Source organism: Brucella pseudogrignonensis (genome assembly GCF_002252525.1).
Classification (GTDB): domain Bacteria; phylum Pseudomonadota; class Alphaproteobacteria; order Rhizobiales; family Rhizobiaceae; genus Brucella; species Brucella pseudogrignonensis.
In genome coordinates this window covers 1-115,343 of sequence record NZ_NNRM01000046.1, presented here as the reverse complement: position 1 = coordinate 115,343, position 115,343 = coordinate 1, and the positions used below count along the sequence as shown (strand labels likewise).

Below are 115,343 nucleotides of genomic sequence, written 5' to 3'. Positions count from 1 at the left end.
CAAACTCGCGGATACCCCGCTCGGTGCGGAATTTTCGAACATCCTTTAACGCGCCTTCCCTCTTCACCACATTACGCAGGGATGAATTAAGCCGCTTTACATCTTCATTGGTATGGGCAAGTACGAGCATTTCGTGGCCGTGGAGTGATCCCCCATTTCGCTCAGCAGCAGCCTTCGTAATTGCCTGTTGTCGCGCCTCACTCCAATCGGCAACGATACGCTCTATGGCTTCACTACGTCTCTTGGCTTCGAATATATGGCCGTTCTCTGCATAAGCTTCCAACCCCTCCCTGATCTTGCCTTGGGCTAGCAGTTTTGATGCGTCGCGTGCCCATACTTGCCGCTGACGGCGAACATCCGAAAGCTCAGCAAATCCAATTTGTTCAGTTATTGCCCGGAAAGCAGCCCCCGCCTGGATAGGCTGAAGCTGCATCGCATCGCCGACCAGCACCACCTTCGCCCCCGCACTCTCAGTCGCCTTCAACACACGCGACATTTGTTGCGAGGATACCATACCCGCTTCATCAACGATCATTACGTCGCCTTGCTTAAGAAGGTCGCGACCATTCTCCCAGGCATGTTCCCACGAGGCAAGGGTTCGTGATTTTATGCCGGAACTATCCTCCAGCCCCTCAGCAGCCTTGCCGGAAAGTGCCGCGCCAAATACACGGCGATGCTCCCCTTCCCAGGCACTGCGTGCGACGCAAAGCAATGTCGTCTTGCCAGCACCGGCAAGTCCGACAACAGCTGCAATACCCTTCTCCCCGAGAATATGGCGGACGGCATCAATCTGTTCACGATAAAGCACCAAAGGCTTTTTCGGATCAGCCTTTTCAAAGCTCCGAACAGCCCTATCAATCCTCGCGTCAGCAATCCCAAACCCCTTGCGCTTTGAAAGGGCCTCCGCAGAGCGCGCCATGTCATATTCTATACGCAGGATTTCGCGCGTAGTGAATATTGCGGGTTCGGTGACCTTTCCGGTCTGCGAATCCACTTGCTGCGACTTCAATAACACGAGATTGTCCAACGCCATTAACCGCGCACGGATGTTGGCATAATCGGATGGATCATCAACATAACGGTGCAACACCCTGGCGATATCCTTTTCATGAAAGGTCGAGCGCTCGTTGGCGAGTTGTTTTAGCAACAAGCCAGGATTGACCATGAGCCGATCAACTATATTTTGCCGACGGGCAAGTTCGGCTGGATTGGAATACAATTCTACACCCTTACGCTTGAGCGCCGCTTTCTGCGGTCCAATATGTTTCTGCGCAATTCCCTCCAGGCCCTGTTCGGCATAGGAGCGTCCATCAAGACGAATGTCATGGCCAGCAAGCGAGAGATACCGGTTGGCTGTTTCCGCCCATGCGATCTTCCATGCCTTCATCGTCTCCTTGTCGCCAGCCCAAAGCTTGTAAACTATCTTCCCATCCGGTCGATCCGGCTTTATGACACGTAGCGGTCTGCCATCCGCCCCCAGTACCGGAACGTTTTTTCGCCCAAATCCATCCTCAGTCAGCGGTCGCAATGCGGTCATTAGGTGGATGTGAGGATTGCCGTCCTTATCGTGATAAACCCAGTCAGCAATCATGCCTTTTGAAGTCAGATTATCCCTGACAAATTCCTGGACCAGAGCTATGTTCTCCGACCGCGTCAATTCCTCCGGGAGCGCGATGATCAGCTCACGTGCGAGTTGTGCATCCACACGCGTCTCATATGCATCGACGGCATTCCATAACGCCTCGCTTGCTGCAGTAACACTTTTGCCGACGACTGCTGATCTTAACCATGCGGGGATCTCCTCCGGCAGTGCTATCTCTTCATGCTTGAGTTCGTTGGTGCCATCACGGAAGCTGAATGAGGTTCCAGACCGTTCGTCAAACATTCGGGCGCGATGACGATAAGCTGCAGCTGAAACAACGCTGCGCCCTGCACCTCTGCTGATTACTTGCGCTCTTATGAACATCATCGTCACGTAAGTCTCCAATCTGCCCTCACACGTCGCGCGAGCGCCGGATATCACTTCGCACACCAATCGCGGCTCCCCGCCTTGCACCGTTCTCGGAAGACGGACTAAGTCGTAAACAGTCCTCAACGTTTGCAAAATATAGATTATTATACTATCTTTTTCTAGTATGTTTAATTCCAGCTTCAGAATACGATGCCCACAAGGAATCAGTCACACGAGCCCTTGACACTCGCATCTGTCGTAAAAATTACCGGGATGACGCGCGGTGGAATTCTTGAAGCGATGGACCAGATCGTTCAACCCGGCATTCTGACAGAGACTTTGAGAAAGGACTCAATGGGGCGTGGGACAGCCACACAGTTTGAGTTCGCTCGAAATGTATTCGAACAAATTCGAATGTGAGACTAGTAGTTTAACTCAATAAATTTTTATCACTTTATTTGTAAAATTTCTGGCACTATATCGTTGCTCTTTTTGAGTGCCTCAGCGGGATTTTATCTCTTTTTGATTCACATCTGCGACGGAGGTTGCGGATATGTCGATGACCCTTTCTATTGATCTTCGTGGCCTTCTTCTACCACCCGTTCGGCTGATGCATGGCACCGAGAGGCTGCCGATTTCGCGTTGGTGGGCGATGGGCAGACGTTGGCGCTGCTTGCAAATTAAACCAGGGAATGTCGTCCCCGCTCCTTGGGGCGATCAGAATTCCCGCGAAGGAACGCTCACGTCGATCCGGTTATAGCGCAGCTACGCTAGCATCGACGCAGCGTGTTGATGGTTTTGCCACAGATCACTGGTTGCGTAAGTTGTCCTCACTAGTTTGCGTTTAAAAGCCGGACAGATTTGGGCATCGTACTGCACTAGGTATAAGCCACACCAATTTTCGTCTCAGCTTTGCGTTAGTTTCACCGAGTTAAAGCAGTACCAAGCCAAGCGCAGGACAAGCTTGTGGATATAAGCTTTGTTTTTGGTACGATCTGCGGTGAGCCAACCGCTCGCGTTCAGATTCTAAAAAAGTTGGCTGAAACATCGACGCTGGCGTAACTCGCAACCGGGCTGCCACATTCGCTCGTAAGGATTTTTTGCAGCAATTATAAGCAGTGTATATACAAGCCAATGGCAGGATAAACGCTGTGCCGGCAAAACGATAGAACGGTTTGCGTCTTGATGGAAATGTATTAATGCAATTATGACTAAATTGAATCCATCTTAAGTTGCGTGTCACTGGTCGAACCCCTGTTAAGAATCCTGAAACAATGAAAGAGAGATCAGTGGCATTTCTAAAAAAATCTTTTCTTCTCCGCCGGCGGGTGGACCATTGGGTTCTAGGCGTTGCATCTGCAGCGATGCCCATCCGATTAGGATTGGGCCCAATCATTCTTTTTGTATTTTCATGCATTGGTATCTATCTCAGTTTTGCTCGTCACGCAGCGACCCGTCTATTTGCTAAGAAGTTCTACATATTCATTCTACTTTATGCTGGTTGGTCTTTAGGCCTCATTCTGTTCCGTGGAGAGCCGTTCGCTAACAACAGACAAATTGGCTACACGCTTTTGATCACGGTATTCGCCTTTGCAGGTCCCGGAATGCTGCTGGTTCGGAACCCTCTTCGGGCCTATGTGCTAGGATCGCGTGTCGGTGTCATTATGGCCGTCCTTGCGGTTATTTACCTTGTATTCGCTGAGGGTGGGCGGATTGGTGTTGGTGGCAATGAGGCGGTCTTTGCCTTTGTCGCAGGCGTGGCAGCTATTTCAGCCGCTATTCCAATTGGCAAAACTCATCGCTATCTTCCAAACGGCCCTCATTGGCTGATTTTGGGTTTGGTTTCTGTTCTGGCGTCGGAAACGCGGGCAGTTATTGTTGTGCTGCCGGTTTTTGCAGCGATCGAAGTCATATTCTTCCTCAAACGCTTTAGTATTCGACAACAGGGAGCTGCTTATGCAGCCATGGTGGCCGCTCTCGCGGCTCTTGTCGTTGTAGGACCTGTTGGTGATATTATCTCCAAACGTTTTGCGGGGATGGTCGAATACTACGACAGTGGTGACAGCTCGCAATGGGAAGATAAAATTTCGGCAGATATCCGCGAAGTCATGTGGACGAGTGCTGCAAAGGTTATCGAGCAGAATCCGATAGCGGGGGTTGGTGCTTATACGAAAATGGACGTAGTCCGGGCGCAAGCTGGAGAGCAAGCTTCGCTAATGCAAGGTTTTCGCCACGTCCATAATACTGTGCTCGATGAATTGCTGAACGATGGCATCATCGGATTGTTTTTTATGTTTGCGGCGTTCCTCTCGATTTTTGTGCATCTTTGGCGCAACTCCGATAGTTGGGCTATGCGCCGAGCCTTGATTTACTTTGTGGTGGTTTGTGGCAGCTATGGCATGTTGCATAATCCATTGCTGCATGAGGTTACGATCTCGTCGGTGATGTTCTTCCTCGCAGCGCTGAATGCAGCAGCATCACGCCGCATTATGGCGTTGCGTCGAAAGCGCCTCATTAATTAATGCCGAAAGCTTAGCGAAAGATGCCACACAATGGCCGACAGATGCCGAAAGGTTACTATTCATCTGAAAATCTGAAGCGGCCCGTTGAACGCAAAACGTGTCCTTGGTAATATTCGGTTAGTTACGTTGGAAGCACTAAAATTCCCAATCGCTAGAGACTTTTGAAGAACTTCACCCTTTAAGGTCACTTGAACCGGCTGTGTAGGAGATAAAGAATATCTCGTTTGTGAATAGTGTTAACAAATTTTAGCGGGAGCTAATCAGGCAAGTCGCGATTTTCGGTCAGACGCCTGGATTCCCAGCCAAGTCAAATTTCTCAATGAATTCAATAAATCATTTTTCATAATCGCCGAATGTGTCATAGGTTTGTGCTACAGTTGGCGCACGCCGTCAAGGGGCAGGCATAGGCGGAAATTATTTCCGCCAGAGACGCTAAACCAGTCTGGTTACAACATCCCGTATTGACGATCGCCAGTGAGGCGCAGACCAGTTGAACACTTCCTGGAATTTCGCAGTCGACAGTCGCGAGTTGGCTGGACGCACCGCCTTGGTCGGATAATCAGCTGTTGCAATGTCTGTAACAGTAGCCGTGGGTCCACCAAATTCGGCACTCTCATTAAATATAGCGCGTGCAAAGCCGCTCCAGTTCGTGTCGCCTGTACCAACCAAGTGATAAACACCATAAGCGGAGAAGCCAGGCACTGCCGCCATATGGTCCGCTACTTGGATAATCGCGTCGGCGATATCGAGTGCACTGGTTGGATTACCCCATTGGTCGGACACAACCGAGAGCGCATCGCGCGTCTCTGCGAGCTTGAGCACCGTCTTGACGAAATTCTTGCCGAAAGGGCTGTAAACCCAAGCCGTTCTTAGAATGATGTGTTTTGGATTGGCTTGCGCAACCAGACGCTCACCTTCAAGCTTGGTGCTTCCATAGACACCTTGGGGACCCGTAATATCTGTTTCCACATAGGGTTCGCTGGCATCACCTGCGAAAACGTAATCAGTCGATATGTGTATGACAGGAACACCACAAGCCTTTGCTGCTTCCGCAACTGCTTGAGCGCCTCCCGCATTTACCGCGAACGCCAATTCTGCTTCATCCTCAGCCAGATCGACAGCAGTATAAGCGGCAGCGGAGACGACGAGGTCGGGCTCGAGCGCCTCAACGACGCTGCGCACCGCCTCAGGTTTCGCCAAATTCAGTTCCGGACGACCAAGCGCAATCACTTCCAGATCAGATCGCCGGGATGCTTTCTCCAGAAGACTCTGGACAACCTGTCCTTCGCGCCCGGTTACAACGATTCTCATGCTTTTGTCTCTTTCGAAACAGTACTGCCAAGCCGTTCGCCCGCATAATTTCCGCTGCGGATCGGTTCCCACCACCATGCATTATCGAGATACCACTGAATGGTCTTATCCAGGCCCGTTTCAAATGTTTCCTGCTGCTTCCAGCCCAGTTCGCGCTCGATCTTCGATGCATCAATCGCATAACGGCGATCATGGCCGGGGCGATCTGTCACAAAGGTAATCAGATCGGCATAGCTCTTGCCATTTGCACGCAGACGCTTCTTGTCGAGAATGGCGCAGATTGTCTCAACAACGTTCAAATTGGTGCGTTCCGCGCGTCCGCCAATGTTGTAGCTCTCGCCCAGTTTGCCTGTGGTCGCGACCAAAGCCAGCGCGCGTGCATGATCCTCAACATAGAGCCAGTCACGCACATTCGCACCTGCACCGTAAACCGGCAAAGGCTTCTCATCGAGCGCATTAAGAATAACAAGCGGGATCAGCTTTTCAGGGAAATGGAACGGGCCATAATTGTTTGAGCAATTAGAGAGCACCACCGGCAAGCCATAAGTTTCATGCCAGGCACGAACCAGATGATCGGATGCAGCTTTCGAAGCCGAATAGGGCGACGACGGCTGATACGGAGTTTCTTCTGTGAAGATGCCGCTATCAAATGGCAAATCGCCAAACACTTCATCCGTCGAAATATGGTGAAACCGGAACGCCGACTTGCGCGGTTCCGGCAGCTCACGCCAGTAAGCGAGAGCAGCATTCAGCAGTCGGAAGGTACCGATAATATTGGTTTCAATAAATGCGGCCGGACCATCAATAGAGCGATCTACATGGCTTTCAGCAGCCAGATGCATGACAATATCGATATCATTGGCACGCAACGCTTCCAGAACGCCAGTGTCATCGCAGATGTCCGCCTGAAGAAAGCTGTAATTGGGATGGTTTTCAATCTGACGCAGCGAAGCTAAATTACCAGCATAGGTTAGCTTGTCGATATTGATAACATTGACCTTTGGATCAACGGCTAAATGGCGACATACTGCAGAACCAATGAAACCTGCACCACCTGTAATAAGAATGTTCATCTGCTTCCTCAAGCAAAAACTTCTGCGTCGGCCAGAAGCGGTGCGTTCCGATCCTTCTCCGAGAGTTGAACTTCGGAAGGCGATATAGGCCAATCAATGCCAATAGCCGGATCATCGAATCTTATCGTGCGATCATGCGCAGGTGCATAATAGTCAGTAACCTTGTAGATAACCTCGGTATTCTCAACGAGTGTTATGAAGCCGTGTGCGAAACCTTTCGGCACCAGAATCTGGTTCCATTTTTTTTCCGAGACTTCCAGTGACATCCACTTACCAAAAGTCGGAGAGCTTTTGCGTATGTCGACCGCCACATCGAGGATAGCTCCCCGTATCACACGCACCAACTTGTCCTGCGTATAGGGCGGCAACTGATAATGAAGACCACGCAGAACGCCTTTCGCCGCAGAAAACGAATGATTGTCCTGCACGAAGTGTAGACTGATCCCAGCAGCACCAACCGTTTTGGCATTATAGGCTTCCGAAAAGAACCCACGATCATCGCCAATTTTTCGCGGAATAATTTCCAGAACACCATCAAGTTCCAACGGACGAGCGATCATCGTTCGCTTCCAATTTCCTCAACACGACGACGCAGATAGGCAGCATATTCGGTCTGCCCAAGTTTTTCCGCCCGTTCAAGAACGGCATCGCCATTGATCCAGCCCTTCTCGAACCCGATTTCCTCGGGGCAAGCAATCTTGATACCTTGCCGTTTTTCGATTGTGCGCACAAAGGACGATGCGTCCTGCAAGCTTTCATGCGTGCCAGTATCAAGCCAGGCATAACCCCGTCCTAACTGTCTGACCGTCAAATCTCCGCGCTGAAGGTAGATATTGTTGACTGCCGTAATTTCCAGTTCACCGCGTGCAGAAGGTTTGAGCGAAGCGGCAATATCCACAACATCATTATCGTAAAAATAGAGCCCCGTGACTGCCCATGAGGACTTCGGTCGACTAGGTTTTTCCTCAATCGATATTGCCTTACCTGTAGCCCGGTCGAACTCGACAACACCATAACGCTGCGGATCTTCCACCCGATAGGCAAAAACCGAGCCGCCCTTGGTATTGCGCGCAGCGCTTCCGCATAGATGGGACAGGCCATCGCCAAAATAGATATTATCGCCAAGAATCATAGCCACATTGTCGTTGCCGATAAAATGGCGACCGATGATGAAGGCCTCCGCCAGACCGTTGGGTTGCGACTGTTCCGCAAAAGAAAAACTCATGCCAAACTCACTGCCATCCCCAAGCAGCTTTTGGAAAAGGGGCAAATCATGCGGCGTCGAAATGATCAGAACATCCCTGATACCCGCGAGCATGAGTACGCTCAGCGGGTAATAGATCATCGGCTTATCATAGATCGGAAGGAGTTGTTTCGAAACAGCTATCGTCAAGGGATAAAGACGCGTACCACTGCCACCGGCTAGGATAATGCCTTTCATCTACGCTCCATCACTATCTTCATTTATATGAAGGTACAGGGTATCGGAAACGGCACCAGTAAATCTCGTCCAGAGGGTAGTAACAACCTTACCTTATCGCGCCAAAGATGTATAATTCTTCACATATTCTAGCGCCATTTTATCAGCCGTGAAATGTTCGACATAACGCTTTCTGGCATTCGATCCAAATGTTTGCGCTAATTCTCCATCGTTAGCAATTGTCTGCATGGCTCTTGACAATGCTTCTGGATCCTGCGGAGGCACAACGATTCCCGTCTGCCCGTTCTGATTAACGTAGCTTGTTCCGGTGCCAATTTCGCATGAAATCATGGGTTTCCCGAACATGGATGCTTCCACCAGCGACAAACCGAATGCTTCGGATCGCAGATGTGACGGAAAGACCAGACCGGAACTCAATTCGAGAAGGGCAGTCTTATCGGAATCTGGCAACGCACCCGCGAAATGAACATGGGCAAGACTGTGCTCTTTCACGTAATCCATGAGTTGTGACCTCATGGGGCCGTCACCCACGATGACTATATCGACATTCGAACTGCGCGCCGCTGCCAGTAATGTCCTCAATCCTTTGTAATAACGCAGTACACCGACAAACAGGAAAAAGGGCCGAGGAAACCTTTCACGCCAGAGCGCTTTGCTGGTTTCACCAGCGCGAGGATAGTCAGCTTCGTCCAGACCAAGCGGTATAACTGTTGTCTTATCTCTGAAACGCTGCAAAACCTCGCTGGTGGCAAGGTAATTGGGCGACGTAGCCACTATCCTGTCTACACTGCCCAGAAAGCGATTCATCAAGGGACGATAGACCTGCAGGAGCATCCGCTGCTTTACGATATCAGAATGATAGGTCACGATGGTGGGCCTGTCTGGACGCAGTCCCACATGAACGATATCGCTCATCGGCCAGGGGAAATGATAATGAATAATATCGGCCCTGTTGCTTAATTCACGGAACCGCGAAAACACGTCGCGTGATAACCCCGTCGAAGCAAATTCGATATCGAGTTTGGCTTTATAAGCCATGTGACCATCGAAGCTTCGCGTATTTTCTTGCGGCTTAGCACTCAGAGACAAAACATCCGACGCGATGCCGTGTTCGTCAGAGCCCTTCACAATGGCATGAATAGTGCGCTCGATACCGCCAAATGTATCTGGCCAATAGGTCTTAAAAAAATGCAGAACTCGCATGTTTCTCCACTACAAATATACACGTCTCTGCACATCTGATCGTTCATCTTCTCAGAGCCTGAATCATAATGAATGTAATGATATCAGGCTCTTGCGATACGCCGTGTGAGGAAGCGTATATTTGCGATGTATATCCAGGCTGCTATGTACCCCCGTTAAAGGGCTGATATCGTTTTTTCCGCTTCATAGCAGGCGCAAAGAATATGGTAAAAAGTCGAGGCTGGAGCGGGTTCATCGAGAAGCGCACCGCCTTCCGGCCATTTGTCGTACCATAAACCTTTGATCGGCGTGCCGAGAAAAGGTCGCAAGGCATCCATGGCATGCACGGCGGATTGCAGATAATAAGCCCGTTCTTCTCCCTCACTCAGAGAAGCGAAAAGCAGCGAAGATTTTATCCATTCAGTCTGCGGCCAGAGCCGTGCAAGACTATCATGAATGGAAAAATCGTCATAAAGACTCATGATAGCGACTTTGCGCTGCGCGCAAATGCCATAATCAATCGCAACCTGGAACAAGCGTTTGGCGGCTTTCAATGCGTCGCCGTTCTGCCGTCGATCAGCCCATTGGCCCATTAGCCAAGACCATTCAAATTGATGACCGGGCTCGACCACCCTACCCTTTTCACCCGGATATGGCCGCCAATCATGATCGAAGAATTCGCGTAAAGCGCCGGTCTTGCCATCAATGAACTTCATGAGGGCAAGGTTGGCGATCTCATCGGCATATGTCGACCAGAATGATGTATCTGGATCCACTACTTCCCACGCAAGCATGGCCTCGAACAAATGCATATGCGGATTGGAGCACAAGGGCAACTTAGGCGGGTTCGCTTCCTCAAAGCCGCCAAGTGGATGATGATAATCGGCAATCAGCGCATTCATCAGGCCGAGCGCCCGTTGCCGCATCTCATCGAACCGATGCGGGATGGATACAGCGATCTGTGCGGCGGCGAAAACGGAGAATGCCTGATTGTAGAGATCAAATGTATGATCGATCATCTCGCCATTCTGAGTGGCCAGACTGCCGTAAAATCCGTCTTCCCGGCGGTAAACACGATCATAATAGTCTATTCCGGATTCGACAGTCTGCTCCCATGCGCCTGGCCAGCCCATGGCACCAGCCTTTGCGAAACAATAAATCTGTCTCGGATGAACACGCGAACGCCGATTGTCCGCAGCTGTAGCGACACCGTTTTGCCCCACACGTTCAAAAAAACCATTGCTCGGTGCATCCACACCGGCAGACAGCCAGAGAGGCAGAGCATCGTTGTGTAACCACAACGACAAGCGCTCCACGTCCCCCTGAAGTCTAGAAATCACATCATTCATCGTCTGGCCTTCGTCACGAAATATTGATACGATCAAACGCGCCCGAAATCGTCTTCAAAGCGTACGATATCATCCTCACCCAAATAAGCTCCGGTCTGAACCTCAATCAGTTCAAGCAGGATTTTCCCGGGATTCGAAACTCGGTGCACTGCCCCCTGCGAGATGTAAGTGGATTCATTCTCCGACAGGAAAAGACTTTTGTCATCGATTACAATTTCAGCCACGCCGCGCACGACCACCCAATGCTCAGAACGGTGGTGATGCTTTTGTAAAGAAAGCTGTTTGCCCGGCTTGATGAAAAGACGCTTTACCTGAAACCGATCACCCGAAAGCAGGTGAGTATACCCGCCCCATGGGCGATAAATAGTTCGGTGTTCCTCGGCGAGCTTTGCCGTGGCGGGCTGCTTCATCAGCGCCTTTACGATCATGCCTACACCTTGTGCTTCAGAGAGCTTGCCGACATAGAGCGCATCTTCCGAGGCTACAATCGTCAGATCATCGACACCGTTGACCGCAACATGGACGCCTTCGGACAAGACCAGTGAATTATTGGTGTTGTGAAGACTGACCGGTCCACGTGCAACGTTACCCGCCTGATCCTGTTTGCTTTCCTTCCAGACAGCATCCCATGATCCGAGGTCCGACCAGCGGATCGGAGACGGGACGACCGAAGCGAGCTTTGTTTTCTCGAAAATTGCATAATCGACAGAAATATCGGGAGCCTTTTCGAACTCTGTACTATCCAAGCGGACGAAGTCGAGATCGCGATGTGCAGCAGAAACTGAAGCCTCCGCAGCCTCATACACTGACGGTGCATGGCGCTTGCATTCGTCCAGGAAAACATCCGAGCGGAACAGGAACATCCCCGAGTTCCAGTAGAAGCCACCTTTCGCGAGCATCTCGCGGGCGACTTCTTCTTTCGGCTTTTCTACGAAACGCTTGATCGCGCAGGCTCCGCTTTCTTCCAGCTCGCCAGCTTCGATGTAACCGAAACCAGTCGCCGGTTCAATCGGCGTAATCCCAAAAGTGGCAAGGCGGCCCACGCGAGCGGCATTGCTGGCCGTATCAACGGCCTGAAAATAGGCATCGTCCAACTCAATATTGTGGTCCGACGCCACGACATGGATCAATGTCGGCTCATCTTTTGCAGCAATCAGCGCTGCAGCAGCAATGGCTGGTGCCGTGTTACGGGCGACCGGTTCCAGAATAACGTCTGAAAGTTCGACACCACATTCCAGTGCCTGTTCCGCCACCAGAAACCGATAGTCTGCGTTCGTTATAATGATCGGCTTGGAATAGCGCTTCGGGTCAGACAACCGTTTCAGTGTCATCTGGAATAGGCTGAGTTCGCCAGTCAGAGCCAGAAACTGTTTTGGACGTCGAGAGCGCGACATTGGCCACAGTCTCGTACCCTTCCCGCCTGCCAACACAACTGGCCTGATCAACATTTCACGCAATTTAACTTCCTTTCGAAGAGCAGGTCTTAGATTGTCTCAGCAAGCTTTGCGATCAACCCACTCAAAATCCGTTCGGTCTTTTCCCCGGAATCCGTTTCCACGTAAATCCGCATTTCCGGCGCATTGCCCGACTGGCGAAAATGAACCGTATCGCCATTCGCAAACGCCATGCGCACGCCGTCCACAGTCGATATTGATTCCGGCGCGGCAATCAAGGAGGAGAAACTAGAACGGAAAGATTGTGACGTTTCTATAGCGCGCAAAAATGGAATAGCGCGATCTGCAGGAACTTCCTTGACTCGATCAGCCTTCATGAAGCGGGAGGGAAGTGTCGCAACCATTTGGCTCAACCGCATGCCCTGCTCTTTCGCCTGCGCCAGAACCGCCACAGCTGGCAAAACGGAATCACGGGTCGGCAGGCGGCGCAATAGGCCAGACTTCAATATCACATCATCGCCGAGTAAAAACCCGCCATTTGCCTCAAAACCAACGACAGGATGAACATCTGCACACGCCATTTCAGCCACGACATAGGGCGATCCAATCCGTGTTCTCCGAATATTTTCGAACCAGCCGCTTTCTTCCAAAGCACTTGTCGTACTGAGTGGCGTAACTACAGTTTTCGCACCGAGATACCGGGCTGTCAGAATACCCAGTATATCTCCATTCACCTGCTTTCCCTGATCATCAATGACGAGAGGTCGGTCACCATCACCGTCCGTCGACACCACGGCATCTAGTCCGTGCTCAACAATAAATTCGCGCGACCTCTCCAAGTCAGCGGGATCCAGCGCTTCTGTATCAACGGCAACGAATCGTTCCATTCTATGAAATGGACGAACCTCCGCGCCAAGGCCTTCAAATATGCGAACGAGAAGATCCCGCCCCACGGCGGAATGAAGATCGATACCTATTTTCATTCCGGCCAGGGCATCGCGACCAAAGGAATCGAGAAAACGGCTAACATACTCTTCTGCAGGATCAGCAATGGGCTCAGGTAAACTTAGAGAACCTGATTGCTCAATATTGCCCTTACTTAACAACTCATTCGCTAGCGAACGTACGGGAGATTCGTCTTCCTTGAGGAACTCACCATCTGGTCTATAGAATTTAATACCGTTGTATGCTTCTGGGATATGACTTCCCGTTATCATTATTGCCGGCGAATTACGAGCCATTGCGTAAGCAGCGAGTGCAGGGGTTGGAACGTTACCAACCCAAATCGCCTTCTTCCCTTGCAAATCGATTGCTTTTAAACATGACATAGCAATACTTGGGCTAGATTCTCGAAGATCTGCAGCTACATAAACCTCACGCATTTTGAAACGATGTGACATGTTTTCTAAGAATGAACCGACATAAGCCGCGCAAAGCTCTTCAGTAAATTCAATCGCTGGTCCTCTTAACCCGGAGGTTCCAAATGCTACTTGCATTACTACCACTCGCTGTAATCATCCCAAAGGGGAACATGGATATCTACCTAACCAAAAGGTTGCTATATCCGATAGCGATCTATTTCAAATAGATAATTTTGCTATAGGAAATGTTCATGGATATTATTCAGTTGGATTATTCTTCTCGAACCATCCGATTGTTCAACCTTCTGCCTCCTTTAGGGAAACTGGGCTAGCCGTGCACTCATAAATAGTCTAGTTATTTGAATAAATTAGTGATTCAAAGGCCTCGGATTTGGACATATTTGATGTCACAACGCCCCTTTGAGCTCACAGAACGAGAGTGGTCGATGGTTACACCCGGTCGCCGTGCTGGGCACCCGGAGTTCCACGGGTTGATGACCGCATGGTTCTCAACGGGATGCTGGGGGGCAGACTGGCTCGTCGTGGTCCAAAATCCCTGAACGCTATGGTATTGCAGCAATCTTCTACAATCGGTTCTTTCACGGGCGTGGTGCTGGTATCTGAGATCGGTTGCTCGAGGCTGTCTCTGAGGCCTATGATGGCGACATCGTGATGATCGATATCACCTCTGTTCGTGTTCATCAGCATGGAGCTACAGGAAAATGGGTGATACGACGATGGTTTGCCTAGACGTTCGCGCAGCGCCCTCGCAAGCAAGATTCACACGATCGTTATGCAGAAGGCCGCCTGTTCAATCTTTGCCTGACTGGCGGACAGGTTGCCGATTGCTGTGAGCCCGAGGGTCTCATTGAACGTATCAAGGCAGACGGCACGATGCTTGCGGGTAGAGCCTACGATACCGATGCGATCCGGAAGACAGCAGTAGGGCGGAAAATCTGGGCCAATACTCCACCCAAAATCCACCGGAAGGACATCTTCGCGTTCTCGCCAAGAGTATATCGTCCGAGAAATCTGGTCGAGCGGTTCTTTAGTCGCCTCAAACACCATCGTGGTACTGCCACACGCTATGACAAGAACCCCGCCCATTTCCTAGGTCGTGCACTCATAAATAGACTAGCTATTTGAATAGACTAGTGATTCAACGGGCTCGGATTTGGAGGAGCTTGATGTCACGTCGCCGCTATGAACTGACAGAACGGGAATGGTCGATTATTGCGCCGCTGTTGCCATGCAAACCGCGTGGCGTGCCCCGCGTTGATGATCGCATGGTGCTCAATGGTATTCTGTGGCGGTTTCGCACCGGGTCATCATGGTCCGAAATCCCTGAGCGCTATGGTGTTGCAACGACCTGCTACAACCGGTTCGTTCGTTGGCGACGTGCTGGTGTCTGGGATCGATTGCTGGAGGCCGTCTCTCAGGCCTATGACGGTGATATCGTTATGATCGACAGCACCTGTGTTCGTGTTCACCAGCACGAAGCCACAGGAAAAAAGGGGATACCGACGATGGTTGCATGGGACGTTCCCGGGGCGGCCTCACAAGCAAAATCCACGCAATTGTTGATGCAGAAGGCCGTCCGATCAATCTTTGCCTGACGGGTGGTCAGGTTGCTGATTGCTCGCAGGCTGAAGGTCTCATGGCGTGCATCAAAGAAGGCGGCACGCTGCTTGCTGACAAAGCTTACGATACTGATGGCATCCGGAAAAAGCCGCAGAACTAAAAGCATGGGCAAACATTCCACCCAAATCCAATCGCCGCGAGATCTTTGCCTTCTCGCCATGGGTTTATCGCCAGAGAAATCTGGTCGAACGCTTCTTTAACCGCATCAAGCACTATCGTGGCATCGCAACGCGTTACGACAAAAATCCGGCCAACTTCCTCGCTGCTGTCAAACTGATCGCCGTGCGCATCTGGTGCATCAGTTTATGAGTCTACGACGTAGCTGCTTCAAAACGAATGCAATCTGCGCTTCCGAAAACTTTGATGCTTTCAAGGAAAGCTCCTTCTCCCAGATAAGGGATTATAAGTGAAAAATTCTAGTTCTGAATGACCTAATTCAACGTGAGCACGTCAATTTGGAGGACCAGAGAATAAAACCCGACCGTTTCACAGAAGATTAGATCATCGGCATTCAGAAAAAGCACGATGGGGGGTACACCGGTCTCGGAGCTTTGCCCCTAACACGGCGTCCGCCATGCCAGCATCTACAAATGGAAGTCGAAGTTCGGAAGCATGGAAGCGCCGAAAGCCAAACGGCTGAAAACCTGGAGGAGGAGAACACAACGCTATAGGGATCGCTTACTTATGGACTAAAATGATGCTCTCCTATATGAGTAACCACACTCTATGCATAACGCCCAACGGACTGAGAGCTGTGTCATCCAATCCATCCACTAGAAGTTGCACGTATGATTAAAACACGCATAAGAAAAGCTGCGAGAGCCATGGCCGATTGGCCTGTTGTTGGAAGATTCATCCGAATAGGAGTAGCTGTAATCCGGCTACCCGAAGTGCGCGACTCTTATTCCGATAGAATGGATATGAACAAGCAAATGCTTATGCATTTGCACGAAAAGCTTGAGCATTTCGAAAAGGGCCAAATACCACAACTTCTGGAAGTTGTAGCTGATATCAATCAGAGGCAAGGTACGTCCGATAACGATAAGAATAATCTGATCAAGTCTGTACCCGTCTCTCTCAGGGCAATGCAGAGAGAGATAAATGAAATACAGCAAAGACTGAACCATAAGGAAGATAATTACTCAGATCAAACAGAAAAATCTCTCATTCAAACCTTGGAAGGAGATATAAGCAGTAAACAGAAGGATACCGACAATAAGATTTCTGGATTATCAGAGTCAGTTGCATTCCTACTGGGACGCGTTGAATTCGTTCGAAGAGAATTAATGTTTGAGATGCGGTACGGAGCCAGTTCACCAAATCAAAGTGAAATCAAGGCTGAAACAAAGATAATAAATGAAGAGAAGTTAATAGAGGCCCAGTCAACCTTACTTAAGTTGAATTTGGGATGTGGCCATATTCCGTTAGATGGCTACATTAATGTGGATCGTCGAGCACTCGATGGTGTTGACCTTGTATCAGAAGTTGATGATCTACCATTTGAAGAAGGCTCTGTAGAGGAAATTTTCTCTGCCCATCTTATGGAGCATTTTCCCCAAGAACAGCTGAAGAGAGAGCTACTACCTCATTGGTTCAGAATTCTGAAAAACGGCGGATCGTTTCACGCCGTTGTGCCGGATGCTCAATCAATGATGAGTGAATATATGAATGGTAGCTATCCTTATGACTCTCTTAGAGAGGTAATGTTTGGTGGCCAAGACTATGATGGCGATTTTCATTTCAATATGTTCGTTCCATCTCAAGTTGAAGAACTCCTAGCTAATGCTGGTTTCACAGATATTCGTTGGTTAGCCGTAAAACGACGCAATGGATCGTGCTACGAAATGGAATTTCAGGCGAAGAAACCATGATTACCCCTAGTGTATCGATAGTTATTAACACTTTAAACCGCAGTTCTGTTTTGGAGAAGACGCTCCAAAGCTTAGTTTGGCTGAGATACCGTGGAGATTTCGAAGTTGTTGTGGTGAACGGTCCATCCATCGATAACACACAGGAAGTTTTATCTCGGTGGCGTGATAAAGTACGTATTGCTGATTGTCCGACGGCTAACTTATCGATGTCTCGAAACATCGGGATCTCCATGGCTCGAGGAGATATAATCGCATTCTTAGACGATGATGCTATACCGGAACCAGAGTGGCTGGAACAACTTACAGCCGCATACAGCGATCCTTCGGTTGGTGCGGCCGGCGGATTTGTCTACGACCATACGGGATATAATTTCCAGTATAAGTATTGCACAGTTGACCGGTTCGGAAATGCTGATCTGTCAGCGATTAGCGCAACGCCTCAGTATTCCTTTCCTAAAAGTTATAATATTCCTCATCTATTGGGCTGCAACTCTTCGTTCAGACGGAATGTACTATTGCACATCGGTGGATTTGACGAAGAGTATGAGTACTTTCTCGACGAAACAGATCTCTGTATCCGGATCGTTGATGCAGGATATCTTATCACTCAACTGCCTAATGCATATGTGCATCACAAGTATGCTCCGAGTAACATTCGTGGAGAGAATAAAGCCACAAGAAATAGATTCCCAATCGTTAAGAATAAAGTTTACTTCATACTCAAGCACAGTCTTGAATTCCACTCTATCGATATAGCCCTTGAAGAGATAAATAACTTCATTGTTGATCAGAAAAGGGACGTTCTGTGGTGTGAGGGCGAAGGGCTCCTCTCGTCTAGTGATGCAGAGCAATTTTCAATTGATGTTAGCAAAGCATTGGAAATTGGTTTGCGAAGAGGACTGCAAATTGAACCAAATCGAAAATTTATAACTGACGCATCATTGGCACAATACGACGGAGCGTTTCTAAAATTTGGAGTTAATGGGACATCGAGCGCTAAGAATATTGTTCTCATTTCAAGAGATTTCCCACCCGAGTACGGCGGGGGCATCGCAATATTTACACGTGATCTCGCACAATCACTCGCACGGAACGGAAACATTGTTCACGTCGTAACGCAAAGTTACGATATAAATCGAGTCGACTTCGAAGACGGGGTTTGGGTACACCGAATTCTGACTAAACAATACGAACCAAGCGTTGATCCGGAACTCGCCGCCATTCCGAAAAATATTTGGGATTGGTCGGCTACCGCTCTTGAAGAAGTCGAACGAATTCAAACGCACCGCCCGATTGATGTAGTTGAAGCGCCCATATGGGACTGCGAAGGTATTGCTTTTCTATCAGATGGAAAATGGCCGCTGGTCACCAGCTTGCACACTACAATGCACTTCTGGCTAAACAGTCACCCCGAGAAAGCCTATGACAAGAAATGGATGGAGGAATTCGGCTTAACAATGCTCGCTACGGAGAAACTGTTGATGACACGGTCGGATGCGGTCCGGGCTAACAGTAGAGCGATCGTGACTGAAATAGAAAACGCCTATGAATTCAAGTTCAATCCGGATGGAATTCTCGTCATTCCACACGGTTTGTCCGAAGTAAGTCTACAGCATGGTTTCATACAGAATGAAGACAGAAATCATATTGAAATACTATTTGTTGGCCGATTGGAGGCCCGAAAAGGAATAGACATCCTCCTGAGCTCTTTACAAGGCATCCTCGAGAACAATTCCGACATCTGCGTCAGGATCATTGGCGACAACTCGCTTCTTAATTGCGACCACAAGACATATATGGAGCAGTTCACCCAAGCGTATCAAAATTACTCTTGGTTCGATCAAGTGGTATTTGAAGGAAAAGTGACAGAGGATAGCTTAATAGAGGCTTACCAATCATGTGATATCTTTGTAGCACCGAGCAGATTTGAATCATTTGGTTTAATATTCTTGGAAGCAATGCGAGCAGGAAAGCCGGTCATTGGCACGAATGTTGGCGGCATTCCAGAGATAGTCATAGATAAATTGAATGGTTATCTGATAGAAACTAATAATGTCATCATGCTTACCGAAGCTCTTCAAACTCTTATCGATAACAAAGATTTACGTCAGACGATGGGATCGGCTGGTCGTGAGATATACGAAAGCAGATTTACCGCCGATAAGATGGCCGTGGCGTCAATTGGTCTATATAGAATGGCTATAAGCCGAAAAGAAGAAGAGCAATAAGTATTCTATCTCCATCGGGCAACACTATGAAAATATCATATATTAATTCGGTGTGCGTCGCGAATGACGCCATCTCTAACGCTATTGTTCAAGAGATTAAGTGGGTGCGAGAGAAGGCTTCCAATGAGGTCGTCCTTTTTGCATTTGCCTGCGATTACGCCGAAGTTCCACACACATTGGTCAAATCTGTTGGAGAAATTATACTCCACCCCCATTTTCAAAGCAGCGATCTGATCGTTTTTCATTTTGGCGTATATCACGAACTCTTCAACGCAATATTTTCAGCCAACAAAATGTCAAAGAAATATGTCATCTTTCATAATATTACTCCAAAGGCATATTTGCCACCCTCTGCGCACCAAATAATTGACCGTAGCATCGCTCAAATGCATAATATGCGATTTGCCGACAAGATAATCTGTTGCAGCAAGGTTAACCAGGGGGTTTTGCGGAGTGCTGGAATCAATACAGATAACACGGTAGTGCCACTTTCCATAGATATACCTGATTATCCTCCGTCAACAAAGCCGAGTTTCCATGACAATATTATACGTATAGCTTTTGTCGGTCGATTTGTTCAATCCAAGGGAATTGACGATTTAATAAAATCTTTAAACAACATCGTAAGCGGAAATATTGAGCTTGTTTTGCAAGTCGATTTGATCGGAAACCTAAAATTCTCAGATGAGATAGTTTTCGATAGACTAAAAGCGAACATTGAAAAGATTCATTCAAAAGCTAAGGACAAGATACTATTTAATATTCACGGAAATGCATCGAATGATGCTAAGCACAAGATATTGGCGGAGGCTGATATATTTGTGCTTCCAACGTATCACGAGGGATTTTGCGTCCCAATCCTTGAAGCGATATCAGCAGGTTGTCTTGTTGTTTCTTATGACAACAGCAATGTTCCAGAAGTTTGTGGTGGATTGGGAAGCCTAGTGGCTACCGGAAACACCGTATTACTAACAGAAGCAATTTCTTCTTTATTATTGAAGGTTAGTTCGCCCGACTGGCGAAGCGGTGATGGAGGTTATTCCCGATACGTAAGGGACGCCATATCTCACATTAGCCACTATTCCCCCAACAGTATAAGACGTGATTTATTGAAAGCTCTGGAATTATATGGTCGGCGTACAAAACTGGATATAAAATGCTAAAAAATGAGATAAAAAATAGTTTACGACTAGCTTGGATGCTCGCTTTGCGAGATGTAAGAAATAGATATGCTAGCTCGTATGCCGGAATTGTTTGGACAATCGGGGTTCCATTACTGTATGCCGTCATTAATGTTTTCGTCTTTTCCATCCTGATGCGAGGACGAATGGGCGTCCATTATGGAGACATCCCGTTTTCTTTGTTTTATTTCGTCCCTTTTACACTCTGGAGCTTCTTTTCTGAAGTAGTCATAAGAAGCACCGGAATTCTTAAGCAATATAGCTATCTTATAAACAAGATATCTTTCCCGGTTCGGGTTTTACCATTAATTCCACTCGCATCTGCATTTATATCGCAGTTGGTTATTGTTTTTATTGTGGTTTTATTGATGTCTATATTTAGAGTCACACCAACTTGGGAATTTTTACCAATCTATGGCTTAGTTTGGCTTTCTTGCCTACTCTTGACTATAGGTTTTTCTTATTTGATATCCGCAATTTCGGTATATATACCAGACATGGAACAGATAATACCCGTTGCGGTGAATATACTTTTTTGGATGACGCCCATTCTTTATCCAGCGACCCTCGTCCGCGATAGTGGGGTAATTTGGGCACAAGTCCTGATCGCCGACTTGAACCCCTTCTATTATTTGGTTGAGTTTGCAAGATACTCTGTTTTTGGACATGGGTTGGGAACATGGCATGGATTGATTTTAAGTATTATTGCATGCTTTGGCATCTTTATTTTCGGGATTTGGAGCTTTAAAAAGCTACGGCCCGGGTTTTCGGACGTATTATAACGTGCATTATCCAGGGATAAAATTTATGACGACCAGCTCTAACGCAGTGGTTTTCCAGAATGTATCTAAAGTCTACAAGACATATTCTACCCCACGCGACCGGTTGATGGAATTACTGTCCGGGGGGCGGCGTGTTCGCTCTAACGAAACCGCAGCGTTGCGGAATGTCTCATTCGTTCTTCCGAAGGGCGGCAGGTTAGGTATAGTTGGCAGTAACGGCAGCGGAAAAAGCACTCTGTTGAAGGTGCTAGCTGGCGTTCTTACGCCGACTGCTGGAACAGTTGAAACATCTGGGCGTATTTCAGCCTTATTGGAATTGGGTGCGGGTTTTAATGGAGAGTTGACCGGCGTCGAGAACATTCGCCAGTATTGTCTATTGCACGGCATGTCTCGTGAGGAAATCGAGATTGCACTACCCAAAATTGTAGCGTTCAGTGAGTTGAGAGAGGCTGTCAAGCATCCCGTAAAAACATACAGCAGTGGCATGGCTGTCCGATTGGGTTTTTCTTGTGCTGTTTATGTTAAACCGGATATACTAATCGTAGACGAAGCCTTAAGCGTCGGAGACGCTTATTTTCAGAATAAGTGTTTGCAGAAAATAAAGGCTCTATTAGATGATGGAACCTCTTTTATTTACGTGACACATGCAGCAGATTCAGTTCGCGCACTTTGTACTACAGGGCTATGGATGGACCATGGGCTTGTGCGTATGGAAGGATCCTCCTCTGAAGTCGGTGCCGCTTATCAAGCAGACGTCTTTCGTAGAATGATCCATTCTGGAATCGAACCCCAGCCAGTTGACGAGAACCTTCCAACTATTGTTGACGCCACCCTTGCTTCTTCTGAGGTGAAGTACAATGACAATCGTCATCGTCTCTTTGAACAGCGAGTTAGTGATTTAAGGTCTGGAAGCGGTGAAGCGCAAATCGTTGATATATCAATAATAAACCGTGAAGGGGCTGAAACTGACACCGTCTCGTTTAAGGAGCGACTTCGTGTGCGGATTTTTTATCGTGTGTTTGAGAAATTGCCTCCAGACTGTGGATTGACGTTGGGAATTACCGATAGCTCAGGTAGGCAGCTTCTTCATTTTAACTCGCTTACAAGCGATGTGGTACTTAAGTCTCGGACCAGCAGCCCGCTGGACGTAATAGAATTCGAGTTTGATAACCTGCTGGCTCCAGGAGAGTATGGCGTTATTGCAGGCATTGGAACCTTCAAAAGGAACCCTAAACAATTCGGTCAGCTCCTTACGGATGAAATCGTGGATTACGTGGCTGGGGGCGCGAGGTTTAGCGTTGAATTTCCTTCACAAGATGTAAAGCTTGATCTGTGGGGAGTTTGGTGTCCGCAATGTTCTATCTCTCAATTTTCAGTCGGTTAAAGGTGAGCGCGACGAACACCGCTCCTTTTCTTTTGTAGATGATGCCGCGAGATAAGCTCCTTCATTCATAGGAGCGAACCGCGATGAATGGAGATCGGGTTGATGCCTGCTTGTAGACATGGATGAAGCCAGGCATAAAGGGGAGTATCGTCGGATCCGGGGGCGGGTAACGGCCCGATTGCTACGGTAATCCCCCGCCAAATAACGGACTTCAAAAGTAGAATTTTCTCGGGCTATATGATTGAGGAGATTTTGATGAAGACGAGCAGATTCAGCGAACCGCAAATCCTTGCCATCCTTCACCGGACGTGTGTGGACGCTCCCTCGAATGCAAGCAAAATCTTCACTCATTCTTGAACATTGGTCGGGTGCTGACGTGTGTCCGGCCTCTCGTTGCGACCTTATCATGTCGCGGGCCCATATGGGAGTTCGCAGATCAGGTCCAACACGCTCACGCGCACTCAAGGTGCCGTCCGGCAGAACTGGTTTTCCTAATCCCGTCGTGACCGTTTGTCCATATCCTTCGTTCGACCTGCCTACACTCGCAATGGCAGATGAGAAACCCTCTCCGCCAGAGCCGATCTATGCTGCCAACCTCTTTTCCTCGTAGCAACCTCCGTTTGTCATAAGCGCCCACGCAATGCGCCCCATTCGGTTTGCGAGTGCCACCGTAATCAGCATAGGCGGCTTTTTGCCGATCATGCGCGACAACCAGGAATCTTCAACCGCGCCGCGCCTTGACGCCCAGCGAACAACGGCTGATGCGCCAATGATCAACAGTCGTCGAAGATCTCGCTGCCCCATCTTCGAGGTCTTGCCAAGGCGGGCTTTGCCGCCTGACGAATGCTGTCGCGGTGTCAAACCCATCCACGCGGAGAAATCTCGACCTCGTGTAAATGTCTCAGCTGGCGGCGCTAAAGCTTCGAGCGCTGTTGCGATGACAGGACCAACCCCGGGAATGCTCATGAGCCGCTTGGCAACATCATCGTGCCGAGCCCTTCGACCAATCTCCAGATCAAGCTCTCGAACCTTATCGATGAGAGCCCGCAATGTTGAAATCAGTGCCAGGCAAGGCGCACGTGCCGCATCCGTCAGGCTCGAGCTATCGTCTTCGACGTAGCTGATCAGAATACCGACGTGCGAAGGGCCTTGTGGAACAGTAACTCCGAACTCTGCCATAAGTCCGCGCAGAGCATTGATGATTTGGGTCTTCTGTCGCACCAGAAGGTCACGTACCTTGAACACTGTCGCCGCGGCCTGCTTTTCTTCGCTTTTGACTGCTACAAAACGCATAGTCGGTCGCATTGCGGCTTCGCAGATGGCTTCCGCATCAGCCGCATCGTTCTTCTGTCGTTTCACAAAAGGCTTGACGTAGATTGGTGCGATCAACTTTACTCGATGCCCGAGACGGGCAATCTCGCGGCCCCAATAGTGGCTTCCGGCACATGCTTCCATAGCCACGATGCAAGGATCAACATCCGAGAGAAAGGCAAGCAACTTCTTGCTTGAAATTTTTCGACGAAACAGAACGGCCCCATCAGCACTGGCACCGTGAACTTGAATTATGCTCTTGGCCAAATCCAGGCCGATTATGCTAATTTTTTCCATGGTCGCTCTCCCTACGAATGGTTCCAACGCAACCATCTTGGCACAAAGATGCCGTTGAGTGGGAGCGTCCACCCCATCGCTCACGTGAATTCTACTGACGAGCCACGTTAAAAACGGGGGGATTACCACGACGTTACGGATACCGGCGCGTACGCGCCGAAAAATTCAGCAGCCTCTCGATGCGATGCGGCGCCGTCAACGGCGGCACCTACACGTATACGAAGATCAATTGAAAGGGCTCGCGACATATCTTCCGCCCTCCATCGGCAGATAGCTTGAATCAAAATTGACCGCTTTCCAAAGCCATCTGATTCAATCAGTCAGGGAACGCTCTAGTATCCCTCTTTTCGCCTTTTAACTATACTTTCTTCAAATATTTTTTCTACCTTAACAGCTGCTTCCTTCCACGAAAACCTCAGGGAGTTCAGTTTCGCTCTGGCGCTCAACTCCGCATGCAAAGCCCTGTCTGTCGACAGCTGGTGGATTGCCAGCGCTATTTCCTTTGTATTTAGGGGATTAACGAGAATTCCCCCAGCGCCTGTTACCTCAGGCATAGACGATAGAATTGACGATATAACAGGTGTGCCGTACTGCTGAGCTTCAATTATTGGCAAACCGAAACCTTCGTACAGTGACGGCATTATTAAAAACCGTGCTTCACAGTATAGTTGCGATAATTCTCTGTCGCTAACGTAACCTGTTATCCTTACTGTGTCCTGAACATTATATTTTTGCACTATATCAGATAGTCGCCCCATCCCCCAACCCTGCCCACCAGCAAGGACCAACAAAATATCCTTTCTCAGATTACTTCCGAGTAAGCTATATGCTTCCAATAAACGGTTAAGGTTTTTCCTCGGCTCTAATGTTCCGACGAATAGAGCAAATGGTCTATCTATCCCGAATCTTTCCATGTCAGTATCTCTAATTAGACCGAGATTCGTGATACCAGGATAAACTAAGTGAAGCTTACCGGACGTCGCGGGATAGTAATAACTTACATCCTTCAGTGTTGCGTCCGATACGGTAACTATTGAGTCTGCGTTCTTTATAGCAGTGTTCATAAAAAGTAGTTCGCCAAGCCAAGTTTGCCAATGCATAGTCTCACTTGCTCGGCGCCAAACCATATCGTGTACGGTGACAACGCGAGCTGTATTCTTATGAAGTCCGCTCGGCAGTCGATGTGCGGGTCCCCAAAAGAGATCTAATTCATCCAGATTGGCCATCCTAGCGAGTCTCGTGGCACTCCAGAGTGTGCGTCTAAAAGCTCCATTTGCCTTTGACACCTTGATTTGGATGCCTTGAGCTTCTTGTATCGAATGGTTAGGGGGGGCTGGCATGTAGATAGTTATCGAGTGCCCCCTTTCCGACAGAGCTCTACACATCTGCCAAACGTATCTACCTATACCGCTCAAGTTATGAATTAAGTTTCGACCATCGACGCCAATTTTCACTTATCGACCCCAAACAATAAATCTCAGCCATTGATCCAGAGACCACGCACGATATTGTACAATCTTTTCGATACATACGAATATCGATGGGAATCACACCAACGTGACGCGCATGCAGATTTTTTAAGAAATAAATCGTCTCCAGTTCGAATACTTTCCCGCAACGCAATGACACCATTCGCTATTGCTTCCGGATTTGTTCCTGGAAGTTGGAAAACAACATCATTCACATCATCAAATATTGGTGCTGGCGAGACCGCTACAGGTTTATTTACTGCTAACCCATACCGAACTGCACCACTCGCCGACTCCGCAGTGTTCTGATAAGGGTACAAAATCAGATCGGCTGCAGATAATTGTTCCAAACTTTCGCGGTCTGATAAAAAATCAGTTGTTAGAGATACGACATCGTCCAACTTACCCCGTATCATAGATTGAGCTTCCCGGATTAAAGAAGCTGAAATAGGAGCGGGGAACTGAGCATTCAACATATTGAGTTTGACGTTAGCCCCTTTCTCTCTCAATAAATCAAATGCCTGAATAGTTTCGATTAGTCCTTTATGTGGTAGAAAAAAACCGTAAGTCGCCACCGTAAATGCGTCTTTATCAGTTCGATTATAAGCAGAATTTGCCGACCCTTCAAAATCTAAGATACCATGAGGAAAAATTGCGACATTCTCGACCAAACCGTATGTCTTTAGTCGATTAAGATCGCTACACCCGTGTACAAGCAAACGATCACAAAGTTTCAGCGCTGGAACGAGGTTCTCAAGCTTTTTTTCTGGTGTTTGGACCGGGTCAGTCGTCGAATGGAGGACGACAATTATCTTTCGACCCAAAAAATGATTCCGTTCTATGAAATTCGAAAAGCTCTTGAAGTTGAAAAAACCGTAGTTAAACTGAATTACTATTACATCTATATTATGGTCATCTATCGATGTCTGGGTTTCGCCAAGATTATCTTGATTATCATCACGCCAAGTGAATTGCACATCGCGACCATCGTTGCGGATGCGTTGGCCATCCTTTCTAGCGAATATCGATACCTGTCCTGGCCAATATTCCAAAAGGTGTTCTGAATACGTTGCTATGCCACATTTCGTATCCCAGGTAGTGACCCAACCTACTCGGGGTTCATTTTTCTTTTGCGCTAGGCCTAAGTCCTTGATTGACTGACTCAGCCTGTGTGCGACGTGCTGCCACCGGAACCGTTTTAGGAGGAGCGCCTTTCCCAGCTCAGCTTTCAATGAGCGCTCCTCAGCCGAACTAGCGTATGCCTCTTTCATTGCATTGACAATCGCGCACGTTTTTGGCACAGCCCATACGGAATCCGGCAGATCGATATGCGATTTGGCGAGTTTGAAATCATAGTCCAAGAGCCATGCGGTTTCTGTTGAACAAAAATCCATTTGTCCGCCCCACGCAGTTGTGATGACAGGTACACCCGAAAGCATCGCCTCTGCCAACGGCAAACCGAAGCCCTCAGCGAAACTCGGACAAACCAAGACATCACAAGCTTCATAGAGTGCCTTTAACTGAGACTCTTGCAAATCTTCCTCTAAAATTATCACATGCGGATAAAGCGGATTCCGTGATCTATGCCGATTCAATTGTGCTCGCACATCATTGTGAGGATTTGGAAAGGTCTTTATTATTAAAGATACATTATCTTTAATAGAGAAAGCAAAGCCGAAGGCCTCCAATAATAGATCTATGCCCTTGCGAGGGAAGCACGATGAAACATGTAAGAATTTGAATTCCCTACCTTCGAATGATATCTCTTTATCGGAAACGACTTTCTCCCAATGGTCGACGCCATTACCAGTAACTGAAAGTGGTAGAGCTACACCATTGCTTATGAGGAGGCTTCGTACATGGTTGGATACACATGCGATACCGTCGAGATAGTCATTGAACTGATCTACCCATTGTGAAGGAAATCCACTCTCCTCCCAAGCATAATTATGTAACATATTAATTTTACCACGCATATCAGATACACGCGGCGGGTAAATGTTTCTGCTCTGAACGTCATTCGCAAAAACATTGTATGTCTTGCTTCGGTCGTAGAGCTGCTTTAAGTCCGGGTGCTTCCTTAAAAATTGCGCGTTTGGTTCAAAGTCACCAAGGCCCTCAGTCGAATGCAGAGAAACGCGATTGCCGTTGACTTCTAACGCCCGAGCAATCTCGCGGTTGACAAGAGCTAAACTATATGTGCTGTCAAAAGGCCCCTCTAATCGCCAGTTAGACGATTCAGCTATCGGCCATGAGGATCTCACTACCCGACGCGCTGTTGTTTGATTATTCGCAATTTGTTGCGACCATTGCAGAAGATGACTCTTTTCGAGATCTGGGTCATCTGCAATTTTTTGACCTATGAATTCGATTAGAGCTGCGTACCGATTATCACGCAAAATACTATATTCTTCGAAATTTACATCTTTGACATCGGTCAAACTGTTTAGTGCCCCTAAGGCCAGCCCAGCGGAACGTTCCCAAGTGTAAATGGAACAACGAGTGATGGCATTTTCGATAAGTGCGCGCCGAAGCTCCTCATTCGTCAGAGCCTCCTTAATTTTGTCACATATCGAAAGAACATCGAAGGGATCGAATAGAGCCCCGTCGAAATCCACCAAAGCAGGCAAAGCAGCAGCGTTAGCCACGATTACTGGGGCACCGCATTTCATTGCTTCGAGTACTGGCAACCCAAGCCCCTCGTGATAAGAGGGGAATATAAACAAGCTACAATGTGAGTACAATTGCCTTAACGCCCGATCAGAAACATACCCAGTAAATATAGCTTGCTCTTCAGAAAGACCGTTCCTTGAACATTGCTCAACTAGTACATGTTGCTCGCCCGGTGATAAACGTCCAGCAAACACAATTTTATATTCTCTCTGCACATCAATTGGCAGCTTAGAGTAAGCACTAATCAATCTGGGTAAATTTTTTCTCGGATCTCCGCCTCCGGAATAAAGAATATACTTACCATCTATTATTTCATGAATCTCGTCTTTATCATCATCAAATTCGAAAAACGGTTCCGGAGCCCCGTCAATATTAATCACAACATCTGGATTCAAATGGCAATGCTGAAGTAATTCCTGTTTCGTATTGTCTGAATTTGTAAGAAAGAAGTCAAAATTTTTAACGCCTAATAGCGTATCCATATAAAAATTACTGTAACGCGGGTTTGGATCAAGATAAATATTTTTCTGTACAAGCGGTATAAGATCATGAATAAGCCCACCAACCAAAAAACCTTCCAAATTAACGGGTCGGATCGCATCGTCGACGTAACCTTCAAAAGGGCTAAGTATCAATAAGACATCGGGCTTGAGGTCAGCAATAAAAGTTGAGTAAATTCTCTCTTGTACAAGTCTATTTGGAACAGTCTCTATTTCCATAGCACGGACACCAGCTACCCCACTAAACAGTACGAGTTCACCGGCATCCAGCTCTTCAAAATATGCTTTCAACGGTTCGACCGTCTCAGGAAAAAGGTCACTGATAACAAAAATCATCTGATGATTACCAGATGTCCGAACCAAGCTATCGATCAGCGATTTTGCATAACGACCAATTCCGCGAAACCTACTTTCAGTCTGCAACGCCTGCAAATCAAATAGAATTCTCATTTCAGTAACTCATCTCTTACTATTCTTTATATCATCTAGGATGACACGCCCTCGTGGTGATAACGATACACGATGATTTATCGATCGTGCCGCACGAAAACTCACTTCTCTAGCATCTTCATAATAAGCTGTTTGTATCGCGCGCAGCCTGCGCTCAACACGCGGGTATTTTTGAATAACCTTTGTCACATAATTGGCTATTCTTGGCCTGAGTCGGATCCATAGTATTGCGTGAGCGAGTAGCTTGCGCCCAGCGCGCGTCGGCCTTGAACCGGATTTGAGTGTCGCCCATGCGACAATTCCGTTTCGCAACCAAGTTAATCGCCGGGAAAAAAAACTAAACAGAGCTTCTGCACGCCAGGATATAGACATCTCACATAACCTCACCTCAATCGCAGCAAGTGAAACAACTCGTTACACCTACGCGCCTCTAATTCCAGCCGATATCGCATTGACCTGCCACCTGATCAAGCGTTATCCGGAGTGCTACATGAGATCATAGACAAATTACAATACTATTGATCCCGCACTTAGATATTTGTGTCGGTATGATTACAGCACCACTCATTGAAGAGGGATTTAACCCTCGGTCATTGTCTTACCGAGACCGCCGTTGCGATGAAGTGCTAGATGTCGACATTGGGCGCACATCTTCACTTTCAGCTAAGAGCTCGATAAATGATTTCGATCTTGTCCTTGCATCTCGAAAGCCGTGTCCCGGACAATTTCGATTCTTATGCTCGTTGATTATCAGAGCGGCAAGGGCGGTAATAGCCGAGGTCACGGGCGGAACCGTTATGCAGCGACGTGGGGTGGCTCGGCTCAGTGCAACAGGAGACAACGAGGGTTATGCGTAAATTTCATCAATAGGTGTAACTGCTTGCCCTGGAGCAAATTGAGGTTCAACCCCGTACTTAACCAGATGGCGAGCGTCTATATTGAGTGAAACTACCTCACATGCTTTGGATTATTTGGCAATGGCCTTTTTGAGATTACGGCTAGACTTGTAAAAACGTTGTTCAGGAAGGGGTAACACGCTACTGCGTCGCGGCTCAACAGGTTTTTGCGCTTCATAAGACGTCCAACATCCAAACATCCATATCGTATCGTTAAACTGCCAGCGCACAAATTGCTACTGATAGTGTGTCTTAGTCCGTCCCTGTCTAACATCTGGTCGTAAGATCCCAAACCGATGGAACGTGGTTGGTTCCAAAGGAAGGACAGAGACCTCCAACGACGACGGAGGTCGCCATCGAAGAGATGGATCGTATCATCCTCTCCGTGGAACTCCATCGCCACAAAAGAGGTGTAGCCTGCGCTGCAATTGTTTTCGCCTCAGCGCAGCGAACCAACATTCCGCTTGATTTATCTGGACCACCGACGTCGGCGTGAAGCGAACGTACCAGTGTGGCCACACGAGCTTTAGCGTCATGGAACGATCCGGCAACAGGACGAATGCGGTCCAGATCCGAGAAATGGTGGTATGAAAGAGTTCGGTGCTGGGTGTGCCATCAAAAAGCTAGACCAATGTATGGCATCCTCGGGAGTGGAGTTCAACGTACTCTCGATGACATCAAAAAAGCTGAGCTTCCGAAACAGTTTGTGGAAGACCGGGCGCTGATACGTCTATACCAACCGGCGGCGCCATTTAGGTATACAATAGATAGCTCAGTAACAAATGGTTTTATTTATTATTCTTGGCTGGGGCGCCTGGATTCGAACCAGGGAATGCCGGTACCAAAAACCGGTGCCTTACCGCTTGGCTACGCCCCAACAAATCGGATCAAAGAGATCGATTGCGCGGGCTTATAGCCGCTCCCTGCGCCAAGTGCAATCGTCTATTGACGGATTCTGTCAGGCTTTACAACATGCTGCATAAGGGCTGGGGATAAATGCCGGCGCGTTTGCCGAATTCGGGCACGGGCGGGATTTGCGCAAGCCCTGAAAGCTGGTAATCGGATTGGAGAATTCCACATTGATCGGTTGTCGCAATGATCCTGCTGCTCGTTTCCTTCCTTTCAAGCGCCGTTCTTTGCGGCGTGGGCCTCTATCTTCTATCGAAACTGTTGCCTGCGGGTTTTCTCGCAGCAGGCTTTAATGCGCGTTCAAACCACAGCGTGGCTGCACGGCAGATCGGTGGCCTTGCTCTCATCCCGGCCATCCTGATCTCGCTTTTGATGTTTGGCACCGATCTGGGACTGACCATCGATCTCGTTCTGTGTCTGTCTGGAGCGTGCTTGTTGCTCTGGATCATCGGCGGGCTAGACGACCGTTTCGATCTTTCCGTTTCAACGCGGTTTGGCTCACAGTTCGTTGCCGCCTGCCTCGTCGCTTATGGTCTGGGTGCAGACTTCCGACTGCTTCCTGATCTGCTGCCGCATTGGCTGGAAATGATGCTGATCGTCATCACGCTTGTAGCCGCCATCAATGTCACAAACTTCATGGACGGTCTCGATTGGATGACTGTTGCAGGCATCGGTGTGCCTCTCGCGGGAATCGCGCTGCTGACAGCTTTCCGGCTCTCAGGCATGGAAAGCGGCTCAATTGCTGCGATAGCGGCTGGTGGTCTTCTGGGCTTCGCCGTCTTCAATCGCCCACCAGCAAGTATTTTTCTGGGCGATTCCGGTAGCTTTCCACTCGGCCTCATCGCTGGCACGGTGCTGTTATTATTGGCACGCGAAACACATATCATTGTCGCGCTCATCCCGCCGCTCTATTACGTGCTGGATGCTGGGACGACGATCATTTTGCGAGGCCTGGCGGGCGAGAACATTTTGAAGGCGCATTCAAAGCACGCCTATCAGGTCGCCAAGCGGGCAGGCTGGAGCGTGCTTAAAGTGGTGAGCCACGTCGCAATGCTCAATGTCATCCTGATAGGCTGTGCGGCCGCAATCATGGTTTTTGACCATGCGCTTTCGCAGATCATATTTCTGCTCGTCGCTGTAGTCGCCGTTCTATTGCTGCTGCTTGATTTCCGCGGCCGGTTCAGAAAGTTATAACTTCAAAAAGCACTTTGCGAATCGCGGCCACATCTTCGGTCTCCATCGAAGCCCTCAAAGCATCCAGACTTTTCGGAACGTCCACGGCAACTTTCTGGCCCTTTGGCGCACGCATGATCTTTGGATGACGCGTGGTTTGAGCCTGCGAAGGATCGTAGAAGAGCTCTTCATACATCTTCTCGCCTTCACGAATGCCTGTGACCTCGATCGCAATATCACCATCAGGATTATCGGCGTTACGCACAGTAAGGCCAGCGAGCAGGATCATATTTTCTGCCAGATCGCGAACCTTGACCGGATCACCCATCTCAAGAAGAACTGTATCGCCGGATTTAGCAATCGCTCCGGACTGCACAATCAGTTCCGCAGCCTCTTTAATCGACATGAAATAGCGGGTCATATCTTCATGCGTGAGCGTTACAGGTCCGCCATTAGCGATCTGTTCGCGAAAAAGCGGCACAACCGAACCATTGGAGCCCAAAACATTGCCGAAGCGTACTGAATAGAATGTCTTATTGCGCCCGGCCTTTTCAGCAAGCGTCCCGTAATAATAGACCACCAGCTCGGCCCAGCGCTTGGTCGCGCCCATGACATTCGTTGGGCGCACAGCCTTGTCAGACGATATCAGCACCATGCGCTCAACATCTGTCTCAAAAGCTGCTGCGGCAACATTCAACGTGCCAAACACATTGTTATAGATGCCGACAAGCGGGTTCTGCTCGACCAGCGGAACATGCTTATAGGCCGCACAATGATAGACCGTATCAACGGCATGAATGCGGATAGCTTTTTCAACACATTGCTGATTTGCGACCGTGCCGAGCACCGGAATGACATCGCATTGTGCGATCTGCCGTAACTGTCGCTCAATCTGATAAAGCGCAAATTCGCTCGATTCAAACAACACAATGCAGCTGGGATTCCATTGTGCAATCGTGCGGCACAGCTGGCTGCCGATCGAGCCACCTGCACCTGTCACCATAATGCGTCGGCCGTCAACAACCTCACGCAGAAGATCGACATCAGGCGGCACAGGCGAACGACCGAGCAGATCGTCGATTTCGACATTGCGCAGCGCACTGACCAGATATTTGCCTGCTGTCAGATCAGCAATAGGCGGCAGGATACGGGTGCTTACCGGAAGGCGACCGAGCAGACGCGCCAGTTCCTGGCGTTGCTTTTGATCGATTTCCGGTTCGGATATGACGACCTGACGAACGCCGAAATTCTCGATTAAACGTGGTATTGCCGCAATGTCGTAAACACGAAGGCCAATGATATCCATGCCGCTGAGATTGCCGGTAGGATCGACGAAGCCAATGACATGCGTGTCGCTATGGCTTCTAAGTGCGGTTGCCAGCTGCCGCCCAGGTTCACCCACGCCGATGATTAAAGCTGTGCTTGAATAGGACTTATTGGTTTCAGCGCTGCGCAACAGCCATTTGGCGCCAAAACGGCTGGCAGAAATGAGAACCGTGCTCAGTAGCCAATAAAGAAGCGGGACTGAACGCGGCAGACCAGCGCCGCCATAAGATTCCATAAGGAACACCAGCGCCACCCAGAAGAGCGCGGCAATGGCTGTTGCCTGAAAAATCGGCCAGATAGCGCGCTCAGCCAGATATCGTATAATTGCCCGATAAAGACCAAAACGAATGAAAACAGGTATCGCCAGAGCCGGAGCAATGGCAATCAGGAAAATCTGTGTTTGCGTCGGGACGAAAACGAAACCAAGACGCATGACAAAAGCGAGATAGGCACTCAGCAACAGCAAGATGCAGTCGCTAAACAGAAGAATAATCTGCTTACCGAAGCGCGGTAATAAAGCCAGTCTCTGCCATGGATATCTGAAACTCATACGAACATATCCTGCCCCCTCAAGGCGAGAATGCGAATAATCGCCGTTGAGGATTCGGCTAAACCCCACTCTTTTTTATCAGTGAAATCAGATATCTAGCTCAGATATCCGACCGTTTAACCAGCCCAATAGTCGCACCGTTAACATGAGTCCCCCCGCAGAGCCATATCAATTGACATTGCACGCAATCACGAAGATTACGCTATGACCCCTTAATTATCTGTTTTTATTCGATTTCTCTTAAACAAGCCATCCGATCCTGGTTTTATGCACTTAGTACTTTCGACTAACAAATAGGTGAGGGCTTATTTCTATATAAACACATAAATATTTCTTTATATAATATGGGATGAAGTGGCATTTACCCCATGTCGGTGAGTTGGCTGGTTTTTAGTGGCTTGCCCTCAGACAGCTTTCCGATACCGGCTATGGTTAAATCCGATTGCGATCTGAAAACCCGCAATTCTGACGAGGTGCGTCCTGCCCTCGTCAACATGATGGCGACAGCGCTGCGTAAAGCCTGTCGCGGGAAACCGGCCTGAGCTATCCGCCGTTTACGAGCGCTAAAATAAGCTGTTCGACATTGCCGCCCGATCCCATTTCAACACGGTCGAAATCACGGCCCTGCTGACGCTGAACAGCGACCAGCGCATTGATACGGTTGATCAGCTCGCGCCGCATTTTCTGGCATTTCGGATCGTTCGGAATGGAAAGCCCTATAGTTGTGCGGACAATCTCGCGCGTCATGTCCTTGGCCGTATCGCCATGCACAAGTTCATGCTTGTAGATGCCATCATAAAAGCGCTCCCAGTTTTCCTTCACCGGAGAGGAAAGCTTCTGCGATGGCTTTGGCAGCGTATAGGTGATTTTCAGTTTTGGCTTTGCCGAAACAATCGTGCAGCCATTGTTGGAATTGTCGAATTTGCGATCCCAGGTCAGAACAAAGGTCGTGTGTGCAATCACGCGGGATTTTCCCGCCTTTGGGCCACGCTCGCCGATGGATTCATAAAGCTGCGGACCGGTGCGGCCAGAAATTGCATAAGGTTTTATGGTTTCAATGGCCTTCCAGTCGTCTTCTGCATGGGCTTGTTCTGTAAGAGCCGCGCCCGAAAACAGAAAACCGAAAACAACACTCAATACAGCTATGCGCACGACGACTCCAAGCCCAACCAGCCAACACAATGGGCACAGGCTACAATATGATGGTGGCGAGCAGAAGCCCTTTCAATATCGGTGAGAACGAACCTGCGAAGCGGAACGAAATTCCCCGATTTGCATCTCTTCGAGCATTATTGACTATATCTTCATAGTTTCGTAGATACGTAGTTATGAACAAAACTGACCCAATCGACCCGGGCGTAAAAACCCACCTCGCGGCCGACGAGGCAAGTGAATTCCTCAAATCAATCGCCAACAATCACCGGCTCATGATCCTTTGCCGGTTGCACGGGGGTGAGAAGTCTGTGGGACAGCTTGCCGAGCTGATCGGCTTGCGGGATTCCACGGTTTCACAACATCTGGCTTTGTTACGACGCGAGGGCATTATTGCCGGACGCCGTGACGGGCAGACGATCTGGTATCGTGTGGAAAGCGATATAGCGCAGCAGGTGATGGCGGTGATCTGCAAACATTTTCAGATACCAGTGGTTGATTAGCTGGGTACTGAAGGCAACTGCATAAGCGACGATGAAGAAGTACACGACATGACCGACCAGACTATCGCCAGACGCAATATCTTTGTGCTGACTGCCGCGCAGGCGCTGGGTGCAGCAAGCCCGCCGATTATCATTTCGCTGGGCGGTCTGGTCGGCCAGCAGCTTTCTTCCGATCCGGCGCTGGTTACGCTGCCGGTCAGCCTGTTCAATCTTGGTCTTGCAGCAGGCACCCTGCCTGCAGCCTTTGTCATGCGGTCCTTTGGTCGTCGCAACGGCTATCTGCTGGGCGCATGTTTCGGCATGGCTGCAGGCCTCATTGCGGCCCTTGGCATTTTTTCGGCGTCTTTCGTCATCTTCTGTTTTGGTACATTCATTGCCGGCTTTTATGCCGCTTATGTGCAGAGCTATCGTTTTGCCGCAACCGATGCCGCAACAGGCGCTCTTAAAGCACGCGCTATTTCATGGGTCATGGTTGGTGGCCTGATCGCCGCAATCATAGGACCGCAGCTTGTTATCTGGACACGAGACGCATTGCCGGCAACGCCCTATGCGGGCAGCTTCCTGAGCCAGGCAGTCCTTGCCCTGCTGGCAATTCCCGTCCTTATGTTGTTCCGGTCACCAAAGGCTGCGAAATCCAGCAATGCTGCCGATAATGGCCGCCCGCTCAAAGAAATTTTGCTGAACCGGCGCTACATGCTGGCTTTGGCTGCTGGTGTTGTCTCCTACGGTCTGATGACATTTGTGATGACAGCCGCCCCTATCGCCATGGTTGGTCACGGCCATTCGGTCGATCATGCAGCACTGGGTATCCAGTGGCATGTGCTGGCAATGTTTGCGCCAAGCTTTTTCACCGGCATGTTGATCACCCGTTTCGGCAAGGAACGCGTGACCGCTATGGGCTTGCTGATTATTGGCTTGTCGGCAATCGTTGCGCTCTCGGGCCTTGATCTCACCCATTTCTGGGTCTCGCTGATCCTGCTCGGCATCGGGTGGAATTTTGGCTTCATCGGCGCAACCGCGATGGTTGCCGATTGTCACACGCCGGAAGAACGCGGCAAAGCACAGGGCGCGAACGACTTCTTCGTCTTCGGAACGGTTGCCTGCGCATCCTTCTTCGCCGGATCGCTGCTGCATTCATCTGGTTGGGAGACCATCAACTGGCTGATCTTCCCGGCAGTCGCTCTCATTCTTGTGCCGTTGGTCTGGCAATCTGCTCGAACGCAAAAGGCAAAAGCCACAGCATAAAAAAAAAAAAAAAAGCCGCAGATCACTCTGCGGCTTTTCTTTCAATCAGAAAACAATCTTACTTTTCGATTGTGCGGTTCCAGCGGCTGTTGAGTTGCTGACGGCCTTCGTTGACAGCATCCCAATCAAGCGTGTTGGCTGTCTTCATGTAGCCATTAAATGCGTCGAGCTTGGCCTGTGCATCTGGCGAACCGGCTTTTGCCTTCAGGTTCGATGGAATGACATTGCCATGATCAAGCGCCTTGCTCTGCGCATCAGCGGAAAGCAGGTAATGGGCGAGCTTCTGGCTCAGTTCAGGTTCGCTGTTGCCTGCAAGAACGCATTCGGTCACTGCGAGAATGACGGAACCTTCCTTTGGCTGTGCATATTCAACCGGAATGCCCTTGTCCTTCAGGTTGTTTACACCGGTTGGGGTCAGCGGGAAGATCGCTGCTTCGCCGGTCTGAACCATTTCCGAAATCTTGGCCGATGACGGGATGAATTCCAGAACGTTCTTGCCGATGGTGTCCGGGAACTTTTCAAAACCTGGTTCGAGGTTCTTGTCGTCACCACCCTGAATGCGGTTGAACATCAGGAATGCATGGAGACCGAAAGTCGAGGCGGAAGCCGACTGGAACACAACGGCATTCGCATATTTTTCGTCGGCGAAATCCATCCACGATGTTGGAGCTGCCCAGCCCTTTTCGTCGAACAGCTTTTTGTTATAGGCAATGCCGGTCATGCCCATATCAACGCCGATTGCCATATCGTCCTTCAGACGTGCAGCTGGCTGAATGTCGGCAAGAACCGGATCATCAGAAATTTTCTGGCAAAGACCGCCATTGATCGCACGCACCATGACGCCGTCATCGAGCAGCATGACATGCATCTGTGGCTTGTCTTTCTGCGCGGTTGCCTTGGCCAGAATATCAGCCGAAGTGCCCGGTACCACGACGACCTTGACGTTGTTGGCTTTTTCAAATTCCGGCAGAACGTGCTCGGTATAGGCGCGCTCCATGTTGCCGCCATTCATGCCAATATAGAGCGTCTTGGTTTCAGCCGACGCGCCCGATACAAAAGCTGTAGACAGGCCGAGTGCCATTGCCGCCATGGCGGTAATATGTTGATTTTTCATGCTTAGTTCCCTTCCATGTTAAGATTGGTATTGGTTGAAGTAAAACGGTTGATCGAAAATGCATCGATGGGTGTTTCTGTCTCGCCCTTGAGCGCAAGGTCTGCGAGGACCGCGCCGACTGCCGGTCCGGTCTGGAAACCGGCGCCATTAAAACCAAAGGCGTGATAAAGGTTCTTGACCCGGCTGCTTGGCCCGATCACCGGATTATCATCCGGCATTTCAGCTTCTGTTCCTGACCAGAAACGGATCACCTGTGCATGTTGGAGATGCGGAAACAATTCGATTGCGCGCAGCATTACCGAGGACGCCGCATTGACCGATGGCCGCGAAAAATCCGGGTTTTCAAGCGGCGTACCGCGTCCGCCACCCATGACATAATTGCCGCGCGTGACCTGACGGCCGTAGAAACCACCGCCTTCTTCGCCAAGGCTCATCGGCAAGCGAAACGGCATCGGCTCGGTCACAACCATTGTGGGATAAATCCGCGTCAACGGTACCGGCTCACCGAATGAGGCTGCAAACCGATCCGACCAGGCACCCGCGCAATTGAACAGAAGGCGCGAGCGGATTTCGATGCCCTCGCCGGCCAGAATGGCAAAACCATCGCCGGTTTCATGCACTTCGATGACCGGTGTGTTTTCCAGCACGGTTGCACCTGCAGCCTGTGCGGCGCGGGCAAAAGCAGGCGAAACCAGTCGCGGATTGGCATTGCCATCTTCCGCACAAAGCGAAGCACCTGCAACATCGCCCGGAAGCCAAGGGAAACGTTCGCGCACGGCATTGCCGCCGATCAGCTCAACATCGAGACCGAGCGGCTTCACTCTTGCTGCATAGGCTTCTAGCTTGGCGAAATGCGCTTCAGTGCGGGCAAGCTTCAAATGTCCACTGCGGTTATATTCGCCATCGATACCGATCAGTTCCGGCAGACGCGCCCACAATTTGTGCGAACGCTGTGCAAGCGGCAGCTGTTCCGGCGCGCGGCCCTGCCTGCGAACGCCGCCATAATTGACGCCGCTTGCCTGCGCACCGCAAAAGCCCTTGTCGAGCAGAATGACCGACAATCCGGCCTGACGCATGAAAAGCGCCGCCGATCCGCCGACAATCCCGCCGCCAATAATAACCGCATCCGCCTGGAGTTGTCTGGTCATGACGAAGCGCCTTCCTTGGCCGGAGCGCCAAAGCCGAGCGGGATCGGCTTGACCGGTGCCTGAGCACGGATACGCCCGAATTCTGCAGGCGTTTTGTCCTGCATCGACGCCAGAAGTTCTGCGGCGGCAGCGGTACACATACGCCCCTGACAACGGCCCATGCCGACACGGGTAAGCGCTTTGAGCCGGTTGATCTCACGCGTATCACCTTCGCCGATGACTGCCTTCGCATCACGCACCGCAATTTCTTCACAACGGCAAAGGGTGACATCGCCTGCAATCGTGTCGAACCAGTCGCGCGGGAACGGGAAGGCTTTTTCGACGATCAGGCGCTCGCGATAGATATGATCGAGCTTTGTGAGAAGCCCGCGTTCCGTGTCTTCGTCAAACGGCAGGCCCATGTCGCGGAGCAATGCAATCGCGGCCAATGATCCGCGAATTTCAGCAGCATCGGCACCAGCAATACCTGCACCGTCACCCGCCACATAAACACCTTCGCGGCTTGAACGGCCAAGCCTGTCTGCTGCAGGAAGCCATGCGCGGTCGCGTTCTTCAAAGCGGAATTCGCAACCGGCGAGATCGGCAAGCTGGGTTTCAGGACGCAGAGCAAAACCATAAGCCAGCGCATCGCACTGAGCCTCGCGAACGTGCTTGCCCGTGCGAAAGCGAATGCCTTCAACATGGCCTTCGCCCAGAACTTCATCCGGCCGGACATTATAATGGATCGGCACGCCACCAAGCTTGAGACGCAGACCATAATAAGCGCCGAGCGCCACAATGCGCGGCGCATAAAGCGCAAGATGTGCCAGATGAAACTTGGAGGTGAAGGGTGCAGTGTCGAGAACTGCTACGACCTTCGCACCTGCATGATGATACTGCCAGGCCACCAGATAAAGCAGCGGGCCTGAACCCATGAATACCACGCGTTCGCCAACTGTGCAGCCTTGCGCTTTGAGCGCCGTCTGCGATGCACCCAGCGTGTAGACGCCCGGCTTGGTCCAGCCTTTAAACGGCAGAACACGGTCGGTCGCGCCGGTTGCGAGGATGAGATGGCTATAGGCCAGCTGGCTATGCGAGCCGTTGGTCAGAAGATCAAGACGATCGCCCTCGCCGCGCGTGATATTCCAGACGAGCGTTTCCGGGCGATAATCGATTGCGCCGCGCAACGTGTCAAACGTCTTGTGCAGCGCTTCGGCCTTATGCGCTTCCGATCCATAGCGCGCTTTATAGCTGCGGCCATCATCGAAAGGCGGTCGGCGATAAATCTGGCCACCTGAACGAAAGCCTTCATCAAGCACGATGGGCTTAAGACCCGCTTTGACCAGCGTTTCGGCAGCGCGAATGCCTGCGGGACCAGCGCCAACAATAACCGGATTGCGCAACGCGCTCATAGTGCTGGCTCCGTTACAAAAGCCATGCCGTCTTCCAGAAGCGTGGTGCAGGCACGAAGCTTATAGCCCTCGGCAGTCATCACATGACAATCCTGACACGCGCCGATCAGGCAGAAGCCCGCACGCGGTTCTCCGGTAAATTCCGTATGACGCAGCTTTCCCTGCACCGAGAGAATGGCGGTCAACACGGTATCGCCACGGCGGCCCTCAAAAGGCACGCCGTCGAGCGAGAAGCTGATCGGCTGCTCAGTCAGCCGATACCGTCTGCGGAACTGAGCCGCGGCAGGCGAAACCGGGAATGTCATGATCTGCCTGCTTAGCCTTTACCCACCAGCAGTCGGTCGAGACCGAACATACGATCGATAATAATCATGGTCACGGTGGCAACGAGGATCATCAGGGCCGACACAGCCGCCATCATCGGATCGATGGATTCACTTGCATACATATACATGCGGACCGGCAGCGTAACCGTGGACGGCGAAGTGACGAAGATCGACATGGTCAATTCGTCAAACGAATTGATGAAGGCGAGCAGCCAGCCACCCGAGAGACCCGGCAGCAACAGTGGCAGAGTGATGCGACGGAACACAGTCCATTCGCCAGCACCCAGAGTGCGTGCCGCGTTTTCCGCATTGCGATCCATGCTGCCAAGCGAAGCAAGGATAAGGCGCAGCGCATAAGGCGTGACGACAATCGTATGTGCAGCCACCAGCCAGCCAAATGTGCCGGTGAAACCCATCAACGTGAAAAGACGCAGGAACGCAACGCCCAGAACCAGATGCGGGATAATCAGTGGCGACAGGAACAGCGCGTTGAGCGCATCGCGGCCACGGAACGCATATTGTGCAATTGCAAGGCCTGACGGCACGGCCAGCGCCGTTGAAAGGGTTGCTGAGAACAGAGCAAGCTTCAGACTGTTGCCAAAAGCCGTCATGAAGTCATTATGCGCGAAAACCGCCTGGAACCAGCGAAGCGAAAGACCGTTCCACGGCATGGACAGCGTGTTTTCCGGCGTGAAAGCCACCAAACACACCACCACCATTGGCGCCAGCATGAAGATGACGATCAGCGTGTGGAAGAATAGAGCGAAAGGACCGTTCTTGACCATGGCCGTTACCCCAGCTTCTTTTTCGCTTGCCCTTCGAGCATGCGATTATAGGCGATCATGATCACAAGGTTGGCGACCAGAACGATGATGGCGATGGCAGCACCCAGCGGCCAGTTCAGCTCGATCAGGAATTCGTCATAGACGACGGTTGCCGCCATTTTCAGACGACGTCCACCAAGCAGACCCGGAATGGCAAAGGAGCTGGCCGAAAGCGCAAACACGATGAGGCTACCCGACAGGATGCCTAAAACTGCCTGCGGAAACACCACGCGGCGAAGCGCTGTCAGGCGCGATGCACCAAGCGTCAGCGCTGCTGCTTCCACCGACGGGTCGAGCTTCTGCAGAACAGTCCACACCGGGATCACCATGAATGGCAGCATGATATGCACCAGACCGATGACAATGGCTGTTTCGCTGTAAAGGATCTGCGTGGTCGGCAGACCGACCATGTCGAGCACGCTGTTTACAAGGCCATTGCGCCCCAGCAACATGCTCCAGCCGAATGTGCGGACCACGACCGAGACCAGAAGCGGGCCAATGATCACCAGCAGGAAGATCGAGCGCCATGGCTTGCGCATGTTCGAAAGAATATAGGCCTCGGGCACACCGATCAGCACCGTGATGACAGTTGTGATCAATGCCAGTTTGAGCGTGCGCCAGAAGATTGCGAGATAATACGGGTCTTTGAGAACCTGCGTATAATTGGCAAGCGTGTAGACGTCCTCGATGCCCTTGTCGTAGCTATAGCTATTGAACGACAGCAGCACGGTGAGACCGAGCGGCAGCAGCACCAGCGCGAAAAAGAGAAGCGTCGAAGGTCCGACCAGAAAAAGCGGGAGCAGATTGCGCCGCTCTTTGGCCGAAGCGTTTTGATCCTGTGAGGTGACAGCCGACATGCTTAGTTCACCCCTGCGGTGAGGATGCGGCAATCGTCATGGTTCCAGCTCAGACCAACTGCCGTGCCTTCAGCCGGCGGCGGGTTGCCGAGATTAGGCAGGGCGACCGAAAGCTGGCCTGCTGGCGTTGTAACACCGAGCAACCATTGCGCACCCATGAAATAGCGGGTCGAGACTTCACCTGCGATATGGCCTTCGTCTGCTGCAACAAGCTGCACCTTTTCAGGACGGATGAAGACGGACAGCTCGCCCGATACCTTCTTTCCGCCTTCCTGCGCTGGAGCCGGAAACCGGATGGCCGTATCGGCCAGCGAAATGACGTCACCCTCGGCGCGCGCTTTCAGGAAGTTCGACTTGCCGACGAAGTTGGAAATGAAGTGGTTATGCGGGTGCTCATAGAGCTTATATGGCGCATCGACCTGTGTAATCAGGCCCTTTTCCATGACCACGATGCGGTCGCTGATCGAAAGCGCTTCGGCCTGATCATGCGTTACCATTATCGTGGTGATACCAACGGTGCGCTGGATGCGGCGCAGTTCAAACTGCATTTCTTCACGCAGCTGCGCATCAAGATTGGAGAGCGGCTCATCGAGCAGCAGAACCGGCGGATTGATGACCAGCGCACGCGCAATGGCCACACGCTGACGCTGACCGCCCGACATTTCACGCGGATAACGATCCGCAAGTGCGCCCAAATGCACCAGTTCCAGCACGTCGCGAACGCGCTTTTCGCGCTCTGCCTTTGGAACATTGCGCATTTCAAGGCCGAAGCTCACATTCTGCGCAACCGTCATATGCGGGAACAGTGCATAGCTCTGGAAAACGACGCCCAATTCGCGCTTGGCTGGCGCAAGGCGCGTAATTTCGCGGCCATCAAGGGTGATCGTGCCCGCCGTTGGCGGCACCAGACCGGCGATCATCTGCAAGGTCGTGGTCTTGCCACAGCCAGAAGGGCCGAGAAGCGAAATGAACTCGCCCTTTTCAATCGTCAGATTGAAATTGTCGACAGCCGCGAACTTGCCGTAGTGGCGGGAAATTCCGGAAAGGGTCAAAAAGCTCATTGCATCTCCCTCTCGGCATGACTTCCGCCTGAATTTGCGGGGGAGCGGAAGCGCCGTGATGTTGTCTCACGTCGCCTCTTCGATAGGGCTAGCTGGCGGGAGCGGCTCGACCGCGCATCAAGCGCTGATCAGACTTGGGTCGTTTGAACGCGTGTTTGTCCGGTCACTGATGCAACCGTGGCGTTCCCCTTACTTCAAGTTAAAACCGCCGACCCGCTTACGGCATCCTCTGGATACCTTGCCGGACCTTCCCATTGGCGACGGATTTTAAATGGCAGAAAATTTTGAACGATTACAAATTATAATTTTCAATTTCGGAAGAAATTATATATTTCTTTCAAAATGCAGAATTTGGAAGCAATTTTATGGATGATATATCAGAGAATATGAAATCTGGTGCCGCGCTTAACTCAAGTCTGGTGAAGGCAATTCATATTCTGAAAGGTCTGGCAGCCAGCACGGATGACGGCGTGCGGTTAATCGATCTGGCGCGCGAGCTTGAGTTAAGCCAGCCTTCGGCCCATCGTTTGCTCAAGACGCTGATTGCGGAAAACCTTGTCGAGCAGCTTCCCGACAAGAAAGCCTATCGTCTGTCGCTGGAGTTTTTCGCCATGGCAGCGCAAGCTCGTCAGCGCGATGGAATTCTGAGCCTCGCCCGCCCTTCCCTCTTGCGACTTTCAACCACCTTCAATGATACGGTCTTCCTGCTTGTGCGCAGCAATTTCGATGCGGTCTGTCTTGATCGCGTGGAAGGGCCGTTTCCGATCCGCTCTTATACTGGCGATATCGGTGGCAAGGTGCCACTTGGCATCGGCCAGGGCAGCCTTGCCATTCTGTCCTTTCTGCCGGAAGAAGAGCGCGAGGCGATCATCCGTTTCAACATGCCCCGCATCCTGGACAAGGCCACAATTGACGAGGTTGATCTTCGCATCATGATAGCGGAAGTGCGCGAAACCGGCGCATCCACCTTCAACTTCAACATGATTGATGGCATGGCGGGCTTGGGTGTTCCGGTGCTTAATCGCAGCGGCGAAGCGGTGGCGGCACTCAGCATCGGCACGCTGGCCTCACGATTAACAGAAAAACGTCAGCACACGATCACGGAACTTTTGCAGCGTGAAGCAGCCGCTATTTCCGAGAAACTCAACCCTTTTGACCCGGCTTTACGTCACCCCAGTCAGGCATTCGTGAAATAATCGAACGCTATAACAGCATTCCACGCAATAGCCTTATCTTGTCCACAGATGCCCCCGAAATTGGAGATTGACTTGCACTTGCCAGCATCGTTTGATCGGGCAAGTGTGGGGGATCTGTAGAACGAGGCGAAAAGCCCTAAGCAGAAATTCCATCTCTTTATTGATGTAAAAATGGAGTTCTGTTGTGTTCAAGTTCACCAGACGGGGAATGTTTCATCTTGCTCTCGCTCTCGCCGGATCCACGGCGATGGGCACAGTTGCCACCACGGCAGCACAGGCTCAAGACAAGATCCTGCTCATCATCAATGGCGCGCTCGGCGATAAATCCTTCTTCGATTCCGCTGCCAATGGCATGAAGATGATCAAGGACAAATATGGCGACGACGTCGAAACCAAGATTCTCGAAATCGGTGATGATCCGACCAAGTGGGAACCGGTCTTCCTCGATGCATCCGAACAGGACTGGGATCTCATCATCGGCGGCACCTACCAGATGTCGGAAACCGTAGGCTCCGTTGCGCAGCAATATCCGGACAAGAAATACGTCCTCTATGATGCAAGCGTGCCTTATGAAGAAGGCGGCTACGACAACGTTTATTCGATCCAGTACAAGCAGAACGAAGGTTCCTATCTCGGCGGGATGCTGGCGGCTTCGCTCCTGAAGGACGGCAAGCTCGGCGATACTGGCAAGAATCTCGGCTTCCTTGGCGGCATGGATATTCCGGTCATCAATGACTTCCTCGTTGGCTATATTGCTGGCGTGCAGGCAATTGAGCCGGACACCAAAATCGCGATCTCCTATGCAGGCTCCTTCATGGATGCGGCAAAGGGCAAGGAACTTGGCCTCGCGCAGTATCGTTCGGGTGTATCGCTCGGCTTCGTCGTTGCCTCGCAGACCGGCCTTGGTCAGCTTTCGGCTGCAAAAGAAACCGGCAAGTACGTTCTGGGCGTTGATTCCGATCAGGAAGCCATCTTCAAGGACAGTGATCCGGCAATGGCCAAGCAGGTCGTCAGCTCCGTGTTGAAGAATGTCGATGTCAGCCTTCTGCAAGCCTATGACCGCTTCAAGGAAGGCAATCTTCCATTCGGCAAGGCTGAAGCACTTGGCCTGAAGGAAGGCGCTGTCGGCATCGTGCAGGATGGCAACATGGCTTCCATGGCCACGCAGGAAATGAAGGACGCCATCAAGAAGGCCTCCGATGAAATCTCCGAAGGCAAGGTCACGGTCCCAACCGCATTTGGCATGAGCACCGAAGATCTCAATGCGATCCGCAAAAAGGTTCGTCCATAATCGTGGAAAAACAAGCTGAAAACATTGAAGGCGGCGATGCAATCGTCGCCTTCCGAAATGTGAGCAAGGTCTATCCGAACGGAACGGTTGCACTGCGCGATGTGTCGTTTTCGATCCGCGCCGGTTCGATCCACGCCATTTGCGGCGAGAACGGTGCAGGCAAATCCACGCTCATGAAAATCCTGTTCGGCATCGAAAATGCCACCGCAGGCGAGATCGTGATCGACGGCCAGACGATCTCATCATGGTCGCCGGAAGATGCCAGCGCCCGAGGTATCGGCATGGTGCATCAGCATTTCTCGCTGGTGCCGACACTGACCGTCACCGAAAATATCATTCTCGGCCATGAGCCGGTAAAAGGCGGGTTTATCGACCGTGTGAGCGCGCGTAAATCGGTCGAAGAGCTGATGCAGCATTATGATCTGCACGCGGATCCGGATGCGATCACTGGTACGCTTTCGGTTGCAGCCCAGCAGAAGATCGAAATCCTCAAGGCGCTGGCGCGTCGCACACGGCTCTTGATCCTGGATGAGCCGACCGCCGTTCTTTCGCCGCCCGAAATTGAAGAGTTGATGCGCAGGCTGAAAGCACTGCGTGATGAAGGCATCACCATTCTCTTCATTTCTCATAAGCTCAATGAAGTGCGCGAGCTGGCTGAAAGCGTCACGGTCTTGCGCGCAGGCGCAGTTGCAGGAACCGAAAAGCTCGCTGATGTGCCGGACGATGCCATCATGCAGATGGTGATGGGCCACGCGGTCGAAATTCCGGAACGCGCGCACAAGCTGAATGCGACGCAAACAGTCCTTGAAATGAAGGGCGTCACCATTGAAGCCCTCGACCCTGCCGACCGTATCCGCGATGTAAACCTCACCATTGGCGAAGGCGAAATCGTCGGTGTAGCCGGTGTTGATGGCAGTGGCCAGCGCGGACTCGTTTCCGCATTGTCTGGTCTGATGCGCGCATCTCAAGGTGCAATCACCCTTAACGGCGCAGATATGGGCACTGCCGACACGGCCAGCTGGCGCAAAAAAGGCCTGGCCTATCTGCCTGCCGACCGCTTTTCACAAGGCGGTGCGCCGGGCCTGTCTCTGGCTGAAAACACGATTGCCGGCACGGACGGAAACCGCGACACTGATTTCGGCCCTTTCCTGCGATGGAGCGCGATCAAAGCGCGTGTCAGCGGCATGATTAAACAATATTCGGTGCGTGCAGGTGCGATCACCGAAAGGCTCGACTCGCTGTCGGGCGGCAATGCGCAGAAGCTTATCGCTGCGCGCGAACTTGCCACCAAACCGAAATTCCTGATCGCCGATCAGCCAACACGCGGCATTGATGTTTCAGCAGCAGCCTTCCTGCATCGACGCATCGATGAAGTGGCGCAAGGTGGTTGTGCTGTGCTTCTCGTCAGCGCCGATCTTGATGAATTGCTGCGGTTGAGCGATCGCATCGTCGTGTTCTTCAATGGTCGCATAGTTGCCGTTCTCAGAAACGGACCCCGTATTACTCCAGCGGTCCTTGGACCTTATATGCTGGGCACGCGAGATGCAGCCTGATGCGTAGATTTATATCCTATCTTATTCCCTTCTTTCTGACCGTGCTGGTGATCGGCGTCATCATGGCGCTGCTGCTCGTGCCATTGGCCTTGATGCAGGATAATCCGGCAGGTGTGCTCAAGACCTTCTTCCTCGGACCATTTGGCAGCATTCGCCACATGGGCAATGTGGTGGAAGCTGCAACCCCGATCATGCTGACGGGCCTTGCCATCACCATTCTCTTCCGTTCCGGCCTGTTTAATCTGGGTGCTGAAAGCGGCTTTTATCTTGGTGGACTGGGTGCTGTTGCGGGAGCCGTTCTTCTGCCGTCGCTTGGTTGGTTCTCGCTGCCGGTTGCCATTTTGTGCGGTGCGGTTGCGGGCAGCTTTGCCTGCACGATCCCCGCAGCGCTGCGCCTGCGTTTCGGCGCATCTGAAATGGTAACGTCACTGGTTCTCAACTACGCCTTCCTGTTTCTTGGGCTGTTCGTGCTCAATTATGTCATTCGCGACCCGGCTGCGGGTGGTATGATGTCCATGCGCATTCCACCCGAAGCAAAGCTCGACCGGCTTCTGGCAGGCACGCGGCTTAACAGCGGTTCGATCATTGCCATTCTCGCCTGTATCGCAGGTGGCATCTGGCTTTACTGGACACGTTCCGGTCTCAATATCCGCATTGCAGGCTCCAGTCCCGGATTTGCAAATCATCTGGGCCTGCCGCTCAAGGGCATCATCATGCGCGCGCAGATCGTTGGTGGTCTGGTGGCAGGCATGGCCGGTGCGCTCGAAGTTTTGGGCTTGCATAACCGCTTCGCATGGCTCGACCTGCCCGGTTACGGCTGGACGGGGCTGGTGGTTGCCATCCTTGGCCGCGAAAACCCATTCCTGCTCATTCCGGCAGCTTTGTTCCTTGGGTTTGTTCAGGTTGGCGGCGATCTTCTCGCCCGCAACATGAATATCCCGACCGAAGTTGTGGGCCTTGTCACCGCCGCTATCATGGTTGGTGCCACGGCAAGCGTCATTCACAACCATCCAACCGTGCTGCGTGTGATCCGAAACCTGCGCAATCGTGAAGGAGAGCAGTCATGAGCGCAGTTCTCGCACAAATCCTCGATCCGGCGTTCATCGCCACCATTCTGCGTGTCGGCACGCCACTTTTGCTGGCAGCGCTCGGCGTGATGATTTCTGACCGTGCAGGCGTGCTGAATATCGGCATGGAAGGCATGATGCTGATTGCAGCGCTGATTGCGGTTCTCGCAAGTGCGGCGACGGGAAGCCCGGCCATCGGTCTCCTTGCGGCCCTTATAGTCGGCGCCTTTCTCGGCTGGTTGATGTCGCTGTCTGTCAACAAGCTCGGCACCGATCTCATCATGACCGGCATCGCGCTCAATATTGCCGCGGCAGCAGGCACGACGCTGGGGCTTTTCGTTGCCACTGGCGACAAGGGCATGTCGGGCGCGTTGAAAAGCGGGGCGTTGCCAAGCCTCAGCATTCCTTATATCGGCAATATCCATATCCTGAGCTTTGTTGCATTGCTGGCTGTTCCGGCCGTCAGCCTTCTGATGATGCGGACGCGGTTCGGCCTTCATCTGCGCGCAACGGGTGTTGATCCCAAATCCGCGCGCGCTGCAGGCATTCACACCGGACGCGTTCAGATGCAGGCGCTTATACTTTCTGGCATCTTTGGCGGTGCTGCAGGCGCCTATCTCTCACTCGGCTATGTCACTTGGTTCGGCCAGAACATGACCGCTGGTCGTGGCTTCATCGCCATTGCAGCCGAAGTGATGGGGCAGGGAACGGCGTGGGGAACGCTGGTCGCAAGTCTTGTGCTGGCTGCAGCGGAATCGCTGGCAATCACCCTGCAAAGCCTTGGACTGCCGTTCGAGCTGATGCAGATGATCCCTTATCTCGTGCCCGTTGTGGTGCTGACGGTACATGCCGCAAGAAGACAGCGGCGTGCAAGACAGTTGAAGAAATCCTGAAATGCATGAAAACGAGAAAAACATGAAAGCCTGGGAGCTGACACGCGATCTGCTGCGCGACACGAAGCCTGTTATACGCACGGCAGAAGAGCAGACATGGGACGCAAGCGCCGTCATGAAGGCGCAGGACGATCTCATGGCCATGTTCTGGAAAAGCAATGTGCCGGGTTCAGCAGCACCCGAATGCCTGATGGCCGGTGCGCTGCAATCGCTTGAAAACAAGGGCTATGTGCTGGCACCCTATGCAGAGCTTCTGCGCGACGGGCTTGCAGCACTGGAGCGCTCTGATTTTGAAACGCTTTATCGCATCGATATGCGTTTGCGTATGCTGATGCGCGCGGCAAAGCCCGATCCCGAGCATCCATCGCAGAAAACCATCCGCTTTGCATCATGGGAAGTGTTTGACGCGAGCGTGAAGTGGCCGGACGATGTGGCTTATCCTATCCAGTCTGATGATTTCCGCGACCGTACCGCGGGCGCATGGATGGCGCAGCTGGTGGGCGCTGCGGCTGGCACAGCACTTGAGGGCTATACGGCTGAGAACATCATGGAGGTTTTCGGTCCGATCCGCGATTATGTGCGCGAGCCCAACACCTATAATGACGACATCACCTTTGAGATCGCCTTTCTGGAAGCCTTTGGCGAGAAGGGTTCTTCTGTGACCAGCGCCGACATTGCCGAACGCTGGACGTCGCTGATCCCGCTTGGCTGGTCGGCGGAGGCAATCGCCCTTTCCAATATGCGTCGCGGCCTCACGGCGCCTGAAACCGGCACGTCCGACAATCCGTTCGATGAATGGATCGGCGCTCAGATGCGCGGCACAATCTGCGGCATGGTTGTGCCGGGACGTGCGCGTGAAGCTGCCCGCCTTGCCTGGATGGATGCGGAAATCTCCCACGCCGGAAACGGAATCCTGGGCGAAGTTTTCAATGCCGTCATGGCGGCCCGCGCCTTCGCGGTTCAAAACACGCGCGAATTGCTCGTCTCAACCGCAGAGCTTTTCTCGACCGACACGGAATATGGTGCGGTTCTCGCCTTCGCGCTTAATGCCTGTAATACAACAGAAAACTGGCAGGACGCCTGGGCAAAATGCGACGCCGAATATGCCGAGTATAACTGGATTCACGTCACGCCAAATGCCGCGGCACAAGTTGTGGCGCTCTGGTTCGGCGAAGGTGACTTCGACCAGACGCTGGAAATCGTCTGCGGCATCGGCCATGACGTTGACTGCAATGCCGCGCAGATTCTGAGCATGATCGCCATCCAGCACGGCCCCGGCATTATTGCAGAACGCTGGTCAAAGCCACTCCTCGCCGACGATATCGTCACCTATATGCGCCGCCCGGCGAAAATCTCATTCGATGCGCTTGTCGACCAGACGGTTAGTGCAGCGCGCAACGCTCTTTAAAATCCCCTATTAGGAACACATCATGGCCCGTAAAATCATTATCGATACCGATCCCGGTCAGGACGATGCAGTCGCCATTCTTCTGGCACTCGCAAGCCCTGAGCTCGACATTCTCGGCATCACCGCCGTTGCTGGCAACGGCCCGCTGGCTCGCACTGAAATCAATACCCGCACCATCTGTGAAGTTGCGAAAAAGCCGGACACAAAAGTATTTGCAGGCTCCATCCGTCCATTGGTGCGCCCGCTCGTGACCGCTGAAAATGTCCATGGCAAGACCGGTCTTGATGGTTATGATCTGCCCGCACCTACTATGCCGCTCCAGGCGCAGCATGGCGTTGATTTCATTATCGAAACACTGATGAAGGAAGAAGCTGGCACTGTCACTCTCTGCCCGCTTGGCCCGCTTACCAACATCGCCTCAGCACTCATCCGCGAGCCGAAGATCGCTGAACGCGTCAAGGAAATCGTGCTGATGGGCGGCGGCTATTTCGAGGGCGGCAACATCACGCCATCGGCTGAGTTCAACATCTATGTCGATCCACATGCAGCCGCAGTTGTGTTCAAATCAGGCATTCAAATCACCATGATGCCACTCGATGTCACGCACAAGGTGCTGACCACCGAGAAGCGCATCGCAGCCATTCGTGGCCTCGGTACGCATGTCGGCGAAGTGGTTGCTGCATGGCTTGAATTCTTCGAGCGCTATGATGAAGCAAAATACGGCACCGATGGTGGCCCGCTGCATGACCCGAACGTCATGGCCTATCTGCTGAAGCCTGAACTTTACTCAGGCCGTCATTGCAATGTGGAAATCGAGATCAATTCGGAACTGACCATCGGTGAAACAGTCGTCGATTGGTGGGAAGTTACTGATCGTCCAAAGAACGCACTCTTCATCAAGGATGTTGATGCGGATGGTTTCTTCACGCTGCTGACCGAGCGTCTCGCAACGCTCTAAACACGCTCAAAGCCACATAATTGCCATAAAAAAGCCGCAGGATTCACAATCTTGCGGCTTTTTTGCCTCAGCGTTTTATTGGATTTTTTGCAGTCTTACTGATTATTCTGCAAAAGTTGCGCCACTTCGTGAGCGGTCGGCGCAGCAGATCCGGCGCCAACGCGCGTCACCGCAATCGCACCGGAAGCAGACGCGAAGCGCACGCAATCATGCAGCGACTGACCCTGCGAATAAGCAACGGCAAAGCCACCATTGAAACTGTCGCCAGCGGCAACCGTATCGACCACCTTCACCTTGAACGGTTCAAAGTGCTTGACCTCATCAGCTGTCACAAGCAATGAGCCGCGACCACCAAGCTTCACGATAACGATCTTCGGACCGCGTTCGAGAAGTTTGCGGGCAGCAGCTTCCGCCGATGCAATATCGGTTGGTTCAATGCCGGTTATTTCAGCGGCTTCGGTTTCGTTGGGCGAGATGATCTCGCTCAACGAAATCAGATCGGCCATGCGGCTTGCATCGCCAACCGGAGCCGGATCGAGCAGCACGGTGCCGCCAGCAGCTTTTACAGCCTTTGCAACAGCAAGATTGGCTTCATGCGGGACTTCACGCTGCAACAGCGTGATTTTGGCTTTCGCAATATCAGACGCATAGGCATCAATATCGGATGCCGCCCAATTCGCATTGGCACCGGCGCAAACAACAATCGTGTTCTGCCCGGCTTCTTCGACCTGAATGATTGCAATGCCGGTATCGACACCATCAATCATTTTAACACCAGCGGTGTTAAGACCGAACTGCTGCATTTCCTTGACAGCGAGTTGGCCAAAGGCATCGTTGCCGACCGCACCGACGAAACGAATATCGCCGCCAAGCTTTGCCGCGGCAACCGCCTGATTGGCACCTTTGCCACCAAGACCAATGCCGTAGCCGGACGCGTTAAGTGTCTGGCCGGGACGCGGCAGTGCTGCCATACGGGCGCTGACATCGACGTTCACGCTGCCGAAAATGAAAATCTTCAATGGAGTTCTCCACGATTGCAATTGCCGCCGAACATAGCGTCGGTTGCAGGAAACTTCCATGCCACCGAGCACACCATACACAAATACGGAAAACCGGAGTGAAACGCCCACTTATCAAGCTTGACCATCAATACTTTGCCCGAGCATAAATAAGATCTGGGAGTGATGTGAAACACATTGGGAGGTTTCGGCATGGTATCAGACAAGCTGCAGAACATGATTTCGCGTGTTCATCAGAACCTTGAACGAGATATCCAACCGCTGATCGGAAAAACTCCCCCTTTTATTCTTTTCTTTTCTTTCACAGACACGCAATCGCGTGCGCAAACACTGACCGTCACAGCAGGAAGCTTTAAAGACTGCTGGAACGCAGGGCTGGAGAAGCTACGGCAAATCATCACCAAATCAGGGATGGAACCCAAATGGTTGCGGGTCGATTGGGTGGAAAGCGCCGAAGAAATCGATAAAGCGGAGCTCATCAGGCGTCTTCAGCAGGTCAAACGGAACTATTTCCGTTATGGCATCTCCCTTGATGAACGTTTTCAAACAGCGTTTCTTGAAACAGAACTGAATGGCAATGCCATGCTCTATGGCGGCCCGTCGGTTGCCACTGCAACTCTCAATGAAGCGAACTTCAACCGCTATGCCAAGCGCGCGCGTGGGTTCGACAAAATTTCGGTTGCCGATGTTGAGAAGTTTCATGTCTTCTCGACGCAGGCGCTTTTTACCACCGACGAAGACGATGAGGTCCATTCGATCCCCGGAGCCGGTCCGAACACCGGTCGCAGAACGATCGAAATGTTGAATATCGCTGATATTGACGGGCTGATCGAACGCGGCAGCCATTTTCTCGAAACGCAGGTGCGCGAGGACGGGCGCTTTATCTATGGCTGGCATCCGTGCTTCGACAATGAGATCAAAACCTACAACACGCTCCGCCACACAAGCACGCTTTATGCAATGCTTGAATCCTGGGAAGTCACCAAAGATCAGGCGTTGATAGATGCGATTGAGCGCGGGCTTCAACATCTCACCGACAAGCTCATCAAGACTGTAAATCAGGACGGCAAAGATCTGGCGTTCCTGACGGAAGAGAATGGTGAAATCAAGCTGGGCGGCAACGCCGTCTGCCTGCTGGCACTGGTTAAATATAGCGAATTGACCGGCACCGACCGATACCTGCCTTTGCTGGAGAAACTCGCACTCGGCATCGTGCATATGCAGGATCAGCAGAGCGGAAAATTCAACCATGTGCTCAATTATCCGTCGCTGAGCATTAAGGAGCCCTTCCGCATCATCTATTATGATGGGGAAGCCGCGTTCGGGCTGATGCGGCTATACTCGCTGACCCGCGATGCACGCTGGCTGGAAGCAGTGGAAAAGGCGTTTCACCATTTCATCGAAGCCAATCACTGGGAGGCGCATGACCATTGGCTTTCCTATGCCGTCAATGAATTGACCCGTTATCGGCCGGAACAGAAATATTACGAATTCGGCATTCGTAACTTTGCGGATTATCTGGATTTCGTCAGCAACCGCATCACGACATTCCCGACGCTGCTCGAACTGATGATGGCAGCGCAACAAATGGTCAGCCGGATCGAGGCTGATCCAAAGCTCGCACCGTTGCTGGCCGGGGTTGATCTGAAAAAGTTCTATTTCGCACTGGAGCGCCGCGCGCATCATCTGCTGAACGGCCATTTCTGGCCTGAATTGGCAATGTTCTATGCCAACCCCCAAAAAATTACCGGCAGCTTCTTCATTCGCCACCACGCATTTCGCGTGCGCATCGACGATGTGGAACACTACCTTTCAGGCTTTGTCGCCTATCGCAAATATCGCCTTGAGATGAGGTCGGCGGAAAGCCAAACCTCTTCCCGCCAGACCGAATTGCAGGCCGCTATATCGTGAGCGCTCTACTCACTTGCCCCTGACCGCGTCGGATCAGCAAGTGGAAAGCTCTTGTCCGTCAGGCAGGTCTTGAGCCAGTCATAGTCGTCGCTATCGATGACTTCGCCGTCAAGTTTCTGCTCTGGTTTTGAACTGTAGAGTGTGGGCTGCGCTTCCGGCTTCACGTTCCAGCTTTGGCCTTCTCCGCTCGTCGTGGGGCAAGTGTTGTCGTCGCCATTGAATGAACAGCTGGCGATCAGCTTTGGTTTGCCATCGACGATATCGGCAATATAGCGCTTCATATAACCGGTATTGGTCGCCCAATATTCCTCAACGCTGCACACGCGATCACCATTCTGATAATGGCGCGTTGGAAAGCAGTTATAGATCTGGTCAGGTGGCAGCATATCGCAGGATGTCTCATAGCCAGCATAGTCGCCACCGCTGAACTGCTTGAGGAAAGCCCGCTGGGTGCGCGCCACTTCAATGAGGCTCATCTTGCCCTTTTCCTCAAGCCGCTCAATGCGTTCGGCAATCATGCTGTTGGCAATCTGCACCGCACTTTTACCGTCCGGCACGCTATCGGGTTCGCCAACAACACCATCCAGCGCCTTGTCACGCGCAGCAATCCAGCGTTTCTGGCTTGCCACCAGCATATTGCGGATTTCCTCGTCGGGCGCAGATTTGAGCGTTGCCGAATAGGTCTTATTCAATTTGCTATCGGCTTTCTGGAGCGTTTTGCTTGAGCAGATCAGCTTTTCGCTTGGCGTTTGTGCCTTGCTGCAATCAATGGCCAATGCCGGTGCGGACAAAGCGCAAAGAGCAGCCAATACGGAAAGACGCAGAGCAGAGTGTTTCAAATTCATATCAAATACCCGAAATTACTGATCAACCGATTTCATATCGCAAGTGGTTTCTGCATTGGAACACAGACCTCTGAACCAGGCGCGTCCGGTTCTTTGGTCATTGCTGGCAAGGTCTACCAGCTCTTCGCCAGCCATGCGCTTGCGCAGCACCGTGTAATCCAACAGCACCCAATCCTCGTGACAGGCGAGGATGTTGTTGATCCTGCCCATTTCCGTCAGCCAGTCACTGCCAATATCAAGTAGCCGCTCACTTTGAGGGTCGGGTTTCAGAAAGCCGCGGGCCGACTGAATGCCGACTTTCGCTTCGTCCGATTTGATCCAGCCTTCACCCTTGTAGAACTCACGCGGGACGTAATCGTCGCTTTCTTCATTATAGGCATCGCTTGCATTGGCGATCTTCAGCCAGCCATCGCGGGTTTCAAGCACATCAAAGCCGATGCTGTAGGCATATTCCGTTTCTCCGGTTTTGGAGCCGGTCGGTATATGGCCCAAAATTTTGGCGTCAGCAGATGGCGTTTCGCGGACTTCAATTAAGGGCTTTTCACCGTTTGTCCATGCACTGAACGCGCATGACGTGGCACCTGCTGGAGCCTCTGCCTGATTGCCTGCAGCAAAAGACATGGATGCGGAGGCGAGAACAATCGAAAGTGCTGTTATGAAAGGCTTTTTCATAAATGGATCTCCCACAAAAATCAGGAAAACGGGTCAGAATATTCGAGCACTTCCTGCCCCATCAAAACACAATCGCCGCCGATGTCCGCATAATAAAGGCGCAGGCGATATTCGCCCTTATAGACATAGCCGAGACCTTCGATGACATCGAATTTGCCTTTGCCGCGCAGAGCTTTGATCGTACCGGTTTTCTTGAAAGTAGGTTCATCGATTTCTGCACGATCGTCATCGTCGCTGTGCAGAAGCAGGAGCTGCTTTGCCTTTATGATCGCATCGGCAACGCACTTGTCGGCGGCTTGTGCCGGAGCGGTTTGAGACAGCACTGGCAAGGAAAGAGCTAAAGCCAGCAGAAAAGGACGAAAACGCATTAACATCTCCAACTATCAATTATTCTGCCCAGAGCAGACTGTGTGGCAGCCTCACTCAATGAAAATCTTCACACTGGCAGCGCGTCCGCCTGCATCAACAACAGTCAGTGTGGAATAGCCGGTGCCATCCGGCAGCCATGTGGCCGTGCGGCGGCGGTTGGGTTTGGAAATGGGTTTGCCATTGGCAAGCCAGCGAAACGGAGCGCGTCCACCCTGTAATTTCAGAACCAGCGGCGAGGCATTATCGGTCAGGGCTTTCAGTTCGACATGCGCGCCATCCGGTGGAAACACGATGCGCGGTGCAGGCTCAATCGTGGCTTTGAGAAGCGGCAGCGGATCGCTGCTCGATGAAAAGCGTATCTGCGTTACAGGAAGATCGGCGCGTGCTGTGCGAAATGCGCCAGCAGGCGCACGCGGTAACGGCACAGAAGCAACGCCCGAACGCACAAAGGCTTCAAACAGGATGGGCGCTGCCGAAACATAACCGGCAAGGCCCGGCACCGAGCCGCCATCGGCACGCCCGACCCAGACACCCAACACATAACGCCCGTCATAACCGACCGACCAAGCATCGCGATAGCCATAGGACGTGCCGGTCTTGTAAGCGAGGCCGAGACGTTTCGCACCTTGCGGCGGCACGACACCGGCCAGAATATCGCCAATCTGCCACGATGCCTGCTCGCTCAGAATAGGAGCCGATGGCTGAACAGGTTCTGAACCTTCGGTGCCGTCACGAAGGGCTGCCCCTCGCCCGCCATTGGCAAGGCCAGTATAGAGCTGCACCAGATCGCGCAGGCTGATGCCCGCGCCACCAAGGCCGATAGCCAGTCCCGGCGCTTCACCTTTCGGCAATTGCAGATTAACCGCCGCCTGTCGAATACGCGTGGTGAGCCGTGCAGGGCCAATTGCATCGAGCAAGCTGATTGTCGGCACATTCAGCGACATTTGCAGCGCCTGACGGATGCTGACATCGCCCTGATAGCTCATATCGAAATTGCGCGGACGATAGCCCGCAAAATCCTGCGGGCGGTCCTCGATGATGGTCTCCTGCGCAATCAGTCCCTGCTCGAAGGCCAGCCCATAGATAAAGGGCTTGAGCGTTGAACCCGGCGAGCGCACGGCGCGGGTCATGTCGATCCAGCCCTGCCGCTTGCCATCGAAATAATCAGCGGAGCCAATCTCACCCAGAATATTGCCATTGCGACTGTCGGCCAGCACCATGGCGACCGATACTTTTGGCCCAAGCTTCGCAGCAGCTTCGCGTGCCACAACTTCAAGCCCAGCCTGCACCGACTTCTTAAGCGTCAGCTGATGCCGGGCCTCGGTCGGCGCCTGTTTCAAAGCGAGATCGGCAAAGTGAGCGGCCAATGAAGGCAAGGGATGACGCGTCGCGGATATGCGCTCACGCGATGCACGCTCGGCTTCTTCGCTCGTGAAAACATCAGACGAAACCATGCGTTTTAGAACGCGATCCCGCGCAGCAACCGCGTTCTCCATCTCGCGATCCGGCCGGCGGCGCTCCGGCAATTGCGGCAAAGCCACAAGAAGCGCTGCTTCCGATATGGTGAGGCGCAGTGGCTCTTTGCCAAAATAGGCTAACGATGCCGACCGTACGCCCTCCAGATTGCCACCATAGGGCGCGAGTGTCAGATAACGTTCGAGAATTTCAGACTTGCTCAGCCGTCGCTCAATTTGAACTGCACGCGCCAGCTGCCGGAACTTGGAGCCGAAGCTGCGGCTTTCGCGCGGCTCGATAAGGCGTGCAAGCTGCATGGAAAGTGTGGAACCGCCGGAAACAATACGGCCGCTCCCTGCAAGCTGATACGCGGCCCGAAGAAGTGCCGTGAAATCAATGCCGCCATGATCGTAAAAACGCTTGTCCTCATAGGCGATCAGCATTTTCACGAATTTCGGATCGACATCTTCAATGCGGGTATTCAAACGCCAATAGCCGTCCGGTGTTGCATAGGCGCGCAGCAAAGCGCCGTCGCGATCCATAACTTCGGTGGAAATGGTTAGCCGTTCCGGCAAAGGCGGAGGATAGGCGCGGTCGAGCCAGTCAAGCCCGACCACGGTTCCGAGTGCAGCGATGCCGAGAAACGCGGCACCGCCAATCGCTATTTTCCAACGCCTTTTCATTTGTTTGGCCATGATCTTGTCCGAAAACCGGCTCCCACTTTTCGGGATCATGGCTTACGGTGCAGCCACCTCCATCATGCTTGTCGCCGTGCGCGCTGCAAATTGCGGACGATACATATCCTCAACCGTTGCTGCCGGATGGGTGTAAAGACCGGGCGTTACCGCACGCACCACATAAGCGAGCGTAATCGGCTTCTTCTCGCCTGCAGAGCGGTCGAAAGCGGCCACAAAACGATCATTGCGAAATTCGAGATGCGCTGCCTGTGTACTTTCAAGCCATGGGAAATTGCCAAGATCGGCACTGGAAACAAGACCCGGATTGTCGATCTCGAAACCAGCTGGCAGCAGATCGGTCACAAGCAGACGCGACTGCCATTCCTGCTGATCGTCGATTTTCAGAACAACGACATATCGCTCATTCTGATTGACCCCGGTGACATTGGCCGGCCCGCCATCAAGCGTATAATAAGTGCGCTCGATGTTGAAACCTTCTCCACCCGCAGGCAGTGACTGAGCAGGTGCTGCAACAGCCGTGACGACCGCATCAACCGAACCCTGCCCCTTGTTGGTGACGACCAGCGGCTGCGTTTCAAGGGCTGCGCCATTGAGACGCTCGGAGAACGCGCCCTGATGCGCTGTGCCATTGATGTCGAGGCTGATTGCACCATTGTCATCCTGAAGCCCGCGTGCTGCAAGCAGCATCCATGCCTGATCCTGCGTGCTGAGATAACGTGCCTTTTCGCGCTGGAACTCGACCAGCGTAATCAGCGATGGCAGCACTTTCGGCGCAGGCTTGGTCTCCGACGCAAGAGCCAGCATTGCCGCGCCATCACGCAGCGGCGAACCATAATCGGAGCGATTATAGTCATAGCTGGACTGGCTGGTTGCGAGCTGGAGCGACGCATTGAACACGCGTTCTGACCGCGGCTGATCACCATAAAGAGCAAGTGCTGCACCAAGCTGGGCAACGGCCATCGGGCTTGCAAAGTTTTCAAGCTGGGTATCGGCAAAGTAACGCAGATCGCCAACTGAAGCCTTCTTGTTGCGTGCCAGAACATAGAGCGCATAGGCAATGTCGTTGCCACGTTCCTTGACGTCGGTGGTATAGCCGAGCGCATTTTGCAGATTGGAAAGTGCGGACAGCATCGCCTGCTGCGGCACGTCATAGCCCTTTTCGCGGGCACGCGTCAGGAAGTCGGTCACATAGGCATCCATCCAGAGATCACCCGACCCCGGCGACCAGAGGCCAAACGAACCGCTCGAAGACTGGTTGTTGAGCAAGCGGAAGATGGAATCCTGTACGCGCTTTTTAAGTTCTTCCTGACTTTCCAGACCCGCTGCCGCTTCCGTACCTGCAGCCATTTCGCTCAAATAAAGCAGCGGCAGTGCGCGGCTGGTGGTCTGCTCTGTGCAGCCATAAGGATAGCGGTCGAGCGCCATCAACAATGCTGGCACATCAAATGCGGCACTTCGCGTTACACCAACGCTGACAAAAGCACCATCAAGCAGGCTTTCAGACAGAAGTCCGCCATCGACTCGCACACTTCCACCATTGGCCGTGAGATTGACGACATGGCGGCTCGTGACCGGCAGATCGACCGAACGCACCGGCAATGCCAAAGCCTGCTCAACATTGAGGCCTGCATCGTTGGAAAGCCGGATCGTCACACCACCCGCACCCGTGGCCACAGCATTGAGTGGAACGGTGATCGACTGTCGTTTGCCACCTTTAAGCGCAATGCTTTCAGGGTAGGAGCCAACCTCAATACCGAGATTATCGGTGGTCTCAAGGCTCACACGATAATCGCCGTCCGGTGCATCCGTATTGGCAATATCGAAGCGGATATTGGCCTGATCGCCGGGGGCCATGAAGCGTGGCAGACCAGCGGTGATCACCACAGGATCGCGGATGATGACATCGGTCACCGCATGGCCAACAGCCTTCTTGGTCCATGCTACCGCCATGACGCGCGCGGTACCGTTGAACTGCGGTATGTCGAAAGTGATTGTTGCCTTGCCGTCGCTATCCAGTTCAACCGGACCGGAGAACAGCGCAACCAGCTTTTCGGTGGGCGGGCTGCCTTCCGCTGCCATATTGCCACCATCGCCACCTGTGCGCAGCTTGCCGGTGACGCCGAGCGAACCATCGATCAGGCGACCATACATATCGCGCATTTCAAGGCCCAGCTGACGCTGGCCGAAGAACCAGTTTTCAGGGTTCGGCGGCTGATAGCGTGTCAGATTGAGAATGCCGACATCGACTGCCGCGACGATGACATAGGCCTGTTCGCCACCCGCATTTTCAACCGAAACCGGGATGGAAAGTGTGGAACGCGGTGTGATCTCTTCAGGCGGGGTCAGCGTGACTGCAAGCTGCTTGTCGGCAGGATCGACCTTCAGCCATTTAAGACCAATCGCACGCGCAGGCATACGACTTTCAATAGCCTCACCCGGACGGAACAGCGTTGCCGTAACATAGGCGCCCGCACCCCAATCCTCACCCACCGGAATATCGATGGTCGTGCCACCTTCCGGCACGCTTGCGGTGATTGTCTTAAGCAGCTTCTCCGCACCAATGGTGATGAGCAACTCACCCGCAAAACGCGGGGAGATTTTCAGTTCTGCCGTGTCACCTACCGCATAATGTTCCTTGTCGAGCGCGATTTCGAGCCCGTCCGGCGTTTCGGTCGAGGTTGAGCTGACAAACCAGCCCGCATCGAATTCATAGCTTGTGGCCGGGCCCGCAGCATCAGCTGTTTCGATTTCCAGACGGTAACGGCCCCAATCGACCGGCAGACTGATTTCAGCCTCGCTATCGGTTGCAAGGTCAATCTTGCCGTTGGCAATCGCCTTGGTGAAAGTGACCGGCTCATAGTTCCAGCTGTTGCCACTGCGATACCACTGATAATTACGCTCGATCTTGACCAGCGACCATTGTGCGCCATCAAGCGCCTTGCGATCACCCTTGCTGTCAGAGGCGATCAGGCTGAACTTTGCAGTGCCGCCCTGCGGAACTTCATCGCCAGCAAAATCCGGGCGAATGCCGATGAGATCGGTTTCCGGCTGAATGGCCACATCGATTTTACGCTCAACCGCACGACCGCCGGTTTCACGCATACGAACGGTCACGGCTGCATTTACGAGGCGCGTTGTTGACGGCATTTCATCGACTGTAACCGGGAAAGTCGCCTTGCCGTTGTCATCGACTTTTGACAGGCCATCGAGCGGCAGGCGCGTGGCTTCGCCCTGTTCTTCATCGGCGAGGCCGAAATAATAGCCCTTGAAGCGGTCCCACTGACGCTTGGTCGAAAGTGTGACTTCGCCTTCAAGCGCAAGACCGGCGGCAGGCGCACCATAGAGGAAACGACCGTCCACGGTGATATTGGCGGTTTCGCCAACAGCGATTTCCGGCTTGTCAGACGTCAGATCGAACTCGATCCGGTCCGGCACGAAATCTTCAACCAGGAACATCTGCGTGGCAATCGCTGGCTGCTTGGGATCGGTATAGACCGAAACGTTCCAGGTGCCGCGCATGGCGTTCGACGGCAAGGTCAGGTCGATGGCATGACCACCGGCCAGTTTGCTGTCGGAAACAAGACGGCGATCTTCCACGCCATCGGGACGCGTGAAGATGAAGGTGAGCGGCAGATCATCGATTGCGGTTGCGGTGTCGTCACGCGCTAGCGCGCCTACATGCACAACTTCGCCCGCGCGGTAGATACCGCGCTCTGTCCATGCATAAAGATCAAGCGCTTTCGGCACAGCACGGCCCGTCACACCACGATCGGAAAGATCGAAACCGGCGCGCGCCATATCGAGGAATGTGAAATCCTCATCATCGCTACTTGCCATCAGCACCGCTGGCACCATGCCGTCTGTGCCGCGTGTCAGTCCCGGCGTAAACGTCGCACGGCCATCGCTGTCGGTGGTCGCTTCGCCCAGCACTTCATTGTTGCGTGCAAGCAGCGTCAGCTTCACGCCTTTAAGCGGCTCTGCGCTTTCCAGCGAACGGGCAAACACATTGATGCCGTCCTGTCCGGTATAGGTCGAAAGGCCGATGTCGGAGACGACAAACCACTGCGTTGCCTTGGTGCCATATTCATCATCGGACTTCTGAACCAGAGGTTCAGCGGTCAGCACATAGACGCCGGGCTTGCGTTCCGGCAGTGCTTCATCAACCGGGAAACTGGTCGTTGCTTCCTTATTCAGCTCATTGCCTGCAACCTCGATCTCACCTTCCCAGACAGGCGCACCCATCTGATCGGAAACCGTGCTGATGTCGTAGCTGTCCAACTGGCGCAGGAACTGATAGCCGGAGAGAAGCTGTGCCAGCGAACGGTCGCCGACGCGATAGAGCTTGACCTTGGCTGTACTCAAATTGACGCTGACCAGCGGAATGCCGCGACGGGCTTTCGCAGGCAGCACGAAGCTGTCGCCGGTAAAGCGCACCGATGGCGCGCGGTCCTGCACATAGATCGAAAGATTGACCGGAGCTGGCAGCACTTCGCCAACAGCCGATGGCAAACCCTGACGAAAAGTCACCGTATAATTGCGGCCATGTTCCAGACCCTCGACGCAAATCTGGCGGTCCTTGGCGTCAACAGCTTTTGGCGCGCCATTATCAAGTGTAACGAAGCTCGAATAATCGACACCGCTTTTCACCAGTTCTTCCGAGAACTGCGCGCAGATGCGCGGCGCGGCATTGTCATTATCGACCGTATTATTGACGATGCGGAAGCCTTTGCGGGCCTTCAGATCTTCATAGGCGTCACGAACGGATGCGGAATTGACGAGATCAAGGCTCGCTTCATAAGCCTGCAGAGCCGGGCGCGATGCATCGCGCTTTTCGAGTGCCTGCGCCATGACGGCAAGCGCTTGCGCGCGCTCATCCTTGGTGCGTGAGGTCTGGTAGGCAAACCACGAGGCCGACGTCGCATCGCGCTGGAACTTGGAGCGTTCCTGACCATTGGACGGCTCGGTCGCAAGCGCTGACAGCGCATATCCGGCCCAGATTTCGCTTTCGTCCGGCGACATGCTGGCAGCCAGTCGGAATTTTTCCATTGCCGTGCGCGGATCGCCATTCATGCCAGCAGCGCCTGCTTCATTGCGCAGATCGCGCAGGCTGTCGGAGCTTTCAAGGCCGCCGATTTCGCGCTTGAGACGACGGGCTTCGTCAATCAGATTGGCGGCAAAGAACGAGATAGCAGGTGCGGCGCCAAGATCTTTGCCCTTGGCAGCCTTTGCTTCCGTCACAACCTTGCCGGCAATGGAGCCGACAGACTCATTGAGCTTGTTGAAATCGGCTTTCAGAAAGCACCATTTGACCTTGGGATTATAAGTGAAGGCCAGACAGGAATTATCGCCGAGGCAAACGCTTTTGCATTGCTCAAGCGAGACATTCTTTTCGGTTCTCAGATCGAAGCCGAAATAATCTGCATCCTGTGTTGTCTCGATGCGCCGTGTTTCGGCGGCATTGGCACCGGAGGACGATCCGAATGATGTCGCAAGGCAGAACGCAGTCGTAAAGGCCAGTATCAGCCGATTAAACCGATCAGACATGAGTGTCACTCTTCTGTAGTTGTCCCTCATCCCGCGCGGTTGTCGTCGACCCGGACCCGCACGCTCTCCAGATCAGAACTTACCAATTTATCCAAAACTGGATAGCTGGATTCGTATCTGAACTTCCGAATAGACTCTGATACAGGACAAACCTGATCAGACAAGACTTCTTTTAGCATCGGCTCAATCAACAGTCAGAACATACGGGCTCGACATTACGTGATCATCTCAATATTGCTCGGCCTGAAATAAAGCATACATAAAGACAGTAGCCGCATCGCCCTCCTCCCCCAAGCATACGGTGCGGCTGCAATATTTATATCCCCCAAACAAAAGGCCGGAAGCGCTCCCAAGGTTTCCGGTTGGCATGATTGATGGCACATCCCAACAGACTGAACTCTGCAGCGCTCGATTTAATCCCCAACACGGCCACGGCGGATGAATTGAAAGCTGCGATGCGACAGCTTGCTGCCGGCATCAGCGTCCTCACGACAGGAACCGGCGACGCCAGAAGCGGCGCAACCGTGACTTCTGCGACTGCTCTTTCGGTCGAACCGCCGACAATCATCGTCAATATCAATCTGACTGCCTCGGTCTGGCCGACAATCAATGCCGAACGCCGCTTTTGCCTCAACATTCTTTCGGGCGAGCAGCAGGCTGTGGCCGACCGTTTTGCAGGCCGGAATGGCGAGAAAGGTGCGGCGCGCTATGAGGGTGCGGAATGGTATGCGCTTGAAAGCGGCGCGCTGGCCCTGAAAGGCGCGCTTGCTTCCATCGATTGCGAAGTTGAAGAGATCATTGAGCGTCATACCCACGCCATCATCATCGGTCGCTCGCTCAGGATTGTCAGCGGCGAAGGTGAACCGCTCGTCTATCATCACGGTCGCTATCACGCCCTCAAACGCTAGCATGTCGCCCAAAACGGGTTCCCCGTTTTTGGAGACATGCTCTTAGTTCTGCTTAAACCCGGTCTTGTACGAAACAGCTGTTGCCCTGCCGTCATAAATTGCCTAGCTGTTAGACAGGTTGCTAAAAAGCGGGAGAGTTTTGGGTGGTCACTGAATGGCTAGCAGATTCCAGTCCGGTAAGCCGGAAAAGTGCTGCGGAAATCGTCTTTGAAGATATTCGCTCAGCCATCGCAAGCGGTCGACTTTCGGTCGGAACCCGCCTGCCCTCGGAAGCTCAGCTCGCTGAAAAATATAGCGTCAGTCGCCCGATCGTGCGCGAGGCATTGCGCTCGCTGCAAACGCTTGGCCTCACCCATACCCGCACCGGAAGCGGGACTTATGTGCTTAAAACATCTCCCGGCCCGGAACTGAGCTATGGCGGCTATTCGGCGCGCGATCTGATCGAGGCCCGCCCCTTCATCGAAGTGCCTGCAGCCGGATGGGCCGCAATCCGCCACACGGATGATCAGATGGCAAAACTCATTGATCTCTGCGACCGCATGGAAAAGCAGACCGATCCGCATAAATGGGTACTGCTCGACACCGAATTTCACAGCGTGATAGCGTCTGCTTCCGGCAATGCCATGTTTGCAAAAATCGTTGCTGATGCCCGCGTAGCGCTTTCCCGCCAGTCTGAACTCGTCAATCTCATGGCCGGTCGCCGCGAGGCTTCCAACATCGAGCATCGCCAGATTGCCGAAGCGATAAAGAGTGGCTCGGAAGAACAGGCGCGTCTGGCCATGCAGAGCCATCTCGGTCAGGTGAAGCTGGCTGTCACAACCATTATGGCGAAAGAAAAAAGCGCATCAGACTGAATGTCCGATGCGCTTCAGGCTCAGGCTTCAATCGCCAGATTGGCAAGCTGCTCAGGCTTCAGCGCCTGCTGCAATTGTTCCACTGTCATATGGCCCTGCGCAAGCACGACCTCCGGCACTGTCTGACCGGTGGCAAGCGCTTCCTGCGCAACTTTGGTCGCCGCATAATATCCGATCAGCGGATTAAGCGCTGTGGCAAGACCGATGGATTCCTCCACGCGCCGCGCCATGATTTCCGGATTGGCGGTAATGCCATCCACACAACGTTCTGCAAGAATGCGGCAGGCAGCACCCAGATGGCTGATGCTTTCCGATAGTGAGCGCACGATGATCGGCTCAAAAGCATTCAACTGCAACTGACCGCCTTCGGCTGCCATGGTGATCGTGATGTCGCTGCCGATGACCGCAAAAGCCACCTGATTGACCACTTCCGGGATCACCGGATTGATCTTGCCCGGCATGATGCTGGAGCCTGCCTGAACGGCTGGCAGGTTGATTTCGCCGATACCGGCACGCGGACCGGACGACAAAAGCCGCAGATCGTTGCAGGTCTTGGAAAGCTTGACCGCAACGCGCTTCAAAACGCCTGAAAGATGCACGAAAGCACCTGGATCCTGCGTTGCTTCAATCAGATCGCTGGCCGTGACCAGCGGGCGACCTGTCAGTCGCGAAAGATGCTCACAGGCAAGCGCTGCATAGCCTTTCGGCGCATTAAGCCCGGTGCCGATTGCCGTGGCGCCTAGATTGATTTCGTGCAGAAGCTTTGCCGATTCAAGCAGCCGCAGGCGATCTTCGCCAAGCATCACTGCAAAGGTGCGAAACTCCTGACCCAGTGTCATCGGAACCGCATCCTGAAGCTGTGTGCGCCCGACCTTCAGCATCTTGTCGAATTCGCGCGCTTTACGCTCAAACGATGCCTGAAGAATTTCCATACAATCGGCCAGCTCATCAATGGATTCAATCAGGCCGACATTAATTGCGGTCGGATAGGCATCATTGGTCGACTGGCTGAGATTGACATGGTCGTTGGGATGCAGATGCGCGTAATCGCCCTTTTCATGCCCGAGCAATTCCAGCGCACGATTGGCGATAACCTCGTTTGCATTCATGTTGGTGGATGTGCCCGCACCGCCCTGAATGACATCAACCACGAACTGATCGTGCAATGCGCCATCACGGATTTCGCGGCAGGCACTCACAATCGCATCCAGATGCTGGCGGCTCAACAGGCCGAGCTCATGATTGGCCAGCGCTGCGGCTTCTTTGACGAAGGTCAGGCCGCGCACGAGGTAGGGATAGCGTCCGATGCTGACGCCTGTAATCTGAAAATTATCCACTGCTCGCGCCGTATGGACGCCCCAGTAAGCATCTGCGGGCACCTCCTTTGCACCAAGCAGATCATGTTCAACGCGCGTCCCGACCACTTTGTCCTCCTGAACTCGAAACGTTAAATCTGTCTGACAGCATGACAGATTTAATTCGGTTACTCCTCCTTGAGACAAGCGTCAACACACTTGTGAACTTGACTCGTGTTTTCTGATATGCGTTAAAGCCGCAATTAAATCTGTCATGCAGCTTTACAGAAAAATGCAATGGGAACGAATTGAAGCATGTTCGGAAGCCTGCTCACCCTTGGGGTGGTGAGGTTTCTTTTCTCAACAATGCTTTCAATTAAAACAAAAGATGCATTGCCGGGCCGTGCGCGAGCTCCATGTATCTGACTGTTTCAAAAATGCCGTTCTTCGTTGCGGGTACTGCGTAAAGCTATAGCCTTTATTCAAAACTGAGCTCTCAGGGAGGAGCGATGACAACGGAATTTATCAAAGCCACACCGGCAGAACGCGAAGTCTTCACAGAAGAAGACCGCGGCTATCACAAAGCGCTGAAGCCGCGTCAGATCCAGATGATTGCCATCGGGGGAGCAATCGGAACGGGTCTGTTTCTGGGTGCAGGCGGACGTCTGGTTCAGGCTGGCCCGTCGCTTGTGTTCGTTTATGCCGTCTGTGGCTTTTTCGCATTTCTGGTGCTGCGCGCCCTTGGCGAGCTGATTATGCATCGGCCGAGCTCCGGCTCCTTCGTCTCCTATGCCCGTGAATTCTACGGCGAGAAAATGGCCTTTGCGGCTGGCTGGATGTACTGGCTCAACTGGGCAATGACATCAATTGCAGACGTGACTGCTGTCGCCCTCTACATGAATTTCTTCAAGCATTATGTGCCCTGGCTCGAAGGGATCGACCAGTGGATGTTTGCGATGACCGCGCTCGTCCTCGTGCTGTCGATGAACCTGCTCTCGGTCAAGGTTTTCGGTGAACTGGAATTCTGGTTCAGCCTTATCAAAGTGCTGTCGCTGGTAATTTTCCTTGCTGTCGGCATTTATTTCGTCGTGTCCGGCACCCCGATCGATGGCCATCAGCCGGGTTTCCATCTCATTCGTGAAAGCGGCGGTTTCTTCCCGAACGGTATCCTGCCTGCCCTTGTAATCATACAAGGCGTCGTCTTCGCCTATGCCTCAATCGAGCTGATCGGCACCACGGCTGGTGAAACCGAAGACCCACGCAAGATCATGCCGGGCGCGATTAAAACAGTCGTCTTCCGCCTGCTGGTCTTTTATGTCGGCTCGGTTCTGCTGCTCACCCTTCTGCTGCCGCATACGCTCTATTCGGCTGGTGAAAGCCCGTTTGTGACCTTCTTCAGCAAGATCGGCGTTCAGGGTGCGGATATCATCATGAACCTCGTCGTGCTGACTGCGGTTTTGTCATCGCTGAATGCCGGTCTTTATTCCACCGGACGCATTCTGCACTCGATGGCTGTTTCGGGTTCTGCTCCGGCGGCACTTGCCAAGATGAACAAGAGCGGCGTCCCTTATGGCGGCATTGCTGTTACCGCAGTCGTCACCGCGATTGGCGTTGCACTGAATGCTGTTGTGCCTGCCGCAGCTTTTGAAATCGCGCTGAACCTTGCTTCGCTGGGCATCATCACCGCCTGGGGCGTGATCATCCTGTGCCAGCTCAAGCTGTGGTATCTCGCGCGCAAAGGCGAGATCGCCCGTCCGGAATTTCGTATGTTCGGCGCGCCATATACCGGCATCCTGACGCTGTTCTTCCTGTTTGGCGTTCTGGTTCTGATGGCGGCAGACTATCCGGTTGGCTCCTACACCATCGGCTCGCTGATTATCATTGTACCCGCACTGGTTATTGGCTGGTATGGTCTGCGTGACCGAATCTATCGTCTGGCGGCAGAACGCGCAGCTGAGACGCAAAAAACAGCTGATTGAGGGGCAGAGTGAGTAATTCGCAATTCAAACCATTGGTGGCGGTTATCGCCACCGGTGGAACTATTGCAAGCAAGCGCGGGGAAGATGGCGCAGCCACGCCGACGCTCAATGGTGACGATCTGCTTGCGACCCTTGGCGATGTCGGGGCGCAGCTGCGCCCCATCGATCTGATGGCTAAGGATTCATCCAGCCTGACACTGATCGATATGCAGACTATCTCCGATGCGGTTGCAGCGCAGATTGCAGATCCTGAAATTCATGGTGTTGTGGTGCTGCATGGCACGGATGCCATGGAAGAAACGGCCCTGCTCGTTCATCTGCAACACCATCTTTCCAAGCCGGTGATTTTCACCGGCGCGCAGTTCACTGCCGATCATCCCGATGCGGATGGTCCATCCAATCTGACGACTGCAATCAATCTTGCAACAGACCCGGCCAATGCCAAGAAAGGCGTCTTGATCGCCTTTGGAGGCAGGATCGTGCCTGCATGGGGCGCATTCAAGTTCAGCAGTGACCACGCCGATGCTTTCCGATCGGTGCGCGATCTGGAAAGACCGGATGCTATCCGCCTGCCCGCATCGGTCAGCGCAACACGGGTCGATATTGTTGCCATTCATCCGGGTTGTGATGACCTGCATCTTCGGGCGAGCATTCAGGCTCAAAGCCACGGCATTGTGCTGGCAGCTCTTGGCTCTGGCAATGCCAATGCGACAATCGTTGCAGCCGTGAAAGAGTGTACGAAAAACAATATCCCGGTGGTGGTTTCAAGCCGCGTTCCAGCCGGCGTTCTGGTGCCGGGTTACGGCGGCGGTGGTGGCGGCCATGATCTGGTTGCAGCCGGTGCTGTGCATTCGCAGACTTTGCGTCCCGGTCAGGCGCGGATCCTTCTGGCAAGCCTGATTGCCAGCAAAAGCCCGAAAGATGCGATTACCCGGGCCTTTGATGATCTGAACCCATAAGATACATCGCAAAATTGAAAGTCAAAACGCGTCGCGACCAGCGGCGCGTTTTTTTGTTGTCACCTGCCTGACGTCAAAACATATATGACTTTTTTATTTTTCAGCCTTTTCCCCTCTCTCGAAACCCTATGGGCTGCGGCAGCATAATCCCTGCTGTGGAAACAGAGAGCCCCATAGGCATTCAGCCCATGAGGCAATCGCGACAGGGCATTCAAAATGACAATGGATATTGCCGTTCTTGGTATCGGCATCGCTTTCTTCGCAATGCTGTTTGGCTATTTGCGCCTTTGCGAGAGGCTTTGAGGAACCCGCCATGCTGATTGAATATATCGCAGGCGCCTTGGTTGCGGCTTTCGTTGCCGCCTACCTTCTTTACGCGCTCATTCGTCCGGAACGGTTCTGAATAAGCAGCCTATTTGAGCCTAGAGCGCCCCCCGAAAAGTGGGAAGCCAATTTCAGATACGATGTGCGTTAAACCAAAGATTTAGAGCGTGGATCTGTTTCAATCAGATCGAAACGCGCTCTAATCAGGCTTGGGAAAAACCATGACAATCAATGGATGGATACAGATCCTCATCTTTTGCGGGATCATCATCGCGCTCATAAAGCCGCTTGGCAGCTATATGACGCGCGTTTTCAATGGCGAGCGCACGTTTCTGTCGCCTGTCCTCGTTCCCATCGAACGGGGACTTTATCGTCTGGCAGGAACAAGCGAGCGTGAGGAGCAGCACTGGACGAGCTATGCAGCCGCCATGCTGCTGTTCAATCTTGCAGGCTTTCTGCTGCTTTATTTTCTGCAGCGCGCGCAAGGTTCCCTGCCTTTCAACCCGATGGGCATGAGCAATGTGCCCGCCGATCTCGCCTTCAACACGGCAACAAGTTTTGTGACCAACACCAACTGGCAGAACTATGGTGGCGAAAGCACCATGTCCTATCTCACCCAGATGGCAGGTCTTACGGTCCAGAACTTCGTTTCGGCTGCAACGGGTGTGGCCATTGCCATTGCGCTTATCCGCGCCTTCTCGCGCAAATCGATGAAGACGCTGGGCAATTTCTGGTGTGACCTCACACGCTGCACGCTCTATATCCTGCTGCCGATTTGTGTGGTCATGACGCTTGCTTTTGTGGCGCTCGGTGTACCGCAGACGCTCGGCTCTTATGTCGAAGCCACCACGCTTGAAGGCGCGCGTCAGGTCATAGCGCTTGGTCCGGTCGCTTCTCAGCTTGCCATCAAGATGCTCGGCACCAATGGCGGCGGCTTCTTCAATGCCAATTCCGCGCATCCATTTGAAAATCCCGATGCCATTTCGAACATGATCCAGATGGTAGCGATTTTTGCCATCGGTGCAGGCCTTACCAATGTGTTTGGCCGCATGGTCGGCAATGAAAAGCAGGGCTGGGCGATTTTCGCTGCGATGGGCGTGCTCTTTGTGGCCGGTGTTGCCATTTGCTACTGGGCAGAAGCTGCGGGCAATCCACTCATCCATGCGCTTGGCATTGATGGCGGCAATATGGAAGGCAAGGAAACCCGCTTCGGCATTACCATGTCGGCGCTATTTGCAGTGGTGACGACAGCCGCCTCCTGTGGCGCAGTCATTGTCATGCATGACAGCATGATGGCGCTTGGCGGCATGATCCCCATGATCAACATGATGCTGGGTGAAATCATTATCGGCGGCGTGGGCGCAGGCTTCTACGGCATCATCCTGTTTGTTGTCGTGGCAATCTTCGTGGCTGGTCTGATGGTCGGACGCACACCGGAATATCTGGGCAAGAAAATCGAGGCAAAAGAGGTGAAGATGGCCATGCTCGCCGTTCTCTGCCTGCCGCTTTCGATCCTTGGCTTTACGGCAATCGCCACAGTCATTCCGGCAGGTCTAAGCTCGATAGCGAATCCCGGACCGCATGGCTTCTCGGAAATCCTTTATGCCTATACGTCGGGCACCGCCAATAACGGTTCGGCCTTTGGCGGCCTCTCGGGCAACACGCCCTGGTACAACATCACCATCGGTCTTGCGATGCTGATGGGCCGCTTTCTGGTCATCGTTCCGGCACTGGCAATTGCAGGCTCACTGGTTGCCAAGAAGGCAGCACCCGAATCTGCCGGGACATTCCCGACCCATGGACCGCTTTTCGTCGGTCTGCTGATCGGTGTCATTCTCGTTGTGGGTGGTCTGATCTTCTTCCCCGCACTGGCGCTCGGACCTGTGGCTGAACATCTCGCGCTGATCAACGGGCAAACATTCTAATGCATAGCCCATCAAACCTCATTCTCCTCATCCTCGCAGCAGTGCTGATGATCGTACTTGCTGCAGAATTTCTGGGTCCGCTTTTCTGGAGTTCCCTATGAGCAAGTCCCAATCCGCCAAAGTCGTTAAGGCCAGCATCCTTGATGCGCGCATCCTCCTTCCCGCCATTGGTGACGCTTTTCGCAAGCTTAATCCCAAAAGCCTTGCACGCAATCCGGTGATGTTCGTGGTGGCTGTGGTCTCCATGCTTACAACTGTTCTTCTGTTGAAGGATGTTGCGACCAGCGGAGCCGATATCGGCTTTTCGTTCCAGATCGTGCTGTGGCTCTGGTTCACGGTACTGTTTGCCAATTTTGCCGAAGCTGTTGCCGAAGGTCGTGGCAAGGCACAGGCGGAATCCCTGCGCCGCACCCGCACGGAAACCCAGGCCAAACTGCTTCGTGATATAGGCCAGAAAGACTTTACGACCGTACCTGGCACAAGCCTCAAGGTCGGCGATATGGTGATCGTTGAAGCAGGCGATATCATTCCATCCGACGGCGAAGTCATCGAAGGTGTGGCTTCCGTCAACGAAGCAGCCATCACAGGTGAATCCGCTCCGGTCATTCGTGAATCGGGCGGCGACCGCTCTGCTGTCACCGGCGGTACGCAGGTTCTGTCTGACTGGATCAAGGTCCGCATCACAGCGGCTCAGGGCTCGACTTTCATCGACAAAATGATCAGCCTTGTCGAAGGGGCTGAACGCCAGAAGACGCCAAATGAAATCGCGCTCAACATTCTGCTTGCAGGCATGACGCTGATCTTCGTTCTGGCTGTGGTGACAATTCCGAGCTTTGCCTCCTATGCGGGCGGTTATATTCCCGTCATCGTGCTGGTTGCCCTTTTCGTCACCCTGATCCCGACCACAATCGGCGCACTTTTGTCGGCAATCGGCATCGCCGGCATGGACCGTCTGGTGCGCTTCAATGTGCTTGCGATGTCTGGCCGTGCGGTGGAAGCTGCCGGTGACGTTGACACGCTTTTGCTCGACAAGACCGGCACAATCACGCTCGGCAATCGTCAGGCCACAGCCTTCATGCCGGTTAGCGGCGTGAATGAACTGGCCCTTGCCGATGCCGCACAATTGGCCTCGCTTGCCGACGAAACGCCAGAAGGCCGCTCCATCGTCGTTCTTGCCAAGGAAAAATACGACATGCGCGGCCGCGATATGCAGAGCCTGAATGCGATCTTCGTGCCTTTCACGGCGCAAAGCCGGATGAGCGGTGTCGATGTTGACGGGTCGTCGATCCGCAAGGGCGCGGTTGATGCCGTGCTCAAACATGCAACATCGGATGAAAAGACCGTTCATGAATTGCAAGCCATTGCCGACACAATCGCCAAAACCGGCGGAACGCCTTTGGCAGTCAGCAAGGATGGACGCCTGCTTGGCGTCATTCACCTCAAGGATATCGTCAAGGGCGGCATCCGCGAGCGTTTCACTGAATTGCGCCGCATGGGTATCCGCACAGTGATGATTACTGGCGACAATCCGATGACGGCGGCGGCGATTGCTGCAGAAGCAGGCGTCGATGATTTTCTGGCGCAGGCAACGCCAGAAAACAAGCTTGAGCTTATCCGGCAGGAACAGGCCAAGGGCAAGCTTGTGGCGATGTGCGGCGACGGCACCAATGACGCGCCAGCCCTGGCGCAGGCCGATGTCGGCGTTGCCATGAATACGGGTACGGTTGCCGCACGCGAGGCCGGGAATATGGTCGATCTCGATAGCGATCCAACCAAGCTCATCGAGATTGTTGAGATCGGCAAGCAATTGCTGATGACGCGCGGCGCACTCACAACTTTCTCGATTGCCAATGACATTGCCAAGTACTTTGCAATCATTCCCGCGATGTTTCTCGCCTTTTATCCGCAGCTTGGCGCGCTCAACATCATGGGGCTTGCAACCCCACAAAGCGCGATCCTCTCGGCGATCATCTTCAACGCACTCATCATTGTCGCGCTGATCCCGCTTTCGCTGAAGGGCGTTGCTTATAAGCCTGTCGGCGCAGGCGCACTGCTGTCGCGCAATCTTCTGATCTACGGCCTCGGCGGCGTCATTGTTCCGTTCATCGGCATCAAGGTCATTGATATGGCCATCGTCGCCCTCGGCCTGGTTTAAGGAACAAGAAAATGTTGAAACAACTGCGTCCAGCACTCGTCATGATCGTTGCTCTTACTGTCATCACAGGGCTGATTTATCCGCTTGGCATGACCGGGCTTGCGCAAGCCATCTTTCCGCAACAGGCCAATGGCAGCCTCATCGAAAAGGATGGCAAGGTGATAGGTTCTGAACTGATCGGCCAGAAATTTGCAGGCGACCGCTATTTCCATGGCCGCCCTTCTGCGGCTGGCAAAGAAGGTTATGATGCTGCAAGCTCGGGTGGCTTCAATCTTGGGCCAACCAATCCGGCACTGATTGCACGCATCAAAGCCGATGCCGACGCATTGCGGCTGGGTACACCCAATGCCGAAGTGCCGATTGATCTCGTCACAACATCGGCAAGCGGGCTTGATCCGCATATCTCACCACAAGCTGCTCTTTTTCAGGTGCCTCGCGTTGCCAAAGCGCGCGGGCTTGATGAAGCGAGCCTTCGCGGCATCGTCGAACAGCAGATCGAGCAGCGCGAGCTTGGTTTCCTTGGTGAGCCCGTGGTCAATGTGCTCAAGCTTAATCTTGTTCTGGACAGAACCGGGATTAACTAGAGTAGATCAAAGCATTTCCAGCAAAAGTGCATCGCGGTTTTGTGGTGGATAATGCGTGAAAACAAAGAAATAGAGCGGTTTCAACGATTCTGCTAAAAATGAAACCGCTCTACCGGCGGGCTTGCCCGCTGCCTTCTCATTTTGAGGAACAACGCTTGGTATCGGACGATCTTCGCCTTGGCGATATGAGGCCTTCCCCCGATGCGCTGCTTGAACAGGCAGAGCGCGAAACGCGCGGCCGTCTCAAGATATTTCTGGGAGCAGCACCCGGCGTCGGCAAGACCTATGAAATGCTGATGTCGGGACGTGCGCGCAAAGCGGACGGCGTTGATGTGGTGATCGGCATTGTCGAGACGCATGGGCGACAGGAAACGGAAGCGCTTGTCGATGGGCTTGAGATCATCGACCGCAAGCCGGTGTCCTATCATGGCCACCAGCTCGATGAGATGGATATCGATGCCATCCTAAAAAGGCAGCCGCAACTGGTTCTGGTGGATGAGCTGGCCCACACCAATGCACCGGGCAGCCGTCATCCCAAGCGCTATCAGGATGTCGAGGAAATTCTGGCGCGCGGGATCGATGTTTATACCACGCTCAATATTCAGCATGTCGAAAGCCTCAATGATGTGGTGGCGCAGATTACCCGCATCCGCGTACGCGAAACCGTGCCCGACAGTATTATCGACCGGGCCGATGATATCGAGCTGATTGATCTCACACCGGACGATCTCATCAAGCGGCTTGACCAGGGCAAGATCTATCTGCCGAAAACCGCCAAGCGTGCGATCCGCAACTATTTTTCTCCCGGCAATCTGACTGCCCTGCGCGAACTTGCACTTCGCCGCACCGCGCAGCGGGTTGACGAACAATTGCTGACCCATATGCGGGCACATGCCATTGAAGGGCCATGGGCTGCGGGTGATCGTGTTCTGGTTGCCATCGACCAGCGCACAAGCAGTGCTTCATTGGTGCGCTATGCGCGGCGGCTTGCCGATCGGATGCGGGCGCCCTGGGCTGCAATTCACATTGAAACGCCGCGTTCGGCTAATCTGTCCGATGAAGCAAAAGACCGGATTTCGGCAACCATGCGCCTGGCCGAAAGGCTTGGCGGCGAAACCGTGATTATTCCCGGCCAGAATATTGCCGAAGATTTGGTGCGTTACGCCTCAACCCATAATTACACGCATATCGTTGCCGGAAAATCGGCAAAATCGCGCTGGCGCGAGGCAATCGAAGGCTCTGTCGGGCATGATCTTATCCGTCATTCAGGCGCGATCGATGTTCATATCACCTCGACTGCCGACCGCGACAAAGCGGGGACGATGCGTGGTGTCAAAACCGCAAGTCAACCGAGCGCCTTCAACATCAAGCCTTATCTCGCCGCCTCACTGGTCACGGCCTGCGCGCTTGGTGTCGGGCTTCTGCTCGACCAGTTTTTGGATGTGCGAAGCATCGCTCTGGTTTTCGTTGTAGGCGTTCTTGGCGTTGCGGTCACGCTCGGTCTTTGGCCAGCGCTGTTCGTGTCGGTGTTAAGCGCATTTGCCTATAACTTCTTCTTCCTCTCGCCGCTCTACACGCTGTCTATCGCAGACCCAGAAAGCGTGGTGGCGCTTTCGTTCTTTCTGCTTGTCAGCTTTGTCGCCAGTAATCTGGCAAGCCGCGTGCAGCGTCAGGCAGCAGCGGCACGGCAGCGCGCAAACATGACTGAGGATCTTTATCTTTTCAGCAAGAAGCTGGCGGGAACTGGTTCGCTCGATGATGTGCTCTGGGCAACCGCCTTTCAGATCGCCTCGATGCTGAAAGTGCGCGTTGTCATCCTGCTTCCCGAAGGTGAAAGCATTGCGGTTCGCGCGGGCTACCCGCCCGATGACAGTCTTGTCGATGCCGATATTGCTGCAGCTCACTGGGCTTGGGAACATGAACTGCCAGCCGGTCGGGGTGCGGATACGCTGCCTGGCGCCAAGCGGCTTTATCTGCCGCTCAAGACAGCGCGCACGTCTGTCGGCGTGATCGGGCTCGATAATGATCGGCAGGGGCCAATCCTGACACCCGAACAGCAGAGACTTTTTGAAGCGCTCAGTGATCAGGCAGCCATTGCCATCGAGCGTGTGCAGCTTGTGGGCGATGTTGAACGCGCCAAGCTTGCCGCAGAGGCAGACAAGCTCCGCTCGGCGCTTCTCACCTCCATATCGCACGATCTTAAAACACCACTTGCGGGCATCATGGGGGCCGCCACCACATTGCGCGACTATTCCGTTTCGCTGCCCGAAGGCGACCGCACCGAATTGCTATCGACCATTGTCGAGCAATCCGAACGGCTGAACCGCTTCATCGCCAATCTGCTTGATATGACACGCATTGAATCAGGTGCCATGGAACCCAATCTGTCGCTACATTATCTCGGCGATATTGTGGGAGCAGCGCTGCATCGCGCGGTCAAGATTCTCGCGCATCACAAGCTTCAGGTGGCGGTCGCAGCCGATCTTCCCATGCTGCGGCTTGATGCGGTCTTGTTTGAGCAGGTATTGTTCAATCTTCTCGATAATGCCGCAAAATATGCGCCGCAGGGATCAGAAATCGTGCTTGAAGCGCATGTCGAGCGTGGTCATGTGGTGCTTGAAATCAGTGATCATGGTCCCGGTATTCCCGATATCGATCTTGAACGGGTTTTCGATACATTCTATCGCGTTCGCAAGGGTGATCACGTACAGGCAGGAACGGGCTTGGGCCTTTCCATTGCCCGCGGCTTCACAGAAGCAATGGGTGGAACTATTCGGGCCGGAAACAGGGTTGAGGGTTCCGGCGCCCGTTTTACGATAACCATACCGCTGCCGGTTCAAGAGATAGACAGGAACTCATGAACGATCCAAAGCCGAAAATTCTGGTCGTCGATGACGAGCCACCAATTCGCAAATTACTGCGGGTGGGGCTTACGACCGAAGGTTATACGATCATTGAAGCGGCCAATGCGCGCGAAGCAGACCTGTTGCTTGAGAGCGAAAAGCCCGATCTTGTTCTGCTCGACCTTGGCTTGCCCGATACGGACGGCCACGAACTTCTGCGTCTGTGGCGCGAACGGGGACTGACACTGCCAGTCCTCATCCTTTCAAGCCGTACCGATGAGGCAGGCATTGTGCGCGCACTTGAAACAGGTGCGGACGATTATGTAGCCAAGCCTTTTGGCATGAAGGAACTGGCTGCACGGACGCGGGTGGCGCTGCGCCATAAACTGCACCAGCAGGGCGAGAAACCGGTTTTTCAGAGCGGTGGTTTATCGGTCGATCTGGTCAGGCGCATCGTGAAGCTTGATGATGCGGAGATAAAGCTCTCGCCCAAGGAATATGAAATCCTGCGTCTGCTTGTGCAGCACGCCGGCAAGGTGCTGACGCATCAATATATTCTGAGCCATGTGTGGGGACCGGCGGCCGATGTGCAATATCTGCGCATCTATGTCCGCCAGCTGCGCCAGAAAATCGAGAAATCTCCTGATCAGCCGCATTATATTCTGACGGAAACAGGCGTCGGCTATCGCCTGCGCGAAGCCGACGCAATCACTGCATGATTAGGCCTGGATTTTCGATACCTTGGACTTTTTAAGCGTCTTGCCGTGATTGGCAATCCAGTCCATTGCGGCCAGAAGCACGCCGGAAATCACAAAAACCAGATGAATGACGACCATCCATTTGATGTGATCAGCGGAGTATTTGGCGACATCCATAAACACTTTGAGAAGATGAATACCGGAAATCGCCACGATGGAGGCGACGAGCTTGAGCTTCAGCGCCGAGAAATCGACTTCACCCTGCCAATCAGGACGATCCTTGTGATCAGCGAGATCCATGCGGCTGACGAAGTTTTCGTAGCCTGCAAAGATCACGATCATCAGAAGATTGGCAGCAAGGCTGAGATCGATCAGCGCCAGCACGCCCAGAACCGCATCATTGACCGTCATTGACGGGACGATCATGGCAAAGCGCCACAGCTCAACGATGAAAACCCACACCAGAATGACCAGCGCCATAGCAAGGCCAATATACATGGGTGCCATCAGCCAGCGACTGGCGAAAAGGCTGCGTTCGATCAGTCGTTCCACGGCGTACTCCTAAAGCGTGACATATTATATCTGGTCCATGCGACACGCTTTAAGTCTCTATTTTCAAGCATGTCATTATCCCAAAACCGGTTCCCACTTTTGGGTGACATGCTTTAGAATTGGCAGGAGACGCAATTATCACGCGGATGTGACCGCAGCAAGTCGGTTAACAAAGCTGCACACATCAGTTCAGAAATGGTGACGACTGAAATTTCACCACTTCACATTCAAACCGATATTACCTTCCCAGATACGGCTGCGCTCACCACCAAGATTAGTGGTGTAATCGGCAGTCGCATAAAGGCTGGCCTTTTCGGTTATATCGAGGGTCAGACCGCCGCCAACCTCCAGCGAAGTGCCTTTCAGGTCGGTAACAATCGGATCGGTCGCAAAGCGCACAGTCTGATCGGAGGAAAAATTCTGCCACAGATTGGCTTTCAGATATGGACGCAGCTTACCGATAGATGTGTCCTCGGCACCTTGCAGTCGCATACCGATGCGCCCCGTCCAGGCATTATCGGAATCGAAGGAAATCGAAGAGTACCGGTCCGCCTGATCATCCAGCGAAAGGCTCTGCCAGATAAGCTGCGCCTGTGGCTCCAATGTCCAGCTTTCGCTTAGCGCAATCGGATAGCCACCTTCCAGCGAAGCCGTAACACCATGGCCATCGACATCGATGCCCTGCCCTTCATTGGAATTGGCATCGCCGCCATACCATGTGCCCATCAGCACGGCATCGAGATACCAGCCTTGCGGGCCGATATGTGTCCAGTAGCCGCCGAAGCTGGTGCCGGTCACTTCAAGATCGCCGACGGCCAGATCATTCCAGCCCAAGGCCTGGCCCGTAATATCACCCGTTACCCGCGCATAGCCAAAGAAGAGGCCAAAGCGGTCGGAATGGCCGCTCTCCGTTTCGCGGCCCCACAGGTCCTGACCTGCCTGAATGCCAAAGAGTCTGCCATCAAGGCCCGGCGCAACCGTGCCGCGCCACTTCATATCAATGTCCTGACCGAACAGACGAGCCCAGGTCGCAGGCAGATAGCCGCCGCTTTTCAGGAGATCCTGCTCGCCACGACGCTCGTGGAATGTGCCGAGTGTGGTCAATGCCAGATGATGCGCGACAGGCGGCAAAGCCGAATAGACCGGCACCTCGACACGATAAAGCGGAACGACATCGCCCTCGACGCGCGTGGCACCCGGTGATGGGGGAACAGCACCTTCAAAGCCTATTTGCGGGATTGCAGATTGTCCGCTGGAACTGGCGGGCGGATTGGCCGCTTCTGCGGCTGGCGGTGCAGGTGGCGCTTCAGGCTCAGGCGAATTTTCCGTCACAGGAGAAGAGGTATCTTCCGGATCGGGATCGTTCGGATCGACCGGCAGGGTCGCCGGCGGCTGCTCCAAAGCTGGCGGCGGAGCCGTATTTTCCGGCGCTTCCGGTGTCAGATTCTGGTCGGGAACCACAGGCGCAGGCTGACTGCCGCTGACCAGCGTCGAACGCAGATACCAGTTTTCATTCGTATTGGCAGACACGCCGCCTCTGAAGAGGAAATACTCGTAAGCACCAGCTGCAACGCGGCCATTAAGCGCGAAGGCACCGTTTGTGGTCGTGGCACCGTTGAGCGCCTGCACAACCATAATGCCATCTGAAACGGTCGAAGCGCCCGCCCCGCCCACATTATTGACAACAATACCGGTCGAGCCGGACGCATTTCCCGTATCGATGACCAGCTTGCCTGATGGTGAAGCATCCGCGCCAAGCACAGTATCGACGAAGAGAAGACCGTTCTGGCCGGTATAGTTGCCCTTGATCGTAAATGTGTCGCTCGTGCTTGAGCCACCATTGGTCAGATCGATACGACCGGCATTGACGACAGAAGCGAGCTGGCTGGCCGAAAAGGCATTGATGCCACTTTGTGCCGAACCGCCATAGATCGTGCTGCTGGCATCGACATTCAGCGTTCCGGTGCCTGTCCCGGCGTCGCCAAGCGTCAGGGTCGTGTCAAAAGTCAGCCGCGTATCATTGGTGAGGTTGATCGTCTCCCAACTGTCAAAGCGGGCAACCTTGCCGGTTTTGACATTGTTGAAAGTCAGTGCATCAACGCCCTCGCCGCCTGTCAGGCGCTTGGTCGCGCCGATATTGGCGTCTGTCAGATTGGTGAGAACCGCAGTATCGTTGTCGGCCCCCAGATCAATATTTCCATAGACGATCCCGCCGCCATTCCAGTTAAACTGATCATTGCCGAAGCTCAGAAGAATATCGCCCGCAACCGTACCACCGGTAATCGTCACGCTATCGGTGCCGCCGCTGACGCTGATATTGCCGCCGATCATGCCATTGGAGAGGATGATCGTATCATCACCGAAACCGGCCACCAGATTGCGATCGATGGTGCCGCCGGACATATTGAAGTAATTGTTGTCGAGCTTCATGTTGACGCGACCGATACGGCCGTCGGTCATGACGGCGTAATCGCCATCGTCGAAGGCATCGACAATCCGGCCCCCCGACATAAAGAACGTATCAAGCGCATCACCCTGATTGAGTGATCCGATCTCGCCGCCCGTCATGCGGAAATCATCAATGCCGCTGCCCTGCTGGATATTGCCGGTGACGGTGCCGCCCGAAATGACGAATGCATCCGCTCCGTAACCCTGAACCACATTGCCTGCAATCGTGCCTGAATGAACTTCGATCCGGTCCGTGCCTGCGCCGAAGGTCACGTTGCCGTTGACTGTACCCGTTCCGCCTGCAGGCAACAGCAAAGTGTTATTGCCATTTATATCGGTCAGCCCGGTCGCAGATGTGCCGCTATCGCAAATATAGGTATCGTCGCCAAGTGTGGGAGAAAATGAACAGGCCGCCAAGGCCGGGTCTGCTTTCAGTATAAAACTACTGATTGTAATAATGGCTGTACTTGAAAGAAACGTTACAAAGGCAGGACCAATTACGCGATGCTTCATTATCCCTCTCCATTTTGCAGCCAGCGGCAGCAAAATAATAATGAGGTATTTTATATATTAGGCAAGGCGGTTATTTGAACATAATTAAGGAAATATTCTCGCTATAATTTGTTGCTATTTCAATATTTTAAGAGGAATAGACGCAAATCACGCTGTTAAATCAGACATATTAGTAGTAAATAGAATAGGCAAAGTAAGACTGTTTATTCATCTATTCCGATGTCACAAAACTTGCATAACCATCGCCAAGAGTCTTGCTGATAAAGCGCGAATATTGGTCATAGGCCTGATCAGCAGCTGTGACCCGCCCAAAGACTGGCGTTTCAAAAACCTTCATCGGTATAAGCACCAAAGGCACCGATACAGGTGTCAGTTGCGCGCCCTGCCCTGCTCGCAATGTCGTGAGAATGCCGTACATTTCACCTGCGATGCTTGGGCGCGACAGAACCGCCATCCGGTATTGGCCAGACGTATTGGTTACAAGATAAACATGGCCTGAGAGGTGCGGAACAGAAACACGTCCATGCTGCGAAAAAGACGTATCGGTGCGCTCGCGCTCTTCAAACTTCAGATGGGTATTTTCGGCATCCCAGCTGATATCTGTACAATAAGCGAAAATATCGGATCGATTGCCGAAGGAAGGACGAAGCGTGAGGAAGGTCCCTTCAAGCCATGAGACGGCAGCACGCGAATAAGCACCCAGTTCTTCTGCGGCATGTCCATGCGGTGCGGCTGGCTTTGGCTTCTCCGTTTCCAGCTGATCGCGCAATTCAAATCCCATGGCCTGCTCAAGCCGGATTATGGTGGCAAGCGTGAAAGGTCGATGTCCTGACAATGCTTTTTCAAGCGTCGATAGGCTGATGCGCGCCTCATCCGCCAGATGCTGACGGGAAATTCTGCGCCGCGCGATCTCCTCACGCACACGTTCAGCGACACGGCTATTCATCTGATCGGGCAAAACCGCATCTTGCTGAGACATGAGAACTTCCTGAATCCGTACTTCTCTTCACAATTCCACACATAAGCGGAACCGGCAAGGTGGCTTGCGGCAAAGTCCGGATAAAACTTGGGAAAGCTTACGCTGGCACTAAAACACCGCTCTGGCAAAAATTGTCTCCAGTTATCCGATAGATACAGGAGCGCATCATGTCGCCTGCCATCAGACACTCTCATCGCAGCGGAAGGGCAATCAGCCTCTCGCAGTTCTGCAAACTCATCTGGTTTGTGAACATGCTGATACTGCCAATTCTTGCTGTTGTTCTTTCGCTTCTCAACGTGGCTTCGGCCCGTGCTGAGACGCCGGCCTATCTGACGCCGAATGCAGTACAAAGCGGAAGCCTTCTGCTGCAAGGCAGCAAAGAAGGTCAGTATGTCGAGGCTCCACGCATCAGCACTGATTACAATATCGATGTCAGCGGCCCAACCGCCCGCGCCCGCCTAAGCCAGATTTTTGAAAATCCGACCAATGGCTGGGTTGAAGGGCTCTATGTTTTCCCGCTGCCAGAAGACAGCGCGGTCTATTCCCTGAAAATGATTGTGGGTGACCGGGTTATCGTTGCCGACATCAAGGAAAAGCAGGCCGCACGCGAAATCTACGAGAAAGCCAAGAGCGAAGGCAAGAAGGCTGCGCTCATCGAGCAGCAGCGGCCAAACATCTTCACCAATGCTGTCGCCAATCTGGGTCCGCGCGAGAAAGTCGTCATCCAGATCGAATATCAGCAGGCTGTGCGTCTCAGCGACAATCGCTTTTCTCTGCGCCTGCCGCTTGTTGTGGCGCCGCGTTATAATCCTGAAAATAGCGATCCGATCGAACAAAGCGCTGATCTTTCCGCTGGTTGGGGACAGCCTAAAACGCGACCAGCGCCCGGCCCGGACAACAGCGCAATTGAAACACCTCTCATCATACCCGGTGAGGAGCGTATCAATCCGGTAACGATCACGGTCGATCTCAAACCCGGTTTTCCCGCAACCGATATCAAGAGCCTTTATCATCCTGTGCGAATTGACCGACAGAACGAGCAGACAGCCAAAATCGTTCTCGATGGAAAAGCCACAGCGGATCGTGACTTCGTCCTTGAATGGCAAGCAGCCCAAACGGATATGCCGAATGTCGGGCTGTTTCGTGAACGGGTCGGCAATGAGGACTATGTGCTTGCCTATGTGACCCCTAAGCTTGCCAAAACCAATGCATCGCAATCGCGTGAGATCGTCTTCGTCATCGATAATTCAGGTTCAATGGGTGGCACATCGATGACACAGGCCAAAGCCAGTCTCGATTATGGCCTCTCGCATCTTAATCCCGGCGACCGTTTCAATGTCATTCGCTTTGACGACACGCTGACCAAATTCTTTGAGGATTCCGTCGATGCCACACAGCAGAATATCAATGATGCCCGCCAGTATGTTGCCAGCCTCGAAGCTGTCGGCGGAACAGAAATGCTGCCCGCACTGCACGCGGCTCTTGATGACAGCCACCAGAAAGATGGTTTGCGCCAGATCGTGTTCCTGACTGATGGCGAAATCAGCAACGAACAGCAGATGTTCGATGTCATCGCTTCGCGCCGTGACCGCTCGCGCCTCTTCATGGTCGGCATCGGTTCAGCACCCAATACTTACCTGATGAGCAAGGCATCGGAACTTGGTCGCGGCACCTTCACACATATCGGTTCTTCTGAAGAGCTGGAACAGCGTATGCGTGAACTCTTCGATAAGCTGCAGAATCCTGCTGTCACCGATCTAAAGGTCAATTTCTCACAGGAAGGCGCCAATCTGGCACCCGGCATTGTACCGGATATCTATCATGGCGAACCGTTGGTGATTGCTGCCCGTACAAAAAATGCAACTGGCACCATTACAGTTCAAGGTACAGTTGGAAGCCGTCCCTGGACGATCACCCTGTCACTTGATGCAGCAAGCCCCGCGGAAGGCATTTCGAAAATTTGGGCTCGTCGCAAAATCGATGATGCGGAAGTGGACATGAAGCTCGGCAAGATTTCAGTCTTGGCAGCCGACACGCGTATCCTCAATCTGGCATTGGAACACCATCTGGTGACACGTCTCACAAGTCTTGTCGCTGTCGATCAGACGCCAGCACGTCCTGCAAACACACCCCTCACCCGTGCTGATATTCCTTTGGAACTTCCTGTCGGATGGGATTTCGAGACTTTGTTTGGCATTCGTGCAGAACGCAGCGTGCTTGACCATGCAGATGCCGGGCAGGACCAGATCAAGGTTCGCACTCAGGAGCGTGTCAATATGCCGAGCGTTCCGGCACCTGCAACGCCTCTGCCGCAAACTGCAACACCGGCAACACTTAATATGCTGCAAGGTCTGGGCGTTCTTTTCATCGGTTTCCTGATCTTCTGGTTCTCACGCCGCAGGGGGAATGCATGATGAGTATCTTTATCGCTCAAAATACAAAGACAAAGGAGCGCGCCTTGTTGCGCTCCCCCCTCACCCTTCTGTCTGTTGCCGTGATGGTCTGTGGTCTTGTTCTTTTTGGCCAGGGTCTTTGGATTCACGCAAAAGCATATGCAGCACAAATCCTTCTGGAGCGGGCTTTCACGCAAAGCATCGCATCAGGTGATAAAGTCAAACCGTGGAGCTGGGCCGATACCTGGCCGGTAGCCCGTATCGAAGCGCCACGACTGGCTGCATCAGCAATTGCTCTTAATGGCGCAAGCGGACAGGCTCTCGCTTTTGGTCCCGGCCATTTACAGAACACACCAAAGGCCGGTGAGACCGGAACAGCCGTCTATGCAGCACATCGCGACACACATTTTGCTTTTCTCAAAGACGTCGAGAAAGGCGATCTCATTCGCATCACCCGGGATGACGGTAAGATATTCACTTATCGCGCCACTCAGATGACCGTCACCCGCTGGGATGAAGCCCAGATCGATATTCACGCTTCCGGCTCAAACCTGATTCTAGCGACCTGTTATCCCTTTGATGCCGTTACACAAGGCCCACTTCGTTATCTCGTCTATGCCGAGTTGGTGGAGTAGCCTTGAGTGAAGAAAACTGCCTTAAGCCTTCAGAGCGTATGGAATTGAGTTTCCTGCGCTTTTTAGGTTTCATTTCGTCAAAAGCTTTGCAAACGCCTGCCTTCGAATTGCCCTCTCAGCCCTCGTTTATGCTGCCATGACCGTTTACGAAAGTTAACCCTTTGTTAAGTTTCAACGGACTGACTGTGCCTCATTCCTTCAAAAGCCTTGTTTCAGGAGGTCATCAGGATAGTTGTCGTTGTCGTTGCTGAATATGCAGGGCGCTGATCATGAGAGCTTTTACAGAAAACGCGTCTTCAGCAGCCTTTTCCGTGAGAATCCGAAGATAGCCACTTACAGAGCGAATATCGTTATAACGCTGGAGCAGATAGGCAATTGTGATAGCCGTATTCTGTCTTCCAAGCATCTTCAGAGCCATCTCATAGAGTTTGGTATCGATACCGATAAAACCTCTTACTTTCTCTGCTGTTGCGATCAAATGTTCCCAATGGCTGATAGGAGCTGATGCGTAAGCACCAATCTCTGGACATGCTCTGAGAACCAGATCGAGAGAAATAGTGGTTTCGTGCGTTTCGTAAGCGCTGTTCGTCAGTGTTGTAATCGCGCTGTTGTTCGAATTTGCAACGTCGTTATCAAAATGGGAATCTGGTTTTGATTCATTAAGCTGCCGCTCATTTTGGGATTCATTGTCGCTCAGATTTTGAACTTTTTGATTATTATTCAAAGCCTTATCAACAGAAGCATGAATATCCTGCAGTTTTGCGACCAATATAGCCAGTTCCTGCATCTCTGCACGACGAGGAATGCTGTCGACAACTGCACGGAACTCGACTTTCAGTTCATCCCAAGGACCAGGAAGCGATGCTTCGATTGCAAATTCGAGCAGCTTTGAAATGTCGCGGCGCAGCAAAGTGAGCTGTTCGCGGATCTCACGCAGAGCAGCCTTTTCGGCTTTGACTTGTTCAGCTGCAGCTTCAAACTCGGACGCACGGATAAGAAGCGGCGCGAGAGAGAAACCAAATGCAACCTTTAACTCGCCGGTTTTGCTGCGACGGGCATAGCGTTTGCCGTTCGGGCTGTCCTGACGGGTAATGATACCAGCTTCGACCAGCGCTGCGAGATGACGACGCAATGTTGCATCGGCCATACCATGCGCACGCAAGGCCAGCTGCTTGTTTGATGGAAACACGACCAAAGCGCCGGATTCGACCAGCGTATTTTCAGGATAAAATGACAGCAAGGCTGATAGTACAGCCAAAGAACGATCACTGATGCCAATGATATTCTTGCCTTCACACAGCCAACGATGAAGCTGCCACTTATCTGCGGCTGCTCCCTGAGGGATTTCTTTCGCTTTTTGATGCACTGCCAACAAGGCATGCGTCATCCGCTGACTGCCAAATGGCGTCAGGCCGAATTGAGACTCCATTTTCTTTCACCTTCCACAAGGCAAAAGAAATCCACCCGCCAAAATGACGCTAAATACACTTGACAGTGATTCGTGAATTTGCGATTCTCTAGCTGCTAAACCAATGAGAAGGGCTTCCACGCGGCGACGTTTGGGGGCCTTTTTCTTTTGCTGCTGTTTCCTCTTCGTCAAATTATGCAGATGACCACCACCTGCACTCTTCCACTTTTATACGTTACGCAGGACAGGCGAGGATAAGTTCCCTCACCCAGTACGCTTACTCACTTCTCGTCGTTGCTGAATGACGCATAAAGCGTATCCAGATTACGCGAAATCCATTCGGCAAAACGCGGTCCATTGGCTGCACCGAGCGCCAGCGTTGCTGTCTTGCCATTCTGTTTGATGGTTGCGCTGACGCTCTTGTCAGCGGCATTCCAGGTCGAACCAGTACGCGAAGCGGCCTTCGTAACCGGCTTCTTCTGGTTTGAACCTTTCAGGTAACCATAAAGCTGTTCAAAGCGCGTGCTCGACTGTGCTGCCTTGAATGCATCAGTATCCATCAGTTCACGCGCAGCATCTGCTTTGCCAGGCATCTCAATCAGCTTGCGCAGTTCAAGCCAGCGATCACGACCAATGCCTTTTGCTGGTCCGATAGCCACGAGCATCTCTTCTGAGATAGCGCGTGGAATGGTCAACATCTTCGACAATGTTTGATAATCGATAGAAAGAGCGGCCTGAATGGCTTCGCGGCTATATTGCAGTTCCTCAAGCCGAGCGGCAAACAGAACACGCTCTATGAAGCTGAGATTGGCGCGCGCAGAGTTTTCCTGACCCTGGCTCAGAATATGCTCAAGATCAGCCAATGGCTTGATGACAGCCTTGACCTTGATGCCAAGCTCACGAGCAACCTTTGCACGACGATGGCCAAAGACGATCATATAGCGACCGCTGGTCTCCGGGTGAGGGCGCACAAGAATAGGACTATCCTGTCCACGTTCGCGAACAGCTTCCAGCAGCTCGGCATATTCCTGATCATCCGCTTCAGGCAGGCGATCAGCGATGAAAGATGCATCAAGAACGGCAGGATCAAGTTCAACGATGGCTTCACCATCGAGCTTCTGAGAAGCCTGCTTGGCAAGTTCATCGATAGATGCAGACAAAGACTTTGCAGCACCAAAACGGCGCGAAACATTTTCGACCGGCGAAACGGACTTTTCTTCCGCTTCTTCGGTCTGCATTACGCTCTGAAAAATGTTCTTCCGTGCCATTATCTTATCCTTAAACCAGTCATAAGCCTGATTTTATTCCATATTTTCCGAATTAGACTGCCGTCTATCGACCCCAGGCCTCATGAATAAGCCCACGAATTTCCGAATTAACGCCTTCCAAGGCTTCCATAGCGCGATCATAAGTTCCGCGGTTCATGGAAGAGCGCTCAACTTCATACAGTGTCTGCTTGGTAAGACCCGCATCCGATATGGCGGTTGATTTCAGCATCTGATGTTTGAGCATGTGCGATGCCAACATGCTTTGCATGAAGCCAACCATCTGCGCCTGAGGAACATCGGTCGGTTCGTAGCGCGTGATCAGATAGCGGAACCAATCGAGCTGAACTGCGCCACCAGCCTGACGAACTGTCTTGAGAATATCGCCCAGCATAAGCAGGAACTGCGACATCGACATAAGATCGAGCATCTGCGGATGAACCGTGATGAGAACCGATGTGGCGGCCGAGAGAGCGGTCAGCGTCAGATAGCCAAGCTGCGGCGGGCAATCAATGACGACAACATCATAATCGGCATCCACCTCAGCAAGAGCAACCGCAATGCGGTTCCAGAAGGTTTTGCCTTCGCCACCATTCTGCATTGCAAGCGGTGTGTCATATTCATATTCCTGCAGCTCCAGCATTGCTGGGATGATGTCGAGACCAGGGAAATTGGTCTTGCGAATGATTTCGCGGATCGACTTGCGTTGTTCGTCATAGCGAACAGCTTCATAGAGCGATGGAAATTCATCAAGCTCAGGCTGAATACCGTGCAGAGCTGACAGTGACGCCTGAGGATCGAGATCGATGGCAAGCACGCGATGGCCGGTGAGGGCGAGATGCTGCGCCAAATGTGCGGCAGTCGTCGTCTTGCCGGAACCGCCTTTGAAATTCACAACGCCGATAACCTGCAATTTATCATTGCCACGGCGATGTGGAACATAGCGCTTCACTTCAGCACGACCGTTCTGATCGAGCCACTGGCGCAGTTCCTGCAGCTGTTCGATTGTATAAGCGCGACGTCCACCCGAAAGGATGATCGGCTCAACGCCCTTGCCTTCCAGATGAAGCTTCTTGAGATTGCTCGGAGATACACCAAGGAAGTAAGCAGCTTCGGCCATGGAAAACTGACGCAAGTTCTTGCGCGCATCTGGCGGGAAGTTTTCATGACGCAGCAGATTGAGCTTGCGCGAGATCTCTCGCCCTTGCGTCAATATCATGTCGTCGAACGACACTTGCTCTGCTTTATTTGCGATATTCATAGACTTGGGATCCCTAGTGACGGCACTGGAACTAATACCGTCTAAATACCGTCATTATGTCCGATTCTTATTTTGCTGCAAGGGGCGTATATTAACAAATGGTTAGCGCCCCAGGTTTGCCTGTCCTGAATCATAGTCCAGACGAATCGAAAACATCCTATCTGCCTGAATATAAAGAGAATTAAGGATAATAGACGGCAGTCTATTCAGGCTTGTGGTCTGAAATTATGAGATTCCCTCTCGCATTCAAGCAAGATTGCTGAAGAGAGTAACAATACTTGTGGGAGAATCGGTCTTCTATCTCCCTGGCAGTAAAACCTCATATTGGCTGATCCGGTGCGCTGGTCGCTCGCGTGTCGGAGAGCGGGGTAGATTCACAAAGCTGGCCGACAGACATCATTTGATTTGATAAGATATGGACGTTGCGCGTTTCAGAGTTTCTTGAACGACTGGTTCCGCTCTCAAGCTGCGCCGAGATCAGCTGTCTCTCAGATCTGCAATCGCTTCTGAAAGCTCAGCTTTAAAAGCGAGTGCTGTGCCTTGCCGACGGTTAGGAGTGGGACAGACTTGATCTTGAGACATTATATGGAAAGCAAACGTTTTGTGTGCTCGGCAAACATTACGGTGCGGCTCTATTTCTGCCGGGCGGATCGGGAAGGCTTAAGGCAGAGGTAGTCAGTCGTGAAACGGCTGCCTGATGATTAAGCGGTTGAAATCGGGATTGAGCGCTTTTCTGCGGTTAGACGTAGACATTCTTAACTAAATCGCCCTATAGTGCCTAACAGTGAGGACGTGCTGATTCAGATACTCCATCACTCATCCGGAAGAGGAAAAAGACCTCTACCGCGACCATCAGAGTCGCTAAACAATAGTCTCCTTTAGGTTTATTAAATCGACATAGTGCCATCTTTTTCAAACAGATAGAGCGCTGGTCAAATGTTCCGTTTCGTAGGCGTAACGGAACGAAAAACCGTATCTTGTCCTTTGCAACAGCTGGTGGCTTCCTGCTTACCGCAAGCTTGGGTAAGTGCTGATGAGATATAACCTTGCCCGATGGGTTCACCATAATTCATATAGGGGCTGGACGCGGGCAAAGTGATTGTATTGATAAACTGTTCTGCGAATTCAGTTCTGATTACAGCTTAGGAGACGAAAACATGTATTTCCGATTGGCGAGCTTAATGACTGCCGGTTTGATTTTCTTGACTGCGCCAGTGGCTGCCGAAACAATAAATGTGCGCGATATCACTGATGCAAAAGAGATATCAGAACGCAGCGATGAATTTGCGAAAGATCTGACCCAGCTGGGTATTGCCGCAAAGCTGAAATGCGATCTCTTAATCGGAACGCAGAACGATAACGGAAATGAAAGCTTCGGTGGTATTTGCGATATGACGCTTGCAGGTAAAAAGCCGACCTCAATCATGCTGTGCAACGATACGATGATTGGCAAGCTCACCGTCAAAGCTTTCGGCTTCAGTGAGAACAAGAACGAGCTCACAGCATTCACCAATATGAACTGCCAGCCAGGTGGCTAAGGCTGCCTGAGATATCGGCGCGAGCAACAGGCTCGCTGAAAAATGGGAACCGCCTGCGCGGAGAAATCAGTCCACTGGACTGATTTCTTAATCTCGCTACGAACCGATAACGACATGCACAAGAACAAAGAGATAGAGCGAGCGCAGCGGATACAATCAACCGCAACACGCTCTCGTGTTCCGGATCAGCGTTTCAGATTGGGGAACTGCATCTATTCCGGCCAGACGACTGCGAAAACTTTCGCTGAATTGCTGATTTTCGTTTTTACTTTAAAAGCTTTTGATAGCGCTTGATAAGGCGATCGCGCTTGAGTTTTGAAAGGCGCTGAAGCCAGAAAATGCCGTCGAGCTGGTCAATCTCGTGTTGATGGCACACAGAGAGCAGGCCATCGGATTCTTCAGTCAGCTCCTTGCCATCGATATCCTGATAATGCAGATGAATGCGGGCATGTCTTTCAACATCGTCCACCACTCCTGGTATGGAGACGCTCCCTTCCTGATGACGGATTTTCTCATCGGAAGCCCAGGTGATTTCAGGATTGATATAGGTCTTGGCGCTGCCGGGGCCGGAAAGCTCAAGCACCACAACACGCGTCAGAACGCCGATATGCGGAGCTGTGATGCCGATGCCGGGTGCTGCGCGCAGCGTGTCGAGCAGATCCTGTGCGAGAAGACGCAGATCATTATCAAAGACGGTGACAGGTGCTGCTGCTGCACGCAAAGCTGCATCCGGAAATTTGACGATCTCTCTAACGGTCATTCTGCTTCTCTGCTCTTCGCTGTCTGCCGACTATGGAGCTGAGCAATGTCTTTATTTTGCAGAATGCGCAAGCGGGCACTGCAATATGCAGTGCCCGCCAGTGATTCAGAACGAGACTTACTTGGCGTTTAGGAAATCTGCGACTTCGAGCAGGATAAACTCGTTATTGGCAGCTTCGCCGATCTGGCGACCGCCCGAGAATGGCAGGTTATTGTCATTGGCGATCAGGATATGCGTATCGTCAACGCGCATCACGTCTTCAATGGTGAAGAACGGGAAGGTAAACTTGCCCTTGAGGTCGCGTGCTGCTGCGGTCTTCAGGATTGCCTTGTTGTCAGGGTCCTGAATGTCCATCAGATTGATATGACCGATACGATGGATGTAGCCGTCTGCGTCGATCTTCGATGTATCGACGAGAACGATGTTCTTGACCTTGGCTGGCAGCGGGTAGCAGGCCGAAAGATCGTCGGTCTTGCATTCAAGGCTTGGATCGCCTTCGCCATTGTCACGCTCGATGACCAGCGCACGGGTGTCGTCGATAAAGTTGAAATCGCCGATAGCGGTTGCGCCTTCAGCCAAACGGAAACGGTAGCTATTACCGGTCCATTCGCCCTTGCCGGTGTCGAAAGTGATGACGCGCAGGAAATCGCCTTCCGGCTTGCCGCTGTCGTCAAAAAGCGGCTTTTCAAGCATGGCCCAGAGCTGGTTGGTCTTTGGCTGCAATGCCATGCCTTCATAACCGCCCGAACGCTGAACGCGATAATCCTTGCCGGCAACGGCTGGCACGACGATGCCCGGTGTATCCGGTCCTGTCAGCTGCTTACCATCGAGCATGGTTGGATAGACGGCTTTCACGCGACCATCGAGACCAGCGCGAATGATGTAAGGGCCAAACTCATCACCAATCCAGATCTCGTCATTGAGATACTGAATGCTTTCCGGGTCAAAATCCGCACCCGTCAGGTAACGGCCATCGGTGCCTTCATAAGCGATGCGGAACGGCACTTTCTTGTCGGGATCGCGCATAAATACCGATTCCACGCGCTCAACCTTGCCGGTTTCAAAATCAGGCTTCATGCGGTGGAAGAACAGCAGTGCATCCGGGCTGTTGGCCTTGGTGCCAAAACCGTTGTCGGTCAGTGTGAAAATGCTGCCATCGGCTGCGCGGTTCATCGCGAAACCTGACATGCCCTGTACCGGCTGGCCGATGAAGGGAAGCGAGATGCCGGTGGTGTGGCTGCCATAGGCCTTGCCGACATCGCCCATGACGCTCATTGGCTTGTCATTGCGTGCCTTGCCGGTGAACTTGCCGGAAACCCAGGCGTCGCGGGGTGCATCGGCAGGCGGTGTTATCAGCGTCAGAGCTGGCAGATAGGCGTGACCTGCCAGTTTAGCGGTGAATGTCTCTTCAGCCATGGCCGGAGACGTCATAGCAATCGTGGCAATGGAAGCGAGAAGATAACCAAGGCGCATAAGGGACCCCCTAAATTGCGAAAACAAACGCAATGGTCCTTAAAGGGGCCCTGTGACGGGTGATTATCATCACGATTAAGGTTTGATGACAGCTGCTATGGAAGCTTGATGACGACGAACTGGGTAAACTGGTCGGCATTGAAATTATTGTCGGACGCGATCACCAGCGTTTTCGCACCATCAATTTCCGGACCCCATGTGATGGATTCGATATTGTCGATATCGAGGCCGAACGTTCCCTCATCAAGACGCAGCAAGAGTTCTTTCTTCATCGGTGTGGCTGCGATCCCCTCAAGCGATGATTTGCCGTTCACATCAGTCGCACCTTCGAAGGATGCGCGATAAATGCTGATCCGGTTGCCCACACCGTGAGCGTAGCTTCGCTCCACAGTGAGAAGATTCGGCCCATCCGTCATGAACTCGCTTAATCCATTGTCGTTCCAGAAAGGTGGCAGCGTTGCCTTTGCGAAAACCGGATCAGTTTCATAGACATGCTCGGCGGTTGCTTCGCCCGTTGCGATATCGAAGGAGATGATGCGCGACTTGCTGCCTTTATCAAACCTGGCAATCTCACCATCCTGAGCCAGAGCATTTTCAGTGCCTGCAAGCAGCGTCTTGCCGTCGGCTGTGATGGCGAGACTTTCAAAAGCCAGGTTGTTTCGCGTGCCACGCGTTTTATTCTCATCTGGCAAATAGGCTTCCGGCAGTTTGAATTCACGAACAAAGCTTCCATCGAGCTTCATTTCACGACCAGAAGGCTTGCCTTTGCGGTCGCCTTCGCTGGACCAGTAAAGCGTCTGGCTTTCAGGGTTGAAGCGAATGCTTTCCGCATCGACATCCTTGATTGCAAAAAGCTTTCCTTCGGCATCAAGCAGGGTGTTGGTTTCCAGAATATCCAGCCCGTGAATGCCGGATGCGTCGATATCAAGTTTAAGCTTGTAGAAACGGGCAGGTGCCTTTTCTGAACGGTCATCGGAAATCGCATAATAGACATTTTGGGCCGGATCGTAATCAAGGCCGGAAATGCCGCCAAACTCAATGCCATTGAGTTTCAGGCCGATAGGCAGAACAAACTCGCCGACCAAAGCGGGCACTTTGTCTTGCGCAAAGACAGGCAGGGCTGTGCTGAGCATAAGTGCGGTCAATGGAATGATCGAGAGCGTTTTGCGTATCATATGTCACCTGTCTGATTGATCCGCAGACAATTAGCTCAAGTTTTTTACACCTGCATGAATACCAGATTTTTTGGAAAATTATTATTTATAAACAATGAGATGGATCGAATAAGTTATTCTTGTGAGCCGCAAACTATTTGTTCAAAAGGGGAGTTGCCCTCTCAATAGCCGGCAAAGCAAGTTTTACCAATTAATCGGCAAACTGTTATACCAGTGTCATCTAGCTTTCTTATCTGACCCTCACACGCATTACACAGTGGGGATTTCTGATATGCGCAAACTGCTTCTTGCTCTCGCCTCAGCAACCATGCTGACGACTGCGGCTGGTGCTGCAACCGTCTATCCGATTGACCGGGCGACAATCCTTGTCAATTCGCCATTCGATTTCAAGGTTGAGTTCGATAAGGTCGTTAAGCCAGAGGACGTGAAAGTCACCGTCAATGGACAGGACTATGAAGCTGTATTTGGCAGCAAAGCCGAGTTTACCGCTGAAGAAAAGGGCGCAGAAGATAAGGTTCTGGGCTCTGCTCTTATTCTGCGCGGCCTGAAAATCGGCAAGGCTGGCGATTACAAGGTTGAAGTTTCTGCTGGCGACGAAACCAAGTCTGTCAATTGGGATGTCTATGCGACCGGCAATGAAGCCAAAGCCAAGAACATCATCTTCCTGATCGCTGACGGTCTTTCGGTTGCGCACCGCACCGGCGCGCGCATCATGTCGAAGGGCATGACTGAGGGTAAGGCCAATGGCCGCCTCAACATGGATGATATTCCACCTGTTGCTTTCATCGGCACGTCGTCGACCCATTCGATTGCGACCGACAGTGCCAACACCATGTCGGCTTATATGACGGGTCATAAGTCACGCGTGAATGCACTTGGCGTTTATGCCGATCGTACACCTGACAGCCAGGACGACCCGAAGGTTGAAACCATTGCAGAAGCAATGCGTCGTGAAACCAAGAAGTCCATCGGCATTGTTTCGACATCCGAACTTCAGGACGCGACACCAGCCGCGCTGGTCGCACATACGCGCAAGCGTTCCGACAAGGCTGATATTGTCGGCATGATGTATGACGTGAAGCCTGACGTTATTCTTGGTGGCGGTTCTGCTTACTTCCTCGCCAAGGACGTTCCGGGTTCCAAGCGCAAGGACGACAAGGATTATATCCAGCTGTTCAAGGATGCCGGATATGCGCTGGTCACAAGCAAGGACGAGCTTGCTGCATCGGGTGAGTCCAATCAGGACAAGCTGCTCGGTCTTTTCCATACCGGCAACCTCGATGTGACGCTTGATCGTGAGTTCCTCAAGAAAGGCACGGTTGACAAGTTCCCGAACCAGCCAGGTCTGGTGGAAATGACCAAGACCGCACTCGAAAAGCTCTCCAAGAATCCGGAAGGCTTCTTCCTGATGGTTGAAGGCGCATCGGTTGATAAGATGAGCCATCCGCTTGATTGGGATCGCGCGCTGGTCGAAACCATCGAGTTCGACAAGGCCGTTGGCGTTGCCCGCGAATTTGCCGAAAAGAACCCGGACACGATGATTATCGTCACCGGCGATCATACCCATGGCGTTGCCATCATTGGTACAGTCGATGATGAAAAGCCGGGCGATGAAATGCGCGAAAAGGTTGGCACTTACGATGCCGCCGGTTTCCCGAATTACGAAGACACCAATGGCGACGGTTATCCGGATCGCATCGATGTTTCGCGTCGTCTGTTCCTCGCCGCCAATAACGGCCCGGATCATTACGAAACCTTCCGTCCAAAAATGGATGGCGCCTTCGTGCCAGCCGTTAAGAACGAGAAGGGCGAATATGTAGCCAATGAGGCTTACAAGGATGTTCCGGGCGCAGTCTTCGTTCAGGGCAACATCCCTAAGGAAGATGACACCGGCGTTCACGCGGTCGATGACGTTGTTCTTCAGGCAACGGGTCCAGGTTCCGAGGGTCTGCGCGGCTATATGGAACAGAGCGATGTTTACCGTGTGCTTGCTGACACGTTTGCGCTCGGCAAGGCAAAGTCTGAGTAATCTTCGTTTGATCAAGGGCAGGCGGGTTTTCTGCCTGTCCACTTCTCTTCAGGAGGGCAAGATGCGCACAGGACTGCATTTCAATCGCAGGCAACTCATGCTTGGTGCATTGGCAACTGCGCCTTTGATGTGCATTGCAAACAGGGCACAAGCCGCAGAGCAGCTTGGCTTTGACAATCTGTATAAAAGTTTTGGCGTGCTGGGTCTGGAGTTTTCCGATCAGGTCAAAAATGCTTCCGGCAAGGAGGTGGCAATCAGCGGGTTCATGGCACCGCCACTCAAGGCTGAAGCCAATTTCTTTGTTCTGACCGAAATTCCGATGTCGATCTGCCCATTCTGCTCGTCGGATTCCGATTGGCCCGACAATATCATGGTTGTTTATCTGGCATCCAAACAGACATTCGTGCAGTTCAATGCGCCAATTCTGACGCGCGGCACGCTGGAATATGGTTCATGGACAGACCCTGAAACGGGCTTCGTCAGTCAGCTTCGTCTGCGTGATGCTTCTTTCAAAACGGTCTGATGATGATGCTTGCCAAGCCATCGGGCCTGTCGCTCGATATTACCGATCTGGAAGTGCGCTTTCCGGGGTTGGCTCTCCCTGTGCTTTCCATTGAAAAGTTTAGTCTGGTTGCAGGTGGTCATCTGGCAATTACCGGTGCCTCCGGCTCGGGGAAAAGTACGCTGGTCAACGCTATAACGGGTCTCGAACCTGTGAAAGCCGGCAAAGTAGTGTGGGGCGAAACGGCAATCAGCAGCCTGTCTTCTTTCAGGCGCGATGCGTTTCGTGCGCGCAACATCGGTCTGGTGATGCAGGATTTTCACTTGTTTCCCGGCCTTTCCGCACTGTCCAATGTGCTATTGCCGCTCAAGTTGAGTTTTGGGGTGAAGGCTGATGATCGCGCACGCGCGCTTCAATTGCTTCAAACAGTCGGAATAACCCGCCCCGATCAACATATCGAAACGCTGTCGCGCGGTGAGATGCAGCGCGTTGCTATCGCGCGTGCGCTTCTTTCTAAGCCCGGCGTGATCGTGGCCGATGAACCGACAGCAAGTCTTGATCAGAAAACCGGTGCCGATGTTGCCGAGCTTCTGGTGCGGCTTGCGACCGAAGAAAAGGCGACATTGGTTGTCGTCACGCATGATCCGCAGCTGATGCAATATCTGCAGCGCCGCATTCGCCTTGAAGGCGGAAGGATTGCAAGCGACAGCGCGGAGATGGAATTGTCATGATCGCATTCATTCTTGCCGATCTGCGCCGTTTCTGGAGTGGTGCCGTCGCCATCATCGTTCTGCTGGCTTTGTCAGTTGCATTAAGTTCGGTCGTAACCTTACAGGAACGGGCTGTGCGGCTTGGGACGGCGCGGGCATCTGACAAGCTTGACCTTGTGATCGGTGCTGCAGGAAGTGACACGCAGCTCACACTTTCGTCGGTTTTTTTGCAGCCGTCGCCTCTGCCGCTGATGTCGGGTGCGATGCTGGGCAAACTTGCCAATGACAAGCGCGTGGCCTTCGCAGCACCCATAGGCTTTGGCGATAGCGCGATGGGCTTTCCCATTGTCGGCACGACAACCGAGCTTGTTTCCGCCCTGTCACCGCAGCTTGCCGAAGGCACGATGTTCGCACGTCTGGGCGAGGCAATTATCGGTTCGGCAGTCGATCTAGCTGTCGGGGCTAAAGTCAATCCAATGCATGGTACGGCTGAGACCGGCGGACATGCACATACCGAGGTCAGCTATCATGTAGCTGGCAAAATGGCCCCGACCGGCACTGCATGGGATCGGTCCATTCTGGTTCCCATTCGCACTGTCTGGCAGCTGCATGGCATGGAAGCTCATGAAGAACACGAGCATGACGACCATGCTGAAAAGCCGGGTAACGGATTTGGTGTGCTGATCAATGAAAAGCCACATGACCATGATCACGAAATCGACGTCAATGCGCCGCTTGACGAGACTTTCGATGCCGATAGCCCCGGTGTTCCGGCTATTCTTGTAAAACCAAAGACCATTGCGGATGCCTATCGGCTGCGGCAGGAATATCGTTCTGATCGCACATTGGCGATCTTCCCGGCAGAGGTTCTCACAAGGCTCTATTCAACGTTGGGAGATGCCCGCAGCCTGCTGCTTGGTATCGCCATTGGTACGCAGGTGATTGTGGTCTTCGCCTTGTTGTTGGTTGCGGTCATGCATATAGGCGCGCGAAAACGTCAGATCGGTGCGCTGCGGGCGCTTGGTGCGCCGGTTCGCTCCATCGTGGCGATTGTCTGGGGCGAGTTGTTTTTCCTGCTGCTGCTTGGAATCTTTCTTGGGCTGGCAATCGGCTATGCGGCAGCGCGGGCCATCACATCATGGCTCACCGCAACAACAGCAGTCAGGATGCCGGTGGAATTTGCGATGAGCGATGTCTGGCTTGCTATTGGCTTTATTGCTGTTGCAGCGGTAGTTTCGCTGGTTCCGGCGTTGATGACGCTGCGCATGAGCCCGGCATCTGCTTTGCGTTCATGATCTAAAAAAGTGGTCGCAGCAACATTTCCAAACCAAGCAGCAGCAGACAGATCAGAAAGCCGCGTCTGAACATGACGGGACTGATTTTCCTGCGAATAACTTGTCCGGCCCACATTCCAGCGAGTGCCGGAACAATCGCCATAGTGGAGATTGCGAGTTGATCAAAAACCAGCGCTCCTTGAACCCCGAGCCCTAAAGCCAAAGCGATTGTCGATATGGTGAAGGACAGGCCGAGCGCTTGAACGAGTTCGTCTTTTTCAAGTCCAAGTGCTTGCAGATACGGTACTGCCGGAATCACAAACACGCCGGTCGCTCCGGCAATAAAGCCTGTGATCGCGCCTACGACCGGTGACAACCAGGTCTCAAGCTTCTGAGGGACCTTGAAGGGATGTGCCAGCAGTGTGAAGGCTGCATACAGGCTGAGACAGGCACCCAGTGTACCGGTCGTGATAGTGGTATCACCCTTCGTCAGCCAGGAAACACCAAGCATTGTGCCGACAATCATTGCCAGCATCATCGGCCATAACCGTTTGACCAGCGCGACCGAATTTGGTCCGGCAATCATCTGCCAGACATTGGTCGTGAAAGACGGCACCAGCAGCAGGCTTGCCGCTGCAAGTGGTGAGATCAGGCTGCCCAGCACGCCCATCGCCAGTGTCGGCAAGCCCATGCCGGTGATGCCTTTGACAATACCGGCAGCAAAGAACGTGGCTGCAATCGTCAATATCAGTGTCGTTGATAAATCAAACATGGCTTTGCATGGACCATCTCAGGCACTGGAACAATGTGGAAGTTCCGCAACATGGCTTCGGCTGGTCCGAAGCCTAATTATGCGATAGTCTTGCCTTATGCGCTTTGACCTGACTGATCTTCGCTTGTTTCTCGCTGTGGTAGATGCCGGCAGTATCACCCATGGTGCCGCCGATGTTGGCCTTTCGCTGGCGGCGGCCAGTGAGAGGCTGCGTGATATGGAAACGCTCAGCGAAGTGATGTTGCTTGAACGTGGACGACGCGGCATCACGACGACCGAAGCTGGCGATGCGCTGGTCCATCATGCGCGCGCGATCCTGCATCAGATCGCGCAGATGCGGGGCGAACTTGGCGAATATGCAAAAGGCCTGCGCGGGACAATCCGCGTTCTGGCCAATACTGCTGCGATGACGGAGTTTCTTCCGGCGCGGCTTTCTCCCTGGCTCGCACGCAACCCTCAGGCCGATATCGACCTGAAAGAGCGCCAGAGCATTCAAATTGCCAGAAGTATCGCCGGAGGTTTTGCTGAAATCGGTATTCTGTCCGATGCCGTCGATACCAGCGGATTGCATCTGCAACCCTTTGCCATTGATCGACTGGTGCTGATCAGCGCGCGGGATCATCCGCTTGCCCTACGCAACAGCGTCCGGCTCGACGAATTGCTCGACCAGCACTTTATCGCGCTCGGTACAGGCGCATTACAGGATCACATCGATGCACAGGCTCTGAAAATCGGCCTGCGGCTTAAAACGCGTATCAGGTTGCGGACCTTTGAGGGTATCTGCCGGATGGCGGGCGAAGGCGTGGGCGTTGCCGTCATACCGGAAACGGCGGCGCGGCGTTTCCGGCGATCTTCTTCGATAGCGATCATCAAGCTCTCCGACAGTTGGGCTACACGCCAGCTGGCAGTCTGTGTGCGAGATGAAACGACGTTAACGCCTCTGGCAAGGAGCCTGTTTGCACATCTGACCTCAGACGAGCGACAGGCCTGATGTTTTCTGCGAAACAACCGGACTTGCGGCTGTAATCAGCCGCTTGCCGGTGTCTGCGCTGAAAAAATGCAGCTTATCGGTGGCTGCCGTCAATTGCATATGAGCGCTGATCGGGATGTGAGGCGGAAAGGCTGCGGTTATCCGCTGCTCGCCAACCATACCATGAACGAGGCGTTGGGCGCCGAGTTCTTCGACATGATCGAGTGTGAAACTAAGTGCATTCACACCGTTCTGCGCCAGAACGAGATCCTCCGGTCTGATCCCCACTGTGAGCGGACTGGATGAGGGAAGACTGCCTGAAAGTTGCAGAACAGCTTCATTGATCATCAGACGGTTGCCGTCGAGCCGGGCATTGAGGAGGTTCATGGCTGGTGAGCCGATAAAGCTCGCGACAAAAGTCGAGGCCGGATTGTGATAAACCTCAAGCGGGGTTCCGATCTGCTCGATACTGCCCTTGTTCAACACGACAAGACGATGCGCGAGGGTCATGGCTTCGAGCTGGTCATGCGTTACATAGAGCGAGGTTGTGCCCAGCCGCCTTTGCAGTCGCTTGATTTCACCACGCATGGTGACGCGTAATTTGGCATCGAGATTGGATAGTGGTTCGTCAAAAAGGAAGACGGAAGGCTTGCGCACGATTGCGCGCCCCATGGCAACGCGCTGGCGCTGACCGCCCGACAATGCTTTCGGTTTGCGATCAAGAAACGGTTCGATCTCCAGCATACGGGCGGCTTCCGCCACGCGTGTTTCGATTTCGACCTTGGGTGTTTTGCGGTTGCGCAGGCCATAGGCCATATTATTATAGACGCTCATATGTGGATAGAGCGCATAGTTCTGGAACACCATTGCGATGTCACGATCAGCAGGTTCAACCTCGTTGACGATGCGTCCGCCAATGCTGACTTCACCACCTGAAATCTCTTCAAGACCAGCAACCATACGCAGCAGCGTTGATTTTCCGCAGCCTGACGGACCCACCAGAACGATAAATTCACCTGCACGGATATCGATGGATACGCCTTTCACGGCTTCCACTCCACCAGCATAGACCTTCTTGAGGTCCTTCATGATGATACCGGCCATTTTTCTCCATTTCCGCAAAGCGAAATGTCATGCGCTTTGCATCTTCAAATTTGAGATTTCAACACAGGACCAAAGCGCTTAATACTTTTCCTGATCCCGCTGTTCCAGCCAATCGGCGGTTGCTTTGCTGGCATTGCGCGCGGCATCTTCAATCGCTGCTCCCGCAAGCAGCGCGGATACGAGATTGGCGCTGAAATGGTCGCCCGCGCCGATCGTGTTTTTGACGACAGCGCGTTTCATGGGGGTGACATTCCTTATTTGCTCGCCATCATGAATGGTGATGGCGCGCGCACCGTCGGTCATCACGAGATGCTTCAGGCGGGAACCGCAGAAATGCTGTGCTTTGCGCCAGAGCGCATTGTCATCCAACTCCGGAAAATCGCCTTTTGAGCCGATCATGATATCCGCTGGTCGCGGCACGGAGGTCTCAGATAAGGGAAACTGAGACGCCACCAAACCTATTGAATCGAGCGCTTTAAGGATCGTCGCATCTGGGTTGAAGCAATTGATATAGGCAGCATCTGCTTTGACATCGCCATCAAGCCGGAACAATCGCATCGGTCCCTGGCTCGGTGTTAAAATCGTGCGTTCGCCTGAAGGCTCAAGCAGAATATCGGTGATGTGAGTGCCGCTATCTCGCTTGTAAACATGCTGCATGTCGAAGCCGAGTTCTGAGAGCTCAGAGCGGGCTGTATCACCAAGCGCATCATTGCCAAGCGAGCTGACCAGCGCCACCTCATGCCCCAGCGCCAGAAATGGTGAGCCGGTGAAATACCCACCGCCACCGAGCCTTGTCTCACGCTTTCCCCACGAAACGCGGGAGCCGGATTTGAGTGGCCCGTCCAGCTCCCAGATCCGATCATGGTTGAGATGTGCGATTACCAGAACACGCGCCATTATTTCTCTCCTGTGCCGGCAGAGAATGCTTCAACGATGTAACGTTGCGCCAGAAGAAACATGCCGAGTACGGGTAATACGGAGAGAAGGCTGGTCGCCATCAGTGGTCCCCATGGGGTTTCAGCGCCGTCCACATCAGCAAACATGGCAATGCCCGTGGTGAGTGTCTTTCGGCCGGTGTCTTCGAGGACGAGTTGCCCCCAAAGGTAGATGTTCCACGCGCCCATGAAAGAAATCACGGAAAGGGCTGCAATGGCTGGCAGCACGTTGGGTATGGCCACATCCTTGAACTGTTTCCAGATACCGCAACCATCAATGCGTGCTGCTTCAAACATTTCGTCGGGAAGCGAGCGGAACGACTGCCTGAAATAGAAGACGTAAAAGCCGATATAGGGGATCGAAGGGATGATCATGGCCCAATAGGTATCGAAGGCCTGTATCTTCACCACCGCGATATAGGTGGGAATGATCGCGAGAACCGTCGGAAAGGACATGGTGGCAATCACCACCCAGAACAGGAACTGTTTGCCGCGAAATTTCATTCGGGCAAAAGCATAGCCCGCAGGCAGGCTGATGATGAGTTTGCCTAGTGTAATGGCAGCCGATGTCACCACGGAGTTAAACAGCCACCACCAGATCGGATAACGATCCGCTGCAAGCTGGAAGTTCGATAAGGTGATCTGCTCGGGCCAGAACCGCAGCGCCTTCTGCGCAATCAGTTCGTTTGGTGTGAATGCAGATGTCACCATCCACAACAGTGGAAACAGCGTGATGAGCGACAGCACAATGAGAAGAATATGAAGTGTACCACGCTGGAGCGTGGCGCTGAGAGAATTTGCAGTCATTGATAATGCACCCGCTTTTCGCCGAAGCGGAACTGCGCCCAGGTGATGAGAAGGACTGCCACGATGATGATCATGGCCACTGCACTTGCTCTGCCAAACTGGAAGAACTGTAGGCCCTGCTGCCAGAGGAAATAAAGCAGATTGGAGCTTCTGCCCGCTGGTCCGCCACCCGTCAGAACGTCAACAACGCCGACAATATCGTCAAGCACCGAAAATACGGTTGTGACCGAAATGAAAAAAGCGGTCGGTGTAATCAGCGGCAGTTCGATGGTGAAAAAGCGCCGCCATGCGCCAGCACCATCCAGTCGCGACGCTTCGCGCAAAGACTGCGGAACATTGGCAAGCGCTGCAATCCACAACAGCATGTTGAGGCCGAAGCTTTTCCAGAACGTGACGACCGATACAGATAAGAGTGCGAGATCCGGATCGAGATGCCACATGGATGTCGGCAATCCGAACCAGACGAGAACTTCGTTGAAAAGCCCGTTGACCGGATTAAGCAGCCACGACCAGGCAACGCCTGCAACAGAATAGGCGAGGATGGTCGGCAGGAAGAAAGCGCCGCGATAGATGCGTTCGAGCTTGGAGCCCTGCACCGCATGGATCATCACAGCGATAATCAGCGGTAGAATAATCTGCGCCGGAACGAGAATGATGCAGTAAAGCACCGTGTTCCAGGCTGCGAGCCGGAAATCGGCGTCGGCAAACAAGCTTTTGTAATTGTCGAGCCCAACAAAGCTGACATCGGTTGAAAGCAGGTTCCAGTCAACAACCGACAGAACCGCCGAGGCGATGATCGGGCCATAAAGGAAAACAATGACGGAAAGGACGGCTGGCCCCGCGAAAATCCACGGAGCCAGCTTTGCAAACAGAGGTTTCGACATTTCGCGTCAGGCATCCACCAGCACGGTTGCAAGTTCGTCATGAGCCGATTTGAGGCCGGATTTGATATCCGTTTCTTTCAGCAACATGCGTGATACCCATTTGCGCCAGATGTTCTGGCCTTCAAGACCGCGCTTGCCCGGCCAGATGGTTTCGGCAGTCAAACCATCGGTAAGCTGACCCGCAGCAGGTTTCATGAAGTCGTTAATCAGCGGAATATCGTGAACGGATGTGTTGAGATAGCCAACTTCCGACCAGATCTTCTGACCCTCAGGCGAGGCGCAGAATTCAAGGAACGCAAGCGAAGCCTTGGCCTGTTCGTCATTCTTTGCATAGACAGCGAGGAAGTTTCCGCCGCTGTTCATGTTACGGGCATGGCCCGGAATGCCGGGGAAGCGAGCGGTGATTGCCTTGGCATTACCAAACGGGAAGCTGGCAGCGCGTGTCGAACTTGTGGTGCAGATCGCAAGCGCGCCAGCTTCAAAAGCGGCATCCTGCTCTTTGCCGCTGACGGGAGTCCAGAGCCCCTGATGGGCTGGCTGGCAGAAAAGTTCCATACCCTTTGCAGCCTCATCGCTGTTAAGCGCAAGCTTACCTTCGGGATCGATGATGTAGCCACCGGCATTCTGAATGAAGGACTGGCTGGTCCATTCATTGTTGGAAAGAGCCAGTGCTGACCGGTAGGTGGCATGTTTGCCCTTGAGCTTTTCATCAAGCGTGCGTGCAGCCTTATAGAGCCAATCTGTATCCGGATATTCCGGAAGGTTTGGATCAAGACCGGCTTCCGCCCAAAGAGCGCTGTTGATGAAGGTGATTGGCGTGGACATTGCCCATGGCAGGCCAATCACGGCATCGTCGATGGTGACCAGCGGCATCAGCGAAGGAACAAAATTCGCAATGATGGCCTTTGCCTTGGTTGAATCGATTTCGTTGAGATCACGGGCACCAAGGGTGCGGCGTGCGAAATAGCCGAACTTCCAGCCCGTTACCATGATTGCTGGCGGCTTGCCTGCAGCGATACCGGCAAGTGCCTTGGCAGTCGCTGTTTCATAATCGCCATCGAAGCGGTTGGTGACGGTGACGCCGGTCTTCAGTGCGTTGAAAGCGTCTACGACTTTCTGAAATGGCTTGTCCGGTCCCCAGATGCTGGAGATTTCAATTTTGGCGTCGGCGGAAAAAGCCGAAGAAATACCAAAGGTGCTTGTGGCTGCCAATGCAGCGGAGGCTGTCAGAAAACTGCGCCTTGAAAGTTCAACCATGTCCGTCACTCCTGTGTCCGATTTGGGCACAAACTATCGGGCGTGAATGACATGCGAATTGTGAGTTTCGACCGGCTCTTGCGCTATTTGCCCGTTTAATGACCGTTTTGGTGAGATTTTGTCGTATTCCTGTGAGGTAAGTTCGTTAGGTCTGCCGCGACGTAACAATGGCATGACCTCAAAATGGCACAAAGACCTCTTCGGCCCTCGGATCGGCAGGATCGAATCCGTGATCGTCTCATCAGACAGGGCGACACCACCTGCACGGAACTGGCGGGTATATTCTCGGTTTCAGAAGAAACCATCAGACGAGACCTCGCTTCGTTGGAGGAGAGGGGGCAAGCGATGCGCGTTCATGGCGGCGCGCGTGCCGTCACGGCAAAGGGGCTGCCGCATATCGACTTGCGTATCGGCGCCGATCGTGAAGCCAAGGAGCGAATTGCCCGGCTTGCCCACGGACTGCTTAAACCGGGTATGTCGGTATTTTTCAGCGGCGGTTCAACCGCCTTGGCCACCGCTTGGGAGGCGCGTCACGAACCACCGATCATCGCCACATCGCTGATGGTCGACATCATGATCGTCTTGTCGATGGGCGGACAGACTGATCTTACGCTTTGCGGCGGGCAATTCGACAAACATTCCCGTGCTTCCTTCGGTTTTGAGGCGATGGAAATCATCTCGCGTCGTGTTTTCGATATCGCCTTCATGGGGGCAAGCGGCTTTGATGTGCAGCGTGGATTACTTGGGCCGTCAGACAGGCATCTTCAGCTCGCGCAAGTGGTGCGCCGCCAGACAAGAAAATTCGTCGTGCTGGCGAGCCATACGGCGCTGCAAAGATCGGACAAGTTTTCGATCCTGCCAACATCGGGCATTGATCTGGTTATCACGGATCAGCCACCACCCAGTGCGGTTTATGCAGCGCTGGAAAGAGCAGGGGTGGAGATCATTTACTGATCTTGAAATCAGCCCGGACCAGAGGCGCCGGGCTGATATGTTTGTTTGGCAGTCTTATGACTGATGATGGCTGACAGACTTTTCTGCGTCTTTGGTTTTTACAAGCGATATGACAATGCCTGCACCAAGGATCGCAAACGTAATGCCGAGCGACCAGGACGGTGGGAATTTTTCCCAGCCCATCAGATCCGCAATGAACATCTTGGAGCCGATGAAGATCAGCAGGATCGACAGTGCATATTTAAGATAGGCGAAGCGATGCAGGATGGCTGACAGGGCAAAGAACAGCGCTCTCAGGCCAAGAATTGCGAAGATATTCGATGTGTAAACGATGAAGGGATCGGTGGTGATCGTGAAGACTGCCGGAACGGAGTCTACAGCGAAGATCAGATCCGCCACTTCGATCATGATGAGCGCCAGGAATAGTGGCGTTGCGAAGCGTACCATCTTGCCGGTTGCACTGTCTTTCAACCGTACGAAGAAGGCATTGCCGTGCAGTTCATCCGTGACACGCATGTGCTTACGGGCAAAGCGCAGCAGCGGGTTTCGGCTCATATCCGGTTCATCATCTTCACCCGAAAACAGCATCTTGATGCCGGTGATGATGAGGAAGACCGCAAAGAGATACAGAACCCAGTGGTAGTTTGCGACGATTGTGGCGCCGAGGCCGATCATGATGCCGCGCAACACGATAACACCGAGAATACCCCAGAAAAGGACGCGGTGCTGATATTTGCGCGGGATTGCGAAGAAGCTGAATATCAGCGCGATAACGAAGATATTGTCGAGAGCCAGCGTTTTCTCGACCACGAATGCGGTGAGATATTGCGCCGTGGCCTCGCTGCTCATCTGCCACCAGACAAAGCTGGAAAAGGCCAGTCCGAGTGTGATGTAGAAAGCCGACATTTTCAGGCTTTCGCCGATTTCGATCTCATGGTCCTCCTTGTTGAAGACGCCAAGATCGAGCACCAGCAAAGCCAGAACGATGCCGATAAACACCAGCCACATCCAGACCGGTGTTCCCATAAAGAGTGAAGTAAAGATTTCCATATCCAACCTCTGTTCAAATCTAACAAGGTCGGCTGGGGTTTACCGGGCTGACCTCGAGCTTGCTCGAAGTGGCCGACATCACGGTTTGGAAAAACCGCCAGAGGGGCCCGGTCCACTGGCTATCACTTAGGAAACGATTTTGCGGTTTCAAGCCAGGCTCTGATTATTTTTCGTACGATAGAGCAGTCTCACGGATTAAAGGTTGAAAGAACGCTGTTTTATACCGGCTTCTGGATAGCCTGCAGCAATTCGGCGGGATCAATCGGCTTATAAGCAGCATATAACCGCTCGCGGAGGCTTCACGCAGCCATTCAGGCGATGTATCGCCGGTGAGGATGGTCACTGGCAGCTCGTATCCAAACTGATCGAACAATCTGCGTGCGGCCTGTGTTCCTATCATGCCGCCCTCGAGGCGGTAATCTACGATGACAAGGTCTGCTTGAGAAGGTTTCGCTGTTTTATCAGCCTGCCAAGCGGCATATGTTTCGTCAGCGTTGCGCCCCGCATAGGCTCGGTACCCCCAAACGTCGACAAGCCCCGTGAGTGCATCAAGAACGGTGCTTTCGTCATCAATAATGAAAATGTTTCCACCCGTCTGAAGCGGGCTTCTGGCAGGCTTCTTCGGTTGGCGCTGGTCAACGACAAGCGGTACGACGATTGAAAACATCGATCCTTTGCCGGGTTGCGAGCAAAGCCGGATTGGATGACCGAGCAGCTCTGCTGTGCGTTTCACAATCGACACAGGCCGAGTCCCAGTCCTTTGTCGCGGTCACGTTCAGGAATATGCAGCTGCACGAATTCTTCAAACACTGTTTCGTGCTGGTTTTCGGCGATACCGAGCCCGGTGTGATAGACCTGAATTTCGATATTACTGTCTCTGAGACGACAGCCAAAGAGTATGCCTCCGCTTGTCGTGTAGCGAATGGCGTTGGCGATCAGATTGGCTATTGTCTGCCGCAGCATCATGGGGTCGCTGTCTGTATGAAGGTCACATCGGACCATTCTCAATCGAAGACCTTTGCTTTCGGCAAGGCCCGCACATTCGCTGTGAAGATTATCCTGTAATTCGCCAATCGAGATGGATTCGCGATTGGGCGTCACAATCTGGGCGTCGAGGCGTAAAACATCGAGCAATGCGTTGAGCAGATAGCTTAGATTGGCGACGACGTTTCTGATCTTTCCAGCAATATTAGCAGCGTCGGCGCCGTTGACATTTCCTCTGCCTGCGAGTGCTGCCAAGGTGGAATTGAAGAGGCCAAGTGCATGTACCGGCTGCCGGAGATCGTGACTAGCAGCTGCTAGGAAGCGCGTCTTTGCGCGATCGGCAGCTGCCACTCTGTCCCGTTCACTTTTGAGCTGATCAACGAGTGTCTCGTTTTCAAAGCGCAATCGGACCGTTTCGGTCAGTTCCCGCGGGGTCACACGCCCCATGACCCTTCATAAGTTCAAGAAACCGAAGAAAAAGTATATCTCAAGCAACATACCTCGAGTATAAATATGAGTGAAAATTTTGCATTGATCAATTATGTCCAAAAAATTACGACATGACAGTAAACCACTGCAATTCGGCCGTGTGAATAAATGCCGAATAAACTGACCATCTCACTCTGTCATCTAACACTGAATACAGTACTTCCAAAAATATCTTTATTGGTTGTAAGAGCCGTGCGCCAGATCCGACATTAAAAAGATGAAAGAGACTTATGTTTGGCGGCTTTGGAGCAGATTTGATTCTTGTGCCTAGTAGCGCTTTGAGATGATAGAAAAAGCCAATTTTATTTGCTCTTCTGTCAGGATCAGTCAAGAATTGTTGCGAATTGCATAGACTTGGTTCAATCCCGCAGGAATTCTGCGAATGGGTATAAATAGTCTTTGAGGGGTGGTTTCAGTAACTATTGTGGTGAAGTGGTGGCTGGCGACTATTTTGTCATGAGCTGATCAGGCTCGTGTGTTTAATTGACCGATATCCATGTAATTTCATAATTCGTCAGATCGCACTTATTTCAGAATAGCCTGAAAGCTATGGACACGGACCCTCGAAGCTCAGTTTCGGATTGAGGAAAGAGCCATGGTTGCAATCGTTACGAATAAGGCGAGCGGGAGCTCTCGCAGCGTCAGCGGTAATGAGATTACCCTTTCAGGTCCCAGCATCGTAAAAATCTCGTTGAATCCTAATGCTATCGCTGAATATCAGCGCGTTGGCGACGATTTACTTATTCGGCTGCACAATGGCGAAACAATTCGAATTGTACATTTCTACATTCATTATCAGAATGGCGAAGATAACGATCTTGTTCTGCAGGATGATGATGGAAAACTCTGGGCTGGGAACCATAGTGATGGTCTGGCCGATTTTGATTTCTCCGAGATTCAAACGGCGGATCAGCTTGCTGGAGGTGGTGGGGACTTCGGTCCGGTCCTGCTCGGGCTGGCAGGTTTGGGTGCGATCGGCGCTGCCATAGCGGCCGGTTCAGGAGGCGGAAGCTCTCGAGATGACAATGATGCCGATGCAGATTCGGACGCCGATGCTGATGCAGATGCAGACGCCGATGCGGACGCCGATTCAGATGCAGATGCAGATGCAGACGCTGATGCAGACGCGGATGCGGACGCGGACGCCGATGCAGACGCAGACGCGGATGCAGATGCAGACGCGGATGCAGATGCCCCTGACGCGCCTGGCGTTACTGTCGGTGAGGACGGTCGCACGCTCACCATTACCGGTGAGCCGAACAGCACTGCTACAGTTTACAATAAAGAAGGTGGAGTTATAGGCACCGTTCCTCTCTCCGATGAGGGTACGGCGACGTTTGTGCTGGAACCAAGCAATGGCCAGGAAGTCTCTGTCACGCTGACAGATGGTGCTGACAACGAATCCACAGGCACCCCAGCAGTACTTCCGGACACGCTTGCTCCGGAACCGCTCGCCGTCGAACTCGTCAACGATACGGGAATTTCGGGCGATGGAATAACCAGTGATGGAACTGTTTCCATTGATGGGCTCGAAGACGGCGGAAGATGGGAGTTCTCAACGGATGGAGGCGAGACCTGGCAGAACGGAGTAGGCAACAATTTCCAGGTCTCTGCAGGAGACTACGAGGACGGTCAGGTGCTTGTTAGGCAGTATGACACTGCAGACAATGTTAGCGAGAACGCTTCTCTTGGAGCAATATCGGTTATCGATATTGCTGCGGCTGACGATGACGCAACAGCGAATCTGGGAAGCCGGACATCAACTACCCAGCCTCCGATAAGCGACGAAAGCCTCGAAGTGCTCGGATTGTTGGATACTGGCACGCCGACCAATGGTATACCTGTGACTGTCGCCGCAGGTTCGACTGGCGATCTTTCAATAACTGTCACACAGACAGCTCTGATTGCGGTCGCAGACGCATTCAATATCGAACTTTATGACGCGAACGGCAATCTTGTGGCGGTTGCTACAACTGGGAATGATCCACTGATTGGAGATATTGCCGGCATAACCATCCTTGGACTAACCAGCGACAACACGCTCACGGCCAACTTCACTGGACTTGCGCCAGGTAATTACACAGTCGTAGTTCGAAAAGGTGAAAGTGCTCTTGGTACCTTGCTGGACGCTGACGGTAATGGAGTATCGCTGGAAGAACTTGGACAGGGTGGCGTTGTTCTGGGCGAGGAAAATCAGGCGCTGGTATTGGATGCCGTGGAAGACGCGCTTGGTCCGGTTCTGGGAGTGGCGGTCAGAGGCGTATTGGAAGTTACTTTGGGCACCGTCGATGCTCTAGGCGCGGGACAGCTCGTTGAAGTTCTTTCGACGGCCTTAGCAAATCTGGGACTTACTTCTGCTCTGGATCAAGTTTTGGGCGCGGTCGCGGACGCATTGCTTAGCAACACGTTGACGCTCCTTCAGGATACGTCTGTCACAGCTATCCTAACCGAACATACTTTCGCGAATGGAAACGCCCCTATTAGTGGTAATGTCATTGATCCAGACGGTGGCGTTGAGGGTGAAGCTGGCCAAGACAGTGTTGTGCCAGGAACGCAAGTGACACAGGTCGTCAACAGTGAAGGAGATATTGTCGAGATAGGCCCAGATGGGGCAACCATTCAAGGCCTTTATGGAACCTTGATTCTCCAGTCGGACGGTAGCTATACCTATACACCAAACGGAACTCCGGAGTCGGTTGGGCAGACAGACACGTTCACCTACACGATTTCGGATGGCATCAATACAGCGGAAGCGAATCTTTCCGTCGAGATCGACGGTGCGAGATTGGCAGCAGATACAGCGCAAGCCGGTATCGAATACGACTATCTCGTCACGGACGGTATCGATATTCCCAATGCTCTGAGTTATTCCTGGACCGCGGTGCTCGCGGGTGTACCTGTCTTACCAACCGGCTCACTAATAGGTCAAAGTTTCGAAGTTGACGCCAACACGACACAAGACGTCACTCTGAGTATCAACACCGGCAGCCTGCTTGCGCTTGGCAGTGGCGTTACTGTTTTCATTGACGTAAACACTGGAGGAAACAATTGGGTACCTTACGCGACTTACAATACTTCCCAGCTGTTAAGCTTGTTAGGCATCGGGGGCAATGGTGAAATATTGGTCTCGGGTATTCCTGAAGGCGACTATCGCGTGCGTACGGCACTAAACTTCAGCGTGGTGTCTGTTGCTGGGAGTGTTACGGTTGGCGTTGAATCTGAGATCAATCATCTGGATGAGTTCGTCCAAAGTCAGGTCTACAGTGCAAACGGCGATTTGTTTGAAAATGATCTTCTGAATGTCGAACCGAGTTCTTTGTCGATATCGACTGATGGTATCGATTTCACCGAAGTTCTGACCGGAGGATCTCTTACAGTGACAGGGTCGTTCGGATCACTGCTGATCAATTCCGATGGGACTTATACCTATACACCTGATGACCGGGCAACGTTCGGAACGTCGACAGACACATTCTACTATCAGGTTGAGGTAGATGGTCGGCTTGAAGAAGCGAGCCTTACCGTTGCTATCAACGGAACGCTCCAAGGTGAAGAGAATTTCGGTAATCCCGTAAACATTGCCTTTGAGTTGTCTGCATCTGACGCCGATGTAATTCCGATGCACGAACTTGCACCAATTGTAAATGAGAACGGAGACTCGGATGCAGATGCTGGCGAAACCCCAGCTCAGCATAGCCTGACAGAGGGCATATTGCTCGATGATGGCAGTGGTGAAGTGACATTGCCGTCAAGCAATGACCAGCCGTCCAGCGATGACAGTGCCACACAGACATCTGACACGGGTCTGGGTACGTCTCCAGTCGAGGAAACGGCCTCAGTGGATGATCCGCTCGGACATCTGGTGCCAGATCCGCTCACGCAGGAGGACGATCTTCATACGACACATACTGTCTGATCTATCAGCTTCCACCCTTCGCCGCTGAGTTCTTTGGCGGCGGAGGTTCAGATGACAGATCACCGGCCTTATTGCCGGTTATAATGGATAATAAATGCGAAAAATTCTGGTTTTAAGACGTTTCGCGACCATAACGTTTACTTCATGCCTTTTGGCTGCGTGCCAGATGTCTGCAAACAATCTTGCTTTGGGCGAGAAGACGCTGACGCAGTCAAAAAACACCGAGGCCTCACGGCCCCTGTCAATGGCGGGTTCAGCCCCCGTACCTGCTGTTGACAGGGCAAACGTGACAAGCGCCAGCACTCCCAAGGTGTCGGACCGTGGTTCCCTTACAATGGAAACCGCGGTCCGTCGCGCTGTCGGCTGGCATCCAACCATCAATGAAGCTTCAGACCGTATTTATCAGGCCGACGAACGGATCAGGGCGGCGCAGGCCGGTTATTACCCCAAGCTCAATGCCGGTGTGAATTCGGGCTATCAGAGCAATAATCGCGAAGGCTGGCGCCCACAGTTCAATGTTGCCGCTTCTCAATTGCTTTATGATTTTGGCAAGGTTTCGAGCGCGGTTGATACCGAGCGTGCTGGCAAGGAAATCAATCAGGCCCGTATGCTGCTTGCCGTTGATAATCTGTCAAGGGACACTGCCAGTGCGGTTGTCGAGGTCCAGCGCTATCGAAAGCTTTCGGCTCTGGCACAGGAGCAGGTCGAGGGTGTTAAGCGCATTGCGGGTCTGGTGAATGAGCGAACGGACAAGGGTGCAAGCACCATGTCCGACAAGGTTCAGGCCGATGCGCGTGTAGAAGCGGCGATGGCGACACAGTTTCAATATCAGTCGGAACTCAATCGCTGGCAGGTTGTGCTTGCTGCGATGATTGGGGGAGGAAGCGCAAACCCATCCTCGGACGTTCCTTCGTGGCTTGGCAAATCTTGTGACATTGCAGCACCCGATTGGGATCAGGTTCCGGCGATGCTGCAGGCCAAGGCTGAAAAAGAAGAGGCGGTCGCACAGTTGGCTGCGAGTAAAGCAGAGGCTTTCCCGACTGTTTCGCTTGAAGCG

The 115,343-nt window shown here is 52.7% G+C and carries 84 protein-coding genes, 1 tRNA gene and 4 pseudogenes (1 of these 89 running past the window's edge); 41 read left to right on the top strand and 48 right to left on the bottom strand.

Annotated features, from left to right (window positions below; all coding sequences use genetic code 11):
- On the bottom strand, nucleotides 1-1,975 hold the 5' portion of the coding sequence (gene traA / locus CEV34_RS22125) for a Ti-type conjugative transfer relaxase TraA (protein WP_179253620.1). 1,919 nt of this gene lie to the left of the window's left edge; the window shows 1,975 of its 3,894 coding nt (coding positions 1-1,975); its start codon is at nucleotides 1,973-1,975; its stop codon lies off the left edge, out of view.
- Nucleotides 1,976-3,183: 1,208 nt separating this feature from the next.
- Between traA and CEV34_RS22115 the strand changes: the two genes are divergently transcribed.
- Nucleotides 3,184-4,473 carry an O-antigen ligase family protein gene (locus CEV34_RS22115; RefSeq protein WP_235819154.1) on the top strand — a complete coding sequence of 430 codons (1,290 nt, stop codon included), beginning with the start codon at nucleotides 3,184-3,186 and terminating at the stop codon, nucleotides 4,471-4,473.
- Nucleotides 4,474-4,905: 432 nt separating this feature from the next.
- Here CEV34_RS22115 and rfbD read toward each other — a convergent pair whose 3' ends face one another.
- The 8 genes from rfbD to CEV34_RS22075 all read right to left on the bottom strand — a co-directional run bounded on the left by rfbD (nucleotide 4,906) and on the right by CEV34_RS22075 (nucleotide 13,719).
- Nucleotides 4,906-5,784, bottom strand: coding sequence for a dTDP-4-dehydrorhamnose reductase (gene rfbD, locus CEV34_RS22110; RefSeq protein ID WP_094544528.1), 879 nt, complete (start codon nucleotides 5,782-5,784; stop codon nucleotides 4,906-4,908).
- Nucleotides 5,781-6,857 (bottom strand): dTDP-glucose 4,6-dehydratase, encoded by a 1,077-nt coding sequence (gene rfbB / locus CEV34_RS22105; protein WP_094544527.1) that lies wholly within the window; start codon nucleotides 6,855-6,857, stop codon nucleotides 5,781-5,783. The genes rfbD and rfbB overlap by 4 nt, the downstream gene beginning before the upstream one ends.
- 8 nt (nucleotides 6,858-6,865) lie before the next feature.
- Entirely contained in the window at nucleotides 6,866-7,417 is a 552-nt protein-coding gene (rfbC, locus tag CEV34_RS22100) for a dTDP-4-dehydrorhamnose 3,5-epimerase (protein WP_094544526.1), read from the bottom strand.
- The gene (gene rfbA / locus CEV34_RS22095; protein WP_094544525.1) at nucleotides 7,414-8,298 is read right to left on the bottom strand and encodes a glucose-1-phosphate thymidylyltransferase RfbA; all 885 of its coding nucleotides are present in this window, start codon (nucleotides 8,296-8,298) and stop codon (nucleotides 7,414-7,416) included. The genes rfbC and rfbA overlap by 4 nt, the downstream gene beginning before the upstream one ends.
- Before the next feature lie 93 nt (nucleotides 8,299-8,391).
- Nucleotides 8,392-9,501, bottom strand: a complete 1,110-nt coding sequence (locus CEV34_RS22090) for a glycosyltransferase family 4 protein (RefSeq protein WP_094544524.1) — start codon at nucleotides 9,499-9,501, stop codon at nucleotides 8,392-8,394.
- A gap of 155 nt (nucleotides 9,502-9,656) precedes the next feature.
- On the bottom strand, nucleotides 9,657-10,829 hold the full coding sequence (locus CEV34_RS22085) for an AGE family epimerase/isomerase (RefSeq protein ID WP_094544607.1): 1,173 nt from the start codon (nucleotides 10,827-10,829) through the stop codon (nucleotides 9,657-9,659).
- 32 nt (nucleotides 10,830-10,861) lie between these two features.
- Nucleotides 10,862-12,286, bottom strand: coding sequence for a mannose-1-phosphate guanylyltransferase/mannose-6-phosphate isomerase (locus CEV34_RS22080; protein ID WP_094544523.1), 1,425 nt, complete (start codon nucleotides 12,284-12,286; stop codon nucleotides 10,862-10,864).
- A 26-nt stretch (nucleotides 12,287-12,312) separates the two neighbouring features.
- Nucleotides 12,313-13,719, bottom strand: a complete 1,407-nt coding sequence (locus CEV34_RS22075) for a phosphomannomutase (RefSeq protein WP_094544522.1) — start codon at nucleotides 13,717-13,719, stop codon at nucleotides 12,313-12,315.
- Nucleotides 13,720-13,988: 269 nt separating this feature from the next.
- On the opposite strand from CEV34_RS22075, the pseudogene CEV34_RS22070 reads away from it, so the two are divergent.
- The 8 genes and pseudogenes from CEV34_RS22070 (at nucleotide 13,989) to CEV34_RS22035 (ending at nucleotide 22,671) form a co-directional block, all read left to right on the top strand.
- A pseudogene (locus CEV34_RS22070) lies at nucleotides 13,989-14,730 on the top strand (IS5 family transposase).
- Between the two features lie 41 nt (nucleotides 14,731-14,771).
- Nucleotides 14,772-15,534, top strand: a pseudogene (locus CEV34_RS22065) (IS5 family transposase).
- A gap of 264 nt (nucleotides 15,535-15,798) precedes the next feature.
- A pseudogene (locus CEV34_RS27780) lies at nucleotides 15,799-15,918 on the top strand (hypothetical protein); the annotation flags it as partial.
- Between the two features lie 95 nt (nucleotides 15,919-16,013).
- Nucleotides 16,014-17,096, top strand: coding sequence for a class I SAM-dependent methyltransferase (locus CEV34_RS22055; RefSeq protein ID WP_143853478.1), 1,083 nt, complete (start codon nucleotides 16,014-16,016; stop codon nucleotides 17,094-17,096).
- Nucleotides 17,093-19,324: a glycosyltransferase gene (locus CEV34_RS22050; RefSeq protein ID WP_094544520.1), complete on the top strand. Its 2,232-nt coding sequence runs from the start codon at nucleotides 17,093-17,095 to the stop codon at nucleotides 19,322-19,324. Before CEV34_RS22055 ends, CEV34_RS22050 begins: the two co-directional genes overlap by 4 nt.
- A 104-nt stretch (nucleotides 19,325-19,428) precedes the next feature.
- Nucleotides 19,429-20,487 (top strand): glycosyltransferase family 4 protein, encoded by a 1,059-nt coding sequence (locus CEV34_RS22045; RefSeq protein ID WP_171379526.1) that lies wholly within the window; start codon nucleotides 19,429-19,431, stop codon nucleotides 20,485-20,487.
- Nucleotides 20,481-21,287, top strand: a complete 807-nt coding sequence (locus CEV34_RS22040; RefSeq protein ID WP_094544518.1) for an ABC transporter permease — start codon at nucleotides 20,481-20,483, stop codon at nucleotides 21,285-21,287. The genes CEV34_RS22045 and CEV34_RS22040 overlap by 7 nt, the downstream gene beginning before the upstream one ends.
- Nucleotides 21,288-21,312: 25 nt before the next feature.
- On the top strand, nucleotides 21,313-22,671 hold the full coding sequence (locus CEV34_RS22035; protein ID WP_094544517.1) for an ABC transporter ATP-binding protein: 1,359 nt from the start codon (nucleotides 21,313-21,315) through the stop codon (nucleotides 22,669-22,671).
- A gap of 582 nt (nucleotides 22,672-23,253) precedes the next feature.
- Here the strand turns inward: CEV34_RS22035 and CEV34_RS22030 are convergent.
- The 5 genes and pseudogenes from CEV34_RS22030 to CEV34_RS22010 form a co-directional block, all read right to left on the bottom strand.
- Nucleotides 23,254-24,279, bottom strand: coding sequence for an IS110 family RNA-guided transposase (locus CEV34_RS22030; RefSeq protein ID WP_094544516.1), 1,026 nt, complete (start codon nucleotides 24,277-24,279; stop codon nucleotides 23,254-23,256).
- A gap of 125 nt (nucleotides 24,280-24,404) precedes the next feature.
- Nucleotides 24,405-24,527: pseudogene (locus tag CEV34_RS22025) on the bottom strand (IS630 family transposase); the annotation flags it as partial.
- Nucleotides 24,528-24,611: 84 nt separating this feature from the next.
- Complete coding sequence (locus CEV34_RS22020) at nucleotides 24,612-25,733, bottom strand: glycosyltransferase family 4 protein (protein WP_094544515.1); 1,122 nt, start codon at nucleotides 25,731-25,733, stop codon at nucleotides 24,612-24,614.
- A gap of 23 nt (nucleotides 25,734-25,756) precedes the next feature.
- Nucleotides 25,757-29,371: a glycosyltransferase gene (locus tag CEV34_RS22015; RefSeq protein ID WP_094544514.1), complete on the bottom strand. Its 3,615-nt coding sequence runs from the start codon at nucleotides 29,369-29,371 to the stop codon at nucleotides 25,757-25,759.
- Between the two features lie 1,698 nt (nucleotides 29,372-31,069).
- Nucleotides 31,070-31,144 (bottom strand) — tRNA-Gln (locus CEV34_RS22010).
- A 218-nt stretch (nucleotides 31,145-31,362) separates the two neighbouring features.
- On the opposite strand from CEV34_RS22010, the gene CEV34_RS22005 reads away from it, so the two are divergent.
- Complete coding sequence (locus tag CEV34_RS22005; RefSeq protein WP_094544513.1) at nucleotides 31,363-32,370, top strand: MraY family glycosyltransferase; 1,008 nt, start codon at nucleotides 31,363-31,365, stop codon at nucleotides 32,368-32,370.
- Here CEV34_RS22005 and CEV34_RS22000 read toward each other — a convergent pair.
- Both CEV34_RS22000 and CEV34_RS21995 read right to left on the bottom strand, forming a co-directional pair.
- Nucleotides 32,357-34,225 carry a nucleoside-diphosphate sugar epimerase/dehydratase gene (locus tag CEV34_RS22000; RefSeq protein ID WP_094544512.1) on the bottom strand — a complete coding sequence of 623 codons (1,869 nt, stop codon included), beginning with the start codon at nucleotides 34,223-34,225 and terminating at the stop codon, nucleotides 32,357-32,359. The genes CEV34_RS22005 and CEV34_RS22000 overlap by 14 nt on opposite strands.
- 543 nt (nucleotides 34,226-34,768) lie before the next feature.
- Nucleotides 34,769-35,377, bottom strand: a complete 609-nt coding sequence (locus tag CEV34_RS21995) for a DUF922 domain-containing Zn-dependent protease (protein WP_374891550.1) — start codon at nucleotides 35,375-35,377, stop codon at nucleotides 34,769-34,771.
- 176 nt (nucleotides 35,378-35,553) lie between these two features.
- Between CEV34_RS21995 and CEV34_RS21990 the strand changes: the two genes are divergently transcribed.
- On the top strand, nucleotides 35,554-35,880 hold the full coding sequence (locus CEV34_RS21990; protein ID WP_007877386.1) for an ArsR/SmtB family transcription factor: 327 nt from the start codon (nucleotides 35,554-35,556) through the stop codon (nucleotides 35,878-35,880).
- Between the two features lie 48 nt (nucleotides 35,881-35,928).
- On the top strand, nucleotides 35,929-37,125 hold the full coding sequence (locus tag CEV34_RS21985; protein ID WP_094544510.1) for an MFS transporter: 1,197 nt from the start codon (nucleotides 35,929-35,931) through the stop codon (nucleotides 37,123-37,125).
- Nucleotides 37,126-37,183: 58 nt separating this feature from the next.
- Here CEV34_RS21985 and CEV34_RS21980 read toward each other — a convergent pair whose 3' ends face one another.
- The 7 genes from CEV34_RS21980 to CEV34_RS21950 are packed head-to-tail and all read right to left on the bottom strand — an operon-like array spanning nucleotide 37,184 to nucleotide 43,846.
- The gene (locus tag CEV34_RS21980; protein ID WP_064321367.1) at nucleotides 37,184-38,239 is read right to left on the bottom strand and encodes an ABC transporter substrate-binding protein; all 1,056 of its coding nucleotides are present in this window, start codon (nucleotides 38,237-38,239) and stop codon (nucleotides 37,184-37,186) included.
- Nucleotides 38,240-38,241: 2 nt separating this feature from the next.
- Nucleotides 38,242-39,387, bottom strand: coding sequence for an NAD(P)/FAD-dependent oxidoreductase (locus tag CEV34_RS21975; protein ID WP_094544509.1), 1,146 nt, complete (start codon nucleotides 39,385-39,387; stop codon nucleotides 38,242-38,244).
- On the bottom strand, nucleotides 39,384-40,778 hold the full coding sequence (locus CEV34_RS21970; protein WP_094544508.1) for an FAD/NAD(P)-dependent oxidoreductase: 1,395 nt from the start codon (nucleotides 40,776-40,778) through the stop codon (nucleotides 39,384-39,386). Before CEV34_RS21970 ends, CEV34_RS21975 begins: the two co-directional genes overlap by 4 nt.
- Nucleotides 40,775-41,083 carry a (2Fe-2S)-binding protein gene (locus CEV34_RS21965; RefSeq protein ID WP_094544507.1) on the bottom strand — a complete coding sequence of 103 codons (309 nt, stop codon included), beginning with the start codon at nucleotides 41,081-41,083 and terminating at the stop codon, nucleotides 40,775-40,777. The genes CEV34_RS21970 and CEV34_RS21965 overlap by 4 nt, the downstream gene beginning before the upstream one ends.
- A gap of 11 nt (nucleotides 41,084-41,094) precedes the next feature.
- Nucleotides 41,095-41,889: an ABC transporter permease gene (locus tag CEV34_RS21960; protein WP_007877395.1), complete on the bottom strand. Its 795-nt coding sequence runs from the start codon at nucleotides 41,887-41,889 to the stop codon at nucleotides 41,095-41,097.
- Between the two features lie 5 nt (nucleotides 41,890-41,894).
- The gene (locus CEV34_RS21955; protein ID WP_007877396.1) at nucleotides 41,895-42,785 is read right to left on the bottom strand and encodes an ABC transporter permease; all 891 of its coding nucleotides are present in this window, start codon (nucleotides 42,783-42,785) and stop codon (nucleotides 41,895-41,897) included.
- Nucleotides 42,786-42,787: 2 nt separating this feature from the next.
- Nucleotides 42,788-43,846: an ABC transporter ATP-binding protein gene (locus CEV34_RS21950; RefSeq protein WP_094544506.1), complete on the bottom strand. Its 1,059-nt coding sequence runs from the start codon at nucleotides 43,844-43,846 to the stop codon at nucleotides 42,788-42,790.
- Nucleotides 43,847-44,211: 365 nt separating this feature from the next.
- Between CEV34_RS21950 and CEV34_RS21945 the strand changes: the two genes are divergently transcribed.
- The 7 genes from CEV34_RS21945 to CEV34_RS21915 all read left to right on the top strand — a co-directional run bounded on the left by CEV34_RS21945 (nucleotide 44,212) and on the right by CEV34_RS21915 (nucleotide 52,212).
- The gene (locus tag CEV34_RS21945) at nucleotides 44,212-45,042 is read left to right on the top strand and encodes an IclR family transcriptional regulator (protein WP_007877398.1); all 831 of its coding nucleotides are present in this window, start codon (nucleotides 44,212-44,214) and stop codon (nucleotides 45,040-45,042) included.
- A gap of 184 nt (nucleotides 45,043-45,226) precedes the next feature.
- A complete protein-coding gene (locus tag CEV34_RS21940) occupies nucleotides 45,227-46,333 on the top strand; it encodes a BMP family ABC transporter substrate-binding protein (protein WP_094544505.1) in 1,107 nt (368 codons plus the stop codon).
- Between the two features lie 2 nt (nucleotides 46,334-46,335).
- Nucleotides 46,336-47,886: an ABC transporter ATP-binding protein gene (locus CEV34_RS21935; protein ID WP_094544504.1), complete on the top strand. Its 1,551-nt coding sequence runs from the start codon at nucleotides 46,336-46,338 to the stop codon at nucleotides 47,884-47,886.
- The gene (locus CEV34_RS21930; RefSeq protein ID WP_094544503.1) at nucleotides 47,886-48,953 is read left to right on the top strand and encodes an ABC transporter permease; all 1,068 of its coding nucleotides are present in this window, start codon (nucleotides 47,886-47,888) and stop codon (nucleotides 48,951-48,953) included. Before CEV34_RS21935 ends, CEV34_RS21930 begins: the two co-directional genes overlap by 1 nt.
- The gene (locus tag CEV34_RS21925; protein ID WP_007877405.1) at nucleotides 48,950-49,846 is read left to right on the top strand and encodes an ABC transporter permease; all 897 of its coding nucleotides are present in this window, start codon (nucleotides 48,950-48,952) and stop codon (nucleotides 49,844-49,846) included. The genes CEV34_RS21930 and CEV34_RS21925 overlap by 4 nt, the downstream gene beginning before the upstream one ends.
- A 22-nt stretch (nucleotides 49,847-49,868) precedes the next feature.
- Nucleotides 49,869-51,254: an ADP-ribosylglycohydrolase family protein gene (locus CEV34_RS21920; RefSeq protein WP_235819153.1), complete on the top strand. Its 1,386-nt coding sequence runs from the start codon at nucleotides 49,869-49,871 to the stop codon at nucleotides 51,252-51,254.
- 22 nt (nucleotides 51,255-51,276) lie between these two features.
- Nucleotides 51,277-52,212, top strand: coding sequence for a nucleoside hydrolase (locus CEV34_RS21915; RefSeq protein WP_094544501.1), 936 nt, complete (start codon nucleotides 51,277-51,279; stop codon nucleotides 52,210-52,212).
- Between the two features lie 95 nt (nucleotides 52,213-52,307).
- Here CEV34_RS21915 and rbsK read toward each other — a convergent pair whose 3' ends face one another.
- Nucleotides 52,308-53,291 carry a ribokinase gene (rbsK, locus tag CEV34_RS21910; protein ID WP_094544606.1) on the bottom strand — a complete coding sequence of 328 codons (984 nt, stop codon included), beginning with the start codon at nucleotides 53,289-53,291 and terminating at the stop codon, nucleotides 52,308-52,310.
- Nucleotides 53,292-53,423: 132 nt separating this feature from the next.
- Here rbsK and CEV34_RS21905 point away from each other — a divergent pair, with 132 nt between their 5' ends.
- Nucleotides 53,424-55,142, top strand: a complete 1,719-nt coding sequence (locus tag CEV34_RS21905; RefSeq protein ID WP_094544500.1) for a glycoside hydrolase family protein — start codon at nucleotides 53,424-53,426, stop codon at nucleotides 55,140-55,142.
- Between the two features lie 5 nt (nucleotides 55,143-55,147).
- Here CEV34_RS21905 and CEV34_RS21900 read toward each other — a convergent pair whose 3' ends face one another.
- From CEV34_RS21900 to CEV34_RS21880, 5 genes are read right to left on the bottom strand one after another with little or no spacing between them, the layout of a single operon-like run.
- The gene (locus CEV34_RS21900; protein ID WP_094544499.1) at nucleotides 55,148-55,987 is read right to left on the bottom strand and encodes a lysozyme inhibitor LprI family protein; all 840 of its coding nucleotides are present in this window, start codon (nucleotides 55,985-55,987) and stop codon (nucleotides 55,148-55,150) included.
- A gap of 15 nt (nucleotides 55,988-56,002) precedes the next feature.
- Nucleotides 56,003-56,659, bottom strand: a complete 657-nt coding sequence (locus CEV34_RS21895) for an SH3 domain-containing protein (RefSeq protein WP_064321355.1) — start codon at nucleotides 56,657-56,659, stop codon at nucleotides 56,003-56,005.
- Between the two features lie 20 nt (nucleotides 56,660-56,679).
- The gene (locus tag CEV34_RS21890; RefSeq protein WP_094544498.1) at nucleotides 56,680-57,027 is read right to left on the bottom strand and encodes a hypothetical protein; all 348 of its coding nucleotides are present in this window, start codon (nucleotides 57,025-57,027) and stop codon (nucleotides 56,680-56,682) included.
- 51 nt (nucleotides 57,028-57,078) lie between these two features.
- Nucleotides 57,079-59,178, bottom strand: coding sequence for a penicillin-binding protein 1C (gene pbpC / locus CEV34_RS21885; protein WP_094544605.1), 2,100 nt, complete (start codon nucleotides 59,176-59,178; stop codon nucleotides 57,079-57,081).
- A 42-nt stretch (nucleotides 59,179-59,220) separates the two neighbouring features.
- A complete protein-coding gene (locus tag CEV34_RS21880) occupies nucleotides 59,221-64,725 on the bottom strand; it encodes an alpha-2-macroglobulin family protein (RefSeq protein ID WP_094544497.1) in 5,505 nt (1,834 codons plus the stop codon).
- A gap of 374 nt (nucleotides 64,726-65,099) precedes the next feature.
- Between CEV34_RS21880 and CEV34_RS21875 the strand changes: the two genes are divergently transcribed.
- Together CEV34_RS21875 and CEV34_RS21870 are read left to right on the top strand one after the other, a co-directional pair.
- A complete protein-coding gene (locus CEV34_RS21875; RefSeq protein WP_094544496.1) occupies nucleotides 65,100-65,633 on the top strand; it encodes a flavin reductase family protein in 534 nt (177 codons plus the stop codon).
- Between the two features lie 143 nt (nucleotides 65,634-65,776).
- Nucleotides 65,777-66,487 (top strand): FadR/GntR family transcriptional regulator, encoded by a 711-nt coding sequence (locus CEV34_RS21870; protein WP_094544495.1) that lies wholly within the window; start codon nucleotides 65,777-65,779, stop codon nucleotides 66,485-66,487.
- Nucleotides 66,488-66,507: 20 nt separating this feature from the next.
- Here the strand turns inward: CEV34_RS21870 and CEV34_RS21865 are convergent, their stop codons facing one another.
- Entirely contained in the window at nucleotides 66,508-67,911 is a 1,404-nt protein-coding gene (locus CEV34_RS21865; protein WP_094544494.1) for an aspartate ammonia-lyase, read from the bottom strand.
- A gap of 380 nt (nucleotides 67,912-68,291) precedes the next feature.
- Here CEV34_RS21865 and CEV34_RS21860 point away from each other — a divergent pair, with 380 nt between their 5' ends.
- The 8 genes from CEV34_RS21860 to CEV34_RS21825 all read left to right on the top strand — a co-directional run bounded on the left by CEV34_RS21860 (nucleotide 68,292) and on the right by CEV34_RS21825 (nucleotide 79,270).
- Nucleotides 68,292-69,761, top strand: a complete 1,470-nt coding sequence (locus CEV34_RS21860) for an amino acid permease (RefSeq protein WP_064321345.1) — start codon at nucleotides 68,292-68,294, stop codon at nucleotides 69,759-69,761.
- Between the two features lie 8 nt (nucleotides 69,762-69,769).
- Nucleotides 69,770-70,720 (top strand): asparaginase, encoded by a 951-nt coding sequence (locus CEV34_RS21855; protein WP_094544493.1) that lies wholly within the window; start codon nucleotides 69,770-69,772, stop codon nucleotides 70,718-70,720.
- Nucleotides 70,721-71,033: 313 nt separating this feature from the next.
- Nucleotides 71,034-71,123 (top strand): K(+)-transporting ATPase subunit F, encoded by a 90-nt coding sequence (gene kdpF, locus CEV34_RS21850; RefSeq protein WP_036567035.1) that lies wholly within the window; start codon nucleotides 71,034-71,036, stop codon nucleotides 71,121-71,123.
- Between the two features lie 142 nt (nucleotides 71,124-71,265).
- Nucleotides 71,266-72,969, top strand: coding sequence for a potassium-transporting ATPase subunit KdpA (gene kdpA, locus CEV34_RS21845; protein WP_094544492.1), 1,704 nt, complete (start codon nucleotides 71,266-71,268; stop codon nucleotides 72,967-72,969).
- Between the two features lie 97 nt (nucleotides 72,970-73,066).
- Nucleotides 73,067-75,124, top strand: a complete 2,058-nt coding sequence (gene kdpB / locus CEV34_RS21840) for a potassium-transporting ATPase subunit KdpB (protein WP_094544491.1) — start codon at nucleotides 73,067-73,069, stop codon at nucleotides 75,122-75,124.
- Between the two features lie 11 nt (nucleotides 75,125-75,135).
- Nucleotides 75,136-75,708 (top strand): potassium-transporting ATPase subunit KdpC, encoded by a 573-nt coding sequence (kdpC, locus tag CEV34_RS21835; RefSeq protein WP_094544490.1) that lies wholly within the window; start codon nucleotides 75,136-75,138, stop codon nucleotides 75,706-75,708.
- A gap of 185 nt (nucleotides 75,709-75,893) precedes the next feature.
- Nucleotides 75,894-78,569, top strand: coding sequence for a sensor histidine kinase (locus CEV34_RS21830; RefSeq protein WP_235819156.1), 2,676 nt, complete (start codon nucleotides 75,894-75,896; stop codon nucleotides 78,567-78,569).
- A complete protein-coding gene (locus CEV34_RS21825; RefSeq protein WP_094544488.1) occupies nucleotides 78,566-79,270 on the top strand; it encodes a response regulator transcription factor in 705 nt (234 codons plus the stop codon). The genes CEV34_RS21830 and CEV34_RS21825 overlap by 4 nt, the downstream gene beginning before the upstream one ends.
- Here the strand turns inward: CEV34_RS21825 and CEV34_RS21820 are convergent, their stop codons facing one another.
- The 3 genes from CEV34_RS21820 to CEV34_RS21810 all read right to left on the bottom strand — a co-directional run bounded on the left by CEV34_RS21820 (nucleotide 79,271) and on the right by CEV34_RS21810 (nucleotide 83,741).
- Entirely contained in the window at nucleotides 79,271-79,801 is a 531-nt protein-coding gene (locus CEV34_RS21820; protein WP_094544487.1) for a TIGR00645 family protein, read from the bottom strand.
- 213 nt (nucleotides 79,802-80,014) lie between these two features.
- Nucleotides 80,015-82,762 carry an autotransporter family protein gene (locus CEV34_RS21815; RefSeq protein ID WP_094544486.1) on the bottom strand — a complete coding sequence of 916 codons (2,748 nt, stop codon included), beginning with the start codon at nucleotides 82,760-82,762 and terminating at the stop codon, nucleotides 80,015-80,017.
- A gap of 211 nt (nucleotides 82,763-82,973) precedes the next feature.
- Nucleotides 82,974-83,741, bottom strand: a complete 768-nt coding sequence (locus tag CEV34_RS21810) for a helix-turn-helix domain-containing protein (protein ID WP_094544485.1) — start codon at nucleotides 83,739-83,741, stop codon at nucleotides 82,974-82,976.
- Nucleotides 83,742-83,908: 167 nt separating this feature from the next.
- Here CEV34_RS21810 and CEV34_RS21805 point away from each other — a divergent pair, with 167 nt between their 5' ends.
- Both CEV34_RS21805 and CEV34_RS21800 read left to right on the top strand, forming a co-directional pair.
- Nucleotides 83,909-86,155, top strand: coding sequence for a marine proteobacterial sortase target protein (locus CEV34_RS21805; protein ID WP_094544484.1), 2,247 nt, complete (start codon nucleotides 83,909-83,911; stop codon nucleotides 86,153-86,155).
- On the top strand, nucleotides 86,155-86,769 hold the full coding sequence (locus tag CEV34_RS21800) for a class GN sortase (RefSeq protein WP_171379796.1): 615 nt from the start codon (nucleotides 86,155-86,157) through the stop codon (nucleotides 86,767-86,769). The genes CEV34_RS21805 and CEV34_RS21800 overlap by 1 nt, the downstream gene beginning before the upstream one ends.
- Nucleotides 86,770-86,992: 223 nt before the next feature.
- On the opposite strand, the gene repC is transcribed toward CEV34_RS21800, so the two are convergent.
- The 3 genes from repC to repA form a co-directional block, all read right to left on the bottom strand.
- On the bottom strand, nucleotides 86,993-88,198 hold the full coding sequence (gene repC, locus CEV34_RS21795; RefSeq protein WP_094544483.1) for a plasmid replication protein RepC: 1,206 nt from the start codon (nucleotides 88,196-88,198) through the stop codon (nucleotides 86,993-86,995).
- Nucleotides 88,199-88,458: 260 nt separating this feature from the next.
- Nucleotides 88,459-89,445, bottom strand: coding sequence for a plasmid partitioning protein RepB (gene repB, locus CEV34_RS21790; RefSeq protein ID WP_007877475.1), 987 nt, complete (start codon nucleotides 89,443-89,445; stop codon nucleotides 88,459-88,461).
- Between the two features lie 64 nt (nucleotides 89,446-89,509).
- Nucleotides 89,510-90,703 (bottom strand): plasmid partitioning protein RepA, encoded by a 1,194-nt coding sequence (gene repA, locus CEV34_RS21785; protein WP_007877477.1) that lies wholly within the window; start codon nucleotides 90,701-90,703, stop codon nucleotides 89,510-89,512.
- Between the two features lie 1,046 nt (nucleotides 90,704-91,749).
- On the opposite strand from repA, the gene CEV34_RS21780 reads away from it, so the two are divergent.
- Entirely contained in the window at nucleotides 91,750-92,241 is a 492-nt protein-coding gene (locus tag CEV34_RS21780) for a hypothetical protein (protein WP_235819152.1), read from the top strand.
- A 265-nt stretch (nucleotides 92,242-92,506) separates the two neighbouring features.
- Here CEV34_RS21780 and CEV34_RS21775 read toward each other — a convergent pair whose 3' ends face one another.
- From CEV34_RS21775 to CEV34_RS21765, 3 genes are all read right to left on the bottom strand, one after another.
- Complete coding sequence (locus CEV34_RS21775; RefSeq protein WP_007877481.1) at nucleotides 92,507-93,001, bottom strand: peptide deformylase; 495 nt, start codon at nucleotides 92,999-93,001, stop codon at nucleotides 92,507-92,509.
- Between the two features lie 117 nt (nucleotides 93,002-93,118).
- A complete protein-coding gene (locus CEV34_RS21770) occupies nucleotides 93,119-94,474 on the bottom strand; it encodes an esterase-like activity of phytase family protein (RefSeq protein ID WP_007877483.1) in 1,356 nt (451 codons plus the stop codon).
- 95 nt (nucleotides 94,475-94,569) lie between these two features.
- A complete protein-coding gene (locus CEV34_RS21765; RefSeq protein WP_179253616.1) occupies nucleotides 94,570-95,649 on the bottom strand; it encodes an esterase-like activity of phytase family protein in 1,080 nt (359 codons plus the stop codon).
- A gap of 271 nt (nucleotides 95,650-95,920) precedes the next feature.
- Here CEV34_RS21765 and CEV34_RS21760 point away from each other — a divergent pair, with 271 nt between their 5' ends.
- From CEV34_RS21760 to CEV34_RS21745, 4 genes are all read left to right on the top strand, one after another.
- Nucleotides 95,921-97,678, top strand: a complete 1,758-nt coding sequence (locus tag CEV34_RS21760; RefSeq protein ID WP_007877488.1) for an alkaline phosphatase — start codon at nucleotides 95,921-95,923, stop codon at nucleotides 97,676-97,678.
- Nucleotides 97,679-97,739: 61 nt separating this feature from the next.
- On the top strand, nucleotides 97,740-98,201 hold the full coding sequence (locus tag CEV34_RS21755; protein ID WP_007877490.1) for a hypothetical protein: 462 nt from the start codon (nucleotides 97,740-97,742) through the stop codon (nucleotides 98,199-98,201).
- Entirely contained in the window at nucleotides 98,201-98,911 is a 711-nt protein-coding gene (locus CEV34_RS21750) for an ABC transporter ATP-binding protein (protein WP_007877491.1), read from the top strand. Before CEV34_RS21755 ends, CEV34_RS21750 begins: the two co-directional genes overlap by 1 nt.
- A complete protein-coding gene (locus CEV34_RS21745) occupies nucleotides 98,908-100,185 on the top strand; it encodes an ABC transporter permease (protein ID WP_094544482.1) in 1,278 nt (425 codons plus the stop codon). The genes CEV34_RS21750 and CEV34_RS21745 overlap by 4 nt, the downstream gene beginning before the upstream one ends.
- Before the next feature lies 1 nt (nucleotide 100,186).
- Here CEV34_RS21745 and CEV34_RS21740 read toward each other — a convergent pair whose 3' ends face one another.
- Nucleotides 100,187-100,936 carry a sulfite exporter TauE/SafE family protein gene (locus CEV34_RS21740; protein WP_094544481.1) on the bottom strand — a complete coding sequence of 250 codons (750 nt, stop codon included), beginning with the start codon at nucleotides 100,934-100,936 and terminating at the stop codon, nucleotides 100,187-100,189.
- A 97-nt stretch (nucleotides 100,937-101,033) separates the two neighbouring features.
- On the opposite strand from CEV34_RS21740, the gene CEV34_RS21735 reads away from it, so the two are divergent.
- The gene (locus CEV34_RS21735; protein WP_007877499.1) at nucleotides 101,034-101,927 is read left to right on the top strand and encodes a LysR family transcriptional regulator; all 894 of its coding nucleotides are present in this window, start codon (nucleotides 101,034-101,036) and stop codon (nucleotides 101,925-101,927) included.
- Here CEV34_RS21735 and CEV34_RS21730 read toward each other — a convergent pair.
- The 5 genes from CEV34_RS21730 to CEV34_RS21710 all read right to left on the bottom strand — a co-directional run bounded on the left by CEV34_RS21730 (nucleotide 101,907) and on the right by CEV34_RS21710 (nucleotide 106,893).
- Nucleotides 101,907-103,010 (bottom strand): sn-glycerol-3-phosphate import ATP-binding protein UgpC, encoded by a 1,104-nt coding sequence (locus CEV34_RS21730; RefSeq protein ID WP_007877501.1) that lies wholly within the window; start codon nucleotides 103,008-103,010, stop codon nucleotides 101,907-101,909. The genes CEV34_RS21735 and CEV34_RS21730 overlap by 21 nt on opposite strands.
- 78 nt (nucleotides 103,011-103,088) lie before the next feature.
- Nucleotides 103,089-103,907, bottom strand: coding sequence for a PfkB family carbohydrate kinase (locus CEV34_RS21725; protein WP_007877503.1), 819 nt, complete (start codon nucleotides 103,905-103,907; stop codon nucleotides 103,089-103,091).
- Nucleotides 103,907-104,752, bottom strand: a complete 846-nt coding sequence (locus CEV34_RS21720; RefSeq protein ID WP_007877506.1) for a carbohydrate ABC transporter permease — start codon at nucleotides 104,750-104,752, stop codon at nucleotides 103,907-103,909. The genes CEV34_RS21725 and CEV34_RS21720 overlap by 1 nt, the downstream gene beginning before the upstream one ends.
- Nucleotides 104,749-105,636, bottom strand: a complete 888-nt coding sequence (locus tag CEV34_RS21715; protein ID WP_007877508.1) for a carbohydrate ABC transporter permease — start codon at nucleotides 105,634-105,636, stop codon at nucleotides 104,749-104,751. Before CEV34_RS21715 ends, CEV34_RS21720 begins: the two co-directional genes overlap by 4 nt.
- A gap of 6 nt (nucleotides 105,637-105,642) precedes the next feature.
- Nucleotides 105,643-106,893, bottom strand: a complete 1,251-nt coding sequence (locus CEV34_RS21710) for an extracellular solute-binding protein (protein WP_007877510.1) — start codon at nucleotides 106,891-106,893, stop codon at nucleotides 105,643-105,645.
- Nucleotides 106,894-107,076: 183 nt separating this feature from the next.
- Between CEV34_RS21710 and CEV34_RS21705 the strand changes: the two genes are divergently transcribed.
- Nucleotides 107,077-107,847, top strand: a complete 771-nt coding sequence (locus CEV34_RS21705; RefSeq protein ID WP_094544480.1) for a DeoR/GlpR family DNA-binding transcription regulator — start codon at nucleotides 107,077-107,079, stop codon at nucleotides 107,845-107,847.
- 54 nt (nucleotides 107,848-107,901) lie between these two features.
- Here the strand turns inward: CEV34_RS21705 and CEV34_RS21700 are convergent, their stop codons facing one another.
- The 3 genes from CEV34_RS21700 to CEV34_RS21690 form a co-directional block, all read right to left on the bottom strand.
- On the bottom strand, nucleotides 107,902-108,897 hold the full coding sequence (locus CEV34_RS21700; RefSeq protein ID WP_039860330.1) for a TerC family protein: 996 nt from the start codon (nucleotides 108,895-108,897) through the stop codon (nucleotides 107,902-107,904).
- A 163-nt stretch (nucleotides 108,898-109,060) separates the two neighbouring features.
- Entirely contained in the window at nucleotides 109,061-109,639 is a 579-nt protein-coding gene (locus CEV34_RS21695; RefSeq protein ID WP_143853476.1) for a response regulator, read from the bottom strand.
- Nucleotides 109,627-110,328 (bottom strand): sensor histidine kinase, encoded by a 702-nt coding sequence (locus tag CEV34_RS21690; RefSeq protein WP_051063953.1) that lies wholly within the window; start codon nucleotides 110,326-110,328, stop codon nucleotides 109,627-109,629. Before CEV34_RS21690 ends, CEV34_RS21695 begins: the two co-directional genes overlap by 13 nt.
- Before the next feature lie 637 nt (nucleotides 110,329-110,965).
- On the opposite strand from CEV34_RS21690, the gene CEV34_RS21680 reads away from it, so the two are divergent.
- Nucleotides 110,966-114,286, top strand: coding sequence for a BapA/Bap/LapF family large adhesin (locus CEV34_RS21680; RefSeq protein WP_143853474.1), 3,321 nt, complete (start codon nucleotides 110,966-110,968; stop codon nucleotides 114,284-114,286).
- A 334-nt stretch (nucleotides 114,287-114,620) separates the two neighbouring features.
- The coding region (locus CEV34_RS21675; protein WP_235819151.1) for a TolC family protein at nucleotides 114,621-115,343 on the top strand (723 nt) is incomplete at its 3' end.

Bases quoted from the DNA above. Each gene is read 5' to 3' on its own strand.
- rfbD (WP_094544528.1), bottom strand. From the start codon at position 5,784: ATGAGAATCGTTGTAACCGGGCGCGAAGGACAGGTTGTCCAGAGTCTT.
- rfbB (WP_094544527.1), bottom strand. From the start codon at position 6,857: ATGAACATTCTTATTACAGGTGGTGCAGGTTTCATTGGTTCTGCAGTA.
- rfbC (WP_094544526.1), bottom strand. From the start codon at position 7,417: ATGATCGCTCGTCCGTTGGAACTTGATGGTGTTCTGGAAATTATTCCG.
- rfbA (WP_094544525.1), bottom strand. From the start codon at position 8,298: ATGAAAGGCATTATCCTAGCCGGTGGCAGTGGTACGCGTCTTTATCCC.
- CEV34_RS22090 (WP_094544524.1), bottom strand. From the start codon at position 9,501: ATGCGAGTTCTGCATTTTTTTAAGACCTATTGGCCAGATACATTTGGC.
- CEV34_RS22085 (WP_094544607.1), bottom strand. From the start codon at position 10,829: ATGAATGATGTGATTTCTAGACTTCAGGGGGACGTGGAGCGCTTGTCG.
- CEV34_RS22075 (WP_094544522.1), bottom strand. From the start codon at position 13,719: ATGCAAGTAGCATTTGGAACCTCCGGGTTAAGAGGACCAGCGATTGAA.
- CEV34_RS22055 (WP_143853478.1), top strand. From the start codon at position 16,014: ATGATTAAAACACGCATAAGAAAAGCTGCGAGAGCCATGGCCGATTGG.
- CEV34_RS22050 (WP_094544520.1), top strand. From the start codon at position 17,093: ATGATTACCCCTAGTGTATCGATAGTTATTAACACTTTAAACCGCAGT.
- CEV34_RS22040 (WP_094544518.1), top strand. From the start codon at position 20,481: ATGCTAAAAAATGAGATAAAAAATAGTTTACGACTAGCTTGGATGCTC.
- CEV34_RS22035 (WP_094544517.1), top strand. From the start codon at position 21,313: ATGACGACCAGCTCTAACGCAGTGGTTTTCCAGAATGTATCTAAAGTC.
- CEV34_RS22030 (WP_094544516.1), bottom strand. From the start codon at position 24,279: ATGGAAAAAATTAGCATAATCGGCCTGGATTTGGCCAAGAGCATAATT.
- CEV34_RS22015 (WP_094544514.1), bottom strand. From the start codon at position 29,371: ATGAGAATTCTATTTGATTTGCAGGCGTTGCAGACTGAAAGTAGGTTT.
- CEV34_RS22005 (WP_094544513.1), top strand. From the start codon at position 31,363: ATGATCCTGCTGCTCGTTTCCTTCCTTTCAAGCGCCGTTCTTTGCGGC.
- CEV34_RS22000 (WP_094544512.1), bottom strand. From the start codon at position 34,225: ATGAGTTTCAGATATCCATGGCAGAGACTGGCTTTATTACCGCGCTTC.
- CEV34_RS21990 (WP_007877386.1), top strand. From the start codon at position 35,554: ATGAACAAAACTGACCCAATCGACCCGGGCGTAAAAACCCACCTCGCG.
- CEV34_RS21985 (WP_094544510.1), top strand. From the start codon at position 35,929: ATGACCGACCAGACTATCGCCAGACGCAATATCTTTGTGCTGACTGCC.
- CEV34_RS21980 (WP_064321367.1), bottom strand. From the start codon at position 38,239: ATGAAAAATCAACATATTACCGCCATGGCGGCAATGGCACTCGGCCTG.
- CEV34_RS21975 (WP_094544509.1), bottom strand. From the start codon at position 39,387: ATGACCAGACAACTCCAGGCGGATGCGGTTATTATTGGCGGCGGGATT.
- CEV34_RS21970 (WP_094544508.1), bottom strand. From the start codon at position 40,778: ATGAGCGCGTTGCGCAATCCGGTTATTGTTGGCGCTGGTCCCGCAGGC.
- CEV34_RS21965 (WP_094544507.1), bottom strand. From the start codon at position 41,083: ATGACATTCCCGGTTTCGCCTGCCGCGGCTCAGTTCCGCAGACGGTAT.
- CEV34_RS21960 (WP_007877395.1), bottom strand. From the start codon at position 41,889: ATGGTCAAGAACGGTCCTTTCGCTCTATTCTTCCACACGCTGATCGTC.
- CEV34_RS21955 (WP_007877396.1), bottom strand. From the start codon at position 42,785: ATGTCGGCTGTCACCTCACAGGATCAAAACGCTTCGGCCAAAGAGCGG.
- CEV34_RS21950 (WP_094544506.1), bottom strand. From the start codon at position 43,846: ATGAGCTTTTTGACCCTTTCCGGAATTTCCCGCCACTACGGCAAGTTC.
- CEV34_RS21945 (WP_007877398.1), top strand. From the start codon at position 44,212: ATGGATGATATATCAGAGAATATGAAATCTGGTGCCGCGCTTAACTCA.
- CEV34_RS21930 (WP_094544503.1), top strand. From the start codon at position 47,886: ATGCGTAGATTTATATCCTATCTTATTCCCTTCTTTCTGACCGTGCTG.
- CEV34_RS21925 (WP_007877405.1), top strand. From the start codon at position 48,950: ATGAGCGCAGTTCTCGCACAAATCCTCGATCCGGCGTTCATCGCCACC.
- CEV34_RS21920 (WP_235819153.1), top strand. From the start codon at position 49,869: ATGAAAGCCTGGGAGCTGACACGCGATCTGCTGCGCGACACGAAGCCT.
- CEV34_RS21915 (WP_094544501.1), top strand. From the start codon at position 51,277: ATGGCCCGTAAAATCATTATCGATACCGATCCCGGTCAGGACGATGCA.
- rbsK (WP_094544606.1), bottom strand. From the start codon at position 53,291: ATGGAAGTTTCCTGCAACCGACGCTATGTTCGGCGGCAATTGCAATCG.
- CEV34_RS21905 (WP_094544500.1), top strand. From the start codon at position 53,424: ATGGTATCAGACAAGCTGCAGAACATGATTTCGCGTGTTCATCAGAAC.
- CEV34_RS21900 (WP_094544499.1), bottom strand. From the start codon at position 55,987: ATGAATTTGAAACACTCTGCTCTGCGTCTTTCCGTATTGGCTGCTCTT.
- CEV34_RS21895 (WP_064321355.1), bottom strand. From the start codon at position 56,659: ATGAAAAAGCCTTTCATAACAGCACTTTCGATTGTTCTCGCCTCCGCA.
- CEV34_RS21890 (WP_094544498.1), bottom strand. From the start codon at position 57,027: ATGCGTTTTCGTCCTTTTCTGCTGGCTTTAGCTCTTTCCTTGCCAGTG.
- pbpC (WP_094544605.1), bottom strand. From the start codon at position 59,178: ATGGCCAAACAAATGAAAAGGCGTTGGAAAATAGCGATTGGCGGTGCC.
- CEV34_RS21880 (WP_094544497.1), bottom strand. From the start codon at position 64,725: ATGTCTGATCGGTTTAATCGGCTGATACTGGCCTTTACGACTGCGTTC.
- CEV34_RS21875 (WP_094544496.1), top strand. From the start codon at position 65,100: ATGGCACATCCCAACAGACTGAACTCTGCAGCGCTCGATTTAATCCCC.
- CEV34_RS21860 (WP_064321345.1), top strand. From the start codon at position 68,292: ATGACAACGGAATTTATCAAAGCCACACCGGCAGAACGCGAAGTCTTC.
- kdpF (WP_036567035.1), top strand. From the start codon at position 71,034: ATGCTGATTGAATATATCGCAGGCGCCTTGGTTGCGGCTTTCGTTGCC.
- kdpA (WP_094544492.1), top strand. From the start codon at position 71,266: ATGACAATCAATGGATGGATACAGATCCTCATCTTTTGCGGGATCATC.
- kdpB (WP_094544491.1), top strand. From the start codon at position 73,067: ATGAGCAAGTCCCAATCCGCCAAAGTCGTTAAGGCCAGCATCCTTGAT.
- kdpC (WP_094544490.1), top strand. From the start codon at position 75,136: ATGTTGAAACAACTGCGTCCAGCACTCGTCATGATCGTTGCTCTTACT.
- CEV34_RS21830 (WP_235819156.1), top strand. From the start codon at position 75,894: ATGAGGCCTTCCCCCGATGCGCTGCTTGAACAGGCAGAGCGCGAAACG.
- CEV34_RS21825 (WP_094544488.1), top strand. From the start codon at position 78,566: ATGAACGATCCAAAGCCGAAAATTCTGGTCGTCGATGACGAGCCACCA.
- CEV34_RS21815 (WP_094544486.1), bottom strand. From the start codon at position 82,762: ATGAAGCATCGCGTAATTGGTCCTGCCTTTGTAACGTTTCTTTCAAGT.
- CEV34_RS21810 (WP_094544485.1), bottom strand. From the start codon at position 83,741: ATGTCTCAGCAAGATGCGGTTTTGCCCGATCAGATGAATAGCCGTGTC.
- CEV34_RS21805 (WP_094544484.1), top strand. From the start codon at position 83,909: ATGTCGCCTGCCATCAGACACTCTCATCGCAGCGGAAGGGCAATCAGC.
- CEV34_RS21800 (WP_171379796.1), top strand. From the start codon at position 86,155: ATGAGTATCTTTATCGCTCAAAATACAAAGACAAAGGAGCGCGCCTTG.
- repC (WP_094544483.1), bottom strand. From the start codon at position 88,198: ATGGAGTCTCAATTCGGCCTGACGCCATTTGGCAGTCAGCGGATGACG.
- repB (WP_007877475.1), bottom strand. From the start codon at position 89,445: ATGGCACGGAAGAACATTTTTCAGAGCGTAATGCAGACCGAAGAAGCG.
- repA (WP_007877477.1), bottom strand. From the start codon at position 90,703: ATGAATATCGCAAATAAAGCAGAGCAAGTGTCGTTCGACGACATGATA.
- CEV34_RS21775 (WP_007877481.1), bottom strand. From the start codon at position 93,001: ATGACCGTTAGAGAGATCGTCAAATTTCCGGATGCAGCTTTGCGTGCA.
- CEV34_RS21770 (WP_007877483.1), bottom strand. From the start codon at position 94,474: ATGCGCCTTGGTTATCTTCTCGCTTCCATTGCCACGATTGCTATGACG.
- CEV34_RS21765 (WP_179253616.1), bottom strand. From the start codon at position 95,649: ATGATACGCAAAACGCTCTCGATCATTCCATTGACCGCACTTATGCTC.
- CEV34_RS21760 (WP_007877488.1), top strand. From the start codon at position 95,921: ATGCGCAAACTGCTTCTTGCTCTCGCCTCAGCAACCATGCTGACGACT.
- CEV34_RS21755 (WP_007877490.1), top strand. From the start codon at position 97,740: ATGCGCACAGGACTGCATTTCAATCGCAGGCAACTCATGCTTGGTGCA.
- CEV34_RS21750 (WP_007877491.1), top strand. From the start codon at position 98,201: ATGATGATGCTTGCCAAGCCATCGGGCCTGTCGCTCGATATTACCGAT.
- CEV34_RS21745 (WP_094544482.1), top strand. From the start codon at position 98,908: ATGATCGCATTCATTCTTGCCGATCTGCGCCGTTTCTGGAGTGGTGCC.
- CEV34_RS21740 (WP_094544481.1), bottom strand. From the start codon at position 100,936: ATGTTTGATTTATCAACGACACTGATATTGACGATTGCAGCCACGTTC.
- CEV34_RS21735 (WP_007877499.1), top strand. From the start codon at position 101,034: ATGCGCTTTGACCTGACTGATCTTCGCTTGTTTCTCGCTGTGGTAGAT.
- CEV34_RS21730 (WP_007877501.1), bottom strand. From the start codon at position 103,010: ATGGCCGGTATCATCATGAAGGACCTCAAGAAGGTCTATGCTGGTGGA.
- CEV34_RS21725 (WP_007877503.1), bottom strand. From the start codon at position 103,907: ATGGCGCGTGTTCTGGTAATCGCACATCTCAACCATGATCGGATCTGG.
- CEV34_RS21720 (WP_007877506.1), bottom strand. From the start codon at position 104,752: ATGACTGCAAATTCTCTCAGCGCCACGCTCCAGCGTGGTACACTTCAT.
- CEV34_RS21715 (WP_007877508.1), bottom strand. From the start codon at position 105,636: ATGTCGAAACCTCTGTTTGCAAAGCTGGCTCCGTGGATTTTCGCGGGG.
- CEV34_RS21710 (WP_007877510.1), bottom strand. From the start codon at position 106,893: ATGGTTGAACTTTCAAGGCGCAGTTTTCTGACAGCCTCCGCTGCATTG.
- CEV34_RS21705 (WP_094544480.1), top strand. From the start codon at position 107,077: ATGGCACAAAGACCTCTTCGGCCCTCGGATCGGCAGGATCGAATCCGT.
- CEV34_RS21700 (WP_039860330.1), bottom strand. From the start codon at position 108,897: ATGGAAATCTTTACTTCACTCTTTATGGGAACACCGGTCTGGATGTGG.
- CEV34_RS21690 (WP_051063953.1), bottom strand. From the start codon at position 110,328: ATGGGGCGTGTGACCCCGCGGGAACTGACCGAAACGGTCCGATTGCGC.
- CEV34_RS21680 (WP_143853474.1), top strand. From the start codon at position 110,966: ATGGTTGCAATCGTTACGAATAAGGCGAGCGGGAGCTCTCGCAGCGTC.